A 111749-nucleotide genomic window follows, 5' to 3' on the forward strand; every position below is an offset into this window, starting at 1 on the left:
CGATGCGGAAGCCGCGCACCTTGACCTGCTGGTCGGTGCGGCCGAGGTACTCCAGTTCACCCGCCCGGGTCCAGCGCACCAGGTCGCCGGTGCGGTACATCCGGTCCCCGGGGGCGCCGAAGGGGTCGGCGAGGAAGCGGGTCGCGGTCAGACCGGGGCGGCGCAGATAGCCGCGGGCGAGGCCGCCGCCGCCGAGGTACAGCTCACCCGTCACACCCGGGGGCTGGGGGCGCAGCAGATGGTCGAGGACGTAGGCGCGGGTGCGGGCCACGGGCCTGCCGATCGGCGGGGCCTGGTCGGGTGCGATGTCGTCGGCGAACCAGGCGGTGGCGTAGACCGTGGCCTCGGTCGGGCCGTATATGTTGGCCACTTCGCAGAACGGCATGGCCCGCCGCAGGTCGCGCACGGTCTGTGCGGGCAGGGCCTCCCCGGCCAGGACGAACGTGTCCGAGGCGATCGCCGTGTGGCCCTCGGTGAGCAGCCGCGCGATCACCGACGGCACGCCGCTGACGAGCCCGGCGCGGCGCAGGTCGGGGGCCTCGGCGAGGGCGGCGAGGTCCGCGACCACCTCGATGCTGCCGCCCGCGAGCAGGGGGCAGATCAACTCGAACACCGACACGTCGAAGTTGAGCGACGTCGAGGCGATCACATGGGCGAGGCGCTCGGGCCCGAACCGCTCCGCCACCCACTCGGCGAGCGCCGCCACGCTGCGGTGAGCGACCACGACGCCCTTGGGGCGGCCGGTCGACCCCGAGGTGTAGATGACGTACGCGGGATGGTCGGGGACGAGCGGGCGTGCCAGGTCCGCCGCCGTCAGGTCCGTGTCCCCCGGCAGGTCCGCGCCGTCGGCCAGGCAGTCCTCCAGGAGCAGCGGCTCGCAGTCCGCGGGGAGCGCGCCCGCGGTCTCGCGGCCCGCGAGGACGAGGGCAGGTTCGGCGTCGGCGAGCATGAAGCGGACGCGCTCGGCGGGGTAGCCGGGGTCGACGGGCAGATAGCCCGCGCCGGACTTCAGGACGCCCCACAGGGCCGGGACCAGGTCGGCGGTGCGCGGCAGGCACAGGGCCACCAGCGTCTCGGGCCCGGCGCCGCGGGCGACGAGCTGCCGGGCGACGCGGTTGGCGCGCCGGTTCACCTCGGCGTAGTCGAGGCGTGTGGTGCCGCAGTCCACGGCGGTGCGCTCGGGGGTGCGGGCCACCTGGGCCTCGAAGAGCGCCGGCAGGGTGCTCGCGGTGTCGTCGTGCCCGGTGCGCGCGGGCGGGTTCCAGGTCTCCAGGAGGGTGCGCCGCTCGCCCTCCAGGAGCAGGGGCAGCTCGGCCAGCGTGCGGTGCGGGCCGTCCGCCATGCCCTCCAGGAGGCAGTGCAGATGGCGGCTCATCCGGGCGACCGTGTCCACGTCGAACAGATCGGTGTTGAACTCGACGGTCAGCTCGCGGCCGCCGTCCGGGCGCGGCGCGAACTCCAGGACGAGGTCGAAGCGGGAGGCCGGGCGCGGCAGCGGGTGCTCCTCGACGCGCACCGCACCGGCCCGCGGCGGGTGGGCGGGGGCCGTCTGCTGGACCACGAGCGCCTGCACCAGCGGCGTACGGCTGGGGTCGCGGGGCGGTGCCAGTTCCTCGACGACGCGGTCGAAGGGCACCCCGTCGTGGGCGAAGGCGTCCAGGACGGTCGCGCGCACGCGTTCCACGAACCGACCGACGGTGGTGGTGTCGTCGACTTCCTCGCGCAGCACCACGGTGTTGGCGAAGAAGCCGGTCACGTCCTCCAGGTCGCGGCGCCCGCGCCCGTTGGTGACGGTGCCGAAGGCCACGTCCCGCTGGCCGGAGTACCGGGAGAACAGCACGGCCGCCGCCGCGGCGAACAGGGTGAACAAGGTCGTGCCGCGGCCCGCGGCCAGCTGCCGCAGCCGCTCGACGAGGTCCGCCGGGATCGGGTGGCGGTGCGCGGCGCCGACGGTGGTGCGCACCGGCGGCCGGGGCCGGTCGGTGGGCAGGTCGAGCTGCTGCATGCCCGTCAGACGCCGCTTCCAGTACGCGAGGTCGTCGCTGTCGGTGCCGGAGGAGCGCTGTCGCCGCTCCCAGACCGCGTAGTCCGGGTACTGGACCGTCGGCGCGGGCAGGCCGTCGGGGGCTCCGGTGGCCTCCGCGTGGTAGAGCGCGGCCAGTTCGCGGGTGAGCAGGCCCACGGACCAGCCGTCGGTGACGATGTGGTGCTGGGCGAGGAGCAGCAGGTGGTCCCCGTCGGTGACGCGGATGAGGAGTGCTCGGGTGAGGGGGCCCGTGGCCAGGTCGAAGGCGCGGCCGAGCTCCTCGGTGAGGAGCCGTTCGGCGACCTCGGCGCGCCGGGCGGCGGGCACGTGTGCCACGTCGGCCGTGCGCAGGGGCAGTTCGGCTGCCGCGCTGACGTGCTGTACGCCCTGTCCCTCGACCGTGGCGAACGTGGTGCGCAGCGCGTCGTGGCGGGCGGCGAGCCGGTCCAGGGCACGGCGCAGTGCCGCGCCGTCGAGGTCGCCGCGCAGCCGCAGCGCCACGCCGGTGTTGTACTCCGTGCCGCCCTCGGTGAGGTCGTCAAGGAACCACAGCCGCTGCTGCGCGCTGGACAGGGGCAGCGGGCCGTCGCGCGGGGCGGGCGGTATCGGCTCGGGCGGTGCGGCGGCGGACGGGTCGCCGAGGAGCGGGGCGAGAGCGGCGACGGTCCGGGCGGTGAACACGTCCCGCACCGCGAGGCGTACGCCCAGTTCCTCGGTGATCCGTGACAGCGTCCGGGCGGCGAGGACGGAGTCGCCGCCCAGGTCGAAGAAGTCGTCGTCGGCGCCCACGGCGTCGACGGCGAGGACCTCGGCCCAGATGGCGGCCAGTGCCTCTTCCCGCGGGGTGCGCGGCTGGGTCCAGCCGTCGGCGCTCTCGCGGACGGGGGCGGGCAGGGCGCGGTGGTCCACCTTGTGGTGGCTGGTGAGCGGGAGTTCGTCCAGGACGACGACGGCGGCCGGGACCATGTGCGCGGGCAGGGTGGTGGCGGTGGCCGCGCGCAGCGCCGTGGGCTCCGGGGCCTGTTCGGCGTCGGTGGGCGTGACGTAGCCGACGAGCCGCCGCCGTCCCGGGTCGTCCTCGCGCACCACGACGACGGCCTCGCGCACGCCGGGGTGGCGCAGGAGTACGGCCTCGATCTCGCCGGGTTCGATGCGGAAGCCGCGGACCTTGACCTGGCGGTCGGCGCGGCCGAGGAACTCCAGCTCTCCTTCGGCGTTCCGGCGGGCGCGGTCGCCGGTGCGGTAGAGCCGGGCGCCGGGCGGGCCGAAGGGGCTGGCGACGAAGCGGGTGGCGGTCAGGCCGGGGCGGCCGTGGTAGCCGCGGGCCACGCCGTCCCCGCCCACGTACAGCTCGCCGTCGGCGCCGGGGGCGACGGGGCGCATCGCCGCGTCGAGGACGTGTACCTGGGTGCCGGACAGCGGGGTGCCGATGCTCGGCGCGCCGCTGCCCGCGGTCAGGGGTCCGGTCCAGGAGGCGACGACCGTCGCTTCGGTGGGGCCGTAGGAGTTGATCATCCGGCGGCCGGGGGCCCAGCGGTCGACGAGGGCCGGCGGGCAGGCCTCCGCTCCCACGATCAGGGTGCTCAGGTGGCTGCCCGCGGCGCCGTGCGCCGGGTCGGGCAGGGTGGCGAGGGCGGCGGGCGGGATCAGGGCGTGGGTGATGCGGTGCTCGTCGAGGACGGCGGCGAGTTCGTCGCCGAGCCACGGCCCGTCGGGCGGCACCACGAGGGTGGCTCCGGACAGGAGGGAGCTGCACAGTTCGAGGACGGCGGCGTCGAAGCTGGGCGAGGAGAACTGCAGGATCCGGTCGCCGGGCCGCACGGCGTACTGCTCGGCGCAGCCGCGGCTGAAGCCCGCGATGCCCCGGTGGGTGACGGTCACGCCCTTGGGGGTGCCGGTGGAGCCGGAGGTGTAGATGACGTACGCCGCGTGATCGGGGCCCACCGGCCCGGGCCACCGGTCGGGCACCGGCCCGGCCGCGTCGTCGAGGACGGCGCGGACCCGGGCCGGGTCGTCGAGGACCACCACGGGTGCGGCGTCGGCCAGCATCAGCGCGCGCCGCTCAGCGGGGTAGCCGGGGTCCACGGGCAGGAAGGCGGCACTCGCACGTGTCACGGCGATCTCTGCCGCGATCAGTTCCATCGACCGCGGCAGGACGAGCGCCACCGTGCGGTCCGGTCCGGCCCCGCGCCGTACGAGGTCGGCGGCGAGGCGGTCGGCTCGCTGTGCCAACTCCCGGTAGGACCACGTCCGTCGGCCGTCGGTGACCGCGGGCGCGTCGGGCGTGCGGTCCACCCATGCGGCGAACAGCTCACCGAGCGAGGGGTGCGGGTGGGCACCGGAGCTCCCGCTTCCGCCGCCCGCGGCGGCGTGGTCGGCCGACGGCGGGTGGGTCGCCGGGGTGGGCTTGTCATGCAGGTCCGTCATGGGGGGATGTCCTTCGGCGCGGGGACGGTGCGGGTGCGCGCGGGCACGGGTTGCTCCCCGGCGGGGCAGGGCCGGGGCGTGCGCACGCCGGAGCTGGGTGTGCTCAGGAGGTGCGGGTGCGGCGGGCGGTGCGGCCCGAGATCTGCACGCGGTCGACGGTGCCGGTGGCGGCGTCGCGGTGGAAGCGTCCGCCGGGCTCGCGGCGACCGGTGGCCGGGTCGACCAGGTCGCACGTCAGGTCGGCGTAGCAGACCAGGGGCAGCGGGAGGTCGCCGTCCACGGACAGCGCTGGGGAGCCGTCGACGTCGAGGGTGATCCGGTATTCGAGGGCGCCGTTGCGGTAGGTGCCGACGCACTCGGGGAGGGCGATGGGTTCGCCCCGCCGTGCGGGTGCCGGAGCGGTCGGCACGCGTACACCGGTGAGCCGGGTGAGGTCGTCGGCGAGGTCCTGCCACAGGGCGGTGGCGCCGCCGGCGTTGCCGGTGAAGGCGACGACCACGCCGCTGTCGGGCTCGGCCCGCAGATGGCAGGAGGTGCCCTGGGCGTTCCCGTCGTGGCCGCACCACCAGCGGCCGTCCTCCTTGAACAGCGCGACGCCCAGGCCCCAGGCGTCCGCGAGGACCCCCGGGTCGGCGCCAGGTACGGGGGTCCGCATGAGCGCCGCGACGGCGGGCGGCAGCACGGCGGACCGGCCTATCAGGGTTCTCCCGAGGGCCGCCAGGTCGAGGGCGCTGGCCAGCAGGGCGCCTGCCGGTGCCTCGACGGGGGCGAGGTTCTGCCGGGCCGGGCGCGGCTGTCCGGTCGCGGTGTTCAGCGCGTGGCCGACGGCGGCCGTGCGGGCGGGGGCGGGATCGCCGAGGTAGGCGGCCGTGGTGCCGAGGGGCTCCAGGAGCAGGGCCCGGACGGCCTCCTTCCAGGTCATGCCGGTGACGGACTCGATGATCCGTCCGGCGGCGATGTAACCGGCGTTGGAGTACGAGAATCCGGCCCCGGGCGCGAACAGCGTGTCCCGGGCGGCGCAGGCCTCCGCCAGGTAGCGCGAGACGGTCGTCCCGGCGGCGGTGTCCGAGTCGGGCCCGGTGGGCAACCCGGCGGTGTGGCTGAGCAGGTGACGTATCGTTACCTCAGGTAACGCGCGTAGCTCGGGTATGAACGAGGCCGCGGGGTCGTCGGGCTCCAGATCGCCGTCGTCGGCGAGGAGCATCACGGCGGCGGCTGTGTAGACCTTGGTGACGGACCCCAGGGGCACGGCCGTGTCGGCGGTGAACGGAGTGCCGGTGGAGGCGTCGGTGGTGCCGGTGTGCACGCTGACCACGTCCGTCCCGGTGTCCACGGTCAGGTGGGCACCGGGGACCCGGTGGGTGCGCGCGAGCACGTCGAGACGGTCCTGCAGGGCTTCGCGTAAGCGGGACGGCGACCGCTCGATGATCGTGGCGGCGGTGGTGTACGGCATGACGAGGTGGCTCCCGTTAACAGTGGCTCAGGGCGGGTGGCGCGACGGCCGGCGGGCTCCGGGCCGGACGTGAGGGCGCGGGTGCTTACGGTCTGACGACGTCGACCGGCAGGTGGCGGACGCCGACGAGGACGGCCGGGTTCTGGTACGTGACGTCGCGGTAGGAGGAGACGGAGAGGTCGCGGAAGCGGTCGAGCAGCATCCGCAGCGCGATGCGGGCCTCCAGGCGGGCCAGGGGCGCGCCGAAGCAGAAGTGGATGCCGTGGCCGAAGGTCAGATGGGGATTCGGGCTGCGGGTCACGTCCAGGACGTCCGGCTTGGTGAAGCGGTCGGGGTCGCGGTTGGCGGCGCCCAGGTGGGCCATCACCAGGGTGTTGGTGGGCAGTTCGTGACCGCCGAGGACCACGGGGCGGGTGACGCGGCGGCCCAGTTCGGGGAAGGGCGGCAGCCAGCGCAGCACTTCCTCGATGGCGTCGGGCAGCCGGGCGGGGTCGGCGCGCAGGGCGGTGAGCGTGCCGGGGTTGCGGTCGAAGGCGACCAGGGCGTTGCCCAGGAGGGCGGTGGTGGTGATGTGTCCGGCCACGAGGAGCAGGGCGACGAACCCGACCATCTCCTGGTCCTCCAGGCGGACTCCGTCGACCTCGGCGGCGATGAGCTTGCTGATGAGGTCGTCGCCGGGCTCGGCGCGACGGCGGCGGATGTGGTCCAGGACGTAGCCGTTCATCTCGCGCACGGTCGGGGCGATGGCTTCGAGGGCGCGCTCCAGGTCGGCCATGTCGGGCGACTCACCGAGCTGGTCGCCGCCGAAGAGGGTGGCCGCCCACTCCTGGAACAGCGGGTGGTCCTCGGTGGGGATGCCGAGGAGTTCGGCGATCACGATGATGGGCAGGGGGTAGGCCAGCGCGTCGACCATGTCGATGCGGTCGCGGTCGGCCACGGCGTCGAGCAGACGGGCGCACACGGCTTCGATGCGCGGTTCGAGCCCGTGCACCACGCGCGGGGTGAACGCCTGGCTCACCAGGGTGCGGAACTTGCGGTGCTCGGGCGGGTCCATGCCGACGAAGTTGCCCTGCCTGAAGGCTTCGAAGTCCTCCTGGGAGGGGGCGATCGGGGTCATGTCCGAGGAGTACGTCGCCGAGTCGGCGAGCACGGCGGCAACCCCTTCGTGGTTTACGACGTGCCACACTCCCTGCGCCTCGTCGTGGCGGACCGGGCCGGCCTCGCGCAGGGATCGCCACTGTTCGGTCAGCGCGTCGAACAGTAAGTGGTCCTGTGCCGAGGAGCTGTTGGTCGAATTGCTGGTCACTTCTCTCCCTTGGGTGGGGGGATGCGGAGGCACGACGAAAGCAGGGGGTGGGGCGGTCGCTCGGGCTGAGTCGACTCCGGCACACGGGGCGGGGCCGCCGTGGCCGTGCGCGGGCCGCACGTCACCGCGCGCGCCGAAGGACCCCACGCGGTGAACGCGGTGTGCGGGCAGGCCGATGGAGCGTCCGTCACGGAGGGCGGGCAGGCCCTAGCGGCGGGCGGCGGTGTCCTCACCGACCCGCACGCCTGCTCTCCGCCGTCACCGGGGCCGCTTGGCCTGGCTCAACACGTCCGCCCCTTCGCACTTCGGCTTTCCGTCCGCCCTTCGGCGAAGGGCGGCACCTCGTGTGCGAACCAAGCCGACATCACTCATCCCCCAGTGAAACGATCCTCGCGGCTTTTGCGCGAGATTTCCCCTTGCTCGTACGAATCGGTGGCCCGGGCCCGCGAAGACGGACTCCCAGCTGCGGACGACAACATACGCACATCCCATAGATGCGGTCCTGTGCTGTGCACCACGCATATTCAGAGCACCCTCGCCACAGTCTTCACGGTGGGTCACTCGATAGCAACCCCCAGAAGTTGAACGAAGGGTGCTTCCGCCGTCTGTTTTGCGTAACCGTCGAGTAGCTTTCGAACGGTGTCGTTCGAGCCTCAACAATCCAGTACGGACCGCCGCCACGCGTGTGCCCCGCCGCCCCATGGCCAAACACCCAACCACAGAAATCGCCGCCTTCCGTCCACCCGCATCTGGCCAGTAATGCCTTCGACCAGGCACAGCAGCCGGGCTCCGGCCATGAACGACTACCGGGATGGAAGATGCTGACCGAATTCGCACCCCCGTTGCCCACTTACCCTCCATCCCACGACATGGACCGATCAGGGATGTCCAGTCCCCAGACGGCCCACCGGGCCAGGGCACGGGTGTGGCCGAATTCCATAGGGGGCGCACAGGGGCGCACGGTCACGCATTGTGCGCGGGCTCACGCTTCCGGCAGAAGCTTCTCCTCTTCTTCACTCCTGCGGAATTCTCTCCGCTTAACGGCGAATGTCGGGTTGACGGCCAATGCCTTGGCCAATGCTTGGGATATGCACGCGACAGTGGCTGACCTGTTCTCAGTGATCGCTACCGCGTCCCTCCAGGTTTCCGTCATCGCCCTCCTGCCGTGCTTCGACGGCGCCGCTCTCCCGCAGGCGGCGGCGCAGTTGTTCCAGGCCCCGGCGCGCGTGGCTCTTCACCGTGCCGAGCGGCCAGCCGGTGACCACGGCGATCTGCGGCTGGGTGAGGTCGTCGTAGAAGGCGAGCCTGAGCACGCGCCGTTGGGCGGGTGACAGACGGCTCACCTCGTGGCTGATCAGCACGCGGTCGAGCACGGCCTCCGGGAAGTCGGCGCGCCGGTCCGTGGGCGCGGGAGGCATCGTCGCCACGAGCGTGACGAGGTCCGCCCGGCGGGAGCGGGCCGCGAGGGCGTCGGCGATCTTGTGGCGGGTGATGCCGACGAGCCATCCGGGGAACGTGCCTCTGCCGACCGTGTAGGTGGCGCGCGCCCGCCAGGCGGCGAGGAACACCTGCTGGGTGACGTCCTCGGCCTCGCGCGCGTCGCCCAGCGCCCGCCGCGCCCGGGCGTAGGCCAGGGGTCCCCAGCGGTGGAAGGCGGCGGCGAGGGCGTCCTCCTCGCCGGACACGAAGCCGCGGGCGATGTCCTCGTCGCGCAGCTGCCCCTCGGCCGTCCGTCGGGCGATGGGGGTGGAGGGCATGACTGCGGCTCCTTACGCAGAGGGCTGGACCGGCGCGGCGCACGGCCGGGCCGCCCGGGGCACGGTCCACCCGAAGGGGTGCGACCGGACTCCCATCGTCCGCAGGCCTCGCCGAACGGAGCAACATGCGTCGTTTGTGCGTCGTATGGTGGCCGCGTGGTCGACGAACAGCGGGAGGACCGGGACGGGGACGACGGTGCCGCCATGACGACGGGGGCCCTCGCACGGCACCTCGGCGTCTCGCCGACCACCCTGCGTTCCTGGGACCGGCGTTACGGCCTGGGCCCCGCCGTGCGCGCGGACGGCAGGCACCGCAGATGGAGCCGCCGGGACGTCGCGATGGTCGAGGACATGTGCCGCCTCACCGCCACGGGTGTACCACCGGCGGAGGCGGCCCGCATCGCCCAGGAACGCGGATCGGCCGAGCGGACGGGTGGGGCGGCCACGGCCGCCCCGGTCGCCGGGGGCGGACCGCCGCTCGGGGACGTGCGGCAGGAGTCCAGGGGCCTGGCCCGCGCGGCGGTGCGGCTCGACGCGCCGGAGGTGCAGAGCCGACTCAACGCCCTGGTCACCGGGCACGGCCTGAGCGTCACCTGGGACGAGGTCATGGTGCCGACCCTGCGGGCCGTGGGCCGCAAGTGGGCGTCGTCCGGGGACCGTTACGTGGAGGTCGAGCACCTGCTGTCGTGGCACATCTCGACCACGCTCCGCAGTGTTCCGCTGCTCGTCCCGGCGGGGCCGCCCGTCGACGCCGCCCCGGTGCTGCTGGCCTGCGTACCGGACGAGCAGCACACCCTGCCGCTGGAGGCGCTGCACGCCGCCCTGGGGGAACGGGGCGTGCCCACGCGCATCCTCGGCGCCGCCGTACCCGTGGAGGCGCTGCTCGCGTCGGTGCGCCGCGTCGGGCCGGTCGCCGTGGTGCTGTGGTCGCAGGCGCGCTCCACGGCCAGCGTCCCGCTCGCCCAGCACCTCACCGCCATGGAGTGGGGCGTGAAAGGGGCGCGGCGCAGCCCGGTGGTCCTGACCGCGGGCCCCGGCTGGGCGGGCAGGGCCGTGCCGGGGCTCGTGCGCTGTCACGGCCTGGTGGACGCGACGTCGACGCTGAGCGCCCTGTACGGCGACCTCCTGGACCCAGCGGCTCCGGGAGACCCCGCGGCCGGCGGCTGACCACCGCCCCGGCCGCGGGGTCACCGTGCCCGGCCGCGGGGGTCACCGTGCGTGCCGCCCGCACGCTCCCCACTTCTTCACTTCTTCGGCATCAGAACGGTGTCGATGATGTACACGTTCGCGTTGGCGGTCCTCACGTTGCCGCACACGACGTCGGCGGAGCCGTTGACCTTGTACGCCCCGCCCGACCCCGAGGTGCGGATCGTGCCCTTCTCCAGGGTCGGGAAGGAGCCGTCCGCGAGGTCCGCGGGGGCGAGCCGCTTCCCCACGACGTGGTAGGTCAGGATGCTGGTCAGCTGTGCCTTGTCGTTGAGGACCTTGTCCAGGTCCTCCTTGGGGATCTTCGCGAACGCGTCGTTGGTGGGCGCGAAGACCGTGATGTCCTTCGCGTTGTTGAGCGTGTCGCCGAGTCCGGCCTTCTTGACCGCGGTGACCAGGGTCGACAGGGCCGGGTTGTGCGAGGCGGCCGTGGCGACCGGGTCCTCGGCCATGCCGTCGAAGCTGCCCGCGCCGTCCTTGGGAACCGAGGCGCACGCGGGGCCGAACGGCTCGTCCGCGCTCTTCGTGCCCTCGGCGGAGGCGTCCTTGCTCGCGTCGTCCCGCGCGGCGGTGGACTTCTTGTCGGCGGCGCTGTCCTTGCCGCCGCCGTCGTCCGAGCAGGCGGAGAGGGACAGCGGCAGAACGGCCGCCGCGCTCAGGGCCAGGGCGACACGGCGGATGCGGAAGGTGCTGCTCATCATCTGCTCCTCGATGGCGGACCTGCGGAAGCGGAACCTCTGGTGAGCTCCGCACGCCTGTGATTCGAAGCTGCGGCCCTTCCGGCTTGGCGATTCACCCGAGGAGATCAACGCGCTCCGGATCCGTGCAGGTCAGCGAGGAGCCGTCGCCGGGATTCGGAGGGCGCGGCGCGGTGTACTCCGTCCGAGGAACGGCACCAATCCGTCCCCGGGAGCGGCTACGGATGTCCCGTATGAGCGATGAACTGGGAACCTCTGGGCGCCGATCGGCCCTCGGGCGGGTCACCTTGGGGGCGTTGAGCGGACTCCTGTCGGGCTACACGGCCCTGGCCGTGGCCGAGCTGGTGTCGGCCGCCGTGCGCCGCGAGGCCGGGCCGGTGGTCGCTGTCGGCGGTGCGGCCATCGACCGGACCCCGGCGTCCCTCAAGACGTGGGCGATCCGCTCCTTCGGCGCGAACGACAAGCTCGTCCTGCAGCTGGGCATCCTCGGCGTCCTGGCCCTGTTCGCCCTCGTCCTGGGGGCCTTGGCCGCCCGGTACCGGCGGGTCGGCTCCGCGGGCGTCCTCCTCTTCGGAGCCGTCGGGGCGCTCGCCGCGACTAGCCGTCCGGACTCCGTGGGCGCACAGGACGCGCTGCCTTCCGTCGTGGGCGCCGTGGTCGGCGCGGCGCTGCTGTACTGGCTCGCCGGACGGCTTCGGCCCGCGCCGCGCGCCGCCGGGCCCGGGGGCCCCGGCTGGGACCGTCGCCGGTTCGTCGTCGCCGCCGCGGCCGCGGCCGCCGCGTCCACCGGCGCCGGGCTGCTGGGCCGTTCGCTGCACGGTGCGGGCGCCGAGCGGGCGGTGAAGGCCCGCGACCGCGTCACCCTGCCGCCGCCGTCCTCGCCCGCCGCCCCGGTGCCTCGGGGAGCGGCGCTGCGCGTGCCGGGCATCAGCCCGTTCACCACGCTCAACGCGGACTTCTACCGGGTGGACACCGCCCTGGTCGTCCCCAAGATCGTGCCGTCGTCCTGGAGCCTGCGCATCCACGGCAAGGGCGTCACCCGCGAACGTCAGCTCTCCTACGACGACTTGCTGCGCATGCCCCTCATCGAGCGCGACATCACCCTCACCTGTGTGTCGAACGAGGTCGGCGGCCCCTACGCGGGGACCGCGCGCTGGATCGGCGTGCCGCTGGCGGAACTCCTCGCCCGGTGCGGCGTCGAGCCGCCGTCCCGGGGCGGGCCCGCCGACCAGTTGGTCGCCCGCTCGGTCGACGGCATGACCCTCGGCACGCCCGTGGAAGACGTGCTGGACGGCCGCGACGCGCTGCTCGCGCTCGGCATGAACGGCGAACCGCTGCCCTTCGCCCACGGCTTTCCGGTCCGCATGGTCGTGCCCGGCCTCTACGGGTACGTGTCCGCCTGCAAGTGGATCGAGGACATCGAACTCACCACCTTCGACGCCTACGACACGTACTGGGTCAAGCGGGACTGGGCTCGGCGGGCCCCCGTCAAGACCCAGTCCCGCATCGACACCCCCCGGCCCTTCGCCCGCCCCGAGCCCGGCACGGTCATGATCGCCGGTGTGGCGTGGGCCCAGCACCGCGGCATCGACAAGGTCGAGGTCCGCGTCGATGACGGCCCCTGGCGCCGGGCCGACCTCGCCGCGGAGGACACCCGGGACACCTGGCGCCAGTGGTCCCTCCCCTGGCGGGCGACGTCCGGCAGCCACACCCTGACCGTGCGCGCCACCGACCGCACCGGCACCCGGCAGACGGAGCAGCGCACCCGCACCGTCCCCGACGGCGCGAGCGGCTGGCACTCCGTGCTCGTCACCGTCCGCTGACACCTGCCGAGGCGCTCAGGCGGGGAAGTCCACCAGAGCCACGGGCGCTGAGGTCGGCTCGGGCGAACCGCCCGCGGGCTCCACCGTGATGCCCATGCCAGTGGCCCCGCCGACCGGGCCCGTCAGCAGGACCGCCGCGGTCGTGCGGTCGGGGTCCATGAGCCCGGCGGGGCGCATGGAGCCCTGGTCGTCGAACCACAGCTGGTAGACCTTGCCGCGCGGCGGCCTCGCCATGCCGGACGCCAGGAGCGCGGCCCGGTCGCGGCTGCTGGAGACGACCACCGTCGCCCGCGCCCCGCCGGGGAGCTTCCCGGTGCGCGCCCGCGCGTCGGGCGCGGCCAGCAGGGCGGCCAGGTCCTCGGACCGCGCCTGGGCCCGGCGGGCCGTCTCGCGCGCCTCGTCGGCCTGCCGGTGCTGCCAGACGGCGGTGCCGCCAAGACCGGCGGCCGCGGCGACGCAGGCGGCCAGGGCCCATCGGGACGCGCGGCGGGCCCGGTGCCACGCGGTACCGGACTGCGGTACCGGCCGTGGCGGCGGCGCTTCCTGGCGGACCGTGGCGAGGCGCCGCAGCACCTCGTCCTTCAGCGCGCGGCGGGGGGCGACAGCCGCGGCGAGGCCGAGCCGCGCCGCGGCGGCCGTCAGTTCCCGCACCTCCTGGGCGCAGGACGGGCACCGGACCAGGTGCTCCTCGAACGCGCGGCGCTCGTCGTCGTCCAGGGCGTCGGTGGCGTAGGCGCCGGTGAGCGTGTGCGGATCCGCGCCGATGGTCATGCGCTCGCTCCCAGGCAGTCGCGCAGCCGGATGAGTCCGTCGCGCAGGCGGGTCTTGACGGTGCCCAGGGGCAGCGAGAGGAGTTCGGCGACCTGGCGGTAGGTCAGGCCGCGGTAGTAGGCGAGCGTCACAGACTGCCGTTGGACCTCGGTGAGCGTGCGCAGGCACCGGCGGACCTGCTCGCGCTCGAGGCGGGTCTCGACCTGCTCGCTGACCTCGTCGTACTCCGGGGCGTGCGCGAGCAGCGCCGCCTTGTGCTCGCGGGCGGTGGCGGCCTCCACGGAGCGGACGCGGTCGACCGCGCGGCGGTGCGCGAGGGTCAGGACCCAGTTCATGGCCGTGCCCCGGTCCTGCCGGTAGCGCGGCGCGGTGCGCCACACCTCCACCAGGACCTCCTGGGTGACTTCCTCGGACTGGGCGTGGTCGCGCAGCACGCTGCGCACCACCCCGAGGACGGCGGCGGCCACCGCGTCGTACAGGGACGAGAACGCCTGCTGGTCGCCGCGGGCCACCCGGGCCATCAGCTCCTGGAGGTCGGGCCCCGGCGCCGCCCGGGACCCGATGTGCACGACTTCCTTCACTCGATGGCCTCCCGGAGAGCGGTGGATGTTATTCCGTATTCCGGAGCCGACGGCCTGATGGATTGGCCTGACGCACGATTTTTCGCGGCACCGCCCGACCTGCCCCGGGCCCCGCCCGGCCGTGGCGCACGCGGGTGGCGCTCCTGTCACTCGCGCAGGCCCCCGTGCCGGGCGCATCCGTCCGGCACGTTCGCACCGTAGAAGGAGTGACGGACGCTACGGCGACGACGGATGACGAGCAGGCGAGCGGCGGGAGCCACGATGAGTGACGACGACACCACCCCGGCCGGGCGGCGGGCCGGTGGTGGGCGCACGTGCCTGGTGACCGGGGCGAGCGGCTACATCGGGGGCCGACTGGTCCCGGAGCTCCTCGACGCGGGCCACCGGGTGCGCTGTCTGGCCCGCACCCCGGAGAAGCTGCGGGACCACCCGTGGGCCGGGCGGGCGGAGGTGGTCCGGGGAGACGTCACGGATCCCGCGTCGGTCGCGCGCGCCCTGAGCGGCGTGGACGTCGCCTACTACCTGGTGCACTCCCTCGGCACCGGGCGGGATTTCGAGGAGACAGACCGGCGGGCGGCCCGCGTGTTCGGGGAGCAGGCCCGCCGGGCCGGTGTCGGCCGGATCGTCTACCTGGGCGGCCTCACCCCCGACACGGTGCCCGAGCGGGAGCTGTCACCGCATCTGCGCTCCCGTGCGGAGGTCGGCCGCGTCCTGCTCGACTCGGGGGTGCCGACGGCCGTGCTGCGCGCCGCAGTGATCATCGGCTCCGGCTCCGCCAGCTTCGAGATGCTGCGCTACCTCTCCGAACGGCTGCCGGTGATGGTCACCCCGCGCTGGGTGCGCACCCGGATCCAGCCGATCGCCGTGCGCGACGTCCTGCGTCTCCTGGTCGGCTGCGCGGGGCTGCCCCCGGACGTGAACCGCGCCTTCGACGTGGGCGGCCCCGAGGTCCTCACGTACCTCGACATGATGCGCCGTTACGCCGCCGTCGCCGGTCTCCCCCGGCGGCTGATCCTGCCCGTCCCCGTCCTCACCCCCGGTCTGTCCAGCCACTGGGTGGGCCTGGTGACACCGGTGCCGACCCGGATCGCCCGCCCGTTGACGGAGTCCCTGCGGTACGAGGTGGTGTGCGGCGAGAACGACATCGCGCGGTACGTGCCCGCTCCGCCGGGCTCCCCCCTCGGTTTCGACCGTGCCGTCGCCCTCGCCCTGCACCGCGTCCGCGAGGCCGAGGTCGCCACCCGCTGGTCGTCGGCCGCCGTGCCCGGCGCGCCCAGCGACCCGCTGCCCACCGACCCCGACTGGGCGGGCGGCAGCCTCTACACCGACGTACGCGAACGGGCGACCGAGGTCGCGCCGGAGGCGCTGTGGGACGTCGTCGAGGGCATCGGCGGGGAGAACGGCTGGTACTCCTTCCCGCTCGCGTGGGCGGTGCGCGGCTGGCTCGACCGGCTGGTCGGCGGCGTCGGCCTGCGCCGGGGCCGACGCGACGCGCACCGGCTCAGGGCGGGCGACTCGCTGGACTTCTGGCGGGTGGAGGAGATCGAGCGCGGCCGACTCCTCCGGCTGCGCGCCGAGATGCGCCTGCCGGGCCTCGCCTGGCTGGAGATGCGGGTGGACGACGACGGGGCCGGGGGCGTGCGCTACCGACAGCGGGCCCTGTTCCACCCGCACGGCCTCCTTGGGCAGCTGTACTGGTGGAGCGTCTCGCCCTTCCACGCGGTGGTTTTCGGCGGCATGGCCCGCAACATCGTCCGCGCGGCCGAGCGGGCGGATCCCCCGGCGTCCGGGGGCGCGGCTCTCCCGGCATCCGGGCGCGCGGTTTCCCCGCCCACCGAAAGAAGCTGACACTCATGCACGTCTCGGTCGTCCTGTTCACCTCCGACCTGCGCCTGGCCGACCATCCACCGCTGCGGGCGGCCCTCGACACGGCGGACGCCGTGGTGCCGCTCTTCGTCCGGGACAGCGCCGTGGAGGCGACCGGGTTCGCGGCGCCCAACCGCGCCGCGTTCCTCGACGGCTGCCTGGCCGATCTGGACTCCGCGCTGCGCGACCGGGGCGGGCGGCTCGTGGTGCGCTCCGGCGAACTGGTGGAGCAGGTGTGCCGGGTGGTGACCGAGGCGGACGCCGACGAGGTGCACCTGTCGGCGGGGCACACCCGGTTCGCCACGCGGCGCGAGGAGCGGCTGCGCTCGGCCCTGGAGGCCGCGGGCCGTCGGCTCTTCGTGCACGACGCGGTCACCGTCGCCGTGCCGCCGGGCACGGTGACCCCCGCCGCGTCCGATCACTTCGCCGTGTTCACCCCGTACTACCGGCAGTGGGCGCGGGTGCCGCTGCGGCCGGTCGTCGGCGCCCCGCGCCGAGTGCCCGTACCCGATGAGGTGGGGGGTGAGAAGGTGGGCGCGCGCGACGCGAGTTCCGAGGTGTCACCGGCGCTGCCACCCGCCGGGGAGAGCGAGGCCCGCAGGCGGGTGAGCGCGTACTGGCGCCGCGGTCTGGACGCTTACGACGACATCCGCGACGACCTGGCGGCCGACGCCACCTCGCGCTTCTCGCCCCATCTGCACTTCGGCACCTTGTCCCCGGTGGAGCTCGTGCGGCGCGCGCACCGCCACGGCGGTCCGGGCGCGGAGGCCTTCGTCCGGCAGCTGGCCTGGCGCGACTTCCACCGCCAGGTCCTCGCCGCCCGGCCGGACGCCGCCCACGCCGACTACCGCACCCAGCACGACCGCTGGCGCACGGAGCGCACCGCCGCCGACGACATCGCGGCCTGGCGCGAGGGCCGTACGGGCTACCCGCTCATCGACGCGGCGATGCGGCAACTGCGCCACGAGGGCTGGATGCACAACCGGGCGCGGCTGCTCACCGCGAGCTTCCTGACCAAGACCCTCTACGTCGACTGGCGGGTGGGCGCCGAGCACTTCCTGCACTGGCTGGTGGACGGCGACGTGCCCAACAACCAGCTCAACTGGCAGTGGATGGCGGGCACCGGCACCGACACCCGCCCCCACCGGGTCCTCAACCCGGTCACCCAGGCCAAGAAGTACGACCCCGACGGCACGTACGTACGGCGCTGGGTGCCGGAACTCTCCGGTGTCGAGGCCCCGTCGGTGCACGAGCCGTGGAAGCTGCCAGGGCCGGACCGCGCGGCCCTCGACTACCCCGACCCGATCGTCGAGCTCTCGTACGGGCTCGACCGCTTCCGACAGGCGCGCGGCAAGCAGCCGTAGCGGCCGCGCACACCTCCCGGCCCGTCGCCCGCCCGGTGAACGGCGCCGCGGTCACCGCAGGCGGCGCGGGGCGTGGGCCCGGACCTCGAAGTGGATCTCGGCGTGGAGCGTCCGGGGCGCCGTGGCCGCCCGTGCCTCGGCGAGGGCGTCGCGGGTGAGCCGCTGGAGGACGGCCTGCGGTGCGACGCCCGGCGCGAGCGTCACGGTGACGTGGGCCCGCAGGTGCCGCGGGCGGCCGAGGAGGCGCACCCGGGCCCGGTCGACGCCGGGCGTGGACCGGGCCCGGTCGGAGACCGCCGTCGCGAGGGCCGTCCCGGAGAGGGTGATGTCACCGTGCCACGCGTGCCCCAGGTCTCCGAGGGGCAGGTGCCGCGCGGGCCCCGGGTCCCCGAGGGGCAGGTGCCGCAGTCGGCCCGTCCGCACTTCGTACGCCGTCCAGGCCGCCGTCGCGAGCACCCCGAGCGCGAGCGCGGCGATCACGGCTGCGGCCCACCAGCCGTGTGCCCGCCACCGGTCCAGGGCCGCCCCGTCCAGCCAGACCCGGTCGGGGTCCAGGCGGGGCAGGGCTTCGGGCAGCCGCCGTCGCACGGCGTCGGTCGTCGAGGCGAGGGCCGCGCCGCCGAGCACGGCCAGGGCCCCGGTCACCAGGAGAACCGTCCTGTTGGCGGCGGAGCGCAGGCCGCTCATTCCGGCGCCCCGCCGCCGCCCGGCCCCGGCCGCAGGCGCACGCGCAGCCGTGGAGGCCGGGCGAGGCCGCACCCGGCCAGGGCGTCCTCCGCCGCGCGCGTCACCGCTTCCACGGCACTGCGCCGGTCACCGAAGGCCAGCTCCGCGCGCACCCGGACCCGACGGCGGCCGACCCGCACCCGGACCCGGGCGACCCCGGGCAGCGCGGCGACGGAATCCCGCACCAGCACGGCCACCGCGCCCCGAGGGAGGTCGGCGCGCGTGTACGCGTCGGGCGGCGTCATCGGCAGGCTCGCCCGGCGGCCCGGGGTCAGGGCCAGCACGACCATCCACAGGCCGAGCAGGATGGTCCCGGCCGCCGCGATGCCGGTGACCGTGCCGCCGTCGGGCCCGTGCGCCGACAGCCACGCGACCAGGCGGACCCGCCACGCGGCGGGGGCGCGCCCGGCCGCGTGCACGGCCACCACGTCGTACAGGAGCACCGCGCACCCGGACGCGACCGCCAGGGCGCCAAGGGCGACCGGCAGGCGGCGCGGGGACCAGGGCCGCCGGGCCCGGCGGCCCGCGGGGTGCGGGCCGGGCTCGGCCAGGGTCACGGGTGGGGCTCCCTGCGGGCCGCCCGGCTCCTCGGGGCCCCGCTCGGGCCGGTCCAAGGCCCGTACGCGCACGCTGACGGGCGGCACGGCCAGGCCCGTGAGTTCGGCGGTGCGCGCGGTGACGTGGTGCTGCACCGCCAGGGCCGAGGCGTCGAGGCCGCCCGGGTAGGGCAGCGCCACGGTGATGCCGACGCGGACGTTCGCGCCCCGCACGGCCGCCGACCCGCCGTCGGCGCGGACGCCGCCGGGCAGCGGTGTCTCCGTCGCGGCGCGCTGCGCGACACGGCGGACCGCGCGGGCGGCGACGGTCGTCGTGCCGCGCGACGCGGCGGGCGTACGGGACGCCGACCGGCGCGGCGGCGCGGTCACCGGCGCTCCGAGCCGCGACCGGTGAGGAACTCGCGCAGACCGACGCCGTCGTCCACGAGCCGCCCCACCACGAAGCCCACCGCGCCGAGCGCGGCCACCAGCAGGAAGGCGCCGAAGCCGCCGAACCAGCCGGCGAACCCCAGGGCCATGCCCACGATCAAACCCACCAGGGCTGTCCTCACGCTTCACCTCATGTCAGGGGCAGGACGTCACGGCCGACGGGGGCGCGGACCCTCACTCCACGCGGGCCGGGCCGTTGTCGGCGCTGTCGTCCTCGGGCAGGTGCACGTCGTTGACGGCGACGTTGACCTCGACGACCTCCAGGCCGGTGATGCGCTCCACGGCGGCGATGACGTTCTCGCGGACGTCGTGGGCGACGTCGGTGATCGGCACGCCGTACTCGACGACGACGTCCAGGTCGATGGCGGTCTGCCGCTCGCCGACCTCCACCTTCACGCCGCGCCCCACGTTCGAGCGGCCGCCGGGGACGCGGTCGCGCACGGCGCCGATGGCGCGGGACAGGCCGCCGCCCATGTCGTACACGCCGGGGATCTCACGGGTGGCCATGCCCGCGATCTTGACCACGACCACGTCGGCGATGGACGTCTTGCCGCGCGTGGCGGCCGGTTCGTCGGCTCCGGTGCGGCCGGTGAGGGTGGTGACGCCCGGCGCGTCCTGCCGGGGGCCGCCGGTGTGCTCCGCGGTCTGGGGCGTGTTCGCCTTCGCGGACAGCTCTTGTGTCGCCATGGGGGCCCTCTCCTCGTCTCGCGGTGTCCGTAGGTGCCTTCCTTCTGCTCTGACCCGTGTGCCCAGCCGGTTGTTACGCATCCGCGCGCACTTCTTCGACCGAATAGGAATCGGTCAGGGTCGCGTAACATCCGCGCCCCCGGCCGGGTCGTAGGGAGAGGACCACCAGAGAGGAGCCAGCGTGCCCGGGGACGAGGACGGGACACCGTGGGAGGCCGACCCTTCCGCCCGGCACGACGACGCGTTGCTCGCGGTGCGTGCGGCGGAAGGGGACGAGGAGGCCTTCGAGGCGCTCGTCCTGCGCCACGGACCCCGGCTGCTGCAGCTGGCCACCCGGCTGCTCGGCAGCCCGACGGAAGCGGAGGACGCCGTGCAGGAATCGTTCGTGAGCGCCTGGCGCAAGCTGCCCGAATTCCGCCGCGACGCCCGCTTCGGCACCTGGATGCACCGCATCGTCACCCATCGGTGTCTCAATCTGCTCCGCGCCCGGCCGCGCGTCGCGGGCCTCGACGACGTGCCCGAGCCCGCCGCGCCCGAGCACCAGGTCTCGCCCCCGCGGGCCGTGGAGGGCATCGCCGCCGTCGAGGACCTGAGGAAGGCCATGGAGGGCCTGTCGGTGGAGCAGCGCGTGTGCTGGGTCCTGCGCGAGCTCGACGACATGCCGTACGAGTCCGTGGCCGAGACGGTCGGCATCACGACGGGAGCGGCCCGCGCCCGGGTCTTCCGGGCGCGCCGCCACTTGATGGAGACGATGGCGGCATGGCGGTGAACGAGCACGGCGCGCCCGGACCGGGCGACGAGACACCGGTCCCGTACGAGGGTGACGGGCTTGGGCCCTCATGCGACGGGGACGGGCCGCGGCCCTCGTACGACGGCACGCGGGACGACGGGGCGGCGCCCGAGGACGAACGGCTGCCCTGCGGACGCCGGTTGGCCGCCGTGTGGGAGGCCGGGGAGGCGGGCGAGCCGGATCCGCACATCGTGGACTGCCCATACTGCCTCCCGGCTCTCGACGGCTTCTACGAGTTGCAGGACGTGGTGTGGCGGGCCCGCGACGCGCAGCGCTCCGCGTGGCCCACGGACGCCTCGGCGCTCAGCGCGCGGATCATGGACGTGGTCCGCCTCGAACTGCGGCCCGGCCGCACGCTCCCCCTGGGCGAGGCGGACGAGGACGCGTGGATCGTCGAGGCGGCGGCCGCGCGCACCTTCCGCGCGGCCGCCGAGACACTGCCGGGCGTGCGGGCGGGCAGCTGCCGCGTGGCCCCGGCGGGGCCCGGCGGGGCGGCGCGCGCACCGGTGACCGTGCGCATCGAGGTCCAGACCGCACCGACCTGGGACCTTCCGGACGTCGCTGACCGCGTACGGCACCGGATCGCCGAGGCGGCCGCGGACGCCCTGGGCCTGCGCGTGGCGGCTGTCGACGTGGTCATCACCGATCTGCTCGACGGGAACGGAGACGACGCATGGTGACCCGGGCACACGACGAACGGCGACTCGTCGAGGCCGTCGCCGCGGCGGTGGGCGAGGTCCCCGGGGTGGCCTTCCTGCGGCCGGGCCTCGCGGCACGCCTGCGCGGCACCGCGGCGTCCGCGCGCCGCGTCAACGGCGCGCCGACGGCGTCGACTTCGGGCATCCGCGTCCGCGGCGCGAGCGGCACGCCAGGCGCCCGCGACGCCGACGGGCTCGCCCTGGAGGTGTTCGTGGTGGTACACCGGGGCCACCGTGCCGTCGACGTGACCCGCGCGGTCCGCGAGGCGGTGACGCGGACGGCGCGCGCCTCGCCGTCGGCGCCGGTCCCGGTCCGCATGACGGTGACGGTCAGCGGCATCGTGTGACGACGTCCAGGGGCGGACCATGGGCCGTACGCCCGTTCATAGCGGCGGCATTGCAGGACGGCGAGGCCCACGTCATCCGCAACGCGGGCGGCGTGGTCACCGATGACGCCTTCGCACGGCAGCTGGAGGAGGAGACCGGGGTCCGCCCGCCCTGGGCCGCCGAGGCGTTCCCCGACCTGGAGGACGACGTACGCCGGTCCGTGCGGCGCATCACCTCCAGCCCGTTCGTCCCGCACACCGACTCCGTCCGCGGCTACGTCTTCGACGTCGCCACGGGCCGCCTGGCCGAGGTCAAGTAGGTCAGCGTCGCTCACCGGCCAGCCACCCGGCGAGCCCCAGCATCGCGACCCCGGTGCACGCGTCCAGCGCTCGCCGGGTCCGCCGGGTGATGCCCAGGCTCTTCAACCGCCCGCCCAGGACGGCGTAGCCGCACGCGCAGAGGAACTCCACGGCGATGTACGCGGCGCCGAGGAGCAGCAGGGGCACCGCCGCCCCTTCGGCGCCGTTGCCCAGGAACTGGGGCAGGAACACGGCGAACAGAAGGAGTGCCTTCGGGTTGGAGGCCGCGACGGCGAACTCCTGCCGGGCGAGCCGTCGGCCCGTGCGCCCACCGCCGCCCTCGGCGGGAGGGACCTCACGCTCCGGGTACGGAGTGGGGCTCGCGCCTCGCTGTCGGCGCGCCGCCGTGAGCACCGTGCGCCCGCCGAGCCAGACGAGACAGACCACGCCGCACCACTTGATGACGTCGAAGGCCACCGCGGAACCGGTCAGCACGGCTCCGAGGCCGGTGGCGACGGCGACGACCATCAGCGCGAACGCGCTGAAGCGGCCCGCGAGCGCGCCCACGGCGGGACGCGGACCGTGCCGCAGTCCGTTGCGCAGGGCCAGCAGTTGATTCGCCCCGGGGGTGGCGGCGAGCAGCAGCGCGGCGGGGAAGAAGGAAGCCCACTGGATACCGGAGACCATGCGACTCCGTGTACCCCGCGGGCGCGTGGGGCTTCACTCGTGCCACGGCGAACTCCCGGCCGTGGCGTTCAGCCGTCGCGCGCGGGGGCGGCCTGGTCGGCGTGCGGTGCGGCCGCGTGCGGGGTGTCGACCCGGGCGAGCATGCCCAGCAGGGAGGCCACGGTGAGCCCCGCCTCGGCGGGGTGCCGCAGGATCATTCCCGGCTCGATCTGGTACGCGTTGGTGCGCCCCTGGCGGGTGTGGGACAGATAACCGCTGTGCTCCAGGTCGGAGATGATCTTCTGCACGGCGCGTTCCGTGAGTCTGCAGTGAGCAGCGATGTCCCGGACCCGCGCGTTCTGGTTGTCGGCAATGACTGCGAGTACCCGCGCGTGGTTGGTGATGAACGTCCATCCCGTGTGCGGTTCCGGTGCTCCACCCATGGGCAGATCGTACGCCAGCCAGTTCCGGCAAGAAAATACGTGAACCGTATTTCGTGTATCCGTTGACGTGGATCCGCTGGGCGGCGAACCTGGTGGCGGCAGATACACAGGTGCTCCACCCCAGGGGAGAAGACCATGCCGCAGGCGGCGCAGTCAGGAACCGGGCAGGCCGACAGCCGCGCGGCGCTCGCCGACCCGCGCGGCCCGGCACCACGGTCCGAGCTGACGGTCCACCTCCGCCCCGAGGGCGACCGCCTCGTGGTCGCCGTCCACGGCGACCTCGACCTCGACACGGACCAGGAGCTGCGCCGCGAGCTGCGCTCGGCCCTCACCCGCTCCGTCCGGGGCGTCGACGTGGACCTCAGCGGCGTCGCGTTCTGCGACTGCTCCGGGCTCAACACCCTGCTGACCCTGCGTCAGCAGGCCCTGGACGAGGCGAAGACGGTGGCGATCCGCGCGCTCAGCCCGGCCGTGGAGCGGGTCTTCGCGCTCACCGACGCCCTGCCCCTGTTCACGCCGGAGGCCGACGCCGAAGCGGGTGACTCGTCCACCACCGACGGCTCGGACGACTCCGAGAACGGCCTGCGCGTCAAGGTCGTACAGCTGCGGCGCGCGATGCAGACCCGGGGCCCCATCGACACGGCCCGCGGCATCCTGATGGCCGTCTTCGCCCTCGGCGAGGAGGAGGCGTGGGACGTCCTGGTCATGACCTCGCAGAACACCAACGTCAAGCTGTACTTGCTGGCTCAGCGGGTGGTGGGATCCATCAAGGGCGCCCCGCTGCCGGACGCCGTCCAGGCCCAGCTGTCCGCCGCCGTCACCCACGTCACGGCCGTGACGGGCCGGGCCGAGCGCGGCGAGTGAACCGCCGCGTCCGGCACGGCGACGGGCCGAGGTCGCGCGCCCCGCGGGCTTACGCGGCGCCGACGATGCGCGCCGAGACGCAGAGGTCCTCGTCGCGATAGCCGAGCCGGTCGTACAGCCGCCGCGCGGGGACGTTGTCGGCGATCTGCCACAGGGTGCAGAAGCCGTGCTCGCGCACCGCGTACCTGGTCAGCCAGGCGGTGAGCGCGGCACCCAGGCCCTGGCCGCGCTGGGCCGCGTCGGTGGCGACCGACGCCATCAGCGGCGCCCCGCTGTCGCGCAGGCTGCTCAGGGCGCCGCAGGCGACGAGCCGCCCGTCGGCGTCGCGGATCCCCGCCCAGAGGCTGACGTCGGCGGATCCGGGGCCCGTGGAGTGGCCCGGGCTGTGTGCGCGGAGGAAGGCGGCCAGCTCCTCGTGGTGCTCCGCGCCGAGCTCGACCACGCGCTCCTCGTTGCGCGTCACGGGCGGCTCCACGAGCGTCCAGCGGAAGACCCACTCCACCACGTCGGAGAGCTCGCGGCGCTCCCCCACCAGCGCGTCGCTGCCGCGCGGCCCGGTGAACTCCCGTACGGCACCAGGCAGTTCACGCTCGGCGTGCAGCACGAGTTCCGCGGCCACCGCCGCGTCGCCGACGCTCCACACGTGTCCGCGCCCGGCGTCCAGCCAGGCGACCGCGCCGTCGCCGGACCAGCCGGTCCGGTCGTCCTGGCGGCGCCGGGCGGCGCCGAAGCGCAGCAGGGCGGCGCCGGACCGGCGCTCCAGGCCCTGGTCGAACAGGTCGGCGGTCCGGGAGACAAGGGTCGTAGCCTGCATCGTTCTCTGCCAAGGAAGGGGGTACGGGTACACGGGAACGTCAGGCGCGCGGCCGACAGGACGGCCACTGTGACATACGGGCCCCGGGGTGGGGCAAATCGGCTCTGACGTGGCCATATGTGAGATCGCCCGCATCGGAACGGTGCACGGGTGACCCCGCCGGACCCACCCTCGCTCGACCGTGCGTTCCCTCCGCCGAATGGTGTGCGAACCGCCCTACCCACACGGGTGATAACGGGAGTCGGCCCTTCAAAAGACCTTGAAATCAGCGGACTCTCGCGGACATAGGGCCTTTCGTACGGACGAAGGCTCAGAAAGGGGGAACACACCATGGACACCACGAGGCGTACCGGGCGACGTGCCGCGAAGGCCGTCGCGGCCGTCGGCAGTGCACTCGCACTCGTCACCGGCCTCTCCGCCCAGGCGCAGGCGGCCAACGGCACGCTGAGCTTCCGTGACGCGAGCGGGATCGACCACGCGAGAGACAACCCGACCAACGGCGTCTGCTACAGCTTCACGGCGGAAGCGGTCAGCGTCGCCAACCTCACCGACACCGACGGCAGGCTCTTCACCGGCAGCCTCTGCGAGGAGAACACCTTCCTCATCCCCATCCACGCGGGATCGTCCCTGGTCTTCGGTGCGACGAAGCCCCGCAGCGCCAAGCTGGGAGCGTGACGGCCATGGACGCCAGCCTGCGCCGCGCGGGCCGGGCGGTCCTCGCCCCGGCCCTGTCCTTCGCGCTCCTCGCCGGTTTCCCCGGTGAATCCCTCGCGGCCGTCGGGGTCCTGAAGTACACGGACGCACAGGGCGTGGAGCACCGCAAGGAGAATCCGCCGGACGGGATCTGCGCCTACTTCGAGTCCCCGGCGGTGAACGTCACCAACGGCACGGGGACGGACGCCGCGCTGTACCGGGACCAGGAATGCACCGACTTCCTGATCTACATCTTCAAGGGGACACGCCTTGAGTTCGGCGGCGACCGGCCGCAGGGCATCAGGTTCGGCTGACCGCATCGACGGAGCCACCGGTCTCGGTGAGCCGCGCCAGGCGCTGTCGCACGTCCTCGCGGGCGCCGTCGCCGCCGGTGACCCGGGTCCGCAGGCTGAGCAGTTCGGTGCCCAGCTCGCGGATCCGGCCGGTGTCGGTGACCCGGTGCCAGGCCTGGTGGGCGCGGTCCACGGCCTCAGCGACGGCCGGGTGGCTCTCCGGCTGCTCGGCCATCAGGCGGGTCACGGCGCCGCGCATCCACAGCTCACAGGCCCGGTCGAAGGCGCCCTCGGCGAAGGCCAGGAAGGCGCGGACCTCGATCCAGTGCGCCACCTCGGGCGAGGTCGCGCCGTGGCCGCGCAGGGCGTTCTGCTCGCACGCGGCGGCGATGGCGGCGGCCTCGGCGTGCCGCCCGGCCCGGCTCGCCTCGCTGATGGCTCGGTGCGGATCCGCGACGGCCAGGGCCGCGGCGGGCGGCGCGGGGGCGACCGCCATGACGGGCGCGGCAGGCGCGACCGGCGCCGCCCCGGGCGCGGGGACACCGAGCGGGGGCCGCGGCGCCGTGCCTGCCGGAGCGATGCCTCCCAGCCAAAGAGTGGTGGCGGCGTCGACCTCGGGAGCGGCCGCCTCCACGGCCTGCTCGTGCAGTACGGGCGCGGGAGGCGTGGCCGGAACCGTGCGCAGGATGTGCGCGAAGGCCCGCGTGTAGGCGGGGGCGGGCCGATGGTGACGGTCCTCCCACTGCACGGCTCCGTACAGGGCGTAAGGGCCGTCGAGCACCTGCTCACGGCGGACGAGCGCCTGCCAGACGGCGGTGTCGGCGGCCAGGTCGGCGACCACGGTCGTCGTGCCCGGCGGCCGGTGCCGCAGCTCGGCCGTGAGCCAGTGCCACGGCAGGGCCGTGTAGCGGACCGTACGTGCCGTGGTGCGGGCCAGCGCCAGGTGGAGCAAGTGCTGGCGGGTGTCGACGACCAGGTGCCCGGCGACGTGGACGAGCAGGTGCCCCTCGGCGGCCGCGGCCGTCCGCAGACACGTCAGCACGGTCTGGGGATCCTCGGGATTGGCCAACTGGACCGCGCTCGCCTGCCGGGTGCCGACGAGCCGCGCCGGCGGCAGAGCGGCGAGGGACGGCAACTGGGCGGTGACGGCGAACGGGTGGCGCACCGGTGGCTCGGCGGCAATCAGCAAGGCGTAACCGGGCAGGTCGTAGTCGGTGCTCGTGCTGTTCGCCATGCCCAGCACCGTATCTGGCCAGCCAGTCGGCGCCAGAGCCTTTCGTACGACTCCCCCGCCGCGAGCACGCCACTTGTCTCCTTCCAGGCCGAATGGTCCAGAACGCGGCGGGCTCGGCACCGGAGACACTCGGCCAAATCCGAAACCCGGGACGCATGGTCGGCGCTCGCTCGGGCACACTGATGGCCGGGCCCGCCGTGCTCCCCCGTCGCGGCGGGCCCACCTCTCGGCCCGGCCCTCCTGCGGGCAGCACGGCCGTCGGCCTCCCCGGAGGACCGACCGTCTCAGTCCACCTCGTAGGCCGCCCTCGCCGCGACGATGTCCGGCACGTGCGTACGCGCCCAGTCGCAGGCGACGTCCAGCGGCTGAAGGAGCGAACGCCCCAGGGCGGTCAACTCGTACTCCACGCGCGGCGGGTTCTCGTCGTGCACGGTCCGGCTCAGGAAGCCGTTGCGCTCCATCGAGCGGAGGGTCTCGGTGAGCACCTTGGGGGTGACCCAGTGCAGCGGGACCCGCAGCTCGGTGAACCGGCGAGGGCCGCCCTCCAGACAGCGCAACACCATTCCGGTCCACTTGTCGCCGACGCGGAACGGCGCCGCGCGGTCGGAGCAGCCGGGATCGTCGAACATCTCCGCGGACAACGGCGTCCGCGCGGGCGAGGGCGGCTGTGCGGGCAGGGGCAACTGTGCGGGCAAGGGCTGGTTCACCCGCCCGACGCTAGCCCAGTACCTTTGCAGTAACCAGCCACCCCCGTCCTAACGTCGGCGCCATGAACAACGACCTCATCATCTTCGGAGCGGGTGGACGCGTCGGCCGGGCGGCGGTGGCCGAGGCGGTGGCGCGCGGCCACCGCGTGACAGCGGTGGTCCGCGACCCCGCCAAGTACCAGGACCTGAGCGGCGAGCGGGTCACCGTCGTCCAGGGTGACGTGACCGATCCGCGCTCGGTGGCGGCGCTCGCCCCGGGCCACCGTGCGGCCCTCAACGCGTCGGCGCGCCTCGACATCGGCTCCGAGGACTACTTCACCGCGGCGGCGAGCGCGCTGATCGCGGGGCTCGCGGAGGCGGGGGTGCGACGGCTGCTGGTCCTGGGCATCGCCACGACACTTCAGACCTCCCCCGGCGTACGGATCATGGACGGCGCGGACTTCCCCGCGGAGTGGCGGGCCTTCGCCCAGGGGCACGTCGCGGAGTTCGAGCTCCTGTCCACGGCGGGGCCGGAGCTCGACTGGCTGATGGTCGTGCCACCGCTCGACCTCAACGCCGACGCCGAACCCACCGGCGGCTACCGGACAGCCGTCGGCACCGTCCTCGAAGGGCCGGGGCGGATCTCCCACGCGGACCTCGCGATCGCCCTGCTCGACGAGATCGAGACGCCCCGCCACAGCCGCGTGCAACTGGCGGTGACGGCGGCCACCGCCCAAGAGGTCTGACACGCACGGCCCGCTCGTCGACCGGCGGGGTGCTCCGCGTGCCAGCGGTGGGGTTGCGTCCCTATGGCCGCCGCCCCACCGCGTCGAACCACCGCACCACCTGCGGCGCCGACACCACGAACGACCGGACATGGTCCACGGCGCCCTGGTTGACGATCCGCGCGGGCGCTCCGTGGCGGGCGAGTCGGGCCGCGCAGCTGCGCGCGTTGGCGATCGGGACGTCGGTGTCGGCCGTCCCCGCGTACAGCCGCACCGGCAGGTCGGCCTTCCAGTCGCAGGTGCGGTCGTTGTCGCGCGCCGCGTCCAGCAGGCCGCCGCTCGGGTGCTTGAGCCTTTCGTAGAAGGACGGCGTGAGCAGGTCCTTCACCGTGGGCGCGAGCGCGCCGATGATGTCCTCCTCCTCGTGCGCGCCGTCGAAGAGGCCCTCGACGCGGTGCGCGTACGGCTCCCGGAACGCCTCGGCCGGGTCCTTGTAGATGGCGTGCAGACGGTTCTGCGCGACCAGCCAGTAGGACATGTAGAGGACGCCGCTGACGTCGTTGACCCTGCCGTCGTACAGGGCCGGGAGCTCCTGGCCCTCCAGGTCGTACGGACCGCTGACGGGGGCGAGGGCCCGGAGCCTGAAGTGCCGGTCCGCGCCCTCCCGCAGCGCCCGCCCGAGCCCCATCGCGACCTGGCCGCCCTGCGAGAAGCCGGTGGCGTACACGTCGCCGTTGAGCGGGCGCCCCAGCTTCCCCGCCGCGGCGCGGGCCGCGCGCAGCATGTCGACTGAGGCGGTGACGGACGAGCGGGTGTCCATGTACGGATGGCGGCCCGGCCCGCCGCCGAGCCCGAGGTAGTCGGGCGCGGCGACGGCCCGGCCCGCGGAGGCGTTCAGATACGAGGCGACCCGCCCGAAGTCCTCACCGGCGGAGGGCGCGTAGTCCCGGTTGACCATCGTGCCGTGCGTGTCGGAGACCACGTCGAGCCGGTGGGCCCCGCCCTTGGGCAGGCTCAGCAGGCCGGTCGCGGTGGTGGGACGGCCGTGCGGGTCCACGGTCTTGTACGTGAGGCGGTAGGCCCGCACGCCGTACCGCGCGGGGCCGCTGTCGACGTTCCGCCCGCCGAGGAAGGCCCGGACCTCGGTGAGGTCCCGGTCGGCGACGGGCGTGAGGGTCAGGAGGTCGCCGCGCCCGGGGCCCCGGTCCCCGGCGGCGGCGACCGGGGCCGCGGCCAGGCCCGCGAGCAGCAGCGCGGCCGCTGGGGCAAGTCCCCGCCGTACGCGCCGACTCGCCCTGTGCGCACGGGCTTTGCGTGTGTCATCGCTCATTCCCCGAACGCTACGGACGCACGGCTCGCCTCGACATCCGAGTGTCCCCCGTGCCGGGGGTGGACCTGAGTGCACCCCCGGCCCGTGCCGGGGGTCAGCGGCACAGGGCCGTGTCCACGACCTTCTCCACGCGCCGCACGTCCGCCTCGGCGTCCGGCAGCCTCGTCACCGCGACGTTGGCGGCGCGGCCGTCCTCGGTGACGCCGCCACGGGTCTCGTAGCCGTCGATGTCGCCGCCGTGGTTCCAGGCGACGCCGCCGCACGACAGCGGCCTGCTCACGAGCCCGAGGCCGTAACGGGCGCCGGGGCCGAGGGCCTTGGCCGGGATCGTGGTGCGCATCTGGGCCAGCTGGGCCTTCGGCAGGAGGTCACCGTCCAGGAGCGCGCCGAAGAACCGGTTGAGGTCGGCGTTGGTGGAGATGATCTGGCCCGCCGCCCAGGCCCAGGAGGGGTCCATCTCCGTGAAGTCGCGCAGCGGCCCGTCGTCCGGATCCTTGATGTAGCCGTGGGGGTGCGGCTCCCGGATCGTCTGGTCGCCCACGGCCGGGAAGTAGGTGTGGCGCAGCCCGGCGCGCTGGATGACGCGCTTGTCGATCTCCTCGGCGAGGGGGCGCCCGGTGACCTTCTGGATGATCAGCCCGGCGACGACGTAGTTGGTGTTGTTGTACTCCCACTTCTCGCCGGGGGCGGAGCGGGCCTTGTGCTTCAGGGCGATGTCGAGGAGGTCGCGGGGCGCGAAGTACCGGTGCTGGATGGCCGGGAAGTCGAGGTAGTCGGTGTAGTTGGGCAGCCCGCTGGTGTGCTGGAGCAGCTGACGGACGGTGATGCGGCGGCCGTCGATGCCGTCCCCGCGGACGAGACCGGGCAGGTAGGTGTCGACGGAGGCGTCGAGGTTCACCTTCTTCTCGCCGACCAGTTGCAGCACCACTACCGCGGTGAAGGTCTTGGTGTTGCTGCCGATGCGCACCTGTCCGTCCCGGGGCACCTTCGCGCCGGTGGCCAGGTCGCCGACGCCCGCGGTGTAGCGGCGGGTGCGGCCGTCGCGTTCGGTCACGCTCGCCAGGGCGCCGGGCGGGCCACCGTCCCGCACCAAGGCGTTCAGGCCCTTCTGCACGGGGTCCGGCCGGGTGGCGGGCGCGGCGGAGGCCGCCGACGGCGCCAGGGCGCCGAGCGACAGCACTCCGGCGGTCACCGCGACCGCGGCCCTCGCGAGGCCGCGGCGGCCCCTGTCTCGCCGTCCGCTCCGCTGCCGACCGGGAGCACGGTATGCCTGTCCTGCCTGTCCTGCCTGTTCGCGCACGGGTCAACTCCGGGGAAATCGTAGGGATATCGACGGTCGGTGCCGACATCCAGCATGTCCGGAAGTGATCACTCAGGACGATCCCGCTACCCACCCGGCTCAGCCGGGGGCTAACCCCCGACGCGACCTCGCCTTCTTCCGTGCGGGAACCGAGGCCCGGGCTCAGCCGGTGCGGCAGCTGCCCAAGGGCCGGTCCGCGAGGGCGGGCAGCGCCTCGGGGTCGACGGCCGCGTCGCTGACGACCTGGTCGTCCGCGCGGGAGTGCGCGAAGGTGTCGTCGTAGACGGCGAACCCGCCGGGAAGGCCCACGACGCGCCCGGCCTGACGGCGGGCGAAGGCGGCCAGGAAGGCGTGGATCCGCTGGAGTTCCGATCTCGGCATGGCGGGAGCCTGGGCAGCCGTTGCCCCCTGGCCGCCCCTTCCCGCCGGTTCACACCAGCGGCGCGGTGAAATGTCGTCTGAGCAGCACCGACGCAGAGTGCCTGTCAGCGCCGTGCACATCCAGTGCACGGCGCTGGCTGTGAGACCCGCACGAGCGGCGCAGCACTGGCCGACGAAGTGGCGTCGGCCCGCTCGCTGGCAGCCAGTCTCCTGCTGGACGCCGAGCCCGCCCAGCTTCCGCAGCCTCCAAGGCTGGATCACCTGCCTGCCGATGGGCCTGGACCTGCTGAAACTGCGTCGCACGTTCATCACAACGCGTCTCGCAGGCCTACCTTCAGCAGCACGTCGACAAGTCGCGCCGCGGCATCCGGGAGCCCGAGGGCGGCGGCGTTGCGGGCCATCTCCTGGCGACGATCCTGTGAGGTGAGGATGGGTTCCAGGGCGCGCTGGAGTTCGTCAGCGTAGGCCCGGCCGTTCACCAACGCGATGGCGGCGCCAGCCTGCTGGAGGTGCAGGGCGTTGTACTCCTGCTCATTCCCGGCCAAGGAGGCGAGCTGGATCAGGACGGAGGGTTTGCTGAGGGCGGTGAGTTCGGCGATGGTTCCGGCGCCGCTGCGGGAGACGACGACGTCGGCCAGGGCCAGGACGTCGGGGAGCTCGGGGCCTACGAAGTCGCTCAGCCAGTAGCGGCTGCGCAGGGCGGGCGGCAGCGTGTCGGCGTGCTGGAGGGAGGACTCCAGGGAGGCGGCGTAGCCGGGCAGTGCGAGCGCGGCCACCGCCATGTCGGCCTGGCCCGTGAAAACGGCGGGGCGGACGGGGTTGCCGGTGACGATCGCTTTGGCCTTGCCGTCCTTGAGCAGGGGCAGGATGGACTCCGAGGACACGGCGATCGCGTCGGCGAAGCGGGCGAGCGCGCGGTTGGCCAGTCCGACGCGGACGGTCTGCTCGTGCACGACCAGCGGCGACTTGGTGGTCCTGGCCGCCAGGCCGACCGGCACGGAGACGTAGCCGCCGGTGGAGAGCACGACGTCCGGTTGGTGAGCGGAGACGATCTTGCGGGCCTCGGGAACACCCTTGACGACACGGCCCATGTCGCGGATGTTCTCGCGGTTGATCATCGCCAGCGGGTTGGAGGACCCGTCCTGGCGATCTACGGCAACGCCAAGGCGACAGAGCACCTGTCCTTCGAGCCGCGCTCCCGCGATCAGGTGGGCGCCATCGTCGACCGGTCCATCGCGCTGGCCGCCGCGGCCCCGCGTGTGGAGTACAGCCTGGCGGTCGTGGAACAGCGCAGCGACGAGCTGATCGGATTCGGCCGCATGGCCATGGACCCCCACCAAGAGCGCGCCGCCACCATGGGGTTCGCACTGCGCCCTGAGGCCTGGGGTGCCGGGTACGGCGTCGAGACCGTACGACTGCTGCTCGGCCTCGGCTTCGAAGAGCTCAACCTCCACCGCGTCTGGGGTGCCCGCTCCCCGCTGAACACCGCCTCCGTCAAGACCATGGCCAAGGCAGGGATGACCGAGGACTACACGATCCGCGAGCACATCCAGAAGGGCGGCAAGTGGCGGGACTCCGGGCGCCGGTCGAGCCGCACCAGCCGGGCCCCCAGGAGCCGGAGGCAGTGACCTTGCCTCTCTTCGCCGAAGCGGTGTACGCAGGTCGACGGGTGGCGCCACGATGATTGTGGGGACCGAACCACTGGCCGGGCGAGGGAAGGCGGGATGTGGTGACCACGATGATGTGGGCGACGGAGTTCGGGCCGTCGCACGAGGGCAGGGCAGCGGCAGTCCTGGCCGACGGCAGCGAACCGAAGCCCGCGGTCTTCGACGCGGGCAGTTCCGCGAACATGCACCGGACCAGCGACTGGTGGGTCTACGACGGCACTCTCGGGACACCACGGGCCTCCGAAGTGCGGGCAGCGTGCTCGTGCGGCTGGCGCGGAGAAAGGCAGGTCGCCATCGACTGGGAGCGCGTCGACCCCGATGCTCCCGACGCCTATGAGCTGGCTGCCCCGTACAGCGACTGGAAGCAGCACATCCGTGAGGTCGAGCGGCGGACGGTGCCCGTACCGACCGACGTGCAGGACCTCCTAGACCAGATCTGGCAGCGGCTGACGCTGCTGGCCAAGGATGCGCCCCTGGCCGCGCTGCGGGCTGTGGCGGCCCTGGAGGAAACCCTTGCCGAGACAGGGCGGAGCTCCGCGGTCTGGGCGTGGCAGGACGAGCAGGACTGGGGCGTGATCGCCACGAAGCTCGGTCTGTCCGAAGACCACTCTCGCGCGCTCCTTCGCAAGTACAGCCGCCTGTACTGACACGCGTTCAAGACACTCGTGTGCGACGGGTACGGGTCACGTTACGGCGGCCTGCCTCCTCGACCACAGCTGAGTGGTGTGATCGGCCCGGGGCGAGGGGGTGGTCTTTCGACCAGCCCCACGCCCCGGGCCAACTTCACCCACCGACGCCCCCGTGGCTCTCAGCTTGACTCCGTCGGGAATCTTGGGATCCCGCTGACCCACGATGCCTTCCACCAACTCCAGCCCTGGCGGGCGGTCTCCCGCCTGGGAGAACTCCTCATGGCCTGCGGAGTCCTGCCCGCGGTCGACAAACACCTCTGTTCCTTCCAGCGCTGGCTGCGCGGCCACCTGGCTGACATCGCCGAACCCGAGCACGCCCGCACCCGCCTGAGAGGCTTCTCAACTGGGCCATGCAGGAGTCATCGTCCTCCATTACGCACCGAGCCCTTTCCACTCTCGCGCTGCCGTGAGGGATGGCGGGGGCCTCGCAGTGCGGCCTTGGAAGCAGCAGAGCTCTTGAGGTTCCGAGGAAATCCGTTGGGCTGCCCGACCCGTTCCAGTCATGATCTGCTCATGGATGTCTATCTGGAGACCGAGCGTCTGGTCCTGCGGCGCTTCACTGCCGATGACGCCGACCTGCTGATCGAGCTGGACAGTGACCCGGCGGTGATGCGCTACCTGACCGGCGGCCAGCCGACCGACCCGCAGGTCGTCCGAGAGCAATACCTGCCGCGCATCCTCGCCGGCTACGAGCGGTGGGACGGCGAACTGGGGCTCTTCGCCGCTTACGAAAAGGACGGCGGTGCGTTCATCGGCTGGTTCCACTCCCGTCCACAGCCAGAGGGCCCGCTGGACGAAGTCGAACTCGGCTACCGACTGCGGCAGGCGGCATGGGGCAAGGGCTATGCGACCGAGGGCTCGCGAGCTCTGCTGGCGAAGGCATTCACGGAGCTCGGTGTGCACATGGTCTGGGCCGAGACGATGTCCGTGAACCACGGTTCGCGCAACATCTTGGAGAAGCTCAAGATGACGCTCACGGACAACATCCCCATCCCCTCCGACATGCAGATGATCGAGGGCTCCGAGCACGGAGGCGTACGGTACGAGATCACCCAGGAGCAGTGGAAACAGTGAGCCCTCCCCAAGCTCGCGGCTCTGACCGCGAGTTGGACAGCCCTGCGCAATGACGAAGCTCCTGGCAGACGGGTTCTCGGCCAAGATCACCCGTGCCCGCCAGGAGTTTCGCGCGCTTATCTGCTCATCCTCGATCGATCTGTCCAGCCGCACCTTGCGGTTCCTGACCGGACAACTGACAGCCAGACGGCAGGAGATCGGCACCCGGTGGCGATGCCTTCCCGCCGCACGACAGGCTCTCCTCGCCCTGACCCACCTGCGGTGCGGTGACACCTACGCCCAGCTGGCGACCGGGTTCGGCATCGGGATCGCGACCGCCTTCCGCCACAGTAGTAGGTGTCGCCGAACCTGATGATGTTCGGGTCAGCGGTGAGCCCTGGCAGGGCTGGGCTCCTCATGATGGCCTGGGTGTTCTGCTCGGCGGACGGGAGGTCTCACGCTGCGCATGGGTCACATCCCTGAAGAAGACGTGGCTGTGGCGAGGCGTGTTCGGGCGTCGGGGTCGCCATGAGGGCGCCGCAATCCCTGTCGGCGTCGGTCAGCTCGTCACGCGGAAGGTGGCGTCGCTGCGGGCCGTCGCGGTGGTGATCGGGTCGAGGCGGAGTTGGTAGGCGTAGTGGCGGATGTAGCGGTCGGGGTGGTTGTACGACTGGAAGGACGACCAGTTCGAGTCGGCGAGCCCGGCGACCTGGCGGAAGGTGGCGTCGGCGGCGAACTGGGGGGTGCCGTCGTTATAGGCCAGCTGGAAGTCGGAACCGGAGTGCCGCAGGAAGTAGCCGGGGTAGTTCACCGACTCGAAGGAGACGGTGCCGGAGCCCGCCAGGCCGGGCCTGAGCCGGAATTGGGCGTCGGGGCCGGTGATGTTCTGGTCGATGCGCACGTCGAAGTCGGCGTGCCGCACGTACCGGTCCTGGAAGTTGTACGACTGGAGCCGCTTGGCCGGGGTGTTGGCCCAGCGGGCGAGGACGCGGCTCTCCTCGGCGGCCGTCAGGTTCAGGATCGAACCGTGGCGCTTCTTCGTCCCGCCCATGTTGTAGCTTCCCGACGCCGGGAGCTTGTAGGTGCTGGAGGCGGAGGGGTCGGTCGTCGTGACCGGCATGTACCCGCGGCCGGAGGCGTACTGGTCGAGGTAGAGGGTCCACTCCTTGCGGTCCCGGAACTTCATCCACATCGGGCCCTCCACCTGCGAACCGGTCAGGCCGATACCGGAGAGGTTGCCGAGGTTCGTCCACGTGCCGAGGATCGAGTTGCTGCCTTCGAGGGTGATCTGGCCGTCGCCGGAGGCCCGTACGTAGCGGTAGTCGCCGACGCCGGTCGGCATCTCGACGATCTGGGTGTCGATGATTTCCTGGGTGCCGGGGCGCTCGATGTAGATCTGCGGGGTGGTGAGGGTGCGGAAGTCGCGGGTGTGGGCGTAGTAGATGCGGTGCTTCTTCACGCCGTTGACTGGCTTGTTCGTCGCCCAGTACAGGACGTAGTCCTTGGTCTCCGGGTCCCAGATCGCCTCTGGCGCCCAGGCGTTGCGCCCGTCGGGGATCGCGCCGGCGACGTTGAGCAGCCACGGCTTCGACCAAGTGACCAGGTCCGTCGACTCCCACACCACGAGGTTGCGGCTGCCGTTGTTGATGGCCTGGTCCCAGTTCTGCCCGCAGTCGATGCACAGGTCGGTCGCGATGATCCAGTACTTGCTGCCGTCGGGGGATCTCACCAGGGCGGGGTCGCGTACCCCCTGCGTTCCGACCGTGGAGCGCAGGACCATGCCGCCGCCGTTGAGGTCGTTCCAGTGGCGGCCGTCCGTGCTGTGCGAGAGGTACATCTGCTGGTTGGCCGCCCCCTCCCCGGTGAAGTGCACCATCAGGTAGCCCGGGTCGGCGGCGGCTGCCCGGTCCGGTGCGGTCAGGGCCTGGCCGGTGAAGAGGAGGCACGCGGCGAGCAATATCGCCGACAGCCGGGTGCGAAGCGCGGACATGCACATCTCCTGTCGTTCTGCCGTGGTGACGGCGGGGCCGGACGATGCGGTTGGCTGATCCGAGCGCGGGTGGTCGCTGCGCAGCAGGAGAGTTGGCGGTTTCTTGGCGACAGCTGTCGCGCTCGGCGCGTTCCCTCCCGGTGGTCGACCCGGGGCGGCCTCCGCAGCCAACTCGCCGTCGCGCCAGTCGAGTTGTGCGGTATATCGAATGGCGTTCGTAAGATCGGGCAGACAATAAGTGGGCGAAACAGGGTGCGTCAATACATCCGACCCGACCGAGTTCGGGCGCCGAACCCCTTCCCCCGCCACAGTCGAGACTTCGGACCGCCTTGTGTGACGCAAGCGTTGACCCGGGCGGGTGCAGGATCTATGTTCTGGCCGAGTTTACGAACGGCGTTCGAAATACCGGCAGCAGAGGGAGCATTCCGTGAGACCTGCGCTCACCCGTCGAAGGGTCCTCGGCATGATCACCGGCTCGGCCGCCGCCACCTTCACCGGTGTCTCGACCGGTACCGCCCACGCCGCCGCGCCCGCGTCACCCGGTGTCACGTACACGAACACCATCGCCGAGCAACGGGCCGACCCGCACATCTACAAGCACACCGACGGTTTCCACTACTTCACCGCCACGGTCCCGGCGTACGACCGGATCGTGCTGCGCCGAGCCACCACGATCCAGGGGCTCACATCGGCCGCCGAGACGACCATCTGGACCAAGCACTCCACCGGTGAGATGGGCGCCCACATCTGGGCCCCGGAGATCCACTTCATCGACGGCACGTGGTACATCTACTTCGCCGCCGGCGCCGCGAACGACATCTGGAGGATCCGGCCGTACGTCCTGGAGTGCACCGCCGCGAACCCGATCACGGGGACCTGGACGGAGAAAGGGCGTATCGCGTTGCCGCTGGACACCTTCTCCCTGGACGCGACGACCTTCGCCGTCAACGGCACCCGCTACCTCTCCTGGGCGCAGCACGACCCGTCCGTCGGCCGCGGCACCAACATCTGCATAGCGCGGATGTCCAGCCCGTGGACCATCACCGGCACCCCGGTCATGATCAGCCGACCGACCGCCTCGTGGGAGACCGCCGGAGGCCAGACGGTCAACGAGGGCCCGGCTGTGATCCAGCGGGGCGGCAAGGTCTTCATGACCTTCTCGGCCAGCGCGACGGACGCCAACTACTGCATGGGCCTGCTCACCGCGTCCGCCTCGGCCGACCTGCTGAGCGCGTCATCGTGGGCCAAGACCGCGCACCCGGTCTTCGCCAGCTACGCCGCCACCAGCCAGTACGGCCCGGGGCACAACCAGTTCACGGTCTCCGAGGACGGCAAGTCGGACATCCTCGTCTACCACGACCGCGGCTACAAGGACATCAGCGGTGACCCTCTCAGGGACCCCAACCGCCGCACCCGCGTCCAGAAGATCTACTGGAAGGCCGACGGCACACCCGACTTCGGCATCCCGGTCGCCGACGGCCTCACCCCGATCCGGCTCTCCTCGTACAACTTCCCCGACCGGTTCGTCCGGCACTGGGAGTACCGCGCCAGGATCGAGCCGAACGTCTCGCCGCTGGCCGACTCGCAGTTCTGCGTGATCACCGGTCTCGCAGGCAGCGGCACCGTCTCCCTGGAGTCGGCGAACTTCCCCGGCTACTTCCTGCGCCACAAGAACTACGAGGTGCGGCTGGAGAAGAACGACGGGACGTCGCTGTTCGCCGGTGACGCCTCCTTCACCGCCCGGGCCGGCCTCGCGGACTCCGCCGGCGTCTCGTACGAGTCGTACAACCTCCCGGGCCGCTACCTCCGCCACTACGACTACCTGCTGCGGGTCCAGGCCCTCGGCACGGCGACCGACCGAGCCGACGCCACCTTCTCCCTCCAGTGAGCCACCACTGCTGCCCCTTACCCCTCGGGGCTTCGGCGGACTCTCGTCATGAAAGGTGCAAGATGTCCTCCCCCATCAGCAGACGGCGCCTCCTGCAAGTAGCCGGGGCCACCGCCGCCGCCTCTGCCACCGGATCCTTGATCGGCGGTTCTCCCGCCCACGCGGCCATCCGCCGAGCAAAGGCCGACATCGGGGTCTCCGCGCACCCCTTCGAACTCGGCCAGGTCCGGCTCACCGCGAGCCGGTGGCTGGACAACCAGGACCGTACGCGGAACTACCTGCGGTTCGTCGATGTCGACCGGCTGCTGTACAACTTCCGCGCCAACCACCGGCTTTCCACCCACGGCGCGGCCGCCACCGGTGGCTGGGACGCGCCGGACTTCCCCTTCCGCACCCACGTCCAAGGGCACTTCCTCACGGCATGGGCCCAGCTGTACGCCGTGACCGGGGACACCACCTGCCGGGACAAGGCGACCTACATGGTCGCGGAGCTGGCCAAATGCCAGGCCAACAACAGCGCCGCCGGTTTCAACGCCGGGTACCTCTCCGGCTACCCCGAGTCCGACTTCACCGCTCTCGAGCAGGGGAACCTGAGCAACGGCAACGTGCCGTACTACACCCTCCACAAGACCCTCGCCGGTCTGCTGGACGTATGGCGCCACATCGGCAGCACTCAAGCCCGGGACGTGCTGCTCGCCCTGGCGGGATGGGTCGACTCGCGCACCGGCCGACTGAGCGGCGAGCGGATGCAGGCCATGCTGCGAACCGAGTTCGGCGGTATGAACGCCGTGCTGACCGATCTCTACCAGCAGACTGGCGACGCGCGGTGGCTCACCGTCGCTCGGCGGTTCGACCACGCCGCGGTGTTCGACCCCCTGGCGGCCAACCAGGACAAGCTCAGCGGACTGCACGCCAACACCCAGGTACCCAAGTGGATCGGGGCCGCCCGGGAGTACAAGGCCACCGGCACGAGCCGCTACCGGGACATCGCCGCCAACGCCTGGGACATCTGCGTCACCTCGCACACCTACGTCATCGGCGGCAACAGCCAGGCGGAGCACTTCCGTGCCCCGAACGCCATCGCCAGCTACCTCAACAAGGACACGTGCGAAAGCTGCAACACCTTCAACATGCTCTCCCTCACCCGGGAGTTGTTCGCGCTGGACCCGAACCGGGCCGAGCTGTTCGACTACTACGAGCGGGCGTGGCTGAACCAGATGATCGGCCAGCAGAATCCGGCCGACCACCACGGCCACGTCACCTACTTCACCCCGCTCAATCCGGGTGGCCGACGCGGTGTGGGCCCGGCGTGGGGTGGCGGAACCTGGAGCACCGACTACGGCACCTTCTGGTGCTGTCAGGGTACGGGCCTGGAGATGCACACCAGGCTGATGGACTCCATCTACTTCCGCAGCGACAAGACGTTGATCGTGAACCTGTTCGTGCCCTCGGTGCTCACCTGGTCGGAGCGCGGAATCACGGTCACCCAGACCACGTCGTACCCGAACAGCGACACCACGACCCTGCGCGTCACCGGCAACGTCAGCGGAACCTGGGCGATGCGCATCCGCATCCCGAGCTGGACGACCGGGGCCACCGTCAGCGTCAACGGCACGGCGCAGAACATCTCCACCACGCCCGGCAGCTACGCCACCCTGAGCCGCTCCTGGGCCTCCGGTGACACGGTCACCGTCCGCCTGCCCATGCGGATCGTCATGCGAGCGGCCAACGACAACCCGAACGTCGCCGCGATCACCTACGGCCCGGTGGTCCTGTCCGGCAACTACGGTGACTCCGCGCTCAGTTCCCTCCCATCACTGGACACGTCCTCGATCAAACGGACCAGCGGCAGTTCGCTCGCCTTCACCGCCACGGCCAACGGCTCCCCCGTCAACCTGGGTCCGTTTCACGACGCGCACGGCCACAACTACACCGTCTACTGGAACACGAGCGGCAGCACCGTCCGTCTCACCAACGTGGGCAGCGGTCTCGTGCTGGGCATCCAGGACATGTCCACGGCCGACGGTGGCCGCGCTCTGCAGTGGCACGACTCGGGCACCGCTGACCACGACTGGCACATCATCATCGACGGCAACGCGGTCCGCTTCCGCAATGCCCACAGCGGCAAGGTGCTCGGCGTCCAGGACATGTCCACCACGGACGGCGCGACCGTCTTGCAGTGGTCGGACAGCGGCACCGCCGACCACAAGTGGACGCTGCTCGACCAGGGAGACGGGACCTACAAGATCCGCAACGTACACAGTGGCAAGGTGCTCGCCATCGCGAACAACTCCAGGGCTGTGGGCGCGTTCGCGGTCCAGGACTCGGACGACGGCACCGCCGACAACCGGTGGCGCATCGTGAGGGACTAGGGGGTGTGACGCCGTCGTTGTCCCGAAGGGGAGGTGGTGGCTCGAGCACAGGTCTTCCCTCAGCCACTGTTCGGTGTTGCTCACGTGCAGCAGCGCGGCGGCCTGGCTGAGGACCGCGTCCCGGGCGGACGGGGGGGGCGAAGATCGCCTCGTGCTCGGCGAGGGTACGGCCCGCGGTCCTGTCGTCGACCAGGCCGCGCCAGACGCGGGCGCGCAGGGTGCGGCCGGAGATCCCTTCCGGGAGGGTGAGGAGGGTCTCGTTGCCCGTGGCCGAGACGATGGCACGGTGGACGGCGGCGTCGTGGGCGTTGAGCCGTTCGACGTCGTCACGGGTCTCGCATGGCGTCCAGGTGCCGCTTCGGCTCGGCCAGCTGCTCGTCTGAGATCCGGGTGGCGGACAGTGCCGTGGCCGTCGGTTCGAGGAGCCGCCGTACCTCCATGAGGTCCCGCAGCGCCACCGAGTCGCCCTGCAGCAGCTCCACCGCGCCGCCGAGACCCTCCAGGAGCAGGCTCGGCTGCAAGCTGGTCACATACGTGCTGTCGCCCCGTCGGACCTCCAGAACCCGGGCGACGGCCAGCGCCGTGGCCGCTTGCCGGGCGAGACCCATGCTGGGCGCCACGGTGACGGTGACCACAGCGGGAGTTCTCGCCCACCTGGTCATGGGGTTGCTCCCCGACCGGAAGGAAGAGGCAGACCCTACCGCCGCAACGCCCGTCGCCACCGACCAAGTGAGGACTCCCCCCACCGCCGGAGGCGAGCACCCCGACCGCGCCGGGAACGCCGAGTGCGACCGGCACCCCTGCTCCGACGGCCAGTGAGATAGCCACCGCCCCGACACGACCGTCAGCGGCCGGGATCAACGGTGAAGCCGCCTGTGGTGACGTCCCCGTGCGCCAATCGTTCGGCGCTCGACGCGTGACGGCCAGTCTCCGCTCATGGTCAACCCCTCACTGCAGCAGCCGAGTTCACCACGACACGTTACCTGATGACCCGTCAGGCCGCTGCTGGTGAGTCGAGGGGTTCTCGGGGCGCCGAAAGCGGCCGCGCATGACGTCGGCGAGTTGGGCCTCATAGCGCACCGCCCACGACCCCAAGGGCGAGAGAGCCACCAACAGGTCGCGGCCCGAGCCGGTCAGCGAGCAGCGGGCGGCAGAGGCGAACCCTCGCCCCCTCCCTTCATGCGCAACCACGCCGTCGGTGGACAATCGACGCAGGGTGCCCCACAGCACCTTGTCCGACAGGTGCCGACGACCGATGATGTGACGATTGCGATCGACGTCCTCATTGATCGCCAAGGCAAGCTCCGTGGGGCGCAAGGGGCCGTTACGCAGGGCCGCGATAACCGAGAAGCTCCAGCGTAGACGGAGCATCGTGAGGGCTACGCCGAGATTGCGCCAACGCTCCTGACTAAGAGTTGTCCCGTAAATGATCTACGGCATGCCGGGGGACCTGCTGGTTTCTGCGTCACCCGGCAACGACGAGGTTGTGCAGGCGGGCGATGCCGAGCATGGCGTGGTGAACGCCGTCGCCTTTCAGGCGGCAGTCGTGGAGGATCTTCCAGCCCTTCATGCGGGCGAAGGCGTGCTCGACGCGGGCGCGGACCTTGCGATGGGAAGTGTTGTGTTCTTCCTTCCATGCGGGGAGTTCGGCCTGGCCCTTCTCGCGTCGGTGCGGGATGACCAGGCCGGTGCCCCGGTAGCCGCCGTCCGCGATGACGGTGGTGTTGCCGACGGCGTCTTTCGCGCCGGAGAGTTCCCATGCCTTGCAGTCGTTGCGGTTGCCGGGCAGTGGTCGGCCGACCGCGACGACAAGCCGGGTGTCGGCGTCAATGACGACCTGGTGATTGGTGGAGTACCGGTAGTTCTTCGACTGCTCGGCGATGGTGTGATCGCGGGTGAGGACCAGGGTTCCGTCCACGATCAGCACGGTGTCCTTGGCGAACCGCTTGCGCTGCTGGAGGGCGAGTGCGGGGCCAAGGTGGTCGATGATGCGGTCGGCGGCCGACTTCGATACCCCGAACAGCGGCGCCAACTGCCGCAGCGTGAGGTTGGTCCGTCAGTACGCGGCGACCAGCAGGACCCGGTCCTCCAGCGGCAGGCTCCAGGGCCGGCCCTTGCGGACCGGGTCCGCACCCTCACGCCGCAACGCGGTGATCACCTTGCCAAACTGACGTGGGCTCAGGCCGGTGAACGGGGCTATCCAGGACGGCTCCGATGCCGTGATCACACCAGACACGGCGAGATCATCTCACCCGTGACCAGCAGTTACGGGACAACCCTTAGGCGTGCGCTTGCCACCCTCGAACTTCAGTCGGCGCGCGGGCGCAGGGCCCGCGGAGCTCACACCCCGGCGGTCCCGCAGGTTCGCCAGCAGAAGGTCTGCGTGTCTCGTCGCCCATGCCGCCGGCTCATGAAGCGCCTCCAGCAGTTCCTCCGACATGGGCGTCAGCGCTCGAGCCGCACTCTTCACCTGCGGCTCAACCAGCTGCTGTCGCACAATCAGCCCGTCACGCTCCAGTCGCCGCAGCGTTTCGAGCAGGGTCTTCTCGTGCAGGACCCATTCATTCAACAAGTCCGCATTGCGCACATTTCCCCGGTTTATGTGTGCTAGAAGTTCCGTCGGGCTCATCGGCCCGTCCAGCAGGGCGACGAGCACCGCGTACGTCCACTTGTTGCGTATGAGCTCGATAGCCATGCCGATTCCGTGCAGGTGACGGAGCTCGTCGTTGAGCAATGACCTACCCCCTTGAGCGGGCTCTGCCCGCGCATCCTGCTACGCCAGCTAGAGGAAGCATAGGAGCGCGGCGAGAAAACCCGATGTCCCCCACACTCGCGAGTTGCGCCAGCGCCGCTGGCTTGAATTCGCCGAACTGGCGGCACTGGCTTTGAAGTTAGAGTGCTCCGGCGGTGTAGCACTTGGACGTGGCCGAGATGGCCGTGCCAGCCTCGGCCACGTCCAAAGATCGAAAGAAAGTAGCGCCATGCATGACAGCGGATGGGGAACGTCACTGCCTCCATAGCGAGAGGAAGTCAGGACGGATCAAGAGAAAGAAGAATCCCTCGCCCTCGAGGGTACGGAAGTTGACAGAGGGAGCACGTCAAACCCCTCTCCCCGAAGAAGACCAAGCTGGCTACGTCGCAACAGCACCGGCACCCCGGCGCGGCGCAGGCTCGTGCAGCCGCACCCACGGGCTTGCAGAGCCGCGCAGATGGAGCTGGTCAGGGAAAGCCATGCCTAAGAACTCTAGTGGCTCAAGCACCTCACCTACCGGGAAATGGCATATCCGCCTCACCTCCCGCCTACCGCTCCCCCGGCACCCCGCTCCTGCCGGGGTAACACCAAACGATGAGCAATACCTTCGGAGGGTCCACGACTTCCTTCGCCTGCTGAACGGCGAATGGTATTGGGATGTCTTTGTCGCTCTCAACGATGGGCCGCTGCAGTACACGGACCTCCTAGCCACGATGCGCGCACAGATTCCCACCAACAACTGGCCGGGGCGTGCTCATCGCAACCTTCAGGAAGGCACGTTGTGCCGCACCCTGCAACGTCTAACGCAAACCGAGTTGCTCGACCGCGAAAGAGCAGCGCGCTTCCCATTCCCCACTACGTATCGACTGACGCCCCCGTCACAGGAGCTCCTGACCGCGATGGCACCGGCTGCCACATGGGCGGACGCACATGCGGCACTCCTCGTTCGCGCGCAACGAGGGCATAAGGCACCAGCCGAGTAGCGGTCACAGCCCGTTCGCTGCCGGCATCCTCCCGTCCGCGGCGAGGGCCCGCGGTGCCGTCATCGCGCCTCTGCAGCGGCCGCTGCTCGCGTGTCCACCTGCTACCTGGTGGGGCATCCACCCAGGTCGGCTTCGGGGATCCAGCAGTGCGCCCGTACTCACTTCGAAGTTGGTTTGCCCGCGCATCTTGCAGTCGGGCACCCCGGCAGGAGTACTTGCTTTTCCCACACCTCCGAGCTCCCTGCTCCGGTGTCCCGGCCGAAGACGCGTCCGACTCCCCCCGCGCTGAGGCTGTGCACACCGGAGCAGGGGCCCTCTTGCCCCCAAGAGGCCAACCCATGTTGATCACTCTTGACACGCATCCCGCCAGAAACGACGAAGCGCTACGGCATGTACTCGAGGACGCCTCGATGGGCCGCTGGGAAGGGCCACGAGACATGCTCATCGCCACCGGGCCGGACTGGGACCGGCGGATCTTCCGCCTCCAGGTCCTGGCCGAGGCCGGAGCCCGCCTCAGGTTCGCCGACACCTGGGCGGAGGCCGAGCCCCACTCCCCGCACGCCCTCTCCCTACTCGGTAACGTGCAGGCCCTGCGCGCGATGATCGCTGGTCGCGTGAAGGGCCAAACCTTGATGGAAGAGGCGTGGGCAACGTGCTGTGCCGCGCTGGACGTGTGGCCCCAGGACGTGGCGCCCCTGGTCGTCATGCTGGCGCTGCTGCGCACCCACGCCCCTGACCGCAGCACGCTGAACCATGTGTGGTCAGAGATCAAGCAACGTGATCCCTGGAATCGCGAGGCCCACCACGAGCTGGTCACCTACCTCTTCGTCCGTCATCACGGCGAGCCCGGCGAGGCGATGTGGTGGGCCGAGGAGCAAGTCTCCATGGCCCCGAAGGGCCTGCCCCTCGCGGTCCTGCCCTTGGTCGTGCTCGCCGAGGCCCACCGCTGCCGTCAGACGCAGAACCAGGACTCGTACGGCCTCATGATCCACCCCTGGGTCGAGTGCCCTCAGATCGACCAGGTGCTGGAGCGATGGTGGCGCTACCGCGCACCGCATCCGCACGCCTGCTTCGCCGACGACGCCGACTACCTGGCACACGCCCTGTCGTTCGCGAACCGCCACCACGAGGCCCAGGAGGTCTTCGACGCGATCGGCCCGTACGCCACCCATGTGCCCTGGGCCTACTGCGGCGATGCCCGCCGACTGTTCCTGCGACACCGGGCCTGGTCCTACAGCCCTCCACGGCGCCGGTACCGCTGACGACTCGCCGTCTCCGAATCCCGCAGCAGGAAGGACGGAAAGACCGTGCCCCTTGATGTATCCCGCGTCTCCGACGAGGAGCGCCTCAAGCAGCTCGGCTACCGCCAGACCCTGTCGCGCTCCATGTCCGGCCGCGCCAACTTCGGCGTCAGCTTCACCATCATCTCGATCCTGTCCGGCTGCATGACGCTGTACGGCTACGGCATGAACACCGGCGGCCCCGCCGTCATCATGTGGGGCTGGCTCTTCGTCGGCCTGATGACCCTGTTCGTCGGCCTGTCCATGGCCGAGGTCTGCTCCTCCTACCCCACCAGCGCGGGCCTGTACTTCTGGGCCCACCGCATGGGCCCGCCCCGCACCGCCGCCGCGTGGGCGTGGTTCACCGGCTGGTTCAACACCCTCGGGCAGATCGCCGTCACCGCGGGCATCGACTTCGGCGCCGCCACCTTCCTCAACGCCCTCCTGGACCTGCAATTCGGCTACGAAGCCACCCCCGGCCACACCATCACCCTGTTCGCAGCCATCCTGGTCCTGCACGGCGTCCTGAACACCTTCGGCGTACGCATCGTCGCCTTCCTCAACGAGCTCTCCATCTGGTGGCACATCGCAGGTGTCCTGCTCATCTGCGGCGCCCTGGTCCTCGTCCCCGACCACCACCAGTCAATCCGCTTCGTCTTCGGCGAATCCGTCAACAACACCGGCTTCACCTCCAGCCTCTACGTCGTAGCCATCGGCCTGCTCATGGCCCAGTACACCTTCACCGGCTACGACGCCTCCGCCCACATGACCGAGGAAACCATCGACGCCGCCACCGCCGGGCCCAAGGGCATCGTCCGCTCGATCGTGGTCTCCCTGGTCGCCGGGTTCGTCCTGCTCTTCGGCTTCACCTACGCCATCCAGTCCTACACCGGCGCCCTCGACTCCGACACGGGCGTACCCCCGGCCCAGATCCTCATGGACGCCCTCGGCACGGCCACCGGCAAGTGGCTCCTCGTCGTGATCATCGTCGCCCAGCTCTTCTGCGGCATGGCCTCGGTGACCGCCAACTCCCGCATGATCTACGCCTTCTCGCGCGATGGCGCGCTGCCGTTCTCCCGGGTGTGGCACAAGCTCCACCCCGGCACCCGCACCCCGACCAACGCCGTCTGGCTCGCCACCGGCGGCGCCTTCTGCCTGGGCCTGCCCTACCTGTGGAACTCCACCGCGTACGCGGCCGTGACGTCGATCGCGACGATCGGCCTGTACATCGCCTACGTCATCCCCACCTACCTCCGACTACGGCAAGGCGACCGCTTCGAACGCGGCCCCTGGCACCTCGGCTCCTGGTCCACCCTCATCGGCACCATCGCCGTCGCCTGGGTCGCAGTGATCACCGTGCTCTTCATGCTGCCCCAGGCCTCCCCCGTCACCGCCAAGACCTTCAACTACGCCCCCATCGCCGTGGGCGTCGTCATCGCCTTCTGCACCACCTGGTGGCTGGCCTCCGCCCGGAAGTGGTTCCTCAACCCCTCGGACCCCCGCAACGTTGCACCGCACAGTGCACAGGTAGCCGGCCAGCAGCAAGCGCCCAACCCGTAGGCCCAAGGCAGGTACTGGTCGCCCTGTGCAAGGCCTGCCAGGCGCTCCACACGAAGGCCCCCTTGTTTGAGAGGGACTTCAGCGTTTCCGGGCGCTGCTCCAGGAGCGGGTCCGCTGCCCGACCGCGCCCGGGCAGCAGTACCAGCCCGGTCGGGCTCTCCAGGGCGGCTTCGGGACGCGCTCTCCTTCGCCGTTGTGGCCTTCTTCGCCGCGGTCTTCCCAACAGTGGTCTTCTTCGCGGCGCGCCTCGGCTAGAGCTCGTGCACATCGGCTTCACCACAGGAGGCGCAGGTCCGCTGCACGGACTGCTCCAGCGCCACCATCAGGTCGACCAACGCCTGCAGTCGAGGACGGAGAAGAGGCCGTGCTGAACACCTCCGCGGATGCGGAGCGGACCCCTCTCGCCCCGTCACGACGTTCGTGATCGGCGGGACACCTCCGCGAGCGCGGAGCGGACGCCCATATGGCGTTCCAGCGCCGGGCCGGGGGCGGGACACCTCCGCGGGCGCGGAGCGGACCCGGCCGAGCGGGGCGAAAGGTTCCATGGTCACGGGACACCTCCGCGGGCGCGGAGCGGACGCCTTGCGGCCGTCGGCCGTGCCGTGGGTGGTCGGGACACCTCCGCGGGCGCGGAGCGGACGAAGGCGGAATTGCCGCCGTGCTGACGCCGTCCGGGACACCTCCGCGGGCGCGGAGCGGACGGTGCAGTGTATGAAGGTTGGGCGCCCCCCTACGGGACACCTCCGCGGGCGCGGAGCGGACTCCCTCCTGGTGTACTGGTGGGGCTGTGACTGCGGGACACCTCCGCGGGCGCGGAGCGGACCCGAGGCCGTACAGGTGCGCCTGGACGCGGTACGGGACACCTCCGCGGGCGCGGAGCGGACTGAGATCGATTCCCACGTACTTGCGACCCAACGGGACACCTCCGCGGGCGCGGAGCGGACACCAGCGAGGAGGCCGCCGCCATCGCGGGCGCCGGGACACCTCCGCGGGCGCGGAGCGGACATGGCCGGACTGCACCCCGAGGTCCTGTCGTCCGGGACACCTCCGCGGGCGCGGAGCGGACGCTGACCTGCACAGGCCCCACCCGGCGTTGATCGGGACACCTCCGCGGGCGCGGAGCGGACCGCTGGTGGAGCAGGCCCGCGTCGCCGAACGGCGGGACACCTCCGCGGGCGCGGAGCGGACCGTCGCTTCCGCCTGGTCATGGACTGGAACCACGGGACACCTCCGCGGGCGCGGAGCGGACCCCTTCCTGACCTGGACGTCTAGGAGGGGTTTGCCATTGCTTGACTGTTGGTGGTGCGCTGGAAGGCGATGAGGGTGAGGCCGTCGAAGTCGATGGGGTCGCGGCGTTGGGGGCCTGCGGTGTGGAGGGTGAAGCCTTGTTCGTTGGCGGCTGGGTAGGCGAGTACTGCGCTGCCGTCGGTGAGGCAGTCGGTGAGGTTCTTCCACAGTTCGGTGCGTACCCGGGCGGAGATGGTGCCGATGTAGAGGGTGGGGGTGACTTCGAGGAGCCAGCGGGTGAGGGCGCCCCGGAGGTGGTCGGGGACGGCGGTGGCGGAGATGACGGTCATGGCGGCCATAGGCGGTGCCTCCGGTCAGGTGGGGGCGTGGTTGGTGCCGCCGGGGATGGGCCCGGTGACGGGGTCCCACAGGTCGACGAGCTGTTCCTCGGGGTCTTCGCCGAGTGGAGTGGGGGTGGGGGCGAGGAGGTTCTGGAGGTCGCGGACGATGCGCGGCATGAGGCCGAAGAGGCGCAGTTCGTCGCGGAAGGACCGGCGGGCTTCGGCTTCGGGGTGGCTGGAGGCGTGGAGGGAGAAGGCGAGCGGGATGGTGAGTTCGGCTTTGTAGAGGTCGGCGATGTCGTATACGAAGGCTTGTTGGTTGCCGCTGTGGATGAAGCCGAGGGCGGGGCTGCAGCCGAGGGCGAGGATGGCTGCGTGGACGATGCCGTAGAGGCAGGTGTTGGCTGCGGACAGGGCGAGGTTGACGGGGTCCTGGGTGTCCCAGGAGTCGGGGTCGTAGTTGCGGCGGAAGCGGCCGATGCGGTGCTGGGTGGCGAGGAGCTTGTAGAGGGCCTTGATGCGCTGGCCTTCGAGACCGCGTAGTTGCTGGAGGGTGGCGCTTGGTGGGGCCTGGCCGGGGCCGAAGCGGTGTTCGTACATGGCGGTGGCAACGGCGAGGCGGCGGGTTTCGTCGGCCCAGGCGGACGCCTGGTGTTCGAGCCAGGTGGTGGTGAGGTTCGCCGGGATGGTGGCGGCGTAGGTGCGCACGCCGCCCATGCCGGTGATGACGACGGTGGTGCCGTGGCGGGCGAAGGTGGCCAGGGCGGGGGCGGTGATGGAGGTGCCGGGGCCCATCAGGACGCAGGCGAGGGCGGCGGTGGGGAGGTAGACGGTTTCCCGGCCGCGGCTCTCGGTGGTGATCTCAGCGCAGACTCCGGTGTCGTCCTGGTGGATGCGGACGACGTCGAGGTAGAGGAAGGACAGGGAGTCGATGACGCGCGGGAGCATGGCGATGGTGGGTGCGGCCAGGCGTTTGCGGCCTTGTCCGGGCTGGGTGTGGGGGCGGGTGCTCATCGGGGGTCCGGGGCGAGGGCGATGCTGAGCAGGCCGCAGCCGTATGCCTTGCCCCGTCCGATGCCGTCGCGGATCGCGTGGTGCAGGAGGCCGGGGTCGGTGATGGTGGCGGTGCCGTCAAATCGGACGCGGTGATGATGGATCCGATTGCCGACCGCCAGGTTCTTCGTGTCCTGTGCGGCGGGGGTGGGGCGTTGTCGGTCGTGGACGGTGGCGGCGGGCTGGGAGTGCAGGGTCAGGGGCTGGAGTCCTGCCTTGTCGGCCTGGCGTTGCCACCATTCGTCGGCGGGGGCTCCGTGCAGGGGGACGACGGCGGGCAGGTTGTAGAGGCTGCGGGTGGTGGCGCCGGGTTTGCGGACCGGGGAGGCGATGCAGCGGTAGCGCAGGGTCCGGCCGGGGGCGAGGGCTTTGAGGAGGTCGTCCAGGGTGCGGGTGGTGAGGGTGCCGTAGCCGTCGGGCAGTCGGCCGGGGTCGGGGGGCTGGTTGCTCTGGATGAGCAGGTGGGCGCCGCGGGCGGTGTCCTCGATGCGGAACAGGACGCCGAAGCGGGTGCGGGCCTGGTCGGATGTTCCGTCGGGAAAGAGGGACATGACCCTGCGGTGCAGGGACGTCTGCCCGGTACCGCCGAGTTCGTGCCGGGCCAGGCGGGAGGCGGGGCCGGGGGTGAGGCGGGTGAGCCACAGCGTCATGTCACGCTCCCTTGGCGGGCTGCCGGGTGGTGGGCGGGGGTGTAGGTGGTGGAGGTGTAGGCGGCCAGTGCGTTCAGATGCTCGATGCCGTATCCGGTGCACTGGGTGCCGGGCAGGGTGAGGGTGCGCCGGTACAGGGGGCGGGCCCGGTAGCGGCGCCGGTGGGCGGTGAAGGCGAGGGGGACGTCCAGGACGCTGGAGTGCTCCTCGCCCGCGTCGCTGTTCGTGCTCTCCTCGTGGGTGGGGAGAGCGGTGAGGGGCTGGTCGGACAGGAAGAGCACCTCGACGTCGGCCGTGGAACGGGGCCGGGTGAGGGGAAGGTGCAAGAAGTCGTGCAGGACGTCGGTGCTGTGGCCCAGGAGGAGTGGTCCTGCCGGGGGGCAGGAGCGGCGGCCGAGGTAGAGGGGCCAGCGGGGTGTGTGCAGAGCCTCGGTCCAGGCGGCGGGCGGCGGGGTGTGGTCGGGGCGGGTGAGGGCGAGGGTGAAGGCGGCGTCGGCCAGGTACCAGCGGGTGCTGGTGAGGGTGGAGGTGTCGCCGCTGCGGCGGCCGCCGTCGGCGGTGACGACGGTCTGCTGGCCGGTCAGTCCGCCTCCTACGGTGTGGAAATCGCGCAGGCGGGTCCCGGGCCGGTCGACGCGGACGGTGATGCTGATGTCGGCCAGGTCGTCCAGGGGGTGCTCGCGGGGGCGGCCGAGGGCTGCGGCGAGCAGGCCGGTGACGGCGGAGCGGGTGGGAAAGGACAGGGTGTCGCGGTCGTTGAAGTGGCTGTGCTCGCCCCAGGACTGCAGGGGCCCGGCGAGGCGCAGGAGCAGGCCGGGGACCGGCCGGGGCGGCCTGGCGGATGCGGTCATGCGGGGACGCCCTCGGCGGGGGCACCTAGCGCGCTGTGGGTGATGCTGGTGATGAGGGCGTCGAGGCTGTCGGCACGCGCGCCCAGGGCGTTCTTCGCCTCGCCGGGCAGGTCCTTGATCTCCGGGCTGGTCCAGGCGCGGGCCAGGAGACCGCGGGTGCCGAGGAAGGCGGCGGTGGCATCCGCGTAGCCGGTCAGGGCCTGCACCGAGGGAGCGGCGTTGCCGCTGTGGGCGGTGGTGGGGCGCACGGGCTGTTCGAAGGCCGCGGCGTAGGAGACGGGCCGGTCGGCTCGGACGGCGAGGTGGACGAGGTGGGGCAGCGTGTGGGGAGCGGTGGAGTTCTTCTTCGCCTGCGGCACCGCCAGGGTGAAGGCGGTCAGGAAGTCAGCCAACAGTGTCTGAACGTCGGTGGTGGAGCCTGCGAGGTTGCCGGTGAGTTCGTCCAGGTCGATGGTGGCGTAGCGGTAGAAGGTGCCGGCGCTGAACTCGGCGTGGCCCATGTGGGCGCTGCCGGTGCTGTCCTGCCAGGCGGAGGTGATGTCGTCGACGGCGGTGAAGTAGTCGAGGTCGGCGTCGGTTTCGTGGGCGGTCATGGCGTGGGCGACCTGCACGGCGCCGTCGACTCCGGCGCGGTCGACTTCGGCGAGCATGCGGCCGAAGAGGTTGATGACCGCGTTGCGGCTGCGCAGGACCGCGTCCACCTTGTCCTTGGGCATCACGGAGGCCTTGGTGTCGCCCTTCTTGACGATGTCCTTGGCCTTCTCCAGCACCGCGCGATGCTCATCGGCGAGGTCGGCCAGTTCCCTCACGGCGATGTGGGGGACGTAGATCATGGCGTTGGTGACGACCCGGTTGGGGACGGCCTTCTTCGGCTCGCCCTCCTCGGCGAGTTCGAACTTGCCGACGGCAGCTGCGACATGGGCTGCGGCGCGCTCGGCGAGATCCTGCGGCCAGTCGCGCCCGGCGAGTTCGGCGGCGACGGCGGTGGCGATGCGGCGGGTGCGCAGGGTGCTCTCCCCCGTGAGCCGCTCGAACTCCATGCGTGTGGCGCGCTTCCAGCACTGGCTACTCACCCGGGTACGCAGGGCGTTGCCGTACAGGACGGTCTTGACGGAGTCGGTGTCGTCGCGGTTGAGATTGGCGAACGGAACGGACTGCAGGATGTGGATGTCGAGGAAGCGGGCGCGTGAGGCCATGAGCTGTCTCCTTGCACGGCGTAGGTGTGGAGCCGGTAGGTCGGGGGGCGGGTTGTGGCCGGTCAGGCGCCGTCGGCGGGGGCGGCGTCTTCTTCGTCGTCGCGGGCTTTGTACTGCTCTTCGATGGGGGAGCGGCGCAGGCGGTAGTAGTCCTGCAGCCAGCGCCTAGCGGTCTGCTTGGAGTTCTGCGGCCAGGTGGCGAGGTCGCTGAGGAGGAGTGCGTAGTCGATGTCGGCGCCCGCGTCTCGCAGGTGCCGGATACTGCCGGGCAGGTGTCGGTGCAGGCCGGAGAGGCTCTGGCGGGTCAGGAGGTTGAGGCGGGCCTCGGCGGTCTCCTCGCGCAGCCCTCGGCCGGCCCGGGCGAGGACCGCGCGGGCGTAGGAGGCGCCCAGACTCTCCCGGCGCACCCGCGCAGGCGAAGTCGCAGTCTCTGCTTCGGTTGCCGGGGCGGCCGGGGGTGCGTCCTCGGTTTCAGTCGTGTCCGCCGGTACGGTCTCGTCCGTGTCCGTGTCCGTGGTGGTGAAGGTGTGCCGGGGGCGGTCGGCGATCATCGCGGCGATCGCGTAGAAGGCACGCTCCTCGGCCTGGGAGGGGTGTTCGGGCAGCCAGGGCGCGACGATCCGGTGCAGGCCCCGTACGTTGTTCAGGTCACGGCGCAGTCCGCGGCGCAGCGCTACGCGGACTCCGGGGTCTCGCGCGCACAGGGTCTCGATCCGTGCCACGAACTTCTGGTACTTGCCGGGCCGGGAGAATGGTTCCGCCCGGCGTTTGGTGCTCTGCTGGGGAATGCTCATGATGACGGCTCCTGGGTCAGGCAGGGGTGGTGGCAGCGGCAGCTGGGCGGGTCGTTCGCCGGCCGCCGTAGAGCTCGGTACGGGCGTCGGCGACGGCGCGGGCGCCGCGCTGCGTGTGGCACACCGGGTGGGTGACGGTGTCGAAAGCGGCCTCGGCGATCCTCAGGAACGCCCGCCTGGTCTGCTTACGGTCGAGTCCCGCGTCGACCAGGAGAGCACCGGTGCGGTCCAGGCCGGTGAAGCGGGACCAGAACTCCTCCTCCGCCTGCGGCCAGTACAGCGCCGACGCCTGCTCCGCCCAGGCGTCGGCTTGCTTCGGCTTCGCCTCTCGCATGTACAGCGAGCAGGCGCGGCGCACCGCGTACTCCGCCCGGCGCCCGTACATCTCCCCGCAGCGCCGCAGCCAGCCCACCGCGGGCGCCGTGCCCGGCTCCTCCCTCTCCGCGGCATCGAGCACCGGCGGAGTGAGCCCAGCGACGAACTGCCGGTCCTTGGCCCGTCCGTCCTGGTCGAAGCCCAAGGCCCGCACCGCCAGAGGGCGCTCGCACGCATCGGAGAGCTCCAGGGCGCTGTCGAAAACCTCGGGGCGCCGGGCCTGGACCGTGCCGCCCGGTTGGGCGAGCAGGAGGGCGTCCAAGTCGCGCCACAGGGCACGTCCGGCGTCCGCGGGCCGGGGGTAGGGCTTGTTCTCCTGGCTGATCTGCCACATGAGGTAGGGGTCGGTGCGGGGCAGGCGGCCCTCGCGGTGTGCCCAGGTGATGAACGCGTCCGACACCGTGTCCGGGCGGTGCGGGACGGGGACGAGGAGGAGGGCGTGCTGGGAGACGGCCGTCAGCCGTGAGCACGGCCCCTGAGGTGCGCGGGCGGGCCCGGCAGGGTCGGGCAGGTCCGGCTGTTCCCACGGGCAGCGGTCCGTCTCGCGCCGCACCCGCGGATCGGGGCGCAGGAGGCCGGCGAGAAGCGACGCGAAGAGGGTGGTTCCCTCCGGATGGTAGGAGAGCGAGCCGCGCAGGGGGCCGGCCATCATGCTGGCGGTGCTCTCACCGTTCACCTTCCGGGCCGAGCCGCGGCCGGCAGGGCCGTAGTAGTGCCAGGTGAGGAGGCTCAGGGCGGCTTCATCGGCGGGGACGGGATCAGGGTCGGCGTCCTGGACATGGCCGAACCAGGAGTGGTTGTTCCCCGAGGCGCGGGTGGTGACCAGCTTGTTCACGCCAGCGGAGCGTGCCGGGTCGCACTGTTCGGCCAGGCGCGGATCCTGCATCCACGGACGGACGGGGTCAAAGAGGTCGAAGCGGTGCGCCCAGGCGGTGAAGTAGGCGTCGATGCCCTCGGCAGGCAGGCGCCCCGCCTCGAGGATGTCCAGACGCCGCTCGGACCAGTCGATGCCGCTGCCGTCGTCTTCGACGTCCAGGGCGCTCACCCGCGCGGTCAGCGGGTACAGCACCCGAAGCACCGACGCGTAGGCGGGCGGCTCGGTAATGGCGAGCGCGCTGATCTCATGGCTGCGCTCCAACACGGTACGCAGGCCGACCCGTTCAGGAAGATCGCCCTTCGCTGCCGCGAGGGCGTCGGGGGCCCACCGGGGCGGCAGCAAGGCGGCCGTGTCGAGGGGATAGGGGTGCACCGTTCAGCTCACGCTCCTAAAATGATCGAACCGGGAGAGAAGGCTCCGCACGCGCGGAGGTGTTCCCAGCGAGTCGTGGACATAGCCGCCGCCTCCGCCCCCCCTTCGGCCCGCGCAAGCGGGCCCCACTCCCCCAGCGCCCCGGGACGCCGGGGGAGCGCACTCTCAGTAAAGAGTGATTCGTGAACAGCCTGCGACCTGCTTGGGGGACCCGGTCAGATTCGTTCAAGTCCGGTCACAGAGCCGAACTGGACTTCCCGGTCCGCGAGTTGGCCGGACCAGGACCTCGTGTCGCCGAGGCTGCGGGTGAGGGGGAGCAAGACGAGGTCACGCAGATGGGACATGGCCTGCCAGGCCTTCGGCAGCTCGGGGCGGGCCGCGGCTGGCGGCAGCCAGGTCCCGGGCACCGAAACGGTACGGGCGACGATCCGCCGCACCACGGCCCGCACCGGGCGGCCTCCGGCAGGCAGAGGCAGTACTCCGTTCTCGTCGAGCGAGGTGCTGCCGTCGTCCTGGGCGAACAGCAGGAGCACACGGCCCGTATCGGCGCCCAGCCGTGTGGTGAGCAGCTCCCCCACGCCCTCGGCCGTCCCCTTGCTCAGCAGGGAAAGATCACCGCGTACCTGGTAGGGCGGGCTGATTCCCGTCATCGCGGCGAGGGTCTCCTCGGCTACGCGCTCGCCTTCCCTGCGCTGGTCCAGCACGCTCAGCCTCCGCGCCGCGCTCTCGGCATCCGCGCGGGCCGTCTGCTGCAGGTGCTCGGTGAAGTCCTCGGCGTAGACGGCGTCCACGAGGCGCTGAACGTCCCCGGGCACCGCGATCCCGGAGCCGGTCTTCTGCCGCAGCAGGGCCGCGCTGCGCAGTAGCAGACTGTGGTCGTAGACATCTCCCCAAGTGCGGGGAGGGTCGGTGGCTCCGTCGCTGTCGACGGGTTCCAGGACGACCAGCGGCGGGCGTTCCTCACAGGCCGCCCACGCGGGCCGGCCCGCAGCACCGCGGGCATGCCGCTGGCCCCGCCCCGCGCGCTGCAGCAGCAGAGCCAGCGGCGCCAGATCGCTGACGACGAGGTCGAAGTCGAAGTCCAGGGACTGCTCGACGATCTGGGTAGCCACCAGAACCGACCCCGGCCGTACCGTCACCGGCAGGCCAGCGGCAGGCTTTCCGTAAGCAGCCTGGCAGTCGGCGGTCACTTCCTGGCGCAGCAGACCGGGGAAGCGGGAGTGCAGCAGCCTGATCCCGCCCTTGCGGCGGGCGAGTTCAGGAAAGGCCCGGCAGAGGTCACGGTAGGTGCGCTGGGCCTCGGCGACGGTGGTGCAGCACACCAGAGCCGTCCCGCCGTGCTCTGCCACCGGCGCCAGTACCTCGCGCAGCGCGTTCCTGCGTCCGCCCTCCCGCGGCTGGACAGCGGTGTCGTCGCAGTCCCAGGCCACGGGCCGCACCGTCAGATCCAGGGCCCGCTTCCGGGCTGTCCCCACCTCCCGGACTTCGCTGACCTGCCCGGTACGTGCACCAGCGAACAGCCAGCCCGGATAGGCCGGCTGCACTCGGCAGGGCTCGGCGAAACCGGCTCCGCGCCGATAAGCATCCACCAGCGCAGTCACCGTGCGCCCCGTCAGCGTCGCCGACAGCAAAACCACCGGCGCCCGCAACGCCCCCAGCCACTCCAGCAGCCGCACCATCAGCGTCTGCATCCACGGACCGTACGCATGCGCCTCGTCCACGATCAGCACCTTGTCGGCCAGGCCGAACAGGCGCAGCGCGTTGTACCGCACGGGAAGAACCCCGGCCAGGACCTGGTCGACCGTGCCTGCGCCCAGTGGGGCGGCGAACCCGCGACGGTTCTGGCGCAGCCACGCATCCGCCTCCACCGCCGTCGCCGGTTCAGCACTGAACTCCGCGTCCTGTGAATCTGGTTGAGCAGGCCGGGCGGGCGGGTCGGGAGACGGCGGTGCGTGGTCCAGGTGCCAGCGGTCGACTTCCTCCTGGCCGGTGGCGGGCGTGCCGTCCATGACGGTGCTCAGCCAGGCCGCACCGTGCAACAGCAGCAGGGCCCGCTCCCCCGTGAGTACCCGCTCCGCGAACTGCCCCACCCGGGGGAACATGGCGTCGGCGGTGGCCATGGTCGGCAGCGCGAAGTACAGCCCGCGCGCCCCCGACGCGCGCCCCAGGACCGTGGCCGCGAACAGTGCCGCCTCGGTCTTGCCGTCCCCGGTAGGGGCTGTCACCACGACCAGCCCCGAACCCTCCCGCTCGACCGCCGACGGCAGCACCTCCGCCACGTCCCGCTGCAGCGCGTTGGGCCGGAACCGGAACAGATCACCGAACGACAGCCCGTCAGTCGAGGGAAACCCGGCCCGGCCCAGCCGCGCCGCACGCACCACCCCCGGCGCTGCCTCCACCGCCTGCCCAAAATGCTCATCCAGCTGCCCCGGGCGGCCTTCCCACGCTGGCCCCGGCAGCAGCGGCGCGATCCAGCCGGTGTCACTGGCCAGCCAGTCCGCCAGCACCAGCAGCCCGTACAACCGCACCGCGGTGGCCGCCGTCAGCTGGCCCGCCGGTACCGCCTCGGCCCCCACCACCCGGCGCAGCTCCAGCAGATGCAGACGACGCTGCTCCTCCCAGCCCGCCTCCCCCAAACCGGGCTGATACCGGCCAGCAACAGCCGCATGCCGCGCCAGCACCACGTCCGCGAAACACCCGTGATGACCGCCCAGCCACTGCGCCACCTGATGCGGCAGACTCCCCGCCTGCCGCCGCGCCACCGGATAGCCGATCTCAGCCAGCAACGACACCAGCACCCAGTGCGTCGCCAGCTCGTGCCGCAACGTCAGAGCCGACGCACCCGCAGCCGCCCGATACGAAGCATCACCAGCCACCGCCCCGAACGCCCCAGGCAGCTGCGCCTGAAACGGCGGAATGATCTTGCCCAGATCATGCAGACCTGCCCAGAAAGCCACCACTGCCCGCGCAGCCGCCTCATCCAGCCCCAGCGCAGCGGCAATCTCCCGCCGCTCCCCCGACCCCAGCAGCACATCCCACAACGCCTGGAACACCGCCGCCGTATCCAGCAAATGGCAGATCGCCGGATACGGAGCGCCCAAGCCGCGCTCCTTGCCCCACAGCCGTACGTCGACTAACGCAGCATCCTTGCCTTCGCCCATGACGCCAGGTTCTAGCACCCCCCACTGACAACGCATCCCGACCTGCGGTCCACCAAGCCCCCCGACGGCACAGACCCGATAGCCTCAACCGCACCACCGCCGAAGCAAGGCCCAACCCACATGATCCCCTGGCGCGCATCAGCAGTAAGGACTGGCCCAAGCCCCGCGTACAGTAAAGGAATTATCAAGCCCCTCTAACACCGCAGGTGGCGAAGTGTCCTCTCCGCGCGAGCGGAGGTGTTCCGCCCCGGGACGAGACGGCGGAGAAGTTCACGCGGTCCTCTCCGCGCGAGCGGAGGTGTTCCGGACCGCCCGGACTACGGGAGTCCGTCGCGGGCGTCCTCTCCGCGCGAACGGAGGTGGTCCGGTGTTCGCCCTCCTGGAGGCGCAGTGCGTGCCGTGCTCTCCGCGCGAGCGGAGCTGGTCTCAACAACCCCGGCGACTCCGCGCGTTGGATCGCATCACACTCGTGTGAACGGTGGCGTTTCGACTTTGCGCTCCTCCGAGGTGCTGGAGCCGAAGCTCCCCCTGCCAACACCAGCCGAGAAAGTCCAGCCAAGGCCCGTGATCCGGACCAGTACCGGACCAGCTCAATGCCCGGCCAGAAGTCAACTCTTTCCCTGCAGGCCAGAAGGGCTGCACATGGTGTACCACCAGCAGACCAAGAATCTGCCGGTATGCGCCGCAACGCACAGCAGGTCCGGCTGAGCCAGCCCCACCCCAGCCAGATTGTCGCCCTTCTACAACTCTGCAACCTCCCACTGCGAGCGCTCCCACGCCTCGTGCCATCGAGTCAGTATGAATCCAAGCCCCGGCCCCGCCCCCACGCCTCCCGCGCGCCCGCGACCAGCCGGAACAGGCCCGGAACAAGAGCTGACATAGCATCAGCAAAGTCAGTATTAGGTCAGCAAGAGTCCGACTAAAGCCGACCACACCCGCCCACAGACTGGAATCACGCTCGACGCCGCCGAGGTCACGAGAGAGCGACAGAAGGCTGGCGCTCCGTGGGTCCGGCGACCGCTTCACCGGTCGCGTTCACCAGCTGCCCAGAATCGCCGCTCAACCTCATTCCCGCAGCTCAGCGCACCCTCCCCCGAGGCTTCAACGGCACCCCTGGCAGCGCGGGCGCGGGCAGCGGCGCCCCGTGGTAGCCCTTCACCTCACCGAAGCGCGTGCCCGTCATCCAGTCGGTGCGGGCCTGTTCGATGTCGGCCTGGGTGCGTCCGATGAAGTTCCACCACAACCACGTCGCTGACCAACGGCCCCGCGTTTGGACTCGAGGCTGATCCCTCACCATGACGTGACAGCAGCACTACCGAAACCATGCGACCCGCTCCTCACTCCGTGGATCGCCTTCCCTTTCTCCTAGCCCCATCACGATGTACGCCGTCGCTCTGACGCCACCGCACCAGAGCGGCCAAGCGCCTGGAACGAGCCGCGCCGACGCGTAGTTCCTTGCGCAGGGTCTCTGCGGAAACAGGACGCTGATGCGCCTCCCGATGTCGGGCATCCAGCACCTGCGCCTTCACCAGCAGCGGATCCTCGTCCTCGTCCGTTCGCTCGCCGTCTGTGGAGGCGCTCTTCTCCGGGCGCAGCCGAGCCGTCTATCGGGGCACTGGGACGGTGGACCAGAAGCTCCACCGCCAGCAGCAGCGCGACCGGAGGCCATCCAGCGACCAGCACTGGCTGCCACTCCAGGGCCGGAGCAGCCGCGATGTTCGCGGCCAGCGAGACTGCGATCCCCAGCATGAAGGCCGACCACACCGCGCTGCGCGCTCGACGCGTGACAGTCGTAGAGGGCCTCAGCAGGCCTGCCGTCGCCAGAAGCAGCAGGCCGTCAACCGACAGAGGCCACAAGGAGGCACTGACCACGTCCGCTCCCCCCTGCAGAGAGAAGGCCCGCTGGTGCACGTACGACGCGTATGCGGCGACCCCCGCCACGACAAGAGCACACGTCGGCCGGATCCAGGTGTCGGTGGAAAGGCTCTGCTTGCAAGCGGTCTCCTCGCCAGCCTCAGGAAACTCATTCATCGCAACCGTCACTCGTCTCGAGCCACCGGCTGCACCGCTCGACGGGCGAACAGCCACCTCGCGTGCACCCTTGCCGCAGGATCGAGAGCAGAGGGCGTGCACATCGCGTGCACACCCACACGGGAACTCTCAGGAAACCCCAGGTAGAGGCAGGAAGGTCTCTATCGCCGGCAGGCGTTCCGGAGTTACCGAAGGGCCAGGTCAGAGCTCCGCAAAGGGTCAACTCAGCGTGAACCCCCGGATCAGGCCTTCTTGTCGCCCAGCTTCCCGACGAAGCCCTGCGCCTTGTCCACGGCCGTGTCGATCTTGTCGCTGTGCTTGCCCTCGGTCTTGCCGTCGATGAAGTCGCCGACCTTCTCCAGGCCGCCCGAGATCTTGTCGCCGTGGGTCTGGGCCAGGTCCTCGGCCTTCTCCTTCAGGTTCTTGAGGTTCTTCAGGGCGTCGAACATGTACTGCCTCATCCTTCCTTTTCCGGTTTCCCCTGGTCAGAACCATGATCGCATGTGATTGGCCGAATCAGGCGGCCGGGGGCGGGCCCCCGGGGGGCGACCCCGCGCCACCCCCGATCGGCAAGATCCACTTCGTGTCACGCCCACGTCAGGGAAACATCGCCGGAGCGTTCCCGCTGGTTCACATAGCGCTGGTGAAGTGTCCGACAAGTCCAGTACTCGATCGAGGAGTCGTGCATGTCCAGACCGCGCCGGTCCCCCCGTACTCTCATAGTCGCCGCTTCCGTGGTGGCCGCCACCGCCACCGCCGCTGTCGCGGTCACCGCCGCGGCGGGGGCCTCGGGCGGCAAGGAGCAGGCGCAGGCCGCGATCAAGGGCGGGAAGGCGAAGAACGTCATCCTGCTCATCGGTGACGGCATGGGTGACTCGGAGATCACGCTCGCCCGCGACTACACCGTGGGGGCGTCCGGCCGCCTGAACATGGACAAGTTCCCGCTCACGGGCAGCTACACGACGTACGCCGTGCACCCCGACGGCTCCCCGGAGTACGTGACCGACTCCGCCGCCAGCGGCACCGGCTGGGCCACCGGCCACAAGACCGTGAACGGCCGCATCTCCAAGACGCCGGACACCGACAAGGCCGTGCCGACGATCCTGGAGCTCGCGCAGCGCAGGGGCTACGCCACCGGCTCCGTGACCACCGCCGAGCTGACCGACGCCACCCCCGCGGTGCTCGCCTCGCACGCCACCGACCGCAGCTGCCAGGGCCCCGCCGACATGGCCAAGTGCCCCGCCGACACCATCGCCAAGGGCGGCCCGGGCTCCATCGCCGAGCAGAGCGTCAACCACAAGGTGGACGTGCTCCTCGGCGGCGGCAAGCAGCGCTTCGACCAGAAGGTCACCGACGGCAAGTACAAGGGCCGCACGGTCACCGAGCAGGCGAAGCAGCTGGGCTACCAGGTCGTCACCGACAAGGCCTCGCTGAAGAACGCCAAGCCGGGCAAGCCCGTCCTCGGCCTCTTCGCCGACGGCAACGTGGCCACGGAGTGGACCGGCAAGCCCGCCGCCGTCGGCGGCACCGACCCGCAGCGCTGCGTCACCTCCAACCCCAACCGCCCGGACGGCACCCCGGCGCTCGCGGACCAGGCCACGCAGGCCATCAAGCTCCTTGAGGCCAAGCAGAAGAAGCAGCACGCGAAGCAGGGCTTCTTCCTGCAGATCGAGGGTGCCTCCATCGACAAGCAGGACCACGCGGCCGACCCGTGCGGCCAGATCGGTGAGACGGCCGCGTTCGACCGCGCGGTGAAGGTGGCGCGCGCCTACGCCGCCAAGCACCCGGACACCCTCGTGGTGACCACCGCCGACCACGGCCACACCAGCCAGATCGTGCCGCTGGACGCGCAGCCGCCCGGCCTGACCTCCACCCTGGTCACCGACGAGGGCCAGCAGCTGAAGGTCAACTACTCGACCAACACCCCGGGCAAGTCCCAGGAGCACACCGGCACCCAGGTCCGCATCGCCGCCCAGGGCCCGCAGGCGTACCGCGTCCTCGGCGTCACCAACCAGACCGACCTGTTCACCACCATCCGTGAGGCGCTGCGTCAGCGCTGACGCGACCCGAGCACACGCGTACGGCACACGACCCGAGGGGTGGTGTGCCGTACGCGCGTCCGGGGCTCACCCGACGGGCGAGAGAGCGGACACGGCAGCGGAAAGAACGTCGCGCTGACCTGTCACATTCGGCTGCGCAGCCGCGTCAGACCCATGACGGCGACGCCAGCAAGGCCGGAAGGCAGCCGTCGTCGCCAGCATCTGATCCGCTCAGCAGTCCCCGAGGAGTCCCCCATGTCCACCACCGCCGTCACCGTCACCGTCCTCACCGCCGCCTGGGTCGGCTTCTCCGGCTTCTCGCTGCTGCGCAAGGCCGCCTTCGTCACCGAGCCGCTGACCGAGTACGGCGTCCCGCAGTCGTGGTGGACCCTCCTCGGCCTGGCCAAGGCCGCCGGAGCACTCGGCCTCCTCGTCGGCCTCGCCGTACCCGCCATCGGCATCGCCGCCGCGATCGGCCTCATCCTCTACTTCGGCGGCGCGGTCATCACCGTGCTGCGCGCCCGCTCGTACAAGACCGTCGCCTTCCCCGTCCTCTACCTCGCACCCGTGGTCGCCGCCCTCGTCCTCGGCTACGCCGCCTGATCGCACGTCCCCCTCCCCCGCAGCACCCCAGCCCGCGACCGGCCTGCCCCGCCGATCGCGGGCTTCGTGCTGCGAGGCTCCCGTCAGGCGTCGTTCACGCGCCCGACTGCGCGAGCAGGCGCCGCAGCCAGCGGGTGCGGGCGTCCCGGGCGTCCCGGCTCACGGCCGCCTTCGGGGCGATGCCGTCGAAGCCGTGGTAGGCGCCGGACCACACGTGCAGCTCGGCCTGGCCTCCGGCCCGCCAGATCGCGTTCGCGTACGCGATGTCCTCGTCGCGGAACATCTCGGCCGAGCCGACCTCGACATAGGCCGGGGGCAGCCCGGAGAGGTCCGTGGCCCGTGCGGGGGCCGCGTAGTACGGCAGGTCCGCGGTGCCGTGGAGGTCGCCGAGGGCCGCCTTCCACACGGTCGTGTGCGAGGTGAGGTCCCACAGGCCGCGGCCCGACATCTGGTGGCTGGAGAGCGTGCTGTTGCGGTCGTCGAGCATGGGGCAGAGCAGCAGTTGCCCCAGTACTTCGGGGCCGCCGCGGTCGCGGGCCAGCAGGGCCAGGGCCGCGGCGAGCCCCCCGCCCGCGCTCTTGCCGCCGATGATGACGCGGTCCGGGTCGACGTCCAGGTCGGCCGCGTGCTCGACCGCCCAGACGAGTCCGGCGTAGCAGTCCTCCAGCGGTCCCGGGTACCGCGTCTCCGGCGCGAGGCGGTACTCGACGGAGAGCACCGCGAGGCCCAGCGGCAGCGCCCACTCACTGAGGACGCGCGGCAGCACGGACCAGGCGTTGCCCATGACCATGGCGCCGCCGTGCAGGTAGTACAGCAGGGGCAGCGGGCCCGCGAGCCCCGCGGGCCGGGCGCTCACGAGCGTGACGTCGGGTGCGCCCGGCGGCCCCGGCACGGACAGCTCCGTCACCTCGAAGCGGCCGTCGGCGCGCAGGGCTTCGACCGTCGGCCGGGGGCGTGACGCCGCGTCCCGCGCTCGTCGCTCCTGGAGGTTGTCCGGGGTGACCGGCTCTCTGGGGCCCGTGGCCAAGGCCGCGAGGGCGGCGCCCAGTTCGGGGTCGAAGGGGGGCGCGGCATACGTCTGCGGGTCGCGGTCGGGCGGGTTCGGCGCGGGGTCCTCGCTCATGACGCGCCCTCCGTCCGGACGGCGGAGCACCCGGCCGCCTCCCCGCGACGCTCTCCCACCCCGGCGCACGCGCGCCCTGTGAACACTTGTCTGAGATCCATACGGCGTACCCCATCACACCTTTCGCGCCGCGCCCCGTCGACGCGGGCCCGGCGCCCGCGCGGGCCTGGGGGTCGGCCGTCCGGGCGACGGCCGGTCGTCCGCTGAGGCGGGACTGTTCGCGCAGGTCAGGCGGACGTTCACGGGGCTCTAAACCCGCCGGGGGCGTTACTGAGTACGTTCGGCGTCAGTCCGAAATTCATCTCGCTCGGGACGTCTCGGGAGGCCCCAGTGAGCTTCATCTTCCACCGACAACTGCCGGACGAACGGGCCGTGTTCACGCTGTTCCGGGACGTCTACCTCGGTGGGGCACCCGTGTGGGACGTCCAGGGGTGGGTGCGGAAGGAGGCGGCCGCGTACCACGCGTCCGAGGCCCGCCGGTTCCGGTCGAACTGGGTCGAGTTCCGGGGCAGGACCATCGCCAAGGCGCGCAAGCACCGGAGCGCGATCCTGTCCGGCGGCCCGGAGCCCGTCACGTTCTATCTGGAGCATCTGCCTCCGCTGCTTGCGAGGCAGCTCGACGAGCATCTGAACGACGCCGACCTGCCGCCGGGGTGGGATCCGGCCGAGAAGAAGCAGACGATCCTCGGCGGCCTGCACTACGTGAGCGACGGAAACCTCACGGAGCGCCAGAAGGAGGTCTTCCACATGGCCGGGGTCATGCGGATGCCGCGGCCCGAGATCGCGGCCGCCATGGGGATCACGACCGACTGCGTCAAGGCCCACTTCAGCAACGCCTGGAAGACCATGACCGAGGACCAGGTCGACGTCGACGGTCTCGAGTGGCTCCTGTCCGGGCGGCGACGCGAGCCCGTGCCCACGTGAAGCGGCACGTGAGTGACGAGAGGGAATCGATGACCAGGCCCTGCACCACCAGCACCGCCAAGGAGGAGGCTCCGATGGGTGAGTTCCGTACGTATTCGTTCGACCCGGAGAAGCATGTCCGGGCCTACGCCGACACCGTCCACAAGGCCTGCTGCGACGAACGCCGGGCCACCCGGGCCCGGACGCACAGCACGATCGCCAAGGTGCCGAACGCGGCGATGCCGCTCGGCGCCGTGATGGTCAGCATCTGCATGACCGTCACGATGCTGCTGTTCTGGGGGATCTCCACGGCGGTGGCGCTACAGCTGGGAGCTGGGATGGCGACGCTGTACACCGCGACGAACGACGTGCGGATCTCGGTGGTCCGCAACAACCCGGGCTGGCGGCAGCGCCATCGGATCCTGGCGCGCCTCATCCCCCAACACCCCGGGGACTGACGGCGGCGGCCCCGCCCAGCGCCTCCAGGATTCCGAGCCCGTGGCAGACGCTGAGCGGCTACGGCCCGTCCACGACTCCTGTTGCCACTCCTCGATCTCATCACGGAAGAGCCGATGCCCTCATTTTCATCGCGGTCCCTCGCCCGGAGGACGGATGACCGGGAAACACCTCAGTACGCACGTTTCCGCGTGTCCGCCGGACCGGAGTCGACCACGTCGCCCCCCATGCCGTCCGCGCCCCGGCGGCCGCGCGCGATAGCACCGTCCGACGGGGCGCGACGGCCCTGAACGACCGCGGCCCCAGGCTTGGTGGAGCCCGAGGCCGCAGCTGAGACGTGCGCCGTGTCACCGCCGCACGGAGAACCTTCAGACGCTCGTCGGCCGATCTGTCCAGGACCTGGCCGCCGGGCATCCTCCTAGTTCCCGGTTAGGACATCCTCATGGTGCCCCCCTGCTCTTCGTTTCCGTGGAAAAACACGGATGACCCCTGCGAGAGCGGTCTGTTTCAGGCCAACACGGCGGCTTCGGGCGGCTTCGACCACACGTTCACCTGGGTCGCTCTCCTCACCGCGGTCGGCCTCGTCGCCGCGGCCGTCTACCGCTGGCGCGACAAGCGGGCCAAGCTCCTGGAGAAGGACTACGTGGTGCTCGACAAGGTCGTCGTCGAGCTCGACACCCTCCAGTCCCTGGCCGCGACCCATGCCGATCTGGACGGTCTGAAGAGGGAACTCAGCCTCGTCAGGCAGGCGCAGAAGCGCTTCCCGAAGATCCCCTTCGGGGCCGTCGTCGCCACGATCGAGGCGTATCAGACGACCGTGTTGAGCACCGAGTGCGCCAAGAGGCTCACCAAGCGCATCTCCGACAAGAAGTCGGTGACCGAGGCCCTCGAACTCTCGCGCCAGCAGGGCGCGAAGATCGCGGACATCCGTGTCGCGATCAACTCCGCGCAGCGCGTCATCGACCGCAGGCTCAGGCGGTGACCTCGCCTCGGCGTGCGTCCGCGGGTCCACCACGTACCGGGTCTGCGCGATGACGTGGGCGCGCGTGACGCCGACGTCGCGCTCGGCCCGCACGTCGTACCGGAAGACAAGGACCCCGGCGGCAGCGGGCGGACCGGATCCGCCGAGGCGCTCTCTTGTGGTTACTCGGGAACCGTAGGAGAGTGAGCGCCGATCGGGAAGAACGCACTTTTCCGTAACGGGGGAACCAGATGGTGACCAAGCAACAGCTCAAGGGCCTGCCCGAGGACGCCGATCTGAGGCGGGCCGACTCCCTGGCGCGGGAGATCTTCTCGGACATCGCCAACAAATGGGCGCTCCTGATCATCGAGGCGCTCGGCGAAGGCACCCTGCGCTTCAGCGAGTTGCGCGACGAGGTCGAGGGCATCAGCCACAAGATGCTCACCCAGAACCTGCGCATGCTGGAGCGCAACGGCCTGGTGGAGCGGACCGTGCACCCCACCGTGCCGCCACGGGTCGAGTACACCCTCACCCCGCCCGGCCGGGCCCTGCGCGCGGTGGTCGACGGCATGTGCGGCTGGACCCACGCCCACCTCGGCGACATCGAGGCCTCCCGCGACCGCTTCGACGGCTGACGGCACGGGCCGGGCACGCCCGTCAGTCGAGCAGCAGGGGGTTGGGCAGCCGCGCCGCGGGGTGCATGCGCAGGAGGGTGTGGAGCACTCCCGCGAGGCCGGACATGAGGCTCGGTGAGAACGCCTCGCGGGCCAGGCCCCCGACCGGGCCGCGCTGTTCGAGGCCGGTCAGGATCTCGCCGTCGAGGCGCTGGGGGTCGTCGGCGCCCAGGGACGTCAGGAACTCCCAGAGGCCGAGGTCGCCGTGGCACAGGGTGTGGCTCCAGCCGAAGCCCTCGGCGGCGCAGGCGCGTGCGGCACGCCGGGCCATGTCCAGCTGGGCCGGGTCGCCCGTGCGCCGGTGGAGGTCCAGCAGGCCGATGCCGATGCCCGTGCTGCCGTGGCACCAGCTGGTGAAGAAGTCCTCCTCGGCGCCGATGCGCACGTCGAGCCAGTTGCCGTGCTCGGGGCGGTAGAGGGACTCCTGGTAGGCGAAGGCCCGCTCGGCCAAGTCGGCCCAGCCGCGTCGCTCGCCGGGCGATCCGGCGTCGGTGAGGGCGAGCCGCGGCAGGGCCCAGCCGATGCCGGTGGCGCCGTGGGCGAAGCCCCCGATGCCCTCGGGGTTGAGCCGGGTCGTCCAGCGGGCACCGCTGTCGTCGACGACGGCCAGGCCACAAAGGCGGCGGCCGATGCGCGCGGCCGCGGCCAGCCAGCGGTCCTGCCCGGTCGCCGCGGCCAGGCCGAGCAGCGGGACGACGCCGCCCGCCGCCCCGTTGAGGAGGTCCACCTCGACGTCGTCGTCGACCAGCGGGCCCTCCTCCAGGAGGCGGGCCCGGCCGGCGGCCCGCTCCAGGAGCCAGTCCTCGCCGAGCACCCGGTGCAGCGCCAGCCACGTCCACACCTGTGACGCGGCACCGCTGAACGCTCCCGCCGACGGCGTCGGCGTGACGTCCTCGGTGCTCACCAGGACCCGCAGGGCCCCCGCGAACGTCTCGGCGACGCCCGGCACCTCCTCCGCGCGCCCGGCCCGCACCTCCTGGTCGTACTCCGCGAGCGTCAGCGCCACCCCGCCCTGCCCGGTGTAGAGGTCGGCGGGCAGCACCCTGATGGACCATCCGGCGGGGGTGAACACCGGGCTGATCCAGGTGACCGTGCCGTCGTCGCCGCGCACCGCGCCGTCGCACAGCCGCCGTACCATCCGCGCCGCCAGCGCCCGGCGGCGGCGCTCCCGGTCGCGGGCGTGCGGGTCGTGGGCGGCGGCCCGCACGCGCGGGGGCAGGGACCGCTCGTTGAGGTACGCGCCCACCAGGGCGTCCTGGATCACCGACTCCTCCAGGGCCAGGTCGGCGGTGCGCCAGTCCTCGACAGTGGCGCGGACGACGGCCGCGTCCACGCAGAAGACGACCATCGGCACGTCGCCGACCAGGAGGTCCGCGATCTCGCCGTCGATGGCCGCGCGGTCCGTCGGCGCGCCCGGCAGCACCTCGGCGTTGCGCCGCAGGATGTCGCGGGCCCGCTCGACCGCGGCGGGCTCGTCGTGCAGCGACGCCGGGTGCCACAGCATCCGGCCGATGTCGACGTACGCCTGCGTCGGCCGCAGGATCCGCCGCGCCCGCGTGCCCTCGAAGCGGCGAAGCAGCGCGTGCGGGTCGGTGCCGGGCCGCCGCAGGTGCGCGGTCATCTCGCGGAAGCCCGCGAGGACCCGGTCCCAGTACGTGCTCAGGACCGGGGTGGGGCTGGGGTGGTTGCCCGCCGCTGGCATGGCCACCAGGTCCACCTCGAAGCGGGCGGCCGCGGTGCCGCCGTCCGCGATCACCGGGTGCGGGATCAGCGGCTGCTGGCCGGGCAGCGCCCCGACTCCGGAGATGTCCACGCCGCCGAGCGCGAAGCCCGTGCCGCGCACGGGCAACAGTCCGGTGCGCAGTACCGTGCGGCGGATGGCGGCGGCCGCCACGTCGACCGCGTCGCCCCGGCCGCTGGGCGGGAAGGGCGCGGGCGCGTCGAAGAGCGTCTCGGCGTCCACGATCACCGGGACCGGACCCGCGGCGATCATGTTCTCGGCGTGCATGTCGGTGCCGCCGGTGCAGCGCAGGACGGCCAGCCAGTGTCCGACGCCCCGGTAGAACGCGGCGAGTTCGGCGTCGTCGGCGCAGTAGCGGTGGGGCACGAACTCGGCCCAGCCGTAGCCGTCCCGGGCCAGCGTGCGCGGCACCCGGATCCGCTCGTGGGGCGGCGGGGCGTCGGGAAGGTCCGCGAACAGCTCGTCGAGGAGCGCGCCCAGGGCCACGTCGGCCGCGGACGGCCGTGGCTTGTACATGACGCTTCCGGCGGCGAAGTCCACCCGGCTGACGGTCAGTCCGCCCCGGTGGCTGTCGCCCGCCCCGAACGCGACGGCGCGCGCCTTGCCCGTCGGCGCTCCGAGCAGCGGCCCGAGCAGCTCGCGGTCCGTGGCGAGCCGCTCCGCGAAACGGGCGGTGGCCGCGACCGAGAGCCGCGCCACCGACGCGACCCGGGCGCCGAGGGTCGGGTAGCGGTGGGCCAGAGCGTCGAGGTAGCCGTCCGCGCTCGCCTGCTCGATGAACGCGGTCCAGGTCCCGTCGTCGGGTCCGGCCGCCGCGCCCGCCTCAGTCCGGCCCGCGTCCGCCGCCATGCGCAGCGCGTGCAGTTCGATCAGGAAGAGGCGCGACAGCTTCGCGTGCAAGGAGGTGAGCAGGGCGGTGTGCCCGGCCTCCAGGATCACCTCGCGTTCGTGCCCGCCGAGCGCGTCCACGGCGGCGAGGCGCCGGGCCAGCTCCTCCCGCCAGGGGCGGGCGAGGTTCCGCACGGGCCGGGCGAACCACTGGGCCTCGTCGCGTTCGCTTGCGGCTCCGTCCTGCCGTCCGGGCTTGTGCGGTGCCGATCCGCTCACGGGTCACTGCCCCATCCCGCGCCGCGCTCCGGCGCCTTCGAGCCGCTTGGACGAGCAGCGGGGAGCCGCGGGGCCCGGCGCGCTCCCCGTCAGGGGAGTGCCGTGACCTGCGGCTCCCCGCGGGGAGTCAGCAGCACCAGCTGCCGTGCGACCCGCTCGGGCTGGAACAGAAGCCGTACAGCGCGTCACTCGGGTCGGTCAGCGCGGCCTCGGCCGCACTGCCGCCGACGTAGAGCGGCCCCGCGGGGTTGGCCTGGCCGTACGCGCTCTCGGCGCCCGACAGCCACGCTTCGAGAACGGCGTTCCGCACACTGGTCTGGGGCATGAGCGGCCTCCGGAGGTAGGAGTCGGGGACGGATTGCCGAGACCTGAGTATCACCGGACGCAAAGGCTCCTCAGCCGACCGATCCAGCCACAGTCACACGGGATGCGTGGGCTCAGAGCACCCTCTGGGACAGGCGCGACCGACCGCACCCGGCCCGCGTCCCCCGGCTCCACGCCCCGCCTCAGGCCACGGGTACGAGCCCGTCGCGCCGCAGCATCGGCAGGATCTGCTCCGCCACCGCCGGAGCCAGCTGGATGTCGGTCTCGGTGCCTGTGATCCACCGCAGATGGGCGAGTTCGGCGGCGGGGCGGGGCACTTGGCTGAGGCCCGCGGTGAAGACCGTCAGCTGGAGGGGCACCCCTTCGAGGGCGGCCGTCGACTCGATCTCGGCCAGGAACTCCGGTGCCACCGGCCGGGCACCCAGTTCCTCGTCGAGCTCTCGGGCCAGGGCCTCCAGCGGCTCCTCCCCCGCGTCGGGCTTGCCGCCCGGCAGATAGAACACGTCCGGCGCCGCCTTCTTGCTCACGACGAGCAGCCGCCCCTCCTGGACGACCACGGCGGCCACGACGACCAGGGAGTCCGGCGTGCCGTGGCCGCCGTGAGCGGCCGGGTAACCCCACGTGTCACGGCCGCCGTCAGCGGCCGGGGAATCCCACGCGTCGCGGCCGCCGCGGGCGACCGCCTCACCGATATGTGTCATACACATCATTCTCTCAGGCGCCTGCCGCCACGCCTGAACCGCCCGGTCACAGCCGACCGGTCACATCCGACCAGTCACAGCCGGGCGTCTCGATGGGTCGGCTCGCCGTCGACGACGGTGAGCAGCACCGGAAGGTCCGGGAGTTCGGTCGCGGCGGTGGTGAGCGGATCGGCGGCGAGGACCGTCAGGTCGGCGCGGTGGCCGAGCGCGACGCGGCCCGCCTCGTGCTCCGCACCGGCCGCGTAGGCGGCGTTGACGGTCATGCCCTGGAGCGCCTCCAGAGCCGTGAGGGCCTGCTCCGGGCCGTGCGGGGGCCGACTGAGGTCACGGCTCGGGCGGCGGTGCCGGGCCCCGGCCATGACGCCGAGCGGCGGGGCGGGCGCGATGGGCCAGTCGGAGCCGAGGACGACGACGGCCCCCGAGTCGTACAGGTCGCGGCAGCGCCAGGCGCGGGCGGCCCGCTCCTCGCCGAGGCGGCGCGACCAGTTGTCGGTGTGGTCGGCCCGGGTGAAGTCGCAGCAGTGCGTCGGCTGCATGGAGGCGACGACACCCAGTTCGGCGAAGCGGCGCAGGGTGTCGTCGGGGACGGTCTCGATGTGCTCGACCCGGTGCCGTGCCGCTCGCCAGTCGTCGGCCTGGGCCTTCTCGACGGCGTCGAGGACGTGCCGTACCGCCGCGTCGCCGATGGCGTGGGTGGCGGTGGGCACTCCGGCGCGGTGGAGCACGCCGATGACGCGGGTGTACTCCTCGGGGTCCGGCCAGAAGGCGTGCCGGGACTCGCCGTGACAGTCGGGCCGCTCCAGCCACGCGGTGCCGTTGTCGATGGTGCCGTCCATGAAGATCTTCACGCCGTCGGTGCGCCACAGACGGCCGCCCTCACCCTGCTGGTCGATGAGCGCGCGCAGGCCGTCGGCGTCGGTCCCCGGCTGGCACCACGGGGCGACCCGCAGCCGCAGCGGAAGTTGCCCGGCCGCGTCGAGTTCGGCGTAGAAGGCGAGGCTGTCGCCGCCCGCGTCCATGACGTGGCCGCCGGTGAGGCCCGCCGCGGCCAGGGTCCGCAGCGCGGCGGCGACCCGGGCGCGGCGCTCCTCGTAGGTGGACTGCGGGGCGACCCGCGTCACGAGTTCGCAGGCGGCCTCCTCCAGGAGCAGCCCGGTGGGGCGCCCCGCGGTGTCGCAGACCACCTCGGCGGTCGCCTGGTCGAAGGTCCGCGGCCCGTCGACCCCGGCGAGTTCGAGGGCACGGCGGCTGACCAGCATGGAGTGCGCGTCGAAGAGCAGCAGTTGGGCGGGCACGCCGTCGAGCACGGCGTCGAAGGGGGCGCTCTCGACGGGGGCGCCCGCGAACACGTTGGGGTCCAGGCCCCAGCCGCGCAGCCACGCGCCGGGGGCGAGGTCCCGTACCTCACGGGCGAGCGCGGCACGCACCTGGGCCACGTCGGTGCAGGCCGACAGGTCCAGGCCGCGGGTGAGTTCGGCGCCGGTGACGGGGTGGATGTGCCCGTCGACCAGGCCGGGTGTCACCACGGCGCCCTTGAGGTCGATCACCTCGGTGGCGGGGTCCGCGAGCGCGCGGACCTCCTGGTCGTCACCGAGGGCGGTGATGCGCCCGCCCGCCGCGGCGAGCGCGGTCTGCGGCAGGAACGCGCCGGACTCCGGGTCGAGCAGACGGGCCGAGAGCAGGATGAGGGAGGTGCGCACGGGGGTCTCCTTGCGGGGTCGTCGGGTGGATGCCGCGCCGCGCCGGGCGTGCCGCGGGAGGTCGGCGGCGCTCGACTCGTCGTGGGAATCGGCGATCTGAGGGGGGCGGCACGCCGTGTTGCCAGGACGCCGAGGGCAGCACGGACGAGGGGGCGCCAGGCGTGCCGCCGGAACGTCAGTCGGGGGTCACCTCACTCAGCGAGCCCGGTTCCAGGCCGAGTTCGCGCTCAGCCGTGGTGACGGGCAGGCGGAGCACCTCGGGCGCGCTGTCGACAACGTCACCGCTGTTCACCAGCGCGCCGAGGCCGTCGAGGACGATCAGGATCTGCGCGGTCGTCACCACCGGGTCGTCGGTGCGGAACTCCCCCCGTGCGACGCCGTCGCGAATGTGCCCTTCGAACCGGTCGCGCCAGGCGGCCTCCTGCGCACTGACGCGGGCGCGCAGCGCGGGCCGGTAGCGGCTCAGGTGCCGCGCGTTGAGCCAGAGGCGGCTGAGGTCGTCGTAGGCCTCTCCGGTGGTCCGGGCGAAGAACCGTGCCAGGTGCTGGACGCAGGTGGCGCCGGCGCGCTCAGCCGGGAGGAGCGCGTCGAGCTCGGCGCCCGCGGCGGTGCCGTAGGCCTCGGCCACCAGGTCGTCCACGGCGGGGAAGTAGTGGCTGATCAGCCCCGGCCGCACGGCGAGCTCCTCGGCGACGCGCCGCAGGGTGATGCACTCAAGGCCCTCAGCCAGAGCGACCCGAGCCGCCGCCGCAACGATTTCCGCATGTCTTTCCGCTGGAGACTTGCGGATTCGCTTGTTCTGAAGCCTTGACGTCATGGAAACCATGCTATTGAGTGTGCGACCAATAAACAAGCAGGTGGGTTTCCAGCATCCGGAGGGGCCGCATGGCGTCCACGCTTCCCGACCCGCACGAAGTCCCCCCGAGCCCCCGGACGGCACACCGGGAGGAGCCGCCTCCGGCGGGCGGGGCGGGCCGCGTCGAGGCCCACGGCATCGACCACATCCCCGAGCACGAGCGCCACGGCCACCCCCGGCGCCTCTTCTCCGTCTGGGCCGCGGCCAACGTCACCTATCTGAGCCTCGTCGTCGGCGGCACGCTGGTCCTGATGGGCCTGACCCTGTGGCAGGCCCTCGCCGTGATCGTGACGGGCAATCTGTTCTGGTCGCTCACCGGGCTGCTGGCCATATCCGGCCCGGCCGCGGGCGCGCCGAGCGAAGTCATCACGCGCGCGATGTACGGAATCCGCGGCAACCGGGTCAACAACGCGGTCGTCGGCTGGATGATCTCCGTGTCGTACTTCGCCCTGAACCTCGCCGCCGCCGCGACCGCCGCGTTCTCCCTCGTCGAGAAGACCGGTGTCACCACCGGCACCGGCGTGAAGACCGCCGTGGTCCTCGCCATCGCCGCGCTCACCCTGACCATCGGCGTCTACGGCCACGCCACCATCCTGCGGCTGTACCTGCCGATCACCCTGACGCTCACGGCCGTCTTCGCCGTCGTCGCCGTCCACGTGTTCCAGCACGCCGACTACGCCTACGCGCCCGCCGAGCCGCTGACCGGCACCCGTTTGTGGGCGGTCCTCATCTCCGGCGTCACCCTGGTCGGCTCCGCTCCGCTGTCGTACACCACCAGCGCAGACTTCTCCCGCTATCTGCCGCGCACGACGTCCGCCAGGGCCGTCCTCGGCTGGACCGCCCTCGGCGGCTTCGTGCCCGGCGTCGCCGTGTGCTCCCTCGGGGCGCTCGCCGCGACCTCGGTCGACATGACGGACCCGCAGGCGGGGCTCCAGCGGATCCTGCCGGGCTGGTTCCACCCGGTCTTCCTGCTCGCCCTCGTCCTCGGCACGATCGCGCTCAACGCCCTGACCTCCTACAGCGCCGGGCTCGCCCTCCAGGCCGTCGGCATCCGCATCCGCCGCTCCCTCAGCGTGATCGCCGACGGCGCCGCCGCGGTCTCCCTCACCCTGTACGCGCTCCTCGTCTCCGACTTCCTTGACACCGTCAGCGACGTCCTCCAGCTCACCGTCGTCCTGCTCGGCCCCGCCACCGCCGTCTACGCCACGGACATCGTGCTGCGCCGCAACCGCTACGACGGCCCGGCCCTGATGGACGAGACCCCCGCCAGCCCCTTCTGGTACACCGCCGGGGTCAACCCGGCCGGTGCCCTGGCGCTGGCGGGCGGCGTCACCACGGCGGCCCTGTGCGTCGACACCGCCTACACCGGACCGGTCGCCCACGCCCTGGGCGGCATGGACCTCTCCCTGCCCGTCGGCATCGTCGCCGCCTCGTCCCTGTACGCGGTCCTGACCCGGGCCACGGGCGGTGCGCGCGTCCCTCGCTGAGGAGGCGGCAGGTGTGCCCGCTGCCGTCCGGGGCAGGGGCGAGGGCGGTGACAGGAGGTGTGCATGGTCCATCTGGCGGTGCCCCTGTGGGGCTTGAGGAGTGGGCAGGGCCCACGACAGCTGACCGAACTCGGCCTGGCCCTGCTCCTGTCGAGCCTCATCGGATGGGAGCGCGCGGCACGGCACAAGAGCGCCGGGCTGCGCACGCACACCCTGGTGGGCATCGCCAGCGCGCTGATGATGGAGGTCTCCCGGCACGGCTTCGCGGGCGCGCTCGACCTGCCCGGCGTCTCCTTCGACCCCTCCCGGGTGGCCGCGCAGATCGTCTCCGGGATCGGCTTCATCGGCGGCGGCCTGATCTTCGTACGCCAGGACGTCGTGCGCGGCCTCACCACCGCCGCCACGGTCTGGCTCACCTGCGCGGTGGGCATGGCCTGCGGCGGCGGTTTGCCCGTGCTCGCCCTGGCCGCGACGGCGCTGCACTTCCTCGTCGTCCGCGGCTATCCACGGCTCGCCGCGCGTCTGCTGCCCCGCGCGAGCGGCTCCGCCGTCGAGCTGCGCATGACGTACCGCACGGGCACGGCCCTGCTGCCCCAGCTGATGGAGGCGTGCACCCGCCGCGGCTTCCGCATCCTTGACGTCAAGGTCGACCGGCTGCCCGGCGGGGCCGACCCCGAAGCCCGCGTCCTGCTGGCGCTCGAAGGCACCGGCGACACCGGACAACTCACCGCCGAACTCTTCGACCGCGACGACGTGATCGAGGTCGAGGTGACCGCTGCCACCGATGACGAATAGTCAGCCGCTCCTCAACCTCAGCCGCTCCTTGACCTCAACCGCTCCTCGGCCTCAGCCGCTCCTTGACCTCAACCGAACTTCACCTATGAGTCTTGGCGGCATGACACACGACACCACCGCTCCTCAGCGCTCGCTCCCCTCTCCCTCGACCCCCTCCGACCAGCGGTCCGGCGGCTCGGGACCGCTGTCCGACGCCACGCTCGACACCCTCGCCGAACGGCTCGCCGCCGGGGCCGACATCGTCGGCATCGGCGAGTCCACGCGGTTCTCCCGGGAGACCTTCGGCCTGCGTGACCAGCTCTTCCGCCGACTGGTGCGCCAGCACGGGTTCCGGGCCCTCGCCGTGCAGGACAGCGCCGACGTCGCCGCGGGCCTCGACCGGTACGTGCGCCTCGGCGAGGGGTCGGCCGAGGCCGCGCTCGCCGGTGCCTGGCGTCCGTGGCGCACCGTCGAGATGGCCGCGGCCCTCGACTGGATCAGGGAGTTCAACCGGGAGCACCCCGACGACCCGGTACGGATCGTCGGGGTGCGGCCCGCGCAGGCGCGGTCCGAGGACTACGACGCCGTCCTGGACCACGTGCGCGCGACCGCCCCGGAACTCCTCGCGGAACTGACCGCGCACCTCGCTCCGATCCGCACCGCGCACGACATCGACGAGCACGTGCAGCGCGCCCGGGGCACGCACCCCGGGCGGCCGTTCGTCGACCACGCCCGGGACGCGCTCGCGCTGCTCCAGGCTCGGCCCGGCGGCAGCGATGACGACGACGTCCTGACGCGGATGCGGCGGATCGTGAGCTTCCACGCGGGCAGCGTCGCCGGACGCGGCAGCTTCGCGAGCGACACCGCCGCGGAGGCGCACACCCTCGCCGAGGTCCAGCGTGACACCGGCCTGCGCCTGGTCTATTGGGACGGGATCGCGCACACCGCGGCGACCGGGACGGTCCTGGGCTCGGCCCCCGAGTCCGCGCCGCAGCCCACCGTCGGCACGCACCTGCGGGAGCGCTACGGCACGCGGTACGTCTCCGTGGCGATCGGCTTCCACCACGGAGACCTCGGCGTCGTCGCCGTTCCCGAGCCGGGCGCGGACTTCGTGGACGCGCGCCTCAGCTCGGCGGACGTGCCCGCCCGCTGGCTCGACCTGCGCCGTGACGACGTACGCCGCCAGTGGGACGGCCCCGCGAAGCTCCGCGTCATCAGCGGCGTCTACGACCCCTCGCGTGACGCCTCCGAGCACCTGGCGGTCGCTTCGCTGGCCGACGCCTTCGACGTCCTCCTGCACGTGCGCCGGGCGACCGGGGTGCGGTGGCTCGCCTGAGGTGTCAGGCGGAGCCCATCTGCCCCGACTCCCAGGCCCAGGCCGCGATCTCGACGCGGTTCCGGACGGCCAGCTTGGCCTGGATGTGGACGAGGTGGGTCTTCACCGTGGCGACGGAGATGAACAGCTCGGCGGCGATCTCCTGGTTGGTGCGGCCGCGCGCCACGCGCCGGGCCACGTCGAGCTCCCGCTCGGACAGCTCGTGCGGCGCGCCTCCCGCGGCCGCCGCGCCGCACCGCGGGCCGTGCCGCTCGGCCGTGCGCCGCAGCAGGCGCAGCGTGACGGCGGGCGAGACCAGGGCGTCGCCGCGGGCGGCGGCGCGCACCGCCTCGACCAGGAGGCCGGGCCCCGCGTCCTTCAGCAGGAAGCCGACAGCGCCGCAGCGCAAGGCCTCGTCCAGGTAGTCGTCCTGGTCGAAGGTGGTCACCACGACGACGTGCAGGGGGTCGACGGCGTCCGGCCCGGCGAGCAGCCGGGTCACTTCCAGGCCGTTGAGCTTCGGCATGCGGACGTCGACCAGGCAGACGTCGGGGCGCAGCCGCCGGGCGAGCTCCACGCACGCGGCGCCGTCCGCGGCCTCGCCGACGACCTCGATGCCGGGCTGCGCGGCGAGGATCAGCCGGAAGCCGGTGCGCACCATCTCCTGGTCGTCGGCGATCAGGACGCGCAGGGGCGCGGAGCCGGTCTCGGGGGTCGTCACGCTCATCGTGGTCAGTGTGGCAGGTGAGCCGGGGGAAACGCGGCGCGGACCCGCCAGCCACCGCCCGGGGCGGGTCCGGCCGCGAAGCTGCCGCCGACCGCCTCGACGCGCTCGCGCAGGCCGACCAGGCCGAGGCCGCCGCTGCCGCCGGGCGGCGGCCGGTCACCGGCGGGCGCGGGGCCGTTGGTGACCTCGACGCACAGGCGGCCGCCGTCCGCCGTGAGCCGCACGCGGACGTCGTCGGCCTCCGGCGCGTGGCGGCGCACGTTGGTGAGGGCCTCCTGCACCACGCGGTGCGCGGACGTCTCGACCTCCGGCGGCAGGGCGAGGTCCCGGGCGTCGGCGGAGACGTCGAGGGTGGCCGCCGCTCCCCCGCTGTCGCCATGCGCGGCCACCAGGGCGGCGAGTTCGGTGAGCAGGTCGGCGGGCCGGGTCGGGGCGTCGGGCGCGGCACGCAGCACGTGCACGAGGCGGCGCATGGAGGCGAGGGTCTCCGTGCCCGCCCGCTCGATGCCCGCCAGGAGCGGGTCGAGCTGCTCGGGCGCGGTCTCCCGGATGGTGCGGGCCGCCTGCGCCTGGACGACGATGCCGGTGACGTGGTGGGCGACGAAGTCGTGCAGGTCACGGGCGAGGGCGAGGCGCTCCGCCTCCTGCACGGCGGTCACGGCGTCGGCCCTGCGCCGGTCCAGGGAGCGCAGATAGCAGCCGAGCGCGAGCGCGCCGCCCGCCGCGACGGTGAGCAGGAACGCGAAGGTCTGGGCGTCGGAGGGGAAGCCCATGCGCACCGGCGCGGCCGCGATCGCCACGGCCAGCAGCGGGCAGAGTACGTACGCGGCCGGGACCCGTGCCGTCCGGGCCGCCAGGGTGAGCAGCGCGAGCAGGGCCGCCGACTCCAGCAGGCCCCAGCTGCCGCCCGCCGGGGCGAGCCACAGCATGCCGAGCGTCAGCGCCCCGGACGCCAGCGCGGCCCCGGCCGTCAGCGTCTCGACGGCGACGCGGCGGCCCGCGAGCAGCGCCGCCAGTGCCAGCGGCCCGGACGCCAGCGGGGGCCAGGGCCCGTCCGGCTCGTTCGACACGAGGTCGCCGAGCCAGAGCAGCAGGGCGGGTGGCAGGGCGAGGAGCAGCAGGCGACGGCGGTTCACACAGTGAATGTACGGACCAGGTCGTACGCGAGGGCTCAACCGAAAGCCGGACCGGCGCGGGTCCGATCCATCGAATGGTGGAGGCGGCGCCCGGCGCCGCGCGGCGACCGTGGAGGAACGCAGCATTCCAGGACTCCCGAAGAGAGCGACGCCCATGCCCCGAATCCCGCGCACACCGGCCTGTGCCCTCGGCGTGGCCGCGCTCGCCGTCTCCCTGACGGCGTGCGGCGGCTCGTACAACCCCTTCGACGACCACCAGGAGAAGGCCACGTACAAGACCGGCGCCGAGGCGAAGAAGGACCGGGCGTCCGTGCCGCGGTGGCTGCCGGACGACGCCACGGACATCTCGTACGTGATGTCGACGACGGGCGGGGACCGCATCTTGCGGTTCACGGCGGGCAGCGGCGGGTTCCCCTCCTCGTGTGTGCGCGGAGAGCCGCAGGGCAAGCCGCGGCTGAAGGCCGACTGGTTCCCCTCCGACGTGGCCGCGAAGGCCGACGTGAACTGCGGCACCTGGTCGGGGGCGCGGATCGGCGGCGCCCTGTACGCGTGGCAGGACCGGGACGTGGCGTCCGGGGCGCGGGGCACGGCGGCGGTGCGGATCCCGGAGCAGCGGATCGCGTGGAAGGCCTGCCGCGCCGAGGAGGGCGTGCCGAAGGGGGCCGACTGCGGCACCGTGCGGGTGCCGCTCGACTGGCGGAAGCCCGACGGCAAGAAGATCGACATCGCTGTCGTCCGGCGCGTGGCGACCGCACCGGACCGGCGCGTCGGCACGCTCGTGTTCCTGCCCGGCGGCCCCGGCAACTCCGGCGTCGACACGGTCCGGGCCACCGACACCTGGGGCGGTCTCGAACGGCGCTTCGACATCGTCAGCCTCGATCCGCGCGGCGTCGGCGCGAGCAGCCCGGTGCGCTGTCCGGCCGAGCCGTACGTCGCCATGGTGCGGGACAAGAAGCCCGCCGCCTCCGCGGCGGAGTTCGCCCGCGAGCGGGAGCGGGCGAGCGCCTTCGCCAAGGGCTGTGCCCACGCGTCCGGGCCCGTGGCCGCGCACACCGACGCGACCAGCGTCAGCCATGACATCGAGGCCGTCCGCGCCGCGCTCGGCGAAGACCGCGTCTCCCTGTACGGGCACTCGTACGGCACGGTGTACGGCCAGCGGTACGCGCAGCTGCACGGCCAGCGGGTGCGGGCCGCCGTCCTTGACGGCGTGATGGACCCGGCGGTCGGCCGTCGCGACTTCAACGCCACGAGTGCCCGCGCCCTGGAGCGGGCCTATGGACAGTTCGCCCGGTGGTGCGGCAAGAGCGAGGCGTGCGCGCTGGGCGACAAGGATCCGCGTGCGGTCTATCAGCGGGTGGCCGCCAAGGCCGCCGACGGCACCTTGCGCAACGACGGCAAGAAGGTCACGCTCGCCGCTCTGAACGGCACGCTCGACCAGATGCTCCTCACCCCGTCGTGGCCGGTGGTCGGCGAGTACCTCCAGGCCCTGGACAGCGGGAAGCCCTGGCAGGAGGACGGCGAGGAGAAGGTCGGGAAGCTGCTGCCCGTGGCCGACCAGGCGGTGTGCGTCGATCTGAACCTGCGCGCCCCCAACGCGGCGGCCTACCTCGCCGACCAGAAGGCGGCCCGCGAGGCCGCGCCCGCCTTCGGCTTCTCGCCCAACGCCGTCGGGTACGCCAACCTCTGCCTCGGCCTGCCGGAGCGCCCCACGCCCCGTCCCGCGACCCCGGGCGAGTTCCGTACCGAGCACCCGATGCTGCTGATCAACGCCCGGCACGACAACGCCACGCCCGTGGACTGGGCCCGCTCCGTCGCGCGGCGCCTCGGCGACAAGGCGGCGCTCGTGGAGGTCGACGGCTGGGGCCACGGCGCGAAGGTCTTCAACGGCGGTGCCGAGCGGAAGGCCGTCACCGACTACCTCACGCGCCTCACCACGCCCGCGCCCGGCACCGTGGTCAAGGGCAGCGTGCCGCCCGGCGCCTGACCGGTCGGTTCACGACCGGGTGAGGCGGCGCGGCCCCTCGTGGGTCTCCCGCACGGTGACGGTCAGCCGCTGCGAGGCGTGCCAGTCACCGGCGGGGTGGCCCACGAGGTAGCTCACCCGTGCCGTGCCCGGGGCGGGGCGGAGGGTGAAGACCTTGGCCTCGCCGACCTCGCCGGCGTCGATGACCTGCGTGTCGATGCGGGACGTACGCAACACCCCGGTGTCCCACCTGAGTTGGACCTGATCCCCCGCCGCCATCCCCGCGTACGGCTCGATCCGCACCATCAGCTCCGGTTCGTGCCCGCCGAGGGTGACCACGCCGTCGGCGGCCTCCTGGATCCTCGGCGCGGCCAGCTGATGTCCAGATGCGTCCTTCATCTCCCGGCCCCCTGCGACTTGGCCTCCGGCCAGGGGAATCACGACGATCCGGATCCCCTGACGCCCCTCTCCGTCACCGTCCATTCTCGACGAACTCGGCCCCGCGTACCGATAGCTCGCCCGACATTTGCCCATCGTTTGCTGGAGCGGCGACTATGCGCCGCGTGCGGGGCCCTTGACCGGGCCGCGCGAGCGGAACGTACGGCGGTAGGCGTCCGGCGGCACGCCAACGGTGCGGTTGAAGTGACGGCGCAGCGTCGTAGCGGTTCCCATGCCGGTGGCCGCGGCGATGGCGTCGATGCCGTCGTCGGTCCTCTCCAGCAACTCCTGGGCGCGGCGGATGCGTTGGGTCAGCAGCCATTGCAGCGGTGTGGTGCCGGTCGCCGCCTTGAAGTGGCGGCCCAGGTGGCGCGAGCTCATGCGTGCCTGGCGGGCCAGGTCCTCCACGGTCAGCGGCTCGTCGAGGCGCTCGATCGCCCAGGGGAGCAGCCCGGCGAGCGGATGGTCATCCTGGGCAGGCACGGGGGCGGTGACGAACTGGGCCTGGCCCCCGTCGCGGTGCGGCGGCACGACCAGGCGCCGGGCGACGGCGTTGGCGACCGACGAACCGTGGTCGAGGCGGACGAGGTGCAGACAGAGGTCCATCGCGGCGGCCTTGCCCGCGGAGGTGAGCACGCTGCCGTCGTCCACGTAGAGGACGTCCGGGTCGACCCGCACCCGCGGATAGCGGGCGGCGAGGGCGTCGGTGTGCGCCCAGTGCGTGGTGGCGCGCCTGCCGTCCAGGAGGCCCGCGGCGGCCAGGACGAACGCGCCGGTGCACAGGGAGGCCACGCGCGCCCCCGCCTCGTGGGCCGCGCGGACGGCGTCGACCAGGTCGGCGGGCGGCTCCACGTCGACGTCGGCCCAGCCGGGGACGATCACGGTGCTCGCGTGGCGGAGCCGGTCGAAGCCGTGGTCGGGCTCCAGGCGGAACCGGCCGAACCGCACGGCGCCCGCGCCGCACACGCCGACGTCGTACCAGGGCCCTGCCACGGCGTCCGGGGCGGAGCCGAAGACCTCGTACGCCACGGACAGTTCGAAGTGCAGCATCCCGTCGGTGACGGCGAGCGCGACAGAACTCATGTCCGGAATTGTACGGGGCGTGTCGTTCCAGACACTCACGCGCGGCGTCCGCACCGACCAGGATGTTCCTCGTTGATCGTTCAAGCACAGGGAGAAGTCATGACGACGGGGCAGATCGTGGCGGTGTACGGCGCTTATGGGCACACCGGTCGGTTCGTGGTGGCGCACCTGCGGGAGCGCGGGTTCGTCCCGGTCCTCTCCGGCCGGGACGCGGTCAAGCTGCGGGAGCTGGCCGCGGCCCATCCCGGCCTCGACGCCCGGCCCGCGCCGGTCGACGATCCGGCCGCGCTCGACCGCGCCCTGTCCGGCGCGGCGGCCGTGGTCAACTGCGCCGGGCCCTTCGCCACGACCGCCGCGCCCGTGATCGAGGCGGCGCTGCGCGCCGGGATCCCGTACGTGGACGTGGCGGCCGAGATCGAGGCCAACGCCGACACGTTCGACCGCTTCGCGGACCGGGCCCGCGCCACGGGAGCGGTGATCGTGCCCGCGATGGCCTTCTACGGCGGCCTCGGCGACCTGGTGGCCACGGCGGCGATGGACGACTGGACGGAGGCCGACGAGGTCCACATCGCCTACGGCCTGAACGGCTGGCACCCCACCGCGGGGACGCGTGCCGCGGGCGCGGTCTCCCGAGAGCGGCGCGGCGGCCGACGCGTCCGCTTCGCGGGCGGACGCCTGGAGTACCGCGACGACGCTCCGCCCACCCTGGAGTGGACCTTCCCCGAACCGATGGGGACCCGGTCCGTGATCGGGGAGTTCACGATGGCTGACGTCGTCACGGTCCCCAGCCATCTGCCGGTTCCCGACGTGCGCACCTACATGACCGTCGAGGCGGCCGGGGAGGTGTCGGCCCCGGACACCCCGGCCCCGGCCGCCGTCGACGAGCAGGGACGGTCGGCGCAGACCTTCGTCGTCGACGTCGTCGTGCGCTCCGGCGGCAGGGAGCGGCGCGCCGTGGCCCGCGGGCGGGACATCTACGCGGTCACCGCGCCGCTCGTGGTGGAAGCGGTGCGCCGCGTCCTGACCGGGCAGGTGAGGGCACAGGGCGTCGCCTCCGCGGGGCGGGCCTTCGACGCACCCGGCTTCCTCCGCGCGCTGGCGCCGCACATCACCGTCGAGATGCTGACGCCGCGCCCGTAGCCCGCGTGCCGCTCGCGCGGCGCGCGGGCCCGGGGCGGGCCTCGGCTCCGACGGCCGCTGGCGCGTGGTGTCAGTCCTGGTGGACTTCGTTCCTGCCGGGGCCGCCGGACAGGGTGTCCGTGCCGGGACCGCCGTACAGCTTGTCGTCGCCGCTGTTGCCGTAGATGGTGTCGTTGCCGCCCTCGCCGTACAGGACGTCGTTGCCCTTGCCGCCGTAGAGGAAGTCGTGGCCCGCTCCGGCGCGGACGGTGTCGTTGCCGTCGCCGCCGTTCAGGTTCTGCCGGTTCCCGCCGCCGCGGATCACGTCGTTGCCCGCTCCGCCGTCGGCGTCGCTGTTCTCGCCGCTGGCGTGGATCGTGTCGTTGCCGTCGCCGCCCATCGAGATGGCGCCCCTGCCCGCGCGGATCGTGTCCTTGCCGTCACCGCCGAGCACGACGCTGTACGCGCTGACCGTGAGGGTGTCGTCGCCCGTGCCGCCCAGGATCGAGTTGCCCTGGACGCCGGGGGCCTCGGTGAGGGTGTCGTTGCCCTTGCCGAGGTCGATGCGGGCGAAGTAGTAGGCGTTGTCGGTCTTGTTGGTGTACTTGACCGTGTCGCTCTTGTCACCCGCGGACAGCTCCAGGGTGGCGTACGGGTCCTGGCTCTCGAAGGTGTCGACCTTGCAGGACACCTTCGTGCGGTCGGAGCCGCTGGGGTAGGTGCAGCCGGTGCCCGCCTTGATGGTGACGACGTCGTCGATGACGTAGGTGAGGTTGTCGAGGCTCGTACCGGTCCGCGACGCGGTGATGTTCAGCCTGTTGGTCTGACCTGCGGCGGCCGTGTAGACCACCGACTTCCCGTCAACCGCGGCGGTGGCCGACGGAGCGGCGGCACCCGCCGTGCCGGACAGCAGCACCGGTGCGGCGATCCCCGCGCCGAGAGCCAGCGTCAACGCGGAAGCGGCGCTTAACGTACGGCCGCCGATGGGTCGAGAGCGCATTTCCTAACCTCCATGAGGAGTAAGTGGTTTCAACAACAACAGGGGACTCGTGGGGTGGGCACTTGGTTGCATTCCTGCCGATCGGCGAATCCGTCGCCGCGTGCCGCCAGATCCCCCTCAGAACCCTCTGACCTGCTACTTTCATACCTTCGCGGGGAAATTAACAACACAGAGAAAGGGTGGGTTCATCGCGAATTCACCCACCCGCCCAGGGAATCTCCCCCGAACTCTGGGGCCTGTAATGGCGTTTCGTCCAGCACTCTTCGCGGGACGACCCGGGCACCCTTGCCGGATCGGCCGCCCCGGGCGCGTCGGACCATTCCGGGCGAGGCGGCACGCACGCCCGCAGCCCCGCCATGGGGTCGCGCAGCCGCCCTGGCGAGAAACCGACCCTCTAAATGATCATGAACGGGTCACCGCATGTATACCTTTGCCGTGACTTTGCGCTCTTTCTTCACCCGTTCCTGTGCCGTGGCCGTCCTCGCCACGGCCGCCGTCTCCACACCGGCCGCCGCGGCGGAGCCCTCGGCTCCCACCCCCCGGTCCGGCGCCCCGGCCGACAACACGCTGTGCGTCTACAGCACCGAGATCACCGACAGGACCACCGGCGGCTACGTCTGGGACGTGGGGACCCGTGCCTACGCGCTCTGGAAGTCCGAGGACTTCCAGAGCAAGTACGGAAAGCTCTCCTACGGCGAGCAGACGAACAAGCTCCTGTACGAACTCAACGTCAGCCAGCACGTCTTCGGCCACAGCTGGCTGGTGCACTTCAACTCGCACGGCGCCTTCGAGCGCAAGCTCGCCGGAGGCGCCACCGCGCGCTACGACACGTACTCGTTCCAGCCGCAGGACCCCGACGGCCGCAACGGCGACGGCAGCCCGGTGGACGGCATGTCCATCAACTACACCGGCTACGACGTCAACACGCCCGGCAAGCCGCTGATCGAGTGGGACCGGCCGAGCCGCAAGCAGGACCGCAACGGCGCGTACGCGCCCCGCGCGGCCCGCTGCAAGGCGCTCACCCCCGCCCAGCAGACCGCCTTCGAGAAGGAGATCGACCGGCGCAAGCAGGCCGACGAGAAGTACACCCTGCTGCCCACCTGGAAGTACCTCCTCACCGGCGGCTGGGCCGGGACCCCGGCCCGCAACTGCACGACGTTCGCCCTCCAGGTGTGGGACGCCACCATGGTGAACGCCCCCTCCGAGCGCATCGACCCGACGCTGCGGCTGCCCGCCGCCGACCTCAACCGACTCGGCGCCAAGGTGCCCGCCGACCTCACCCAGAGCGAGTTCTCCGCCTGGATCCCGGCCCTCGCGGGCAAGTGGATCCACGAGAAGAACGGCAACCGGGACGAGAACGACGAGGTGCCGCGCTTCGCGACCGACGACCCCACCCCGGCGCCCGCACCGGCCCGGCAGCTCGCGCCCTAGCGACCGGCGGCGGCGGAAACGGGTGACCGATGAGTTTCTCCGTGCCCGGCAGTCATAGATGATGTTGGTGCGAACGACGCCGCGCGTGCGGCCGAAGGACGCACTCACCGCCCTTGCCGAGAACCGGATGCACGAGCCGGGCACGACAGACCGAGGAACCCAGATGCGTACGTTGATCAGCACCGCCTTCATCTCGCTCGACGGCGTCGTGGAGGCCCCCGGCGGCGAGCCCGGTTACCGGAACTCGGGGTGGACCTTCAAGGACATCGAGTTCCTCCCCGAGGCGTTCGAGATCAAGGGCAGGGAACAGCAGGAAGCCACCGCGATGCTGCTGGGCCGCGTCAGCTACGAGGCGTTCAGCCCGGTGTGGCCCGACATGGAGGACTTCGCCGACTACAAGGTCATGCCGAAGTACGTCGTCTCCACCACCCTCGCGGAGGGCGACCTGGTGGCGAACTGGGGCGAGACCACCATCCTGCGCTCGCTCGACGACGTCGCCGCGCTCAAGGAGACCGACGGCGGCCCGATCATCGTCCACGGCAGCGCCGGTCTGAACCGGAGCCTTTCGGACGCCGGTCTGATCGACCGCTACCACCTGCTCGTCTTCCCGTTGCTGCTCGGCGCGGGCAAGCGCCTGTTCAGCGACACGGACAAGGACACCCAGAAGCTGAAGCTGGTCGAGCACCAGGCGTACGCCAACGGCCTGCAGAAGAACGTCTTCGACGTCGTCCGCTGACACCGCGGCTCGGGCCGTCGGCCATCACCCCGCGTCACGCGGTCGGGGCGGCCGACGGCCCGAGCCGCTCCGCGAGGAAGGCGATGATCTCGTCACGGGCCCGCACGGTCGGGTGGCCCTCCCGGTCGACGAGGTGTGCCGTGACGACGCTGTGGGCGCAGCCGACGACGTCGCGGAAGAAGGGCGGCGGGTCCGGGTGCGCCGCCCCGCCGGGCAGGACGCGGCCGTCGAACGCGTCGCCGAGCAGCGCGCGATAGGCCGCGAACCGTCGCCCCGTACACCACTTGTCGTCGTCGAAGCGGTAGCCGAGCACGCGCAGCCCGTCCCGCTCGACGCGTTCCGCCACGGCGGCGGCGTCCTCGGCGCTGAGCTCCAGACCGCCGGGGTCGTCCAGCGGCAGGGACGGATGGTTGACCACGGGAGCGATCACCGCGGGTTCGAGCGTCATGCTCAGGGCGAAGTTGCCCGTGAAACACAGGCCGACGGCACCGACGCCGGGTCCCCCGCACTCGGCGTGCGCCACGCGGGCGAGTCCGCGCAGCCACTCCACGACCGGGCTGGTACCGCCTCCGGCGAAGGCACGGAACTCGGCGCTGACACAGGCGGGCCGGACGACGGTCTCGGCCGCGTCGGCGCGCGGATACGCGCCGTCGACGCCGAAGAGCGAGGGCAAGTAGACGCGGAACCCGGCATCGCGCACCCACCGGGCGAAGCGCACCACGTCGGGGCTGATGCCCGGCATCTCGGGCATCAGGACGACCGCCGGTCCCGACCCGTCGACGTACACGGTCTTGCTGACGCCCTCGACGCCGACGGTCCTGCGGGACCAGTCGTCCAACGGCTCGGCCTGGGGTCGCGACGGGTCGCTCTGGGCTCGCTCGGTTGTCATGGGCCACAGGATGGCGAGAGGCTGCCCTTCCAGAGAAGCGGCGGTATCGCCAGGTGTCAGGGTGATGTCGCCACCCGTCGGGTGCCGGAGGTGCCGCATGAGTCCGCTGCGCGTGAGCGTCCTGGCCTACCCGGGCTGTTTCGCGTCGGAGGTGTACGGCGTCCTCGACCTCCTGACCATGGCCACGCATGTCGCCGCGGCGCACGGGGCGGCCGAGCCGTCCTACGAGGCGACGGTCGTCTCGCCCCGCCGCCGCGTGACCGCCTCCGGCGGCGCCCGCCTCGACGTCTCGGCACCGCGCCCCGCGGACGTCGTCGTCGTGCCGGGCTTCGAGCTCTCCCCCGCGCTCGACCTCACAGCGGCGCTCGCGGGCCTGGAGCCGGAAGCCGCCGTGATCCGCTCGCAGGCCGCCGCGGGGGCCGCCGTCGTGTCGGTCTGCGTCGGCGCCTTCCTGATCGCCGAGGCCGGGCTGCTGCACGGGCGCGAGGCGACGACGTCCTGGCTGTTCGCGGACCGCTTCGCACGCCGGTACGCCGATGTACGGGTCCGCCCGGAGCAGTTGGTCGTCACCGACCGGGGCGTGACGACCACCGCCGCCTTCAGCGCGATGTACGACTTCGCGCTGCGGCTCGTCCGCGAGCACGACGGCCCCCGCGTCGCCCGGGGCACGGCGCGCGTCGCGCTCCTGGACGACGCGCGTTCCACCCAGGCCGCGTACGTCGACCCGGAACTGCTGCCCACCGGGGGCACGGGCTTCGCGCAGCGGGTGAAGCGCTGGCTCGACCAGCGCCTCAACACCCGCTACGACCTGACCGCCCTCGCCCGCGCGTTCGGCGTGAGCACGCGGACGATGCTCCGGCGCTTCGGCGAGGAAGCGGGCGAGACGCCCCTGGCCTATCTGCAGGGCGCCCGGGTCCGCCGCGCCAGACACCTCCTGGAGACGACCGACAGGACCGTCGCGAGCATCGCAGCCGAGGTCGGCTACCGCGACTCCGGGACGTTCAGCGGGGTCTTCGTCCGGCACACCGGCCGCCAGCCGAGCGCGTACCGCTCGACGTTCCGACGGTACGAGCCCTCACAGGACCTCTTGCCGCGCCCATGAATCAGTCCCGCAAGAGGCTCAGTTCCCGCATGGCCTCGCTCTCGATGCGGGCGAGTTCGCCGAGCACCCCGCTCGCTTGCACGAGACACCGCTCGTCGCTCGACTCACCGGCCTTCTCGACGAGGGCCGCCACCTCGGTCCACAGTGTCGCGGCCTCGGCGTACAGCGCGTGCCCGGTGCGCAGCCGGTCGCTGTCGACCAGCTCGGCGCACTCGGCGAGGAAGTCGCGGTAGAGGTTGCGGAACAGGGCGCCCCCGGTGCCCCCTCGCTCCATCAGGAGGGCGGCGAGCGGCAGGTCCCGCTGCGGGTCGTCGCTGCGCTTGAGCCAGGTGCGGACGAGCTTCGCCGCCTTCTCGATGCCCCGGTGCCCCAGGTTGGCGATGGGCGGGTTCAGGAAGGCCTCGGCGCAGGCGGTGACGGCCGGGACGATCCGGTCCCGTGGCGCCGCCGCCCCGGCCGGAGCGGTCAGGGTGAAGGAGCGGTGCCGGGCGGACATCGGCCCGCGCGCGGCCCTGGCCTCGGCGAGGGAGGCCAGGGAGGTGGTCACCGCGCCCCCCTGCTGGGCGGTGTCCACCAGGTGGGCCTCGTCCTCGTCGTAGCCGTACATCGCGACGACGTGACCGGCGAAGTGGACCTTCGAGGTGAAGTAGTCCAGGTAGTAGCTGTCGAGCTGGAGCCCGACGGGGCGGCCGTCGTCGAGCGGGGCCCGCACGTTCTCCCAGGCCTTGCGGGCGGACGTGGTCTCCCGGACCTGGAGGTCGAGGCCGAGCCGCGCGGCCAGGTTCCTCGTGAGCTCGAAGGGTTTGACGCGCCCTCCGAGGAAGGGGAAGTCCTGCTTCTTGCTGTCCCAGTAGACGAAGGTCAGCCCGGATCCGAGGCCGAAGAGCATCGGCTCGGACAGCTCGATTCCTTCGTGCCTCAACAGCACGTCGAGCGCTGTGGTCTCGCAGTGCCGCATACCGCGGGCATCGACGTCGTTCACTCGCGTCATGCGTTCTCCTCGACTGGGATGACCAGCCTGGTCATCAGCTCTTCCGGTGGTGCTTCCGCGGGGCCGACCAGATACGCCTCCCGTACGGGGCCGTGCGGGCGCAGCCCGCGCTCGTGGATGGCGGCGAAGAGGGCGTTGTAGGCCAGGGGCAGCTGGGCGTAGGGCCCGATGTGCACGGTGTGGGCCGCGGGCCCGGCGGGCAGCACCTCACGCGTCAGACCGGGGACGCGCGCGCCCTGGGGCGTCTGGGCTCCCACGGCGATCCGCGTCTGTTCCTCCAGGTCCAAGGGGTAGAGGCCCCACAGGGGCGGTTCCCAGCCGACCGCCGCCCCGCCGAGCAGGGGCAGCAGCCGGGCCACGCACTCGCCGACCTTGTCCCCGATCTCGGTGGCGGCGCAGGTGGCCCGCGTCACCGCCAGATGCCGCGCGGGCTCCGCGGCGACGCTCACCTCGTAACCGGGCAGGCCGCCCTCTTCGAGCCGCTCCAGCATGCCGAGGCGCGCCTGGTCCCGGCTGATCCGCTCGGCGAGCCGGTCCCGCTCCGCGCGCAGCAGCTCGGCCCTGCGTCCGGGCTCGGCGGCCAGGGCCTCGGCGATGACGGCGAGGGGCAGGTCCATCTCCCGCAGCAGGGCGATGGTCAGCGCGTCGCGGGCCTGTCCGGGCGCGTAGTAGCGGTAGCCGGAGCTGGCGTCGACGCGTATCGGCGCGAGCAGCCCCGTCTCGTCGTAGTGCCGCAGCTGCTTCACGCTGAGGCGGCACAGCCGGGCGAAGCGCCCGATGGTCAGAAGTTCGTCTCGCACGTCACCATCGTGGACTCTCCCCCCGTGGGAGAGTCCACCCGAGCCGACCGCGTGTCCCCGCGGCGAGCGCGCGACGAGGGCCGGGCCCGTCGGAAGGACGGGCCCGGCCCCGTGGTCGGCCGCAGGGTCAGACGCGGTCGGCGGCGATCAGGACGTACTGGAACGAGCCGTCCTTGTACGAGTTGATGAACGCCTCCTCGATGCCCGTGACCAGGGACGACGTGGCCCGCAGCTCCCAGTACGGCAGGGTCGCGGGGGTCAGGTCGACGACGGCCTGCGGGACGAGGCGGTTGTCCGCCATGGCGCGCAGGTACTCCCGCCGCGAGTGGATGTTGCACTCGAAGTGCGCGTTGATCTGCGAGACCCACTTCGAGGGCTGGCCGTAGCGGGGGTTCCAGCAGCCGGTGATCGTCACATAGCGGCCGCCCACGGAGAGGATGCGGGAGTGCTCGGCCATGAGGTCCTCGAGGTCGACGTACATGCTCGACTCGTTGTTCCACGAGCCCGCGGCCTGCCCCGTCTCGAAGGGCATCGCGAGCATGTTGCAGACCCGGGAACGGACGGAGTCCTCGATGCCCAGCTCGAGCGCGCGCTGATTGCCGAACTCGGCCTGCTTGGCCGAGAGCGTCACCCCCTCCACCCTGCAGCCGAAGCGCTGGTGGGCCATGACCATCGAACCACCGCGGCCACAGCCCGCGTCGACGAGCGTGTCGTCACAGCCGATGGCGCCGAGGTGGTCCAGGAGCATCTCGGCCTGCGCCGACTCCAGCCGGTGCAGCTCGGCGATCAGCCTCTTCTCGTACCCGCCGTCGTCGATGTCCCCGAGCGCGGAGCGGTCGACGTCACCGATGCCGTAGTGGTGGTGGTAGAGGCCGTCGACGTCGCCGAGGCGCAGATTGACGGGGCGGGCCTCGTGGTCCCAGTAGCGGGCGATGTCGCCCTGGTAGGGCGTGGCCGGGGCGGGGATGAAGACGTTCGCGTCCCCGGAGCCGTTGACAGAGGTGACATCGGCGGTGAGATCGGTGCTGGACATGGATAAGTCCCCCTTTACCAGAAATCGGGAAGGCTGTAGCGGTAGGTGTTGGTCATGTGCCAGTAGTGGTTGCCGTCGACCCAGACGGCCACGCCCTTGAGGAAGCGGAGCACGCGCGGGTCGGGGCAGGAGGCGGCCAGCTGTGCGGCCGTGGCCTCGAACTCGTGCATGAGCTCGTTGTGGACCTCGACGGCCTTCAGATAGGCCTCCCGCTCGGAGAGGTCCTCCCGTTCGGCGATCACCACGGGCAGATTGAGGTGCTTGCCGGGGCTGGCGAGCTCCTTGGTGTACGAGTACAGGTCGTTGACGATGGTGGTGGCGTTGCTCGCGAGGGCGATGACCCGCTGCATGGCGGGCTGCGCGTGCAGGTCCGCCGGGAGTTCGTAGCCACCGACGGTGTCGGTGATGGTGGGGCACGGGCGGAAGTTGTTGAACTGGCGCATCGCCAGGTACTCCCACACCTGCGGTACGTGATCGGTCTCGGCCCAGGCCGCCTCGGCGAGGTAGCCCAGGTGCAGACGGGCCATGTCGTGCCGGAACCGGTCGGCCTGGGCGGGGGTGGCCAGCTGGGTGAAGTACTCCATCGCGGAGGCGTAGGCGCGCCGCGGGGCGTCCGACTGGAGGGACTCGGCCCAGTCCGGCGCGTACTCCTTGGTCGTGTGGAGCGGGTCGAGCGCGGTGTGCGCGAGCAGCAGCCTGCCGCCGAGGCCCACCGGCGAGCCGCCGTGGTCCTCGCAGTAGCAGTCGTCGACCGCGTTCTCGGCGACCATGAGCCGGGCGGCGGCCATCACGTGCTCGACGGTGGGCGCGTCCGGGTGGCAGGCGACCATGTACCGGCCGGTGGAGAAGCCGTCGAACTGGTCCTCCCACTCCGGCGGGTACGCCTGGACCTCGTCCACCGCCCAGCGCTTGATCCGGCGGCTGACCTCCTCCACCCGGACCGGGTCGGGCTCGGGCACCGGGTGGTAGTAGAGGCCGGGGATCGGCGTGCCCTCGGCCGCGGGCGGCTGCTCCGGCGGCTCGGGCTCCAGCGGCTCCGGGTCCGGCACGACCGGGGCGGCCGGGGCGGCAGGCAGCTCCTCGCGCCGGGCCAGGCTGAGGGCCGCCGTGCCCAGGCCGGTGGGGCCGCGCAGCACCCGGGCGAGCGCGGGGTTGGGTTCGATCGCGCTCGACGGCAGGGGGGAGGGCCCGGGATCAGACATCCGTGACTCCTAGGTGACGTGGGGTGGGCGGGCCTCGGCGGCTAGTCGGGCCTGCGGGCGATCTGCACGTTCTCCAGCACGCCAAGGGCGTCGGGCACCAGGACGGCGGCGGAGAAGTACGTGGTCACCAGGTAGGACGTGACCGCCTGGTCGTTGAGCCCCATGAAGCGGACCGAGAGGCCCGGCTCGTACTCGTCCGGCAGACCCGTCTGGTGCAGGCCGATGACGCCCTGGTTGTCCTCGCCGACGCGCATGGCGAGGATCGAGCTGGTGTTCTCCTTCGTGATCGGGATCTTGTTGCAGGGCAGGATCGGGACGCCGCGCCAGGCGGGGACCCGCTCGCCGCCGAGGTCCACGGTGTCCGGGTAGAGCCCGTGGGCGCTGAAGCCGCGGCCGATCGCCGCGATCGTGCGGGGGTGGGCGAGGAAGAACTTGGTGCCGCGGCGGCGGCAGAGCAGCGAGTCCATGTCGTCGGGGCTCGGCGGTCCCGCGTGGGGCTGGATCCGCTGCTTGAGGTCGGCGTTGTGCAGGAGGCCGAACTCGCGGTTGTTGATCAGCTCGTGCTCCTGGCGCTCGCGCAGCGCCTCGATGGTGAGCCTGAGCTGTTCCTCGGTCTGGTTCATCGGGCCGTTGTAGAGGTCGGCGACCCTGCTGTGGACCCTCAGGATGGTCTGGGCGACGGAGAGTTCGTACTCGCGCGGGTGGAGTTCGTAGTCCACGAACGTGCCGGGGAGAACCGGTTCTCCGGTGTGCCCGGCGGAGAGGGCGATCTCGGCCTCTCCGTGCCGGTTCTGCCGCTGCTGGGGCAGTGCGCTCAACCGCTCGACGTGCGCCCGCAGGCTCGGTGCCGAGGACATCAGGGCGGCGAAGTCCTCGCGGGAGAGCGTGACGAGGGTGCCGTCGGTCTCGGCGGTGGCGGTGAAGTCCCAGGTGGCGTCGGCGTCGAGGAGGGCGTCGTCGCCGAACCGGTCGCCGTCGCTGAGCACCGCGACGGCGACCTCTTCTCCGTACCGGCCCACGGAGGTCTGGTTGATCCTGCCGTGGGCGATGAGGTGGAGCTGCTCGGCGGCGGCGCCGCGCTCCGCGAGGACCTCACCGGCGCGGAAGTCGCGCTGCACGCACCGGTCGGCGATCGCGGTCAGCACGTCGTCCTCGTCGAAGTCCCGCAGCAGGGCCAGTTCGCCGAGTTCTCGGGGGATGACCCGGACGCGTGCGCCGTCCTGGATGAAGTCGATGCGTCCGTCGCCGACGGTGTACGTCAGTCGGCGGTTCACCCGGTAGGTGCCGCCCTTGGTCTCCACCCAGGGCAGCATCCGCAGCAGCCAGCGGGAGGAGATCTCCTGCATCTGCGGGGCGGACTTGGTGGTGGTGGCGAGGTTGCGGGCGGCCGCCGTGCCCAGGCTGGTGCGCGGCGGCTCCAGCTCTGTTTCCCGGCTGGCGTCAACGGTCATCGGGCAAGCGCTCCTTCATAAGGCATTTACAGGCAGCCCGTGGCGTACCTGTGCACAACTGTTGAAAGTTGACAACTCGCAGCTAACATCGGTGAACCGGTCCAGAACTCAGGGAACAGTAACGGCGGGTACGCCCCGTCCACCCACGGAATCCCAGGCCATTACCTCGAAGCGGTGAGCTTGCCCCGCAGGGCGTTTGCCGCGCCCATCAGTGGTTTTCGGACAGCAGTCACCCCGGCCCACGGGCATGGCACGGCCGCGCACCCCTCTCCCCTCCCTGACACCTCACCCTCAACCCGCGCGCCCGGGTGCCGCGCCCCTGGTCGACGTACTGCCAAGCGTCCGCACTCGTCCAGCAGTTGGCGTAGTTCGAGACCGTCCCTCCCGTACGCGCGATCCGTCCGCCCGGCTCAAACGAACCCCCCGCGCCGGTCGGACGGCACCGATGCGCGCAGGACGGCCCCGGAACCCCGCGTTCGCGGGACACTTCGGCCATGGCCTCCTCCCATCAGGCGCGGCCGCGCAGCGGGCTCGACGAGGCGACCCGGGCGGTCCCGGAGGACCGCCTGGAGGTCCAGGCCCTCCTGCTGGCCGCCGACGAAGACGCCTTCCGCGAGATCTACGAGCGGTACTCCCCGCTGGTACGGGCCCTCGCGGTGCGCGTCACCCGCGACCACAGCGCCGCCGACGACGTCGTCCAGGAGGTCTTCGTGCGGCTGTGGGAGAGCCCGCTGTCCTACGACCCGGCCCGCGGGCCCCTGCGCGCCTGGCTCGGGGTGGTCGCCCACCGGCGTGCCGTCGACTGGGTCCGCCGCGAGGAGCGCCACCGCAGGACCGTCGAGCCGCCGGCGCCGTCCGGCCACGACGAGACCGCCGAGGCCGTGACCGCGCGCCTGGAGGCGCTCGGTGTACGCTCCGCGGCGGCCCGGCTGCCGGACACCTTGCGCACTCCGCTGCTCCTCGCCTACTACGGAAGCCGTACCTACCGTCAGGTGGCCGGTGACCTCGGCATCCCGGAAGGGACCGCCAAGACTCGCCTGCGGGCCGCCCTGCGCGCACTGGCCGCGGCACTCGCGGAGGAAGGGATCACACCATGAGCGGTGCCGCCCGCCCCGCGCCCGGCGAACACGCCGCGGTGCGTTCCTTGTTGGGCGCCTGGCTCCTCGACGCCTGCTCGGACCGGGAGAGCTCCGCCGTGGTGGCGCACCTGGAGCGGTGCGCCGCGTGCGCGGCCGAGGTGCGGCACCTGTACCCGGCGACCGTCGCGCTGGCCGAGCCGCCGCCGTACGACGACGCCACCTCCCTGCCCGGAGCCGCCAGGAACCCGCCCGGTTCGCCGCGCTCACCGCACGACCGAATCACCGCCCTCGCCTTCGCCCGTCGGCGGCCCGCTCCCCGCGCCGTCCCGCCGCACCTTCGCCCGTACACCGACCAGGTGGCCACACTGGACGCCGTCCTGCGCGACCTGGCCGAGGCGGAGTGGAGCACCCTCACCGTGGAGGGCTGGACGGTGGTTCAGCTGGTGGCTCACCTCGCCGCGACCGACGGCCTCCTGGTCGAGGGGCTCGACGCCGGGGCCCGCGGCCCGCTGGGCCGGGCGGGCGACACCGTCCCCGACCGCACGCGGGCCTGCACGGCCTGGGCGGCCGACCGGTCTCCCGCGTCCGTGCACAGGGCCTGGCGCGCCCAGGCCGACGTCCTGCGCGCCGCGCTGCTCGGCGTGGGCGACGGGACCGCGGTCGGCCCCGAGCGCCTCGTCTCCCTCGGGGGTGCCCCTCCGCTCACCGTGGCCCATCACGCCGCCGCCCGGGCCTTCGAGACCTGGATCCACACCCGGGACATCGCCCTGCGCACGGGCCGTCGGCTGCCGCCGCCCACGTCCCGCTCGCTGTCCCTCCTGTGCGACTTCGGCGTACGTCTGCTGCCGCTCGCCATGCGGCTGCGGGGCACGCCGCTGGAGGACCGCGTCCTGCGCCTCGAACTCACCGGCCGGAGCGGTGACACGTGGCTGCTCACCGACCCGGGACGGTCCTCGCCGGGCGGCCCGCCCGACGCCCATCTCACTCTCGACGCCGTGGAGTTCTGCCTGCTCACCGGGGACCGCCGGACCCCGGCCGAAGCCGCCGCCCTCGCCCGCGTCAGCGGGGACACCACGCTGGCCGACGAGGCCCTGGCCGCCGCGCCCGCCTTCGCCGGTCCCTGAACCCCGCCCCCACCGGACCCAGAGGACGCCGATGCACACCCCCCTCACCCCCCTGGCCTTCCTGCGCCGCGCCGCCGAGGTCCACCCCGGCAAGACCGCCGTCGCGCACGGTGAACTGCGGCTCAGCTACGCCGAGTTCGCCGCGCGGGCGACCCGGCTCGCGCACGCGCTGCGGGCCTCAGGGGTGGCGCCCGGTGACCGGGTCGCCTATCTCGCCCCGAACGTCCCCGAGCTGCTCGTCGCGCACTTCGGCGTGCCGCTGGCCGGTGCCGTGCTCGTCGCGGTGAACACCCGCCTCGCCCCGGCGGAGGTCCGGCACATCTGCGACCACTCCGGGGCTCGCCTCCTGGTGGGCGACGCGGAGCTGCTCGCCGGGGCCGGTCTTGACCCCGGCGGCCTGGCCACGGTTCGTGAGGTCGTCGCCTTCGGCGCGGACGCAGAGGCGGCACTCGGCACGCCGTACCAGACGTTCCTCGCCCGGGGCGACGACCGTCCGCTCTCCTGGGACGTGCCGGACGAGAACGCGGTCATCGCCCTCAACTACACCTCCGGCACGACCGGTCGGCCCAAGGGCGTCATGTACACCCACCGCGGGGCCTACCTCAACGCCCTCGGCGAGGTGCTCCACTCGCGGCACACACCCGAGAGCGTGTACCTGTGGACCCTGCCGATGTTCCACTGCAACGGCTGGTGCACCGCCTGGGCCGTCACCGCGGTCGGGGGCACCCACGTGTGCCTGCGCGCGGTGGTCGCCGAGGACGTCTGGCGGCTCCTCACCGCCGAGGGCGTGACGCATCTGAACGGCGCCCCGACCGTCCTGCTCACCCTCGCGACCGCCCCGCAGGCCCACCGGCTACGGCGTCCCCTCACGGTGACGGTCGCGGGCGCGCCGCCCAGTCCCACCCTGATCCGCCGGGTCGAGGACCTCGGCGCCGACGTCGTCCACGTCTACGGACTCACCGAGACCTACGGCCCGTACGCCGTCTGCGAACCGCAGCCCTCCTGGGGCGCCCTGGACGGCCCGGCACGCCACGCGCTGCGGGCCCGCCAGGGTGTCGGCATGATCCAGACGGACGGCCTGCGCGTCGTCGACGAGGACCTGCGCGACGTCCCGGCCGACGGCACCACGCTCGGTGAAGTCGTCATGCGCGGCAACAACGTCATGGCGGGCTACTTCCAGGACCCCGAGGCCACCGCCGAGGCGTTCCGCGGCGGCTGGTTCCACTCCGGGGACCTCGGCGTGCTCCACCCCGACGGGTACGTCGAACTCCGTGACCGGGCCAAGGACATCATCATCTCCGGCGGCGAGAACATCTCCACCGTGGAGGTCGAGCGCGCCATCGACTCGCACCCCGCGGTGCACGAGGTGGCGGTCGTGGGTGTGCCCGACGAGAAGTGGGGCGAACGCCCGAAGGCCTTCGTGGTCCTGGGCCCCGCCGCGGACGACGTCGAGGTGACCGCCCAGGACCTCATCGACCACGTGCGCTCCCGCCTGGCCCGCTTCAAGGCGCCGGACCGGGTCGAGTTCGTCGCCAGCCTGCCGAAGACGTCGACCGGAAAGATCCAGAAGTACGTGCTGCGGGAGCGGCCGGTGTAGGCCCGGGGCGTCAGCTCAGCGCGTGCGCGCCGACGGCCCGGCCGACGCGGTGGGGCAGGTCGCTCCAGGGCCGCGGGCTCACGACCGGCACGCCCAGGGTCCGGGCCCGCTCGGCGAGCCACCTGCCGTACAGCACGCTGACGCGCGCCCGGTGGTGCTGCGGTCCGGCGTCCGGCTCGCGTGCCAGGTAGTTGGCCGTCACCTGGGCCTCGTCGTCCTCGTGGACGAGGACGGCCCGCACCCCGTCCACCGAGTTCACCAGGTCGGGGAGCAGGTAGTCGCCCTCGATGACGACGGGGGTGTCGGTGTTCACGTGGTTGGCCACCACCGCCTCGACAGCCGGGGCGAGCACCCGGGCGATCCCGATCTGCCGCTCCACGACGGACTCGGGCGCCTGGAGCGCCGCCTCGGGGTGGGTGCGCCAGATGTGCACCTCGGGCAGGTGCTCGGGCCGGGTCACCGCGAGGAGTGCCTCCACGATGTCGTCGACCTCCACGACGGGGACGGCGAACCGTCGCGCGAGCGCGCGGCTGACCGTGGTCTTGCCCGTTCCGGAGGCGCCGCCGACGGCGAGGACGCGCCAGTTTGGCCGCGGGGGCTGCTCAGGGGTGTCGTTCACGGGGGAACTGTAGCGAGCGCCGACCGGGCTTCGGGGAGGCGGCCGAGAGTTGGAAGCCGACTTCCGCACCGCCGCCCGGGGCGCCCGTGGCGAAGACGGTGCCGTCGTCGGCCGTGATGATGTCGTGGACGATGGCCAGGCCGAGGCCGGAGCCGGGGATGGACTGGGTGCGGGGGCCGCGGTAGAAGCGGTCGAAGACGGCGTCCAGGTCGTCCGGCGCGATGCCGGGGCCGTGGTCGCGTACCGTCAGGCGGTTTCCTCGCACGTGGAGGGCGATGGGTGCGGGGGCCTCGCTGAACTTCACCGCGTTGCTGAGGAGGTTGTCGACGCAGCGTTGCAGCGCCCGGGGCCTGGCCCGTACCGGGACGGGGCCCTCGACCGTCACCGTGATGTCGCGGCCGGTGCGCTGGCGGTAGCGCTGGGCGCTGTCCTCCGCCACGGCGGGCAGGTCGACGGTCGTCGGGTCCTCCCCGGTGTACCGGTCGGTGGCCAGCTCGACGAGTTCGCGGACGAGGTCGTCGAGTGCCGTGGTCTCGGTGACGAGGGTGGTGAGGATCTGCTCCTCGTCCTTGGGGTCGAGTCGGCCGCGGGCCCGCTGGAGCAGTTCGGCGCTGCCGCGCACGGAGGTCAGGGGGGTGCGCAGTTCGTGGCTCGCGTCCTGCACCAGTTGCTGCTGCTGGGCGCGCGAGCGGCGCAGGGCGCTCAGCATGGCGTCGAAGCTGCGGGTCAGCTGGCCGATCTCGTCCGCCCCCGCCGGTGGCAAGGGCGTGGACAGGTCCTGGGTGGTGGTGATGCGCCCGGTGGCGCGGGCGAGGCGGCTGACCGGGCGCAGGACGCGGCCCAGGACGATCCAGCTCAGCACCGCCGAGAGGCCGGTGGCGGCCACGGTGGTCCAGGGGACGCGCCACAGGAAGGCGTTCTCGACGCGGGCGACGCCTTGGTAGTGCTGTCCGACCATCACCGCTCCCCCGTCGGGCAGCGCCTTGGTGAGCACCCCGTACTCGCGCCCTGAGACGAACACGTCCTGGCGGCTGCTCCCGCTGCCGGTGCGGGCCACCTCGCGGTCCGCGTCCGACACCGGGAGGCGGTCGCGGCCGGGGTCGAGGGGGCGCACGGTGCCGTCGGCGAACAGCACCTGTTCGGTGACGTCGGGGCGCACCGGGGGCTTGCGGGAGGCGCCGAGCAGGGTGATGACGGTGTCGGCGCGGTCTTCGAGGCCGCGTTCCAGTTCGCCTGCGACGAGGTCGCTGACGCCGCGGTACGACGCGACGACGGTGACCCCGATGGCGAGCACGGCCGCGGCCACGACCACCAGGGTGATCTTCGTGCGCAGCGTGGGACGGGTCAGCCGTGCCAGGGGCCGTGCCATCACGCCGACCTGACGGTGAAGCCGACGTTGCGCACGGTGTGGATCACCCGTGGGGCGCCGTCGTGTTCGGTCTTGCGGCGCAGATAGCCGATGTAGACGTCCAGGGAGCGCGAAGTGGTGTCGAAGTCGTAGCCCCATATGCGCTCGTAGATCTGGGCGCGGGTGAGCACGACGCCCGGATTCTCCAACAGCAGTTCCAAGACGTCGAACTCGGTCTTGGTCAGGTCGAGCCGGTGGGATCCTCGGTGCGCCTGCCGGGTGGCGGGGTCCAGGGTGAGGTCGCCGAAGGACAGCAGCTCGGCGGCGGCTTCGGGGGGCGCGGTGCGGCGCAGCAACGCGCGGATGCGCGCGAGGAGTTCCTCGGTGGCGAACGGCTTCGCCAGGTAGTCGTCGGCGCCCGCGTCGAGACCGGCGACGCGGTCACCGATCTGGTCCCGGGCGGTGAGCACGAGCACGGGAAGCCGGTCGCCGCGTCTGCGCAGCGTCCGGCACAGGGCCAGGCCGTCCAGGCCCGGCATGACCACGTCCACCACCGCCAGGTCCGGGCTCTCCTCCTCGATCAGGGCGAGCCCGCGCAGCCCGTCGGGGGCCAGCAGGACGCGGTAGCCCTCGAAGCGCAGCAGGTGGTCCAGGGTGCTGCGCACACCCGGGTCGTCCTCGACGACCAGGACGGTACGGCGGTGCTCGTTTGCCTCAGTCATGAGCACATCTTCGCTGGTGGGGGCGGTGGGCCCGGCGGGCGACCCCGTCGTTGGCCCACGCGCCGACACACCTCGGCCGGTGGTGGCCGCCCGGGTCCCGCCGGGCCCGGGGTGTTCAGGCCGAAGGGGTGTGTTCCGTCGGGCCGTAGAGGGCCGCGTCCGCGCCGGTGTGCAGGGCCCAGTAGCGGTCTCCGTAGGACCAGTGCCACCACTCGGTGGGGTAGTTCACCAGGCCCGCGGCGGTGAGCACCGAGCCGAGGAGCTCCCGGTGGGCGCGGGCCCGGGCGCTGATGTTGGCGGCGCCGGTGTAGCAGGCGCCCTCGCTCTCCTCGGGGTCGGCGTTCATGCGGGTGCCCAGGTCCAGTTCGCGTCCGTCGGCGTCGGCCAAGGTGAGGTCGACGGCCGCGCCCGCGCTGTGCGGGGCGATCTCGGGCGGTGACACGTACCGGCTCGTCGCCGCGTGGAGCTCCTCGGCGGACCAGTCGGGGTGCTGGGCCCGCAGTTCGTCGGCGTACTCCTCGAAGTACGCGCGCTGCAGGGCCAGCGGCCGGTACCCCTCGACGAACAGCAGCCGCACGTCGGCCGGGAGCAGCGACTGGGCCTTCAGCAGGCGTTCCAGGACACCCGCGCGCAGCTGGGCGAAGGAGTCCGCCGTCCGCAGGTGCGCGAAGCCGTCCGCCGGGTCCTGCTCGCGGTCGTCGACGCGCAGGCCGCCGTCGCGCCGTACGTCCACGAGCCGTTCACCGCACTCGGCGACGGGTACCGCGGCGACCCTCGGGTCCGACATCAGAATGATCTCGCTCATCACGCGATCATCCCCCAGGAGGGGGGTGCCCGGAAGTGCCTCGTGCGTCACCACGGGATCGCCGCCCCGGTGAGGGTCGGGGCCGCTTTCCCGCGAAGTCAACCGCGCGGGCGCTCGGCCCTCCCCTGGGGTACGGCGGTTCAACACGGACTGCGACGGGCCGGGTTGGGTACACGGCCAGCCCCTGGGTAGAGAAGCAGCCATGTCCTGCCTGCCTCGCCCGGTGGACGGTGTCGTGGTGGGCCATGAGGTGTCACGCTCATGGGCCCCGCGCAGCCGCCGCCGGACGAACTCTCGCCGACCGAGCAGGATCATGGCGAGAAACATGCGGGTAGGATCCGCCGACACCCCGTTCGCACTCAGGAGAGGTGGACGTCATGTCCGATGCCCTCGCCACACCGACCGGACTCGAGAGTCACTACGCCGCGCAGCTCGCGGCGGACCTCGAGCGCAACGCCACCGAGCAGGAACGTATCGGTACCGAAGTGCAGTCCCTGCAGGAGCAGTTGCGTGCCCTGCAGCGCGACCGTGAGCTGCTGTTGAAGATGCAGCAGCTGCTGGACGACGGGGCCGCGGCCTCCGTCCGGCAGGCCACGGCCCGCAAGGCGCGGGTCCCCGCACCCCGGGAGACCACGCCCCGCACCAAGCGCACCGCGCCCAAGAAGGCCGCGGCCGCCAAGGCCAAGCCGCAGCCCAAGCCCAAGAAGCCCGCCGAGGGGCCCACCCTCATCGAGCTGGTACGCACCCACCTCGGTCAGCAGAGCGAACCGCGCTCGGCCGCCGAGGTGACGACCGCGCTCACCCAGGGTCACCCGGATCGCACCATCAAGACCACGGTCGTGCGCACCACCCTGGAGAAGCTGGTCGCCAAGGGCCAGGCCCAGCGCACCCGGCAGAAGAACTCCGTCTTCTACAGCACGCCCGACGCCCCCGAGCAGCCGAAGGGGGCCGACGACGGCGCGGACACCGCCGCCGAGAAGCCGGAGTCGAAGGACTGAACTCCGTTCCGGAGAAGTTCTGTCCAGCGGAATGCGAGGACCGGCACGGGACGTTCACCCAGAACGTTCAAGCAGGTGGGGAGCCCGATCGGCTCCCCACGCGTGCCGCCCTCGCACCGCGCGGCGGCCGCCCGTCACGGAGGATCGCCAGGACATGACGCACGACGCACGCACCCTCACCAACCCCGCCACGCTCCACGACCCGACCCCCTTCGGCTACAGCCACGCCGCGTCGGCGCCCGGCGAACTCGTCTTCATCGGCGGTCAGTACGCCTCCGACGCCACCGGTTCCCCGGTGCCCGGTGACTTCGCCGCCCAGGTCGACCTGGCCTTCGAGCGGCTGCGGTCGGCCCTGGAAGGGGTGGGCCTCGGCTTCGAGCACGTCGTCCGACTCGGCACGTACATCGTGGACCACGACGTCGACAAGCTCGGTGCCCTCGGCGCGGCGCTGCACGCCCGCTTCGGGGACCGCCTCCCGGCGCAGACCCTCAGTGGTGTCGCCTCGCTCGCCCTGCCGGGCATGCTCTTCGAGGTCGACGCGGTCGCCGTCCGCCCGGCCGCCTAGCGGTCGCGCCCCACCTGCCGCGGGGTTTCACGGACGACGCGGCCTCACGGCCAGGAACAGACGGATCGGTGTCCGTGGCCCACCGCCCGGCAGGGCCGGGGTGGCTCGGCCGTGCCGTCGGGCCGTAGTGTCTGCCCGGCTCGGTCCGAGGCGATCAAGGGGGCAGTGGTGGTGCGGTGGGGGCAGCGGGGCGTTGTCGGTGTGGCGGCGGGGCTGGTGGTGGCCGTCGTCGCCGGGTGTGCGGCGCGGGAGGCGGGTGACACCGGGCGGTCGAAGGACGCGGCATCGGCGCCCGCCACCCCGTCGAAGGACGCGGCATCAGCGTCCGCCACCCCGTCGCAGGGCGCGCCGTCGTCACCCGTGGCCCGGCCGCTCACCGCGCGGAAGCTGAAGTCCCTGCTCCTGCGGGACGCGGACGTGCCGCAGGCCGAGAGCACCTCGGTGCAGGGGCCCGTGGACCGCTACGATCCGCCGGTGCGGGTGCCGGGCCCCGGCTGCCAGGACGTGTTCGACGCGCTCGTCGCCCACCACGCGTCCGCCTCCGTGATCCAGGACTTCTGGTGGCGCGGCAGGACCTGGGGCGGCCGCACCTGGCTGGCCTCGTACTCGGGCACCGGGGCCGCCGAGCGGTTCCAGCGGCTGACGGACGGCCTCACGACCTGTAGGACGCTGGTGGGGCAGACCCCGGAGGGCAGGCTCAACTCCCGGATATCCCTGGTGAAGGCCGCGGAGTTCGGTGACGAGGCGGTCACCTTCGACCTGAGCTCGACCGGCCGGGGCAGCGCCCCGCTGGTCGACCACCACACCTGGGTGCGCGTGGGCACCCTCACCGTGGACATCAGTGACCGCGGCGCCCGCGACGCACCCCGCTTCCCCGTCGGCGTGGTGGTCGACAAGCAGCTCGACCGGCTCACGAGGCACACGCGGAGGTGACGCGCCTGCGGGCTCAGGCGCGCAGGGCCGTGAGCCCGTCGTAGGCGGCCATCACGACCTCCAGGCCCCGGTTCTCCTCTCCGGGACCGCGCAGCTGGTTCGTCACGTACGCCACCGCCATGCGGGCGTCGGGCTCGACCATGACCAGGGAGCCGCCCCAGCCGCCCCAGCCGTAGGTGGTGCCGAACAGGCCGTAGCCCATGCCGTAGCGCATCGAGGTGCCGAGGACGCGGTCCTCGCCGTGGAACTGCTCCTGCCACGCGAGCTCGCAGCCCGCCCCCGACAGGAGCCGTACGCCGCCCACCGCTCCCCCGCAGGCCAGGACCGACTGCACGAGCGCGACCGAGCGGGCGTTGCCGAAGCCGCTCGCGGCGGGGATCTCCGCGCGGCGCCAGGCGACGCTGTTGCCGTCGCGGACCCGGATCGCGGTCGCGCCGGAGGGTGCGGCGCCCGTGCCCGGCGCGCTCGCGGCGTAGTCCTCGCCCTGGGAGGGCGGCGGCACGGTGAGCGCGACCCGCCCGTCGTGCTCGGCGGGCAGGCCCAGGTGGAAGTCGGCGCCCAGCGGCCCGGCCACCTCATCGGCGAAGAACCGGCCCGGGCTTCGGCCGGTGATCCGGCGGACGACCTCACCGACCAGGAAGCCCTGGGTCAGCGAGTGGTATCCGGCCGCGGTGCCCGGCTCCCAGCGCGGTGCCTGCGCGGCCAGGCGCGCCGTGGCGCTCGGCCAGTCGTAGAGCTCCTCGACGGGACCCTCCCAGTCGGGCAGCCCCGCGGTGTGCGCGAGCAGGTGGCGGACCAGTACGCCCTCCTTGCCCGCGGCCGCGAACTCCGGCCAGTACCGGGCGACCGGCGCGTCCGGGTCGAGTGCGCCGCGGTCCGCGAGGATCAGGGCGCACAGCGCCGTCATCGTCTTGGTGACGGACCAGGTGTTGACGAGGGTGTCCCGCTGCCAGTCCGTCGTACGGTCCGCGTCGGCGAAGCCGCCCCAGACGTCGACCACCGGCTCGCCGTCCACGAAGACGGCTGCCGAGGCGCCCGTGTCACCCGAGTCGAGGAGCGCCGCGAGCGCGTGGGGTACGGCGGTGAACAGATCATCATATGTGCCCTGAACATCGGCCATGCGCGGAATCTAGCCCGTGTCGCCGCGGTGCGGTCAACCGGTTTTCGGGCGGCCCGAGCCGCTTCACGGGGGCCGTCCGGCCGGGTCCCGTGCCGCCCGGCCCGGGGCCGGGGCCCGGCCATGCCGCCGCCCGTGCGCCGCTCACCGGGCCGTCTGTGAGACTGGCCCCTTCCGGACCGCCCCTCACCAGGGCGGCGTCGAGACGAGGAGCCAGTGTGGAACCACAGGACCGTACCCGCCCGGTGATCGCGGCACCCGCGCACGTGTGGATGCTGGTGCGGCAGCACCCCACCGCGCTGCGCAGGTCCACGCGTGAGCTCGCCGACGCCCTCGCGGCCGCCCACGGCGACCGTTTCGCGGTCTGGCACACCGACGAGCTGCTCTTCGGCGTCCAGGGCGGCCGGATGGTGCTGCACACCCTCGGCGGCGCGGAGCTGCCCGCCCCCGAGGTGGTGTGCGTACGCCAGGTGGCGGGGCCCATGCGCGACGACCGCGAGGTGACCCTGCTCCGGCATCTGGAGCGCATGGGCAGCACTCTGGTCAACGGCGTCGACGCCCACCTCACCAGCCGCAACAAGCTCTGGCAGCTCCAGGAACTCGCCCTGGCGGGACTGCCGGTGCCCGACACCCTCTCCTACGCCACCGCGCCGCTCGAAGGCGTGGTCCGCAGCCCTCGCCTCGACGGGCCGTGCGTCGTGAAGTCCGTCAGCGGCTGCAAGGGCACGCAGGTGTTCCTCGCCCCCGACGCCCAGTTGCTGCGCGCCATGGCGGGCAGTCTCCAGCAGGAGGTGCCGTTCCTGTTCCAGGAGCACGTGGCCCACTCCCACGGCCGTACCCTGCGCGTCATCGTCGTCGACGGCGAGCCGGTGGACGCCGTCCTGCACACCTCCGGCGACGGCGGCCTCACCGCCAACATCGCCAAGGGCGGCTCCGCCGTGCTGTGCCGGGGACGCTACCCGCGCGCGGAGGAGCTGGCGGTGGACGCGGCCCGCGCCCTGGGCCTGGACATCGCCGGGGTGGACCTGCTGTTCGCCACGGAGGACACCTACACCGTCTGCGAGGTCAACTCCGTCCCCGGCTGGCGCCCGGCGATGGAGGCGGTCGTCCCCGCCATCACCGCCTGCGTCGGCCGTCGTCTGGCCGCCCGGGGCGAAGCCCGCGCGAAAAACCCGGTGGACGGGCCGAATCGGGCGGTGCGATAGTCCGGCCGTGACGACGACCACCACCTCCGCCGCCCCCGTTTCCCTGGCCGACGGCCTCGTGCTGCGCGAGGCCCGCCCTCAGGACCTCGACCGGATCGGCGCTCTGCTGACCGCGCGGGGTGAGCCCGCCGACGCCCTCGACCACCGCCTCGTGGCCGAGGACCCGGACGCCGGGTGGTCCGCCTGCGCCGTGGTCGTCGACGGTGACCGCGTCGTCTCCACCGCGACGCTCCTCGACGAGAACCTCCGTATCGGCAACGTCCAGCTGCCCGCGGGCCAGGTCGAACTGGTCGCCACGGACAAGGAGTACGAAGGCCGCGGACTGGTGCGGGCGCTCATGGGCTGGGCCCACGAACGCTCCGCCGCGCGGGGCCACGTGGTCCAGGCGATGATCGGGATCCCGTACTTCTACCGGCTGTTCGGGTACGAGTACGCCATCGACATGCCTCAGACGCTGGCCGTGCGGACACCGCCGCCCGGGGCGGGAGCGCCCGCGCTGCGCGCAGCCGGGCCCGCCGACATCCCCGCGATGGCGGCCCTCCAGGACGCGGCGCAGGAACGGTTCGACGTGGCGATGCCGCACTCGGCCGCCTGCTGGCGGTGGCTCCTTGAGCACGAGGCGAGCGCCCTGTGGGTCCTGGAGCGGGCCGGGGCCGTCGTCGCCACCGGGCGCACCACGCCCCCGGACGGCGGGGTGCTCCTCGCCGAGGCCGCCGCACGCGACGAGGAGGCGGCCCGGGAGCTGCTGCGCGGTGTCGCCGCCCTGGCCCCCGAGGGGCGGGTGCGCGTCGTCGACCGGCCGGGCACGGTGACGTCCGCCGCCTGGCGGGATTTCCTGGAGCACAAGCCGCGCGAGCAGGCCGAGCAGTACTACGTCCGCGTCCCGGACGTCGCGGCGCTCCTGGACCGGCTGCGGCCGCTGCTCTGGCAGCGCCTCACCGCGGCCGGTGCGGATCCCGGCGATCGCGACATCGTCGTGTCCACCTTCGGCGCCCACTACCGGATCCCGGTGCGGGCCGAGGGCCTCGGGGCCGTGGTCACCGGCGGGCCGATGCAGGGACCCAGGGCCGTGGGCGGCGCCGGGGTGGCGCCCGACCAGCTGCCCGCCCTGCTGTTCGGCCCGCACGGCTTGGCGGGCCTGACGCGTCTGCGGCCCGATGTCTACGCCGCGCGGGAGGAGCTGTTCCGGGCGCTCTTCCCGCCGCTGACCGCGGACGTGCTCAGCTTCTACCTGCCGTTCTGAGGCGCGTGGGCCCACCACAGGAAGATGTCGGCCTTGCCGTTCGTGTCGCCCGGGACGATGCCCGCGTCGGGGCTGTCGAAGACGAGACGGTCCTCACCGGCGATGGCTCCGGGAACGGCCCGTGCGGCGCCGTGGACGTCGGTCTCCCGGCCGCTCGGGACGTGGCGCAGGCGGAGCGCGGAGTACGCCACGGGGTCGTTGCTCTGGTAGAGCACCTGGTGGCCGTTCTGGCTGAGCGCGTCGATCCTCTTGCCGGGCAGCCGCGTGGTCGCGCCGTTGGGTACGTCGCGGACGTAGGCGCCGTCCGTCGTGTTGATGGCGACGGTACGGCCGTTTCCGCTGAGTTGGACGAGTTCGCTCGACCCGCTGTCGTCGACGCGGACCCGGGTGTGCTGGTCGCGGTCGTAGCGCCAGACCTCGCCGGTGCCCGCGTCGCGGTAGGCGACGTAGCGGCCGTCGGCGCTGATGGACGGCTCCTGCATGTCGCGGGTGGAGACCGGTGGGCCCTCGCTGACGGTCTCGTAGGTGTCCGTGACGCGGTCGTAGACGTCGACGCGGGAGGGGATCGAGGGGTGGTTGGGCAGCTGGGTGAAGGCGACGTAGCGGCCGTCGGCGCTCATGGTGGCGCTGTTGGACCCGGCCTTGGCCGGGCCGCTGCTGACGGTCCTCGTCTGCCCGGTCTCCAGGTCGGTCAGCTTGACCTTGACCGTCTGGCTGCCCCAGCCGAGGTAGGTGACGTACCGTCCGTCGTCGCTGACGGCGGGGTCCTGCAAGGAGTCCCTGATCCGGGTGACCGTGCCGGTCGTGTTGTCACGGACGTGCACCGCGCCGGGCGGGCGGGGCGTGGGCTCCGACGTGAGGTTGGTGGCGGCGCTGTGGAAGACGGTGAAGGCGCCGTTGCGCGACAGGGACGCGTGGGTCGAGTTGTTGTCGGCCTGGGTGCCGTCGCCGGCGACGGACACGCGCTCCACGCTCGGCGCGTGTGGCCGGGCGGACCCGGCCGCCTGGGCGGTCGCGGGCAGCGCGGTGAGGGTGACGGCTCCGACCGCGGTGACCGCGACGGCGGCCGTACGGATCCGTAACGCGCGTACGGCGGACAACTGCACGCCTCTAGCCAAGGACATGTTCCCCCCAGAGCGTGTTCCCCCCGGCCCGACGCCGAGGGCCTCCACGGATCCAAGCGCACCCTCCGGCACGGGTCAATCGGACGCCATGCGTACAACCTAGACGGGCTTTGGTAGGAGGCCTCCCGCCGTCTTCCACGCGGACCCGCGAGGGTTTCAGCCCCTGCCAGGTGTCCCGGGGCGGGGTGTCCGCCCCAGGTTCGTGCTCAGCATGCGGGCGGCGCGCCGGGCGGCTTCGACGGTGATGCCGAGGCAGCGCGTGTCCACGACGGCCACGCCCACGGCGGCGACGACCTCGCCCGAGGGGGCGTGCACCGGCACCGCCAGGCAGTTGCGCTCGCCGTCCCACTCGTACGCGTGCACGTCGGCGCCCTGCTCGCGGGCCCTGCGCACCCGACGCGTCCACTGGGCCCTGGAGTGCCCCTCGGGCGGCGGGGCGGCCGTCGGCCCCGCGGCGGCGAAGATCACGTCGGCGGCGCTGTCGGGCGGCAGCGTCTCGCCCGCCAGGTGGGGGAAGAACTCCCGGGCGGCCGCGGGGATCCCGGTCACCACCGTCATCTGCCCGGCGTGCGGAACGGTCACGCAGACCGTCGCCCGCGTCGCCGAGACCAGGTGCCGCAACGGCAGCGCCGCGTTCCTCTCCAGGGCCCGATGGGCGCTCCAGGACCGCCCCAGGCGGGCCACGGTCGCGCCGACGCGGTAGCCCCCGGCGTGCCGCTCCACCGCGCCCAGGGCGGTGAGCTGCTCGAGCAGCCGGTGCACGGTGCTCTTGGGCAGGCCGGTGGCGTGACTCAGGCCGGTGGGTCCGGCCTGGCCCGCCCGGGCAAGCTCTTCCAGAAGGAGGAACGCGCCCTCCAACACCCCTCGGCCGGGCGGTGTTCGCTCGTGATCCATGGTTCCCCCCTCGCGACCGCCGAGGCGCTCGGCGGCCTCTCGCTCCGCTCCGCCGGACACCTTAGGGCGGCCCGCACGGCCGCCGGTGAACGGCCGGGCCGGACCGATCCCGATCCGGCCACAGGGCCTATGCCCTACGGTCTTGCCATGGTGTCGAGTGAGGGGCTCGCTGCCGACCGCGGTGACCGGAGCCGCGGGGGCGGGGCCGGAGGCGGAGCGGTGGTCGAGGAAGACGACGTGGTCGCTGTGGTGATGGCGGCGTCGCGCCTGGTGATGGGCATGTCGGCGCGGGCGCTTGCCGAGGTGGACGAGACGCTCTCGCTGCCGCAGCTGCGCACGATGGTCGCCCTGGAGGGGTGCGGCCCGGTCAAACTCGCCGAACTGGCCGAGGTGTTGGGGGTGAACGCGTCGACGGCGCTGCGCGCGGTGGCGCGGCTCGAAGCGAGCGGTCTCGTGGACCGCCGGGCCAATCCCGACAGCAGGCGCGAGGTGATCCTCACGCTGACGCCGTCGGGCGCGACCCTGGTGGCGCGCGTCCTGCGGCACCGACGCCGGGAGGTGGCCAAGCTCGTCGAAGCGGTGCCGCCCGAGGCACGATCCGGCCTGGTGACGGGGCTGCGGGCCTTGCTGGAGGTGGCGGGAGACCGTTCCGTCCATGTCCCCGAGGTCGCCGAGGAGTTCCGGCGGGTGGCTCCTTGAGGGAGCCGGGCGCCCACGGCGTGGAAGGCCGGGCCCCGCGGCGTCAGGAGCGGGCGGGACGTCGCGCCGCCACCGCATGCCCCTGCACCGTCAGCCACACCACCGCCGCGACCCATGCGAGGAGGTGGACGGCCACGCTCGGTGCGTGGGGTGTCAGCGTGGCGGTGACGCGCGCGGTGGCGGTGGCGTACATGCCGACGGGGAAGACGACACACCACAGGGCGGGCTCGTACGCCAGCGGGACGCGGTGGTGGAAGTGCCGCCAGCAGCCCGTGGCGAGCAGGGGCGGTATCAATACGGTCGCCCAGCTCCAGAGGACGACGACGGCGAGGGCGAGCGTGCCGCGCACCGCGTGCGGCAAGAGGCCTTCGTGGTCGTGGAGTTGGGTGCCCGCGAGCGTGCTGATGGCCACGGCCCCCATCGCGACCCAGTACGCCGGAGTGCAGCGCGCGGGGCCCGGCGGATGGCGCAGCAGCCTGCGGCCGAGCACGGTGGCGGTGCCCGCGTACAGCAGGACCCCGCACCACCACAGGGCGAACGCGAGCGGTACGAGCACGGGGCGCGGCGGCAGGCTGGTGAGGCCGAGCACCAGCGACTGGAGGCCGACGGTGGCCAGGAACCAGGTGCCGTCGGCCTCCCGCGCGGCCGTGCGCGGCAGGCGCGGGAGACCGGCGGCGAGCACGGCCCAGGCCGCGCCCGCCACGGCGAGCAGGACGTACGCCGCCGGGCGTGCGGGGCCGTGGCTGAGGCGGGTGGCGAGGACGCCGGAGGCCGCGACGAAGGTGAAGTGCCCGAACACCCGGGTCGGGTCGGCCAGTTCGGCCTTGAGGGTCGCGGGGTGGAACAGGGCCTTGGCGCCGCTCGCCACCAGGAGGCCCGCGTAGAGCGCGCACGCGAAGGTGAAGAGCAGCGTGGAGGCGGTGCGGACCCCGGCTTCGTTCAGGGCCCGGGACACGATGCCGGTGGCCATGACGGGCGCGAAGCACGCCGGTGGCAGCGACCGGCACCGGTCACGGAGCCGGAGCCCGTCCCTCACCGGCGCGCGGCGGCGTCCCGCACCGGCGGGGAGACCGGGACGGGCCGGGTCACCGGCGCGGGGCGCGCGCCGCGGGAGCGGTAGACGATGTAGGGGCGGGCCAGATAGCCGACCGGGGCGGTGAAGGCGTGCACGAGGCGGCTGAACGGCCACAGCGCGAACAGCCCCATGGCGAGCAGCGTGTGCGCCTGGTAGACGAACGGGGCGTGGGACATGGTCGACACGTCGGGGTCCAGGGCGAACAGGGAGCGGACCCACACGGAGACGCCGAGCCGGTAGTCGTAGTGGTGGGGCGGGGCGGTGGAGGCGGTCGCGGCGAGCCCGGCCAGGATCACCGCGGCGAGCAGCGGGTAGACGGCGCGGTCGCTGCGGCTGGTGGCACCGCGGACGGCCG

At 72.3% G+C, this 111749-nt stretch carries 99 protein-coding genes, 6 pseudogenes and 1 CRISPR repeat array (2 of these 106 running past the window's edge); of the genes and pseudogenes, 43 read left to right on the top strand and 62 right to left on the bottom strand.

Annotation, left to right across the window (positions count from 1 at the left end; translation table 11 throughout):
- The 4 genes from ACIG3E_RS24455 to ACIG3E_RS24470 form a co-directional block, all read right to left on the bottom strand.
- On the bottom strand, positions 1-4453 hold the start of the coding sequence (locus ACIG3E_RS24455; protein WP_399620172.1) for a non-ribosomal peptide synthase/polyketide synthase. Its footprint begins 14108 nt before the window's first position; 4453 of the gene's 18561 nt are visible here — the first part of the coding sequence; its start codon is at positions 4451-4453; its stop codon lies off the left edge, out of view.
- Between the two features lie 103 nt (positions 4454-4556).
- Positions 4557-5906, bottom strand: a complete 1350-nt coding sequence (locus ACIG3E_RS24460; RefSeq protein ID WP_399620175.1) for a serine hydrolase domain-containing protein — start codon at positions 5904-5906, stop codon at positions 4557-4559.
- Between the two features lie 85 nt (positions 5907-5991).
- The gene (locus ACIG3E_RS24465; protein ID WP_399620178.1) at positions 5992-7212 is read right to left on the bottom strand and encodes a cytochrome P450; all 1221 of its coding nucleotides are present in this window, start codon (positions 7210-7212) and stop codon (positions 5992-5994) included.
- A gap of 1115 nt (positions 7213-8327) precedes the next feature.
- Positions 8328-8969, bottom strand: a complete 642-nt coding sequence (locus ACIG3E_RS24470) for an RNA polymerase sigma factor (protein WP_399620181.1) — start codon at positions 8967-8969, stop codon at positions 8328-8330.
- Between the two features lie 204 nt (positions 8970-9173).
- On the opposite strand from ACIG3E_RS24470, the gene ACIG3E_RS24475 reads away from it, so the two are divergent.
- Positions 9174-10136 (top strand): MerR family transcriptional regulator, encoded by a 963-nt coding sequence (locus ACIG3E_RS24475; protein ID WP_399620638.1) that lies wholly within the window; start codon positions 9174-9176, stop codon positions 10134-10136.
- 77 nt (positions 10137-10213) lie between these two features.
- Here the strand turns inward: ACIG3E_RS24475 and ACIG3E_RS24480 are convergent, their stop codons facing one another.
- A complete protein-coding gene (locus tag ACIG3E_RS24480) occupies positions 10214-10873 on the bottom strand; it encodes a fasciclin domain-containing protein (RefSeq protein WP_399620184.1) in 660 nt (219 codons plus the stop codon).
- Positions 10874-11106: 233 nt separating this feature from the next.
- Here ACIG3E_RS24480 and ACIG3E_RS24485 point away from each other — a divergent pair, with 233 nt between their 5' ends.
- Positions 11107-12696, top strand: a complete 1590-nt coding sequence (locus tag ACIG3E_RS24485) for a molybdopterin-dependent oxidoreductase (RefSeq protein WP_399620188.1) — start codon at positions 11107-11109, stop codon at positions 12694-12696.
- A gap of 15 nt (positions 12697-12711) precedes the next feature.
- Here ACIG3E_RS24485 and ACIG3E_RS24490 read toward each other — a convergent pair whose 3' ends face one another.
- Together ACIG3E_RS24490 and ACIG3E_RS24495 are read right to left on the bottom strand one after the other, a co-directional pair.
- Positions 12712-13467, bottom strand: a complete 756-nt coding sequence (locus tag ACIG3E_RS24490) for an anti-sigma factor domain-containing protein (RefSeq protein ID WP_399620191.1) — start codon at positions 13465-13467, stop codon at positions 12712-12714.
- Positions 13464-14048 (bottom strand): sigma-70 family RNA polymerase sigma factor, encoded by a 585-nt coding sequence (locus ACIG3E_RS24495; protein ID WP_399620194.1) that lies wholly within the window; start codon positions 14046-14048, stop codon positions 13464-13466. Before ACIG3E_RS24495 ends, ACIG3E_RS24490 begins: the two co-directional genes overlap by 4 nt.
- 261 nt (positions 14049-14309) lie before the next feature.
- On the opposite strand from ACIG3E_RS24495, the gene ACIG3E_RS24500 reads away from it, so the two are divergent.
- Both ACIG3E_RS24500 and ACIG3E_RS24505 read left to right on the top strand, forming a co-directional pair.
- Entirely contained in the window at positions 14310-15896 is a 1587-nt protein-coding gene (locus ACIG3E_RS24500; RefSeq protein WP_399620197.1) for an SDR family oxidoreductase, read from the top strand.
- A gap of 5 nt (positions 15897-15901) precedes the next feature.
- Complete coding sequence (locus tag ACIG3E_RS24505; RefSeq protein ID WP_399620200.1) at positions 15902-17278, top strand: cryptochrome/photolyase family protein; 1377 nt, start codon at positions 15902-15904, stop codon at positions 17276-17278.
- Between the two features lie 51 nt (positions 17279-17329).
- On the opposite strand, the gene ACIG3E_RS24510 is transcribed toward ACIG3E_RS24505, so the two are convergent.
- From ACIG3E_RS24510 to ACIG3E_RS24525, 4 genes are read right to left on the bottom strand one after another with little or no spacing between them, the layout of a single operon-like run.
- Complete coding sequence (locus ACIG3E_RS24510) at positions 17330-17965, bottom strand: hypothetical protein (protein ID WP_399620203.1); 636 nt, start codon at positions 17963-17965, stop codon at positions 17330-17332.
- Entirely contained in the window at positions 17962-18930 is a 969-nt protein-coding gene (locus ACIG3E_RS24515; protein WP_399620205.1) for a DUF6286 domain-containing protein, read from the bottom strand. Before ACIG3E_RS24515 ends, ACIG3E_RS24510 begins: the two co-directional genes overlap by 4 nt.
- The gene (locus ACIG3E_RS24520) at positions 18927-19112 is read right to left on the bottom strand and encodes a hypothetical protein (RefSeq protein ID WP_399620208.1); all 186 of its coding nucleotides are present in this window, start codon (positions 19110-19112) and stop codon (positions 18927-18929) included. Before ACIG3E_RS24520 ends, ACIG3E_RS24515 begins: the two co-directional genes overlap by 4 nt.
- Positions 19113-19164: 52 nt before the next feature.
- Positions 19165-19677: an Asp23/Gls24 family envelope stress response protein gene (locus tag ACIG3E_RS24525; RefSeq protein WP_399620211.1), complete on the bottom strand. Its 513-nt coding sequence runs from the start codon at positions 19675-19677 to the stop codon at positions 19165-19167.
- Positions 19678-19858: 181 nt separating this feature from the next.
- Between ACIG3E_RS24525 and ACIG3E_RS24530 the strand changes: the two genes are divergently transcribed.
- Genes ACIG3E_RS24530 through ACIG3E_RS24545 form a run of 4 tightly spaced genes read left to right on the top strand, consistent with a single transcriptional unit; the run spans position 19859 to position 21811 of the window.
- A complete protein-coding gene (locus ACIG3E_RS24530) occupies positions 19859-20446 on the top strand; it encodes an RNA polymerase sigma factor (RefSeq protein ID WP_399620214.1) in 588 nt (195 codons plus the stop codon).
- Positions 20437-21147 (top strand): hypothetical protein, encoded by a 711-nt coding sequence (locus ACIG3E_RS24535; protein WP_399620217.1) that lies wholly within the window; start codon positions 20437-20439, stop codon positions 21145-21147. The genes ACIG3E_RS24530 and ACIG3E_RS24535 overlap by 10 nt, the downstream gene beginning before the upstream one ends.
- Positions 21141-21512 (top strand): Asp23/Gls24 family envelope stress response protein, encoded by a 372-nt coding sequence (locus tag ACIG3E_RS24540; RefSeq protein ID WP_399620220.1) that lies wholly within the window; start codon positions 21141-21143, stop codon positions 21510-21512. Before ACIG3E_RS24535 ends, ACIG3E_RS24540 begins: the two co-directional genes overlap by 7 nt.
- On the top strand, positions 21509-21811 hold the full coding sequence (locus ACIG3E_RS24545; protein ID WP_399620223.1) for a hypothetical protein: 303 nt from the start codon (positions 21509-21511) through the stop codon (positions 21809-21811). Before ACIG3E_RS24540 ends, ACIG3E_RS24545 begins: the two co-directional genes overlap by 4 nt.
- Position 21812: 1 nt before the next feature.
- Here ACIG3E_RS24545 and ACIG3E_RS24550 read toward each other — a convergent pair whose 3' ends face one another.
- Together ACIG3E_RS24550 and ACIG3E_RS24555 are read right to left on the bottom strand one after the other, a co-directional pair.
- Positions 21813-22478 carry a LysE family translocator gene (locus ACIG3E_RS24550; RefSeq protein WP_399620225.1) on the bottom strand — a complete coding sequence of 222 codons (666 nt, stop codon included), beginning with the start codon at positions 22476-22478 and terminating at the stop codon, positions 21813-21815.
- A gap of 68 nt (positions 22479-22546) precedes the next feature.
- Positions 22547-22900, bottom strand: a complete 354-nt coding sequence (locus ACIG3E_RS24555) for a helix-turn-helix transcriptional regulator (protein ID WP_399620228.1) — start codon at positions 22898-22900, stop codon at positions 22547-22549.
- Between the two features lie 135 nt (positions 22901-23035).
- Here ACIG3E_RS24555 and ACIG3E_RS24560 point away from each other — a divergent pair, with 135 nt between their 5' ends.
- Positions 23036-23764: an anti-sigma factor antagonist gene (locus ACIG3E_RS24560; RefSeq protein WP_399620231.1), complete on the top strand. Its 729-nt coding sequence runs from the start codon at positions 23036-23038 to the stop codon at positions 23762-23764.
- 49 nt (positions 23765-23813) lie between these two features.
- Here the strand turns inward: ACIG3E_RS24560 and ACIG3E_RS24565 are convergent, their stop codons facing one another.
- Positions 23814-24578, bottom strand: coding sequence for a GNAT family N-acetyltransferase (locus tag ACIG3E_RS24565; protein WP_399620234.1), 765 nt, complete (start codon positions 24576-24578; stop codon positions 23814-23816).
- A 330-nt stretch (positions 24579-24908) separates the two neighbouring features.
- Between ACIG3E_RS24565 and ACIG3E_RS24570 the strand changes: the two genes are divergently transcribed.
- Positions 24909-25253 (top strand): hypothetical protein, encoded by a 345-nt coding sequence (locus ACIG3E_RS24570; RefSeq protein ID WP_399620237.1) that lies wholly within the window; start codon positions 24909-24911, stop codon positions 25251-25253.
- Complete coding sequence (locus ACIG3E_RS24575) at positions 25250-25585, top strand: hypothetical protein (RefSeq protein WP_399620239.1); 336 nt, start codon at positions 25250-25252, stop codon at positions 25583-25585. Before ACIG3E_RS24570 ends, ACIG3E_RS24575 begins: the two co-directional genes overlap by 4 nt.
- Here the strand turns inward: ACIG3E_RS24575 and ACIG3E_RS24580 are convergent.
- Together ACIG3E_RS24580 and ACIG3E_RS24585 are read right to left on the bottom strand one after the other, a co-directional pair.
- Positions 25572-26798, bottom strand: coding sequence for a hypothetical protein (locus ACIG3E_RS24580; protein ID WP_399620242.1), 1227 nt, complete (start codon positions 26796-26798; stop codon positions 25572-25574). The genes ACIG3E_RS24575 and ACIG3E_RS24580 overlap by 14 nt on opposite strands.
- Positions 26799-27082: 284 nt before the next feature.
- Positions 27083-27427, bottom strand: coding sequence for a winged helix-turn-helix transcriptional regulator (locus ACIG3E_RS24585; protein WP_399620641.1), 345 nt, complete (start codon positions 27425-27427; stop codon positions 27083-27085).
- Positions 27428-27567: 140 nt separating this feature from the next.
- Here ACIG3E_RS24585 and ACIG3E_RS24590 point away from each other — a divergent pair, with 140 nt between their 5' ends.
- The gene (locus ACIG3E_RS24590) at positions 27568-28230 is read left to right on the top strand and encodes an NAD(P)-dependent oxidoreductase (RefSeq protein WP_399620245.1); all 663 of its coding nucleotides are present in this window, start codon (positions 27568-27570) and stop codon (positions 28228-28230) included.
- A 61-nt stretch (positions 28231-28291) separates the two neighbouring features.
- On the opposite strand, the gene ACIG3E_RS24595 is transcribed toward ACIG3E_RS24590, so the two are convergent.
- From ACIG3E_RS24595 to ACIG3E_RS24610, 4 genes are all read right to left on the bottom strand, one after another.
- On the bottom strand, positions 28292-29539 hold the full coding sequence (locus tag ACIG3E_RS24595) for an alpha/beta hydrolase (RefSeq protein WP_399620247.1): 1248 nt from the start codon (positions 29537-29539) through the stop codon (positions 28292-28294).
- A 94-nt stretch (positions 29540-29633) separates the two neighbouring features.
- Positions 29634-30731: a serine hydrolase domain-containing protein gene (locus ACIG3E_RS24600; protein WP_399620250.1), complete on the bottom strand. Its 1098-nt coding sequence runs from the start codon at positions 30729-30731 to the stop codon at positions 29634-29636.
- Positions 30732-31001: 270 nt separating this feature from the next.
- Positions 31002-31220, bottom strand: coding sequence for a hypothetical protein (locus tag ACIG3E_RS24605; protein WP_399620252.1), 219 nt, complete (start codon positions 31218-31220; stop codon positions 31002-31004).
- 308 nt (positions 31221-31528) lie between these two features.
- Entirely contained in the window at positions 31529-32338 is an 810-nt protein-coding gene (locus ACIG3E_RS24610; protein ID WP_399620254.1) for a UDP-N-acetylglucosamine--N-acetylmuramyl-(pentapeptide) pyrophosphoryl-undecaprenol N-acetylglucosamine transferase, read from the bottom strand.
- A 21-nt stretch (positions 32339-32359) separates the two neighbouring features.
- Here ACIG3E_RS24610 and ACIG3E_RS24615 point away from each other — a divergent pair.
- The 4 genes and pseudogenes from ACIG3E_RS24615 to ACIG3E_RS24630 form a co-directional block, all read left to right on the top strand.
- A pseudogene (locus tag ACIG3E_RS24615) lies at positions 32360-32848 on the top strand (GNAT family N-acetyltransferase); the annotation flags it as partial.
- A gap of 110 nt (positions 32849-32958) precedes the next feature.
- Positions 32959-33534, top strand: coding sequence for a hypothetical protein (locus ACIG3E_RS24620; RefSeq protein WP_399620644.1), 576 nt, complete (start codon positions 32959-32961; stop codon positions 33532-33534).
- A gap of 555 nt (positions 33535-34089) precedes the next feature.
- Complete coding sequence (locus ACIG3E_RS24625; protein WP_399620257.1) at positions 34090-34650, top strand: GNAT family N-acetyltransferase; 561 nt, start codon at positions 34090-34092, stop codon at positions 34648-34650.
- Positions 34651-34735: 85 nt separating this feature from the next.
- Positions 34736-34978 (top strand): annotated as a pseudogene (locus ACIG3E_RS24630) (transposase family protein); the annotation flags it as partial.
- A 210-nt stretch (positions 34979-35188) separates the two neighbouring features.
- Here ACIG3E_RS24630 and ACIG3E_RS24635 read toward each other — a convergent pair.
- The gene (locus tag ACIG3E_RS24635) at positions 35189-36619 is read right to left on the bottom strand and encodes a glycoside hydrolase family 43 protein (RefSeq protein ID WP_399620260.1); all 1431 of its coding nucleotides are present in this window, start codon (positions 36617-36619) and stop codon (positions 35189-35191) included.
- A gap of 463 nt (positions 36620-37082) precedes the next feature.
- Here ACIG3E_RS24635 and ACIG3E_RS24640 point away from each other — a divergent pair, with 463 nt between their 5' ends.
- On the top strand, positions 37083-38507 hold the full coding sequence (locus tag ACIG3E_RS24640; protein ID WP_399620647.1) for a family 43 glycosylhydrolase: 1425 nt from the start codon (positions 37083-37085) through the stop codon (positions 38505-38507).
- Between the two features lie 62 nt (positions 38508-38569).
- On the top strand, positions 38570-40879 hold the full coding sequence (locus tag ACIG3E_RS24645; RefSeq protein WP_399620262.1) for a beta-L-arabinofuranosidase domain-containing protein: 2310 nt from the start codon (positions 38570-38572) through the stop codon (positions 40877-40879).
- A gap of 12 nt (positions 40880-40891) precedes the next feature.
- Here the strand turns inward: ACIG3E_RS24645 and ACIG3E_RS24650 are convergent.
- The 4 genes and pseudogenes from ACIG3E_RS24650 to ACIG3E_RS24665 all read right to left on the bottom strand — a co-directional run.
- Positions 40892-41601 (bottom strand): annotated as a pseudogene (locus ACIG3E_RS24650) (FadR/GntR family transcriptional regulator); the annotation flags it as partial.
- Between the two features lie 244 nt (positions 41602-41845).
- On the bottom strand, positions 41846-42250 hold the full coding sequence (locus ACIG3E_RS24655) for a winged helix-turn-helix transcriptional regulator (protein ID WP_399620265.1): 405 nt from the start codon (positions 42248-42250) through the stop codon (positions 41846-41848).
- A 94-nt stretch (positions 42251-42344) separates the two neighbouring features.
- Positions 42345-43115: pseudogene (locus ACIG3E_RS24660) on the bottom strand (transposase).
- Positions 43116-43127: 12 nt separating this feature from the next.
- Positions 43128-43613 (bottom strand): winged helix-turn-helix transcriptional regulator, encoded by a 486-nt coding sequence (locus ACIG3E_RS24665; RefSeq protein WP_399620268.1) that lies wholly within the window; start codon positions 43611-43613, stop codon positions 43128-43130.
- 1438 nt (positions 43614-45051) lie between these two features.
- Between ACIG3E_RS24665 and ACIG3E_RS24670 the strand changes: the two genes are divergently transcribed.
- Together ACIG3E_RS24670 and ACIG3E_RS24675 are read left to right on the top strand one after the other, a co-directional pair.
- Positions 45052-45876: a hypothetical protein gene (locus tag ACIG3E_RS24670; RefSeq protein WP_399620270.1), complete on the top strand. Its 825-nt coding sequence runs from the start codon at positions 45052-45054 to the stop codon at positions 45874-45876.
- Between the two features lie 45 nt (positions 45877-45921).
- Entirely contained in the window at positions 45922-47454 is a 1533-nt protein-coding gene (locus tag ACIG3E_RS24675; RefSeq protein WP_399620272.1) for an amino acid permease, read from the top strand.
- A gap of 367 nt (positions 47455-47821) precedes the next feature.
- A CRISPR array of direct repeats spans positions 47822-48703; the repeat unit is 29 nt; unit sequence CGGGACACCTCCGCGGGCGCGGAGCGGAC.
- 19 nt (positions 48704-48722) lie between these two features.
- Here the strand turns inward: ACIG3E_RS24675 and cas2e are convergent.
- The 11 genes and pseudogenes from cas2e to ACIG3E_RS24730 all read right to left on the bottom strand — a co-directional run bounded on the left by cas2e (position 48723) and on the right by ACIG3E_RS24730 (position 60831).
- The gene (gene cas2e, locus ACIG3E_RS24680; RefSeq protein ID WP_399620275.1) at positions 48723-49040 is read right to left on the bottom strand and encodes a type I-E CRISPR-associated endoribonuclease Cas2e; all 318 of its coding nucleotides are present in this window, start codon (positions 49038-49040) and stop codon (positions 48723-48725) included.
- Between the two features lie 15 nt (positions 49041-49055).
- Positions 49056-49970, bottom strand: coding sequence for a type I-E CRISPR-associated endonuclease Cas1e (gene cas1e / locus ACIG3E_RS24685; RefSeq protein WP_399620651.1), 915 nt, complete (start codon positions 49968-49970; stop codon positions 49056-49058).
- A gap of 62 nt (positions 49971-50032) precedes the next feature.
- The gene (cas6e, locus tag ACIG3E_RS24690) at positions 50033-50725 is read right to left on the bottom strand and encodes a type I-E CRISPR-associated protein Cas6/Cse3/CasE (RefSeq protein WP_399620277.1); all 693 of its coding nucleotides are present in this window, start codon (positions 50723-50725) and stop codon (positions 50033-50035) included.
- Positions 50722-51576, bottom strand: a complete 855-nt coding sequence (cas5e, locus tag ACIG3E_RS24695) for a type I-E CRISPR-associated protein Cas5/CasD (protein WP_399620280.1) — start codon at positions 51574-51576, stop codon at positions 50722-50724. The genes cas6e and cas5e overlap by 4 nt, the downstream gene beginning before the upstream one ends.
- Positions 51573-52772, bottom strand: coding sequence for a type I-E CRISPR-associated protein Cas7/Cse4/CasC (gene cas7e / locus ACIG3E_RS24700; RefSeq protein ID WP_399620282.1), 1200 nt, complete (start codon positions 52770-52772; stop codon positions 51573-51575). The genes cas5e and cas7e overlap by 4 nt, the downstream gene beginning before the upstream one ends.
- Before the next feature lie 62 nt (positions 52773-52834).
- The gene (gene casB / locus ACIG3E_RS24705; RefSeq protein WP_399620285.1) at positions 52835-53566 is read right to left on the bottom strand and encodes a type I-E CRISPR-associated protein Cse2/CasB; all 732 of its coding nucleotides are present in this window, start codon (positions 53564-53566) and stop codon (positions 52835-52837) included.
- A gap of 16 nt (positions 53567-53582) precedes the next feature.
- Entirely contained in the window at positions 53583-55190 is a 1608-nt protein-coding gene (casA, locus tag ACIG3E_RS24710; RefSeq protein WP_399620288.1) for a type I-E CRISPR-associated protein Cse1/CasA, read from the bottom strand.
- Between the two features lie 215 nt (positions 55191-55405).
- The gene (cas3, locus tag ACIG3E_RS24715; protein ID WP_399620290.1) at positions 55406-58351 is read right to left on the bottom strand and encodes a CRISPR-associated helicase Cas3'; all 2946 of its coding nucleotides are present in this window, start codon (positions 58349-58351) and stop codon (positions 55406-55408) included.
- A 1078-nt stretch (positions 58352-59429) separates the two neighbouring features.
- A pseudogene (locus ACIG3E_RS24720) lies at positions 59430-59594 on the bottom strand (pirin family protein); the annotation flags it as partial.
- 131 nt (positions 59595-59725) lie between these two features.
- Positions 59726-60382 carry a DUF2637 domain-containing protein gene (locus tag ACIG3E_RS24725; RefSeq protein WP_399620292.1) on the bottom strand — a complete coding sequence of 219 codons (657 nt, stop codon included), beginning with the start codon at positions 60380-60382 and terminating at the stop codon, positions 59726-59728.
- 242 nt (positions 60383-60624) lie between these two features.
- Positions 60625-60831, bottom strand: coding sequence for an antitoxin (locus ACIG3E_RS24730; protein ID WP_366795125.1), 207 nt, complete (start codon positions 60829-60831; stop codon positions 60625-60627).
- 237 nt (positions 60832-61068) lie between these two features.
- Here ACIG3E_RS24730 and ACIG3E_RS24735 point away from each other — a divergent pair, with 237 nt between their 5' ends.
- Together ACIG3E_RS24735 and ACIG3E_RS24740 are read left to right on the top strand one after the other, a co-directional pair.
- Positions 61069-62442 carry an alkaline phosphatase gene (locus tag ACIG3E_RS24735; protein ID WP_399620294.1) on the top strand — a complete coding sequence of 458 codons (1374 nt, stop codon included), beginning with the start codon at positions 61069-61071 and terminating at the stop codon, positions 62440-62442.
- Positions 62443-62676: 234 nt separating this feature from the next.
- Positions 62677-63024 (top strand): DoxX family protein, encoded by a 348-nt coding sequence (locus tag ACIG3E_RS24740; protein ID WP_399620296.1) that lies wholly within the window; start codon positions 62677-62679, stop codon positions 63022-63024.
- 94 nt (positions 63025-63118) lie between these two features.
- On the opposite strand, the gene ACIG3E_RS24745 is transcribed toward ACIG3E_RS24740, so the two are convergent.
- On the bottom strand, positions 63119-64147 hold the full coding sequence (locus tag ACIG3E_RS24745) for an alpha/beta hydrolase (protein WP_399620298.1): 1029 nt from the start codon (positions 64145-64147) through the stop codon (positions 63119-63121).
- A gap of 330 nt (positions 64148-64477) precedes the next feature.
- On the opposite strand from ACIG3E_RS24745, the gene ACIG3E_RS24750 reads away from it, so the two are divergent.
- The 4 genes from ACIG3E_RS24750 (at position 64478) to ACIG3E_RS24765 (ending at position 67102) form a co-directional block, all read left to right on the top strand.
- Positions 64478-65071, top strand: a complete 594-nt coding sequence (locus ACIG3E_RS24750; RefSeq protein WP_399620300.1) for a hypothetical protein — start codon at positions 64478-64480, stop codon at positions 65069-65071.
- A gap of 29 nt (positions 65072-65100) precedes the next feature.
- A complete protein-coding gene (locus ACIG3E_RS24755; protein ID WP_399620303.1) occupies positions 65101-65508 on the top strand; it encodes a hypothetical protein in 408 nt (135 codons plus the stop codon).
- Between the two features lie 440 nt (positions 65509-65948).
- The gene (locus ACIG3E_RS24760) at positions 65949-66488 is read left to right on the top strand and encodes a hypothetical protein (protein WP_399620305.1); all 540 of its coding nucleotides are present in this window, start codon (positions 65949-65951) and stop codon (positions 66486-66488) included.
- A gap of 230 nt (positions 66489-66718) precedes the next feature.
- On the top strand, positions 66719-67102 hold the full coding sequence (locus ACIG3E_RS24765; protein WP_399620306.1) for a winged helix-turn-helix transcriptional regulator: 384 nt from the start codon (positions 66719-66721) through the stop codon (positions 67100-67102).
- 22 nt (positions 67103-67124) lie between these two features.
- Here the strand turns inward: ACIG3E_RS24765 and ACIG3E_RS24770 are convergent, their stop codons facing one another.
- The 5 genes from ACIG3E_RS24770 to ACIG3E_RS24790 form a co-directional block, all read right to left on the bottom strand.
- Positions 67125-69989, bottom strand: coding sequence for a type 2 lanthipeptide synthetase LanM family protein (locus ACIG3E_RS24770; protein ID WP_399620308.1), 2865 nt, complete (start codon positions 69987-69989; stop codon positions 67125-67127).
- A gap of 127 nt (positions 69990-70116) precedes the next feature.
- On the bottom strand, positions 70117-70314 hold the full coding sequence (locus tag ACIG3E_RS24775) for a DUF6229 family protein (protein ID WP_399620309.1): 198 nt from the start codon (positions 70312-70314) through the stop codon (positions 70117-70119).
- A gap of 181 nt (positions 70315-70495) precedes the next feature.
- Positions 70496-71014, bottom strand: a complete 519-nt coding sequence (locus tag ACIG3E_RS24780) for an NUDIX domain-containing protein (RefSeq protein WP_399620312.1) — start codon at positions 71012-71014, stop codon at positions 70496-70498.
- A gap of 74 nt (positions 71015-71088) precedes the next feature.
- Complete coding sequence (locus tag ACIG3E_RS24785) at positions 71089-72714, bottom strand: amidohydrolase (RefSeq protein ID WP_399620315.1); 1626 nt, start codon at positions 72712-72714, stop codon at positions 71089-71091.
- Between the two features lie 175 nt (positions 72715-72889).
- Positions 72890-73540: a TetR/AcrR family transcriptional regulator gene (locus ACIG3E_RS24790; RefSeq protein WP_399620317.1), complete on the bottom strand. Its 651-nt coding sequence runs from the start codon at positions 73538-73540 to the stop codon at positions 72890-72892.
- Between the two features lie 59 nt (positions 73541-73599).
- Between ACIG3E_RS24790 and ACIG3E_RS24795 the strand changes: the two genes are divergently transcribed.
- The 3 genes from ACIG3E_RS24795 to ACIG3E_RS24805 all read left to right on the top strand — a co-directional run bounded on the left by ACIG3E_RS24795 (position 73600) and on the right by ACIG3E_RS24805 (position 77167).
- Positions 73600-75057, top strand: coding sequence for a purine-cytosine permease family protein (locus ACIG3E_RS24795; RefSeq protein ID WP_399620319.1), 1458 nt, complete (start codon positions 73600-73602; stop codon positions 75055-75057).
- A gap of 63 nt (positions 75058-75120) precedes the next feature.
- Entirely contained in the window at positions 75121-75852 is a 732-nt protein-coding gene (locus tag ACIG3E_RS24800; protein WP_399620321.1) for an MgtC/SapB family protein, read from the top strand.
- A 100-nt stretch (positions 75853-75952) separates the two neighbouring features.
- Positions 75953-77167 carry an erythromycin esterase family protein gene (locus ACIG3E_RS24805; RefSeq protein ID WP_399620324.1) on the top strand — a complete coding sequence of 405 codons (1215 nt, stop codon included), beginning with the start codon at positions 75953-75955 and terminating at the stop codon, positions 77165-77167.
- Positions 77168-77171: 4 nt separating this feature from the next.
- On the opposite strand, the gene ACIG3E_RS24810 is transcribed toward ACIG3E_RS24805, so the two are convergent.
- The gene (locus tag ACIG3E_RS24810) at positions 77172-77873 is read right to left on the bottom strand and encodes a response regulator (RefSeq protein ID WP_399620325.1); all 702 of its coding nucleotides are present in this window, start codon (positions 77871-77873) and stop codon (positions 77172-77174) included.
- A 5-nt stretch (positions 77874-77878) separates the two neighbouring features.
- Positions 77879-79009: a sensor histidine kinase gene (locus ACIG3E_RS24815; RefSeq protein WP_399620328.1), complete on the bottom strand. Its 1131-nt coding sequence runs from the start codon at positions 79007-79009 to the stop codon at positions 77879-77881.
- 154 nt (positions 79010-79163) lie between these two features.
- Here ACIG3E_RS24815 and ACIG3E_RS24820 point away from each other — a divergent pair, with 154 nt between their 5' ends.
- A complete protein-coding gene (locus ACIG3E_RS24820) occupies positions 79164-80993 on the top strand; it encodes an alpha/beta hydrolase (protein ID WP_399620331.1) in 1830 nt (609 codons plus the stop codon).
- A 9-nt stretch (positions 80994-81002) separates the two neighbouring features.
- On the opposite strand, the gene ACIG3E_RS24825 is transcribed toward ACIG3E_RS24820, so the two are convergent.
- Together ACIG3E_RS24825 and ACIG3E_RS24830 are read right to left on the bottom strand one after the other, a co-directional pair.
- Positions 81003-81371, bottom strand: a complete 369-nt coding sequence (locus tag ACIG3E_RS24825) for a hypothetical protein (RefSeq protein ID WP_399620333.1) — start codon at positions 81369-81371, stop codon at positions 81003-81005.
- Between the two features lie 153 nt (positions 81372-81524).
- Positions 81525-82493 carry a helix-turn-helix domain-containing protein gene (locus ACIG3E_RS24830; protein ID WP_399620335.1) on the bottom strand — a complete coding sequence of 323 codons (969 nt, stop codon included), beginning with the start codon at positions 82491-82493 and terminating at the stop codon, positions 81525-81527.
- Positions 82494-82592: 99 nt separating this feature from the next.
- Between ACIG3E_RS24830 and ACIG3E_RS24835 the strand changes: the two genes are divergently transcribed.
- The gene (locus tag ACIG3E_RS24835; protein ID WP_399620337.1) at positions 82593-83633 is read left to right on the top strand and encodes a saccharopine dehydrogenase family protein; all 1041 of its coding nucleotides are present in this window, start codon (positions 82593-82595) and stop codon (positions 83631-83633) included.
- Positions 83634-83703: 70 nt separating this feature from the next.
- On the opposite strand, the gene ACIG3E_RS24840 is transcribed toward ACIG3E_RS24835, so the two are convergent.
- The gene (locus ACIG3E_RS24840) at positions 83704-84564 is read right to left on the bottom strand and encodes a calcium-binding protein (RefSeq protein WP_399620339.1); all 861 of its coding nucleotides are present in this window, start codon (positions 84562-84564) and stop codon (positions 83704-83706) included.
- A gap of 483 nt (positions 84565-85047) precedes the next feature.
- On the opposite strand from ACIG3E_RS24840, the gene ACIG3E_RS24845 reads away from it, so the two are divergent.
- Both ACIG3E_RS24845 and ACIG3E_RS24850 read left to right on the top strand, forming a co-directional pair.
- Positions 85048-86043 (top strand): hypothetical protein, encoded by a 996-nt coding sequence (locus ACIG3E_RS24845; protein WP_399620341.1) that lies wholly within the window; start codon positions 85048-85050, stop codon positions 86041-86043.
- A gap of 163 nt (positions 86044-86206) precedes the next feature.
- Positions 86207-86779 carry a dihydrofolate reductase family protein gene (locus ACIG3E_RS24850; RefSeq protein WP_399620343.1) on the top strand — a complete coding sequence of 191 codons (573 nt, stop codon included), beginning with the start codon at positions 86207-86209 and terminating at the stop codon, positions 86777-86779.
- A 34-nt stretch (positions 86780-86813) separates the two neighbouring features.
- Here the strand turns inward: ACIG3E_RS24850 and ACIG3E_RS24855 are convergent, their stop codons facing one another.
- Complete coding sequence (locus ACIG3E_RS24855; protein ID WP_399620345.1) at positions 86814-87668, bottom strand: dienelactone hydrolase family protein; 855 nt, start codon at positions 87666-87668, stop codon at positions 86814-86816.
- A 97-nt stretch (positions 87669-87765) separates the two neighbouring features.
- Here ACIG3E_RS24855 and ACIG3E_RS24860 point away from each other — a divergent pair, with 97 nt between their 5' ends.
- Positions 87766-88770, top strand: a complete 1005-nt coding sequence (locus tag ACIG3E_RS24860; RefSeq protein ID WP_399620347.1) for a GlxA family transcriptional regulator — start codon at positions 87766-87768, stop codon at positions 88768-88770.
- Position 88771: 1 nt separating this feature from the next.
- Here the strand turns inward: ACIG3E_RS24860 and ACIG3E_RS24865 are convergent, their stop codons facing one another.
- The 5 genes and pseudogenes from ACIG3E_RS24865 to ACIG3E_RS24885 all read right to left on the bottom strand — a co-directional run bounded on the left by ACIG3E_RS24865 (position 88772) and on the right by ACIG3E_RS24885 (position 94247).
- Positions 88772-89761 carry a BtrH N-terminal domain-containing protein gene (locus ACIG3E_RS24865; RefSeq protein ID WP_399620350.1) on the bottom strand — a complete coding sequence of 330 codons (990 nt, stop codon included), beginning with the start codon at positions 89759-89761 and terminating at the stop codon, positions 88772-88774.
- On the bottom strand, positions 89758-90561 hold the full coding sequence (locus ACIG3E_RS24870; protein ID WP_399620353.1) for a MerR family transcriptional regulator: 804 nt from the start codon (positions 90559-90561) through the stop codon (positions 89758-89760). Before ACIG3E_RS24870 ends, ACIG3E_RS24865 begins: the two co-directional genes overlap by 4 nt.
- Positions 90562-90688: 127 nt before the next feature.
- Complete coding sequence (locus ACIG3E_RS24875) at positions 90689-91594, bottom strand: geranyl diphosphate 2-C-methyltransferase (protein WP_399620356.1); 906 nt, start codon at positions 91592-91594, stop codon at positions 90689-90691.
- A 14-nt stretch (positions 91595-91608) separates the two neighbouring features.
- Positions 91609-92787, bottom strand: a pseudogene (locus tag ACIG3E_RS24880) (family 2 encapsulin nanocompartment cargo protein terpene cyclase); the annotation flags it as partial.
- A 50-nt stretch (positions 92788-92837) separates the two neighbouring features.
- Entirely contained in the window at positions 92838-94247 is a 1410-nt protein-coding gene (locus tag ACIG3E_RS24885) for a family 2B encapsulin nanocompartment shell protein (protein ID WP_399620358.1), read from the bottom strand.
- A gap of 494 nt (positions 94248-94741) precedes the next feature.
- On the opposite strand from ACIG3E_RS24885, the gene ACIG3E_RS24890 reads away from it, so the two are divergent.
- The 3 genes from ACIG3E_RS24890 to ACIG3E_RS24900 are packed head-to-tail and all read left to right on the top strand — an operon-like array spanning position 94742 to position 98047.
- Complete coding sequence (locus ACIG3E_RS24890; protein ID WP_399620360.1) at positions 94742-95344, top strand: sigma-70 family RNA polymerase sigma factor; 603 nt, start codon at positions 94742-94744, stop codon at positions 95342-95344.
- On the top strand, positions 95341-96450 hold the full coding sequence (locus tag ACIG3E_RS24895) for a maleylpyruvate isomerase family mycothiol-dependent enzyme (protein WP_399620362.1): 1110 nt from the start codon (positions 95341-95343) through the stop codon (positions 96448-96450). Before ACIG3E_RS24890 ends, ACIG3E_RS24895 begins: the two co-directional genes overlap by 4 nt.
- A 31-nt stretch (positions 96451-96481) precedes the next feature.
- Positions 96482-98047 carry a long-chain-fatty-acid--CoA ligase gene (locus tag ACIG3E_RS24900; protein WP_399620364.1) on the top strand — a complete coding sequence of 522 codons (1566 nt, stop codon included), beginning with the start codon at positions 96482-96484 and terminating at the stop codon, positions 98045-98047.
- 10 nt (positions 98048-98057) lie between these two features.
- Here the strand turns inward: ACIG3E_RS24900 and ACIG3E_RS24905 are convergent, their stop codons facing one another.
- The 4 genes from ACIG3E_RS24905 to ACIG3E_RS24920 form a co-directional block, all read right to left on the bottom strand.
- Positions 98058-98666 (bottom strand): hypothetical protein, encoded by a 609-nt coding sequence (locus ACIG3E_RS24905; protein WP_399620366.1) that lies wholly within the window; start codon positions 98664-98666, stop codon positions 98058-98060.
- Entirely contained in the window at positions 98650-100035 is a 1386-nt protein-coding gene (locus ACIG3E_RS24910; RefSeq protein WP_399620368.1) for an ATP-binding protein, read from the bottom strand. Before ACIG3E_RS24910 ends, ACIG3E_RS24905 begins: the two co-directional genes overlap by 17 nt.
- Positions 100035-100736 carry a response regulator transcription factor gene (locus tag ACIG3E_RS24915; RefSeq protein WP_399620371.1) on the bottom strand — a complete coding sequence of 234 codons (702 nt, stop codon included), beginning with the start codon at positions 100734-100736 and terminating at the stop codon, positions 100035-100037. Before ACIG3E_RS24915 ends, ACIG3E_RS24910 begins: the two co-directional genes overlap by 1 nt.
- 115 nt (positions 100737-100851) lie before the next feature.
- Complete coding sequence (locus ACIG3E_RS24920) at positions 100852-101541, bottom strand: M15 family metallopeptidase (protein WP_399620374.1); 690 nt, start codon at positions 101539-101541, stop codon at positions 100852-100854.
- A 377-nt stretch (positions 101542-101918) separates the two neighbouring features.
- On the opposite strand from ACIG3E_RS24920, the gene ACIG3E_RS24925 reads away from it, so the two are divergent.
- From ACIG3E_RS24925 to ACIG3E_RS24935, 3 genes are all read left to right on the top strand, one after another.
- Positions 101919-102539 (top strand): hypothetical protein, encoded by a 621-nt coding sequence (locus tag ACIG3E_RS24925; RefSeq protein WP_399620376.1) that lies wholly within the window; start codon positions 101919-101921, stop codon positions 102537-102539.
- A 154-nt stretch (positions 102540-102693) separates the two neighbouring features.
- On the top strand, positions 102694-103104 hold the full coding sequence (locus ACIG3E_RS24930; RefSeq protein ID WP_399620378.1) for a RidA family protein: 411 nt from the start codon (positions 102694-102696) through the stop codon (positions 103102-103104).
- Positions 103105-103305: 201 nt separating this feature from the next.
- Entirely contained in the window at positions 103306-104037 is a 732-nt protein-coding gene (locus ACIG3E_RS24935; RefSeq protein WP_399620381.1) for a hypothetical protein, read from the top strand.
- A 13-nt stretch (positions 104038-104050) separates the two neighbouring features.
- Here the strand turns inward: ACIG3E_RS24935 and ACIG3E_RS24940 are convergent, their stop codons facing one another.
- On the bottom strand, positions 104051-105157 hold the full coding sequence (locus tag ACIG3E_RS24940; protein ID WP_399620386.1) for a serine hydrolase domain-containing protein: 1107 nt from the start codon (positions 105155-105157) through the stop codon (positions 104051-104053).
- 215 nt (positions 105158-105372) lie between these two features.
- On the opposite strand from ACIG3E_RS24940, the gene ACIG3E_RS24945 reads away from it, so the two are divergent.
- Both ACIG3E_RS24945 and ACIG3E_RS24950 read left to right on the top strand, forming a co-directional pair.
- Entirely contained in the window at positions 105373-106359 is a 987-nt protein-coding gene (locus ACIG3E_RS24945) for a RimK family alpha-L-glutamate ligase (RefSeq protein WP_399620389.1), read from the top strand.
- A 7-nt stretch (positions 106360-106366) separates the two neighbouring features.
- Entirely contained in the window at positions 106367-107602 is a 1236-nt protein-coding gene (locus ACIG3E_RS24950; RefSeq protein ID WP_399620391.1) for a GNAT family N-acetyltransferase, read from the top strand.
- On the opposite strand, the gene ACIG3E_RS24955 is transcribed toward ACIG3E_RS24950, so the two are convergent.
- The gene (locus tag ACIG3E_RS24955; RefSeq protein ID WP_399620394.1) at positions 107587-108708 is read right to left on the bottom strand and encodes a protein TolB; all 1122 of its coding nucleotides are present in this window, start codon (positions 108706-108708) and stop codon (positions 107587-107589) included. The two genes, ACIG3E_RS24950 and ACIG3E_RS24955, sit on opposite strands and share 16 nt — an antisense overlap.
- 174 nt (positions 108709-108882) lie before the next feature.
- On the bottom strand, positions 108883-109620 hold the full coding sequence (locus tag ACIG3E_RS24960; RefSeq protein WP_399620395.1) for a helix-turn-helix domain-containing protein: 738 nt from the start codon (positions 109618-109620) through the stop codon (positions 108883-108885).
- 219 nt (positions 109621-109839) lie between these two features.
- Here ACIG3E_RS24960 and ACIG3E_RS24965 point away from each other — a divergent pair, with 219 nt between their 5' ends.
- Positions 109840-110319, top strand: a complete 480-nt coding sequence (locus tag ACIG3E_RS24965; RefSeq protein WP_399620397.1) for a MarR family winged helix-turn-helix transcriptional regulator — start codon at positions 109840-109842, stop codon at positions 110317-110319.
- A gap of 43 nt (positions 110320-110362) precedes the next feature.
- Here the strand turns inward: ACIG3E_RS24965 and ACIG3E_RS24970 are convergent, their stop codons facing one another.
- Entirely contained in the window at positions 110363-111355 is a 993-nt protein-coding gene (locus tag ACIG3E_RS24970; protein ID WP_399620399.1) for a tellurite resistance/C4-dicarboxylate transporter family protein, read from the bottom strand.
- Positions 111352-111749 carry the 3' portion of a respiratory nitrate reductase subunit gamma gene (gene narI / locus ACIG3E_RS24975; protein ID WP_399620401.1) on the bottom strand. Its footprint extends 349 nt past the window's final position, so the window shows 398 of its 747 coding nt (coding positions 350-747); its start codon lies off the right edge, out of view; the stop codon is at positions 111352-111354. Before narI ends, ACIG3E_RS24970 begins: the two co-directional genes overlap by 4 nt.

This window comes from Streptomyces sp. NPDC053474, from assembly GCF_044544845.1.
In the GTDB taxonomy this organism is placed as follows: Bacteria; Actinomycetota; Actinomycetes; order Streptomycetales; family Streptomycetaceae; genus Streptomyces.

Excerpts from the sequence above, each read along its gene's own strand:
- ACIG3E_RS24460 (WP_399620175.1), bottom strand. The coding sequence starts at position 5,906 with ATGCCGTACACCACCGCCGCCACGATCATCGAGCGGTCGCCGTCCCGC.
- ACIG3E_RS24470 (WP_399620181.1), bottom strand. The coding sequence starts at position 8,969 with ATGCCCTCCACCCCCATCGCCCGACGGACGGCCGAGGGGCAGCTGCGC.
- ACIG3E_RS24475 (WP_399620638.1), top strand. The coding sequence starts at position 9,174 with ATGACGACGGGGGCCCTCGCACGGCACCTCGGCGTCTCGCCGACCACC.
- ACIG3E_RS24480 (WP_399620184.1), bottom strand. The coding sequence starts at position 10,873 with ATGAGCAGCACCTTCCGCATCCGCCGTGTCGCCCTGGCCCTGAGCGCG.
- ACIG3E_RS24485 (WP_399620188.1), top strand. The coding sequence starts at position 11,107 with ATGAGCGATGAACTGGGAACCTCTGGGCGCCGATCGGCCCTCGGGCGG.
- ACIG3E_RS24490 (WP_399620191.1), bottom strand. The coding sequence starts at position 13,467 with ATGACCATCGGCGCGGATCCGCACACGCTCACCGGCGCCTACGCCACC.
- ACIG3E_RS24500 (WP_399620197.1), top strand. The coding sequence starts at position 14,310 with ATGAGTGACGACGACACCACCCCGGCCGGGCGGCGGGCCGGTGGTGGG.
- ACIG3E_RS24505 (WP_399620200.1), top strand. The coding sequence starts at position 15,902 with ATGCACGTCTCGGTCGTCCTGTTCACCTCCGACCTGCGCCTGGCCGAC.
- ACIG3E_RS24510 (WP_399620203.1), bottom strand. The coding sequence starts at position 17,965 with ATGAGCGGCCTGCGCTCCGCCGCCAACAGGACGGTTCTCCTGGTGACC.
- ACIG3E_RS24525 (WP_399620211.1), bottom strand. The coding sequence starts at position 19,677 with ATGGCGACACAAGAGCTGTCCGCGAAGGCGAACACGCCCCAGACCGCG.
- ACIG3E_RS24535 (WP_399620217.1), top strand. The coding sequence starts at position 20,437 with ATGGCGGTGAACGAGCACGGCGCGCCCGGACCGGGCGACGAGACACCG.
- ACIG3E_RS24540 (WP_399620220.1), top strand. The coding sequence starts at position 21,141 with ATGGTGACCCGGGCACACGACGAACGGCGACTCGTCGAGGCCGTCGCC.
- ACIG3E_RS24550 (WP_399620225.1), bottom strand. The coding sequence starts at position 22,478 with ATGGTCTCCGGTATCCAGTGGGCTTCCTTCTTCCCCGCCGCGCTGCTG.
- ACIG3E_RS24555 (WP_399620228.1), bottom strand. The coding sequence starts at position 22,900 with ATGGGTGGAGCACCGGAACCGCACACGGGATGGACGTTCATCACCAAC.
- ACIG3E_RS24560 (WP_399620231.1), top strand. The coding sequence starts at position 23,036 with ATGCCGCAGGCGGCGCAGTCAGGAACCGGGCAGGCCGACAGCCGCGCG.
- ACIG3E_RS24565 (WP_399620234.1), bottom strand. The coding sequence starts at position 24,578 with ATGCAGGCTACGACCCTTGTCTCCCGGACCGCCGACCTGTTCGACCAG.
- ACIG3E_RS24570 (WP_399620237.1), top strand. The coding sequence starts at position 24,909 with ATGGACACCACGAGGCGTACCGGGCGACGTGCCGCGAAGGCCGTCGCG.
- ACIG3E_RS24580 (WP_399620242.1), bottom strand. The coding sequence starts at position 26,798 with ATGGCGAACAGCACGAGCACCGACTACGACCTGCCCGGTTACGCCTTG.
- ACIG3E_RS24585 (WP_399620641.1), bottom strand. The coding sequence starts at position 27,427 with ATGTTCGACGATCCCGGCTGCTCCGACCGCGCGGCGCCGTTCCGCGTC.
- ACIG3E_RS24590 (WP_399620245.1), top strand. The coding sequence starts at position 27,568 with ATGAACAACGACCTCATCATCTTCGGAGCGGGTGGACGCGTCGGCCGG.
- ACIG3E_RS24595 (WP_399620247.1), bottom strand. The coding sequence starts at position 29,539 with ATGAGCGATGACACACGCAAAGCCCGTGCGCACAGGGCGAGTCGGCGC.
- ACIG3E_RS24605 (WP_399620252.1), bottom strand. The coding sequence starts at position 31,220 with ATGCCGAGATCGGAACTCCAGCGGATCCACGCCTTCCTGGCCGCCTTC.
- ACIG3E_RS24610 (WP_399620254.1), bottom strand. The coding sequence starts at position 32,338 with ATGATCAACCGCGAGAACATCCGCGACATGGGCCGTGTCGTCAAGGGT.
- ACIG3E_RS24620 (WP_399620644.1), top strand. The coding sequence starts at position 32,959 with ATGATGTGGGCGACGGAGTTCGGGCCGTCGCACGAGGGCAGGGCAGCG.
- ACIG3E_RS24625 (WP_399620257.1), top strand. The coding sequence starts at position 34,090 with ATGGATGTCTATCTGGAGACCGAGCGTCTGGTCCTGCGGCGCTTCACT.
- ACIG3E_RS24635 (WP_399620260.1), bottom strand. The coding sequence starts at position 36,619 with ATGTCCGCGCTTCGCACCCGGCTGTCGGCGATATTGCTCGCCGCGTGC.
- ACIG3E_RS24640 (WP_399620647.1), top strand. The coding sequence starts at position 37,083 with ATGATCACCGGCTCGGCCGCCGCCACCTTCACCGGTGTCTCGACCGGT.
- ACIG3E_RS24645 (WP_399620262.1), top strand. The coding sequence starts at position 38,570 with ATGTCCTCCCCCATCAGCAGACGGCGCCTCCTGCAAGTAGCCGGGGCC.
- ACIG3E_RS24655 (WP_399620265.1), bottom strand. The coding sequence starts at position 42,250 with ATGCTCCGTCTACGCTGGAGCTTCTCGGTTATCGCGGCCCTGCGTAAC.
- ACIG3E_RS24670 (WP_399620270.1), top strand. The coding sequence starts at position 45,052 with ATGCTCATCGCCACCGGGCCGGACTGGGACCGGCGGATCTTCCGCCTC.
- cas2e (WP_399620275.1), bottom strand. The coding sequence starts at position 49,040 with ATGGCCGCCATGACCGTCATCTCCGCCACCGCCGTCCCCGACCACCTC.
- cas1e (WP_399620651.1), bottom strand. The coding sequence starts at position 49,970 with ATGCTCCCGCGCGTCATCGACTCCCTGTCCTTCCTCTACCTCGACGTC.
- cas6e (WP_399620277.1), bottom strand. The coding sequence starts at position 50,725 with ATGACGCTGTGGCTCACCCGCCTCACCCCCGGCCCCGCCTCCCGCCTG.
- cas5e (WP_399620280.1), bottom strand. The coding sequence starts at position 51,576 with ATGACCGCATCCGCCAGGCCGCCCCGGCCGGTCCCCGGCCTGCTCCTG.
- cas7e (WP_399620282.1), bottom strand. The coding sequence starts at position 52,772 with ATGGCCTCACGCGCCCGCTTCCTCGACATCCACATCCTGCAGTCCGTT.
- casB (WP_399620285.1), bottom strand. The coding sequence starts at position 53,566 with ATGAGCATTCCCCAGCAGAGCACCAAACGCCGGGCGGAACCATTCTCC.
- cas3 (WP_399620290.1), bottom strand. The coding sequence starts at position 58,351 with ATGGGCGAAGGCAAGGATGCTGCGTTAGTCGACGTACGGCTGTGGGGC.
- ACIG3E_RS24725 (WP_399620292.1), bottom strand. The coding sequence starts at position 60,382 with ATGAATGAGTTTCCTGAGGCTGGCGAGGAGACCGCTTGCAAGCAGAGC.
- ACIG3E_RS24730 (WP_366795125.1), bottom strand. The coding sequence starts at position 60,831 with ATGTTCGACGCCCTGAAGAACCTCAAGAACCTGAAGGAGAAGGCCGAG.
- ACIG3E_RS24735 (WP_399620294.1), top strand. The coding sequence starts at position 61,069 with ATGTCCAGACCGCGCCGGTCCCCCCGTACTCTCATAGTCGCCGCTTCC.
- ACIG3E_RS24740 (WP_399620296.1), top strand. The coding sequence starts at position 62,677 with ATGTCCACCACCGCCGTCACCGTCACCGTCCTCACCGCCGCCTGGGTC.
- ACIG3E_RS24745 (WP_399620298.1), bottom strand. The coding sequence starts at position 64,147 with ATGAGCGAGGACCCCGCGCCGAACCCGCCCGACCGCGACCCGCAGACG.
- ACIG3E_RS24755 (WP_399620303.1), top strand. The coding sequence starts at position 65,101 with ATGACCAGGCCCTGCACCACCAGCACCGCCAAGGAGGAGGCTCCGATG.
- ACIG3E_RS24760 (WP_399620305.1), top strand. The coding sequence starts at position 65,949 with ATGGTGCCCCCCTGCTCTTCGTTTCCGTGGAAAAACACGGATGACCCC.
- ACIG3E_RS24765 (WP_399620306.1), top strand. The coding sequence starts at position 66,719 with ATGGTGACCAAGCAACAGCTCAAGGGCCTGCCCGAGGACGCCGATCTG.
- ACIG3E_RS24775 (WP_399620309.1), bottom strand. The coding sequence starts at position 70,314 with ATGCCCCAGACCAGTGTGCGGAACGCCGTTCTCGAAGCGTGGCTGTCG.
- ACIG3E_RS24780 (WP_399620312.1), bottom strand. The coding sequence starts at position 71,014 with ATGACACATATCGGTGAGGCGGTCGCCCGCGGCGGCCGCGACGCGTGG.
- ACIG3E_RS24790 (WP_399620317.1), bottom strand. The coding sequence starts at position 73,540 with ATGGTTTCCATGACGTCAAGGCTTCAGAACAAGCGAATCCGCAAGTCT.
- ACIG3E_RS24795 (WP_399620319.1), top strand. The coding sequence starts at position 73,600 with ATGGCGTCCACGCTTCCCGACCCGCACGAAGTCCCCCCGAGCCCCCGG.
- ACIG3E_RS24800 (WP_399620321.1), top strand. The coding sequence starts at position 75,121 with ATGGTCCATCTGGCGGTGCCCCTGTGGGGCTTGAGGAGTGGGCAGGGC.
- ACIG3E_RS24805 (WP_399620324.1), top strand. The coding sequence starts at position 75,953 with ATGACACACGACACCACCGCTCCTCAGCGCTCGCTCCCCTCTCCCTCG.
- ACIG3E_RS24810 (WP_399620325.1), bottom strand. The coding sequence starts at position 77,873 with ATGAGCGTGACGACCCCCGAGACCGGCTCCGCGCCCCTGCGCGTCCTG.
- ACIG3E_RS24820 (WP_399620331.1), top strand. The coding sequence starts at position 79,164 with ATGCCCCGAATCCCGCGCACACCGGCCTGTGCCCTCGGCGTGGCCGCG.
- ACIG3E_RS24825 (WP_399620333.1), bottom strand. The coding sequence starts at position 81,371 with ATGAAGGACGCATCTGGACATCAGCTGGCCGCGCCGAGGATCCAGGAG.
- ACIG3E_RS24830 (WP_399620335.1), bottom strand. The coding sequence starts at position 82,493 with ATGAGTTCTGTCGCGCTCGCCGTCACCGACGGGATGCTGCACTTCGAA.
- ACIG3E_RS24835 (WP_399620337.1), top strand. The coding sequence starts at position 82,593 with ATGACGACGGGGCAGATCGTGGCGGTGTACGGCGCTTATGGGCACACC.
- ACIG3E_RS24850 (WP_399620343.1), top strand. The coding sequence starts at position 86,207 with ATGCGTACGTTGATCAGCACCGCCTTCATCTCGCTCGACGGCGTCGTG.
- ACIG3E_RS24855 (WP_399620345.1), bottom strand. The coding sequence starts at position 87,668 with ATGACAACCGAGCGAGCCCAGAGCGACCCGTCGCGACCCCAGGCCGAG.
- ACIG3E_RS24860 (WP_399620347.1), top strand. The coding sequence starts at position 87,766 with ATGAGTCCGCTGCGCGTGAGCGTCCTGGCCTACCCGGGCTGTTTCGCG.
- ACIG3E_RS24865 (WP_399620350.1), bottom strand. The coding sequence starts at position 89,761 with ATGACGCGAGTGAACGACGTCGATGCCCGCGGTATGCGGCACTGCGAG.
- ACIG3E_RS24875 (WP_399620356.1), bottom strand. The coding sequence starts at position 91,594 with ATGTCCAGCACCGATCTCACCGCCGATGTCACCTCTGTCAACGGCTCC.
- ACIG3E_RS24885 (WP_399620358.1), bottom strand. The coding sequence starts at position 94,247 with ATGACCGTTGACGCCAGCCGGGAAACAGAGCTGGAGCCGCCGCGCACC.
- ACIG3E_RS24890 (WP_399620360.1), top strand. The coding sequence starts at position 94,742 with ATGGCCTCCTCCCATCAGGCGCGGCCGCGCAGCGGGCTCGACGAGGCG.
- ACIG3E_RS24895 (WP_399620362.1), top strand. The coding sequence starts at position 95,341 with ATGAGCGGTGCCGCCCGCCCCGCGCCCGGCGAACACGCCGCGGTGCGT.
- ACIG3E_RS24900 (WP_399620364.1), top strand. The coding sequence starts at position 96,482 with ATGCACACCCCCCTCACCCCCCTGGCCTTCCTGCGCCGCGCCGCCGAG.
- ACIG3E_RS24910 (WP_399620368.1), bottom strand. The coding sequence starts at position 100,035 with ATGGCACGGCCCCTGGCACGGCTGACCCGTCCCACGCTGCGCACGAAG.
- ACIG3E_RS24915 (WP_399620371.1), bottom strand. The coding sequence starts at position 100,736 with ATGACTGAGGCAAACGAGCACCGCCGTACCGTCCTGGTCGTCGAGGAC.
- ACIG3E_RS24920 (WP_399620374.1), bottom strand. The coding sequence starts at position 101,541 with ATGAGCGAGATCATTCTGATGTCGGACCCGAGGGTCGCCGCGGTACCC.
- ACIG3E_RS24925 (WP_399620376.1), top strand. The coding sequence starts at position 101,919 with ATGTCCGATGCCCTCGCCACACCGACCGGACTCGAGAGTCACTACGCC.
- ACIG3E_RS24930 (WP_399620378.1), top strand. The coding sequence starts at position 102,694 with ATGACGCACGACGCACGCACCCTCACCAACCCCGCCACGCTCCACGAC.
- ACIG3E_RS24940 (WP_399620386.1), bottom strand. The coding sequence starts at position 105,157 with ATGGCCGATGTTCAGGGCACATATGATGATCTGTTCACCGCCGTACCC.
- ACIG3E_RS24960 (WP_399620395.1), bottom strand. The coding sequence starts at position 109,620 with ATGGATCACGAGCGAACACCGCCCGGCCGAGGGGTGTTGGAGGGCGCG.